The sequence below is a fragment of the Nocardia pneumoniae NBRC 100136 genome, from assembly GCF_000308755.1.
Taxonomy (GTDB): Bacteria; Actinomycetota; Actinomycetes; order Mycobacteriales; family Mycobacteriaceae; genus Nocardia; species Nocardia pneumoniae.
The window spans coordinates 1-113,165 of record NZ_BAGF01000040.1; the positions used below are offsets into that span (position 1 = coordinate 1).

Sequence of the window (113,165 nt, forward strand, 5' to 3'; positions counted from 1 at the left end):
CGCGGGAGTTTCTGACGCGGTCGCGTCCACTGATCCCCGTTCACCCGTGTCGACCCGCAGTCAGCGCGGCCGTCAATTCGCGTGCCGTCGCACGAGTCGCCTCGATGAAATCATTCCGTTCGCGTCGAGTCGTCGCCGTACGCAATGGTCCGAGCTGAACCTCATACGCCGCATTGCCGTTCGCATCGAAGGCCGGCGCCGCGAGATAACTCAGCGGCAGTACCTCATCCGAATCCAGCTCTGCCCGGCTGAACGGCCGTGACGTGAGCGTCGCGAGCTGCCGAAGAGCGCGAGTACGCAGGTGTGGTCGCAACAGTTCGGATCCCACCGCGCCGAGCAGATCGGCGAGCAAGTCGACCATGCCCGCGTCGTCGGCGCGAGGCCGGAACACCGCCACGCCGCGCTCACGAACCAGCGCCAGCAGCGCACCGGCGATGCGCCGATCCGTTTCGGTCGCGGTGCCCAACCAGGTGTTCTGCTCGCTCGCCGAACGCCACGGCATCACACTCGCCCCGGCCGGGAACTGCAGCGGAATACGGTGTCCCACCGGAATTCCGGGAACCACACGGTCGGAACCATGCCGTACATCGAGCACGGTGAGCCGATCGGGTTCGATGCGGCTGAACGTCGCGCCATACCCGGTGCGAGCGGCCAGCGCGCCGAGGATGTCGCCGACGCCGTGGGGCAGCGCCGCGCCGTGCAATCCCGCCAGCGCGGGTCCGATGCCGTAGCCACGAGCGGGATCGCGCACTACCCAACCGGCTTCGTCCAACTCGACCAGGATCGCGGTGGCGGTCGCCCTGGCGATGCCGAGCCGCTCGGCGATGCCCGCGACGCTGATCGGCTCACCGGAGGTCGCCAGCAGCGACACGATGTCGATGACTCGCCGTGTCGGCGGCGATGCGGAGCGATCAGGCATGTGCGCAACCTCTTGTCCCAACTCGCGCGAGCAGCTTACGATGACGAATATTAGATTACAGACTGTCGAATATTCGACACCAGAGGGAGCCCGGATGATTCTGGATCGGTTCCGGATCGACGGACAGGTCGCCGTCGTCACCGGCGGGGGCCGCGGCCTCGGCGCGGCGATCGCCGTCGCGTTCGCGGAGGCGGGTGCGGACGTTGTCATCGCCGCGCGGACCAAGAGCCAGCTCGACGAGGTCGCCGAGCGCGTTGCCGCCGCCGGGCGGCAGGCGCACGTGGTGCCCGCGGACCTGAGCGACATCGACGCCACGGCGGCGCTCGCGGCGACGGCGGTCGAACGCTTCGGCCGCCTGGACATCGTGGTGAACAACGTGGGTGGTGCGCTGCCGTGCCCGCTGCTCGACACGACGCCCGAGGCGCTGACCGAGGCGTTCGATTTCAACGTCACCAATGCGCATGCTCTGGTTCGCGCCGCGGTGCCGCGGATGCTGGAAACCGCTGGAGGAGGTTCGATTCTGAACATCACCTCCACCATGGGGCGCCTACCCGGACGAGCCTTCGCCGCGTACGGCACCGCCAAGGCGGCCCTTGCCCACTACACCAAGCTCGCCGCGCTCGACCTGAACCCGCGTATCCGGGTGAACGCGATAGCGCCCGGCGCGATCCTGACCTCGGCGCTGGAGATCGTCGCGGGCAACGACGCGATGCGGACCGAGCTGGAATCCAAGACGCCGCTGCACCGCATCGGCGAACCCGACGACATCGCCGCGGCCGCGCTCTACCTGGTTTCCCCCGCGGGGAAGTACCTCACGGGCAAGATTCTCGAGCCCGACGGCGGCTTGATCATCCCGAACCTCGATCTCCCCATTCCGGATCTGTGACATGACATATCGCGTAGTGCACTGGGGCACCGGCAATGTCGGCAGGCATGCCTTGGCGGGCGTCATCGCCCACCCCGACCTGGAACTGACGGGCGTATGGGTGTCCGGTCCGGCCAAGGACGGTATGGACGCGGGAACGCTTGCGGGACTCGACCATTCGGTCGGCGTCACCGCGACGACCGATGCCGAGACCTTGCTCGCGTCGCGGCCGGACTGCGTCGTCTACTGCTCGATGACCGACAACCGGCTGTTCGAGGCCGTGCAGGATCTGCAGCGCATTCTCGCCGCGGGAATCAACGTCGTCGCCTGTGCCCCGGTGTTCTTCCAGTATCCCTATGGGGTGCTCCCGGACGAACTGCTGAAGCCAGTGCAGGAGGCTGCCGCGCAAGGGAATTCGTCGCTGTGGGTCAACGGCATCGATCCGGGGTTCGCCAATGACCTGCTTCCGCTCGCGCTCGCCGGGACGTGTCTGCGTATCGACCAGGTGCGTTGCCTGGAGATCGTGGATTACGCCAGCTACGACAATCGCGAGGTCATGTTCGACATCATGGGCTTCGGCAAGTCCGTCGACGACATCCCGATGCTGCTGCAACCCGGCGTGCTGTCGCTGGCCTGGGGCGGCACCGTCCGCCAGTTGGCCGCGGGAATCGGCGTCACCCTCGACGCCGTCACCGAGACCTATGAGCGGATCCCGGCTCCGGCGTCGTTCGACATCGCGACCGGGCATATCGCCGAAGGCACCGCCGCCGCCTTGCGTTTCGAAGTGCGCGGCATGGTCGGCGACGTGCCCGTCACGGTGCTGGAACACGTGACCCGCCTGCGGCCGGACCTGTGCCCGGACTGGCCGCAGCCCGCGCATCCCGAAGGCTCCTACCGGGTCGAGATCACCGGCGAGCCCAGCTACGCGATGGACCTGGTCGCCTCGAGCCGCAACGGCGACCACAACTACGCGACGCTGGTAGCCACCGGCATGCGCATCGTCAACGCCGTTCCCGCCGTAATCGCGGCACCGCCCGGGATTCTTACCGCGCTGGACCTGCCATTGATCACCGCACCGGCGGACCGCCCGAGCCGTTGAACCGCATGGGTCCGATCGATCAACGATCCAGATCCTCCGTCCGCCTGGGCATACATCATCCATCGGGCGAGCCTGGCCACCGCGCGGACGGTGCCAGGTGAACAGGGAAGGCGCACAACGCGGACCTGTATTGGTCATCCTGGCCAGGTGCGCAATGCGGGCGGCGGGTGGACTTGCCCGGCGTGGAGGCACCCGCTTCCCGGATAGCCCTGGCTGGTCTCTCCCTGCGTGCCAGGCGGCTGGCTCCCGTTGTGTGACGCGCGGATGGCGCGAAGTGCCCGCCTCGACGGTGGTGACCACCGCGCTGCCGTCGGGGGCGGGCGGTGTGGTTCGTCCTCCCAGGCCGCGACGTGGATGGCGTCCGTTCCACCTACCCGGCGCGCAATGCCGACAGCGCCCGGTCGATATCCTCGATGCTGTTGTAGAGGTGGCAGGCGAACCGCACCCCACCTGCCCGCGCCGCGGCGATGACATTCGCCTCCGCCAGCCGGGCCGCCGCGTCCGCGGCGCCGGGCACGGAGACGATGGCGGAGCGCGCCGCGACAGGTTGGAAGCCGAGTTCACGCAGCCCGTCGCGGAATCGGTCGGCCAGCTCCAGGTTGTGCGCGCCGATCTTGTCGACGGTGAGTTCCTCGATCAGCGACAGTCCCGCCAGCGCGGCGATGACGCCGAGCCAGTCCGGGGTCGCGTCGAAGCGTCGTGCCGTGGGAGGCAACGCGACCGGACGGTAGAGCTCGGCCCAGCGGTCCTCGGCGGCGTACCAGCTGGACCCGACCGGCCGCAGCTCGGTGACGAACTCGGGCGCCGTGGCGAAGAACGCGACGCTGCGCGCACCGATCAACCATTTGAAGCTGGCGCAGACCCAATAATCCGCGTCGGCGAACCGTAGCGGCAGCCAGCCCGCGGCCTGCGTGGCGTCCACCAGCAGCCGCGCGCCGCTCGCCCGGGTGGCCGCGCGCAACTCCGCCAGGTCGGTGACGCGGCCGTCCGCGGACTGGACCACGCTCACCGCGACCAGCGCGGTCTCCGGTCGCACCTGCGCGGCCAGCTCCGGCAACGGAACGAACCGCACTGCGAGATCGCCGCGATACACGAAAGGCATGGAGACCGAAGAGAATTCGCCTTCCGGCAACAGCACCTCCGCCCCTGCCGGCAGTGCCGCGGCCACCGGCGCGATCAGGCCCGCGACACCGCCGCCGAGCGCGATGTCGTCGAGGGTCGCGCCGTCGAGCAGGCGGGCGAACCCGGCCCGCAGGTCGGGCACCAGGAGATCCAGCGACGATCCCGGCCCGCCGCGGCCCGTGGCCCAGCTGGCGCTGGCGTCGCGCACCGCGGCCAGCGCTCGGGCGGAGGGCAGACCGTAGGAGGCCGTGTTGAGGTAGGTGGTTTCGAGCGTGTACTCGTCAGGCGCTAGAGAGGACATCTCCGCAGCATCCGCCCGGCTGGGTGGTACCGTCCAGCGCCACCGCCGGGATAGTGGACCGTTTTCCGGTCCCGGCGCACCCGCTATTTCTCGGACGCCCACATGTTGGACAGCAACTGGAAGCTCGGTGTGTCCGACAGTGCCTGCATGGATTCGTAGATGCGCTCGTACGCGGTCGAGGTGATACGCCACTGGCCGTCGGCGTCCCGGCGGTAGGTGTCGGTGTAGTACCCGGCTCCCCGGATCAGCACGCCGTACTCGGTGGCGATCACGGTGTCCTCGAAAGCCCATGAACCCCTGGCCGTCTCGCCGTCGACACGGATCTCCGGATGGTTGGCGACGTGCACCGTGACGACCGAGGGTCCGAGATTCTCCCGCATGAACGCGGTGATGGCGTCACGGCCGTCCAGGTGCAACGGCCGGCCCATGGCGTGGGTGCCGTAGCGTCCGGTCGCGTCGGCGGCGAGGGTGTCGGCGAACTCATCCCACTTCTTGAGATCCAGGGTGCGGAAGTAGCGGTACTTCAGCTGGCGGACGGCTTCGATGACGTCGAGATCCATCCGTCGAGCGTGGCACGCGCCGCCGCGTCAGACAAGAACGCGTTCTATTGCGCGGCGTCGGCCGGAGTGTCGCGGAGTGCGGCTGGCCGGTGTCGAACCGGCATGATCGGGTACCCGGATCACGGGCGCCCTCGTGCGGCCACGAGAGCACCCATGGAGCCGACCTCGTCACAACAGGGGAATCGTGATGACCGACCGTCCCGCCGGCAACGACGCACACCAGGAACCCATCGACCAGGACCTCGCCCTGAAAGCGGCCGCCGAGCGCTTGGAGGACGAATTCGACGGCGTGGTCAGCGAAGCGGCGATCGAGGATCATCTGCACTCGTCGTACGACCATTTCGCCGATCACGCCACCGTCAGGAACTATTTGCCGCTGCTCGCCGAGCGGTACACCCGCGAGTGGCTGGTCGATCTTGCGGAATCCTCGCGCGAATCCGGCCAGTCCCGGGCAGGTCGGCCACCCGCACCGGCGAATGGGACGTAGCCGCCCGATCGCTGGCGGCTCGTCGAAATGATCCGCCGAATCGCCCCTGCGCGAGGCGATTACTTCTAAGCTCTACGCGAGCGCGTGTGGAGGTTGGTTATGGCGGTCGAGGTGATGACCGGACAGGTCCAGGCCAGGACCGGCCAGCCGCCGGTATCGATGATCGAGCGGATGACGCTGATACTGGACGCTTTCGACGGCGCGACGCCGACGCTCACCCTCGTGGGACTCGCCGAGCGCACCGGGCTGCCGCGGTCCACGGTGCACCGCATCTTGGACCAACTGATCCGGTTGCGCTGGCTGGCGCACGCACCCGGCGGTTATCGGCTCGGCGTGCGCACGCTCGAACTGGGCGGGCTTGCCGCCGACCACAACGAGATCCGTGATGTGGTGAGTCCGATGCTGCACGATCTGAGTCAGCAGACCGGCATGGTGGGTCACCTCGGCGTCTTGGACGGACCCGAGGTGCTGTACCTGGACAAGGTCGGCCGGTTCGCCGCGACCGTGCCCACACGGCTCGGCGGCCGGATGCCCGCGCACAGTACGGCACTGGGCAAAGCGCTGCTGGCCACGCTGGAACCGAGCATCGTGGAGGCGTCCTTCCGCGACCGCCTCCCGCAGCTGACCGCGCGCACCCTCGCCGACCGGGCCGAACTGCACCGCGAGCTCGGCCGCATCCGCAACCGGCAGGGTGTCGCGGTGGACAACGAGGAGTCGGTTCCGGGTATCGCGTGCGTGGCCGTGCCGATTCGGGGGCGCGGTGCGGCCGTGGCGGCCGTGGCGGCGGTGTCGCTGTCGGGTCAGATCGGCGGCGACCGGGCGACGTTGGATACCGCGCGGCTGGCCCGGCTGCTGGTCGAGGTGGCTCACGAAGCGGGCCGCTCGCTGTTTCCCCGGCATGTGCGCTGGCGTTAGGGTTCTCGGGCCGGGCCCGCTCGTGCGGCCAGAGGTTCTGCCGTCGAATCATTTCCGATCGACAGCGATGCGGTGCGGGTGGAATGCTCGAATTTTGCCTGTCGCTTGCTGAACGGCGTGTCTTTCACAGTGAAGAATTTTCGTTCGCGGTGTGTGCGGATAGCGGGACTGCTTTCCTGGAGAAGTCAGGATGGACAGTCCGCGAGTAGGTGAGCCGGAGTCGGGGAGCGATGCACCGGGTACCGATCCAACAGCGACCATTCCGATCCGAATGGCTATGGTTCGCGGCAGGCGTGCTGGGCACCGTCGCCGCGGTGGTCTGGCTGGCGCGGCCGTCGGCGCCCGCGTGCGGTGCCAACCACGAGGCGGCTTCGACGTCGCGATTGCCGGTAGTCGCCGTCACTTTCGCGCCGGTGGTGTCCGGCGAGGCACTGCACGACGAGTTCGGCCGGTCGGTGTCGTGTTCGCTCCGGGAGCTGCCGACGGACCACGCCCATGCCGTCGTGCCGGCGGATGACGGCCGTGCCGACCAGTGTGGCGCGTATCTCGGCCTCCAGGCTGGGCACGTGCCCGCGCTCGTCGTCGGCGGTTGCCCGGAATATACTGCGGGACAAACGAATCCGAGCGCGCAGACCTTCGTGCACATCGCCGATTCGTTCGACGGTGTGGTCCGAGTCCGGTACCGATTGGTGCGCGACAACCAACCGGCGCCGGACCTGACCTACGAGGTGGCGCCGGACCTGTCCGCCTCCTGGTTCGCCGTTCTGATCGGCGGCACCGAGAACGGCAGGAGATGATCCGGCCTCAGGCGAGTTTCGCGGCCAGCGCACGCCCGGCGGCGCGGCCGGAGAAGATGCACCCGCCGAGGAAGGTGCCCTCCAGCGCGTTGTAACCGTGCACACCGCCGCCGCCGAACCCGGCGACCTCACCCACGGCGTAGAGGCCGGGGAATGCGGTGCCGTCCGGCTTGATCACCTGCGAATCCAGATCGGTCTGCAAGCCGCCCAGGGTTTTGCGGGTGAGAATGTTCAGCCGCACGGCGATCAGCGGACCGGCGGCTGGATCGAGGATCCGGTGTGGTTTGGCCACCCGGCCCGCCTTGTCCCCGATGTACCGGCGCGCGTTGGCGATCGCCGTCAGCTGGCTGTCCTTGGTGTACTTGTTGGCCAGTTCCCGGTCGCGGGCGACGATCTGGCGTTCCAGGTCGTCGTAGTCCAGCTGGGGTCCGCGTGCGATCTTGTTCATGCCGTCGACCAGCTCGCGCAACGTGTCCGCGACGACGAAGTCCACACCGTGCTGTTTGAACGCCTCCACGGGGCCAGGCGCCCCTTTGGCGACTCGGCTCTGGAGCGTGAGCTTCAGGCTTTTGCCGGTGATGTCCGGGTTCTGCTCGGAGCCCGAGAGCGCGAACTCCTTCTCGATGATCGACTGGGTCAGCACGAACCAGGAGTAGTCGTAGCCGGACTTCAGGATCTCCTTCATCGTGGTGGTGGTGTCGAATCCGGGGAAACACGGTGGGGGCAGGCGCTTTCCGTTCGCGTCGAACCACATCGAGGACGGGCCCGGGATGATCCGGATGGCGTGGTCTGGCCAGATCGGGTTCCAGTTGACGATGCCCTCGGTGTAGTGCCACATCCGGTCCCGGTTGACGATGGCGCCGCCCGCCGCCTCGGTGATGCCGAGCATCCGCCCGTCGACATGGGCGGGGACGCCGGAGATCAGCGTCTCCGGGCACGGGCCGAGCCGCTCGGTGGGCCAGTTGCGCCGGATCAGCTCGTGATTGTGACCGATGCCGCCGGAGGCCACGATCACGGCCTTCGCGCGGAACTCGAACTCGCCCACCTTGTTCCGTGACGAGGCGCGGCCGCGCTCCAGATCGGTGTCCTCCAGCACGGTGCCGCGCACGCCGACCACCGCGCCGTCGGCCACGATGAGCTCGTCCACCTGGTGGCGGAAGCTGAACCGGACCAGCCCGCGGTGCTCGGCCTCCAGCACCGGCTCGGCGAAGACCCGGACCACTTCGGGGCCGGTACCCCAGGTCAGGTGGAAGCGCGGCACCGAATTGCCGTGCCCGTCGGCGAGCCCACTGCCGCGTTCGGCCCAGCCCACCAGCGGCGTCACGCGCAGACCGAGCTCACGCAGGTAGTCCCGCTTCTCGGTGGCGGCGAAGCGCACGTAGGCCTGCGCCCACTGCCTGGCCCAGTGATCCTCGTCGTCGCGGTCGAACCCGGCCGAGCCGAGCCAATCCTGCAGGGCGAGATCGTAGGAATCCTTGATGCCCAGCCGCCGCTGCTCGGGACTGTCGACGAAGAACAGCCCGCCCAGCGACCAGAACGCCTGACCACCGAGATTGTTGCGGTTCTCCTGGTCGAGCACGTGCACGGTGCGGCCCGCCCGGACCAGTTCGTAGGTGGCGACCAGGCCGGCCAGCCCGGCGCCGACGACGAGGACATCCGCCTCCGGCGCCACATCGCGACTGCTGTGGGACATGTTCATCCTTCGGTTGCGGTGCTGTAGGCCAGCACGACGTGGTGGAAGAGTTCGGTGCGCCGCTCCCGCGCGACGCGATTGTCCGGCTCCAGCAGCACCTGCACGCTGGTGCCGTCGTGGACGGCGATCAGTGCCTGGCCGAACGCGTCCGGGTCCGGCACGGTACGGCCGCCGCGCGCGAGCGCCGCGACGATCGTCGGCATGAGCGCCGCGACGATCGCCTCCTCGCGCGCGGCCATCACCCGGCGCAGTGCGGGCGTGCGCAGGGCGTGCGCGGTGAACTCGGCGGTGATCCGGTACCAGCCGTCGTCGATCGGGACCGCTCGTTCCAGTCGTTCGACGGCGGTGCGGACGTCGTCGGTGCCGTCCGCCGCGATCTCGTCGAGGATGGCGCTCGCTTGGGCGAGCATCGCCGTCGAGCGTTCCTCCCACATGGCCAGGAACAGCTCGTCCAGCGAGCTGAAGTTGGAGTAGAACGCGCCGCGGGTGAAACCGGCGCGCTCGCAGACCCGCTCCACGGTGGCGCGGCCGAATCCCTCCTCGGCGAAGGCCTCGTAGGCGGCGGTGAGCAGCCGGTTCCTGGTCTCCGCGCGTCGGCGGGTGACCCGGACGGGCGCGGCCCGCACGGCATCGGATGTCATCGGGCACCTCCTCGGATCACCGGAATCCGGCCACCAGATACACAAATGTATTCGATACGGAAACGTATCAGAACTGCTTACGGGGTGGGGCCGAAATCGCCGAGTAGGGTGAGTCCGATGCGTCCGGCCTGGTCGGATGCCCGGTCCGGTGGAGCCGATCGTGGGAGGTGATCCGACGATGAGCGAGCGAACGATCAGCACAGCCGAGTACTTGCTCCTGGCGGAGTCGAGCGCGGCGAGGTGGGGGCATGAGTGAGGGCAGCGAGCTGACGATGGACACGGGCCAGTACTTGGCTCGTGCTGGAGCCGGGCGTCGGTGGGGTGGGGGCATGAGTGAGGGCGGCGAGCTGACGATGGACACAGCCGAGCGTTCGCTCGTGGCGGAGGCGAGCGCTGGCGAGGGGCAGGCATGAGCGAGTTTCGTGGCGGTGCTGCCGAGATGCGCTGCTGGCGGGTGCGCAGTCCCGGTCCGATCGATGCAGGGCCGTTGGACGCGGAGCGCGCACCGATTCCGGAACCGGCGCACGGCGAGTTGCTGGTCCGTGTGCTCGCCTGCGGAGTGTGCCGGACCGACCTGCACGTGGCCGAGGGTGATCTGCCGGTGCGCCGTGCGGGCGTGGTGCCGGGGCACGAGGTCGTCGCCGAAGTCGTCGCGCTAGGGGCGGCGACCGAAGGGCACGGGTTCGCCGTCGGGGATCGGGTAGGCGTCGCCTGGCTGCGGCATACCTGCGGGGAATGCAAGTTCTGCCTGCGCGGAGCCGAAAACCTTTGCCCGCGTTCGGCCTACACCGGCTGGGACGCCGACGGTGGCTACGCCGAGTTCGCCTGTGTGCCCGCGGCGTACGCGCTGCGTCTGCCCGCCGGTTACACCGATGCCGACACCGCGCCGCTGCTGTGCGCGGGCATCATCGGATATCGGGCACTGCTGCGGGCGTCCGTGCCGCCGGGCGGTCGGCTGGGGATCTACGGTTTCGGCGGCAGCGCTCATATCGCCGCTCAGGTCGCCGCCGCGCGTGGCGCAGAAGTGCACGTGATGACGCGCGATGCCGCCGCACGCGAACTCGCGACCGCCCTCGGCGCGGCGTCGGTCCAAGGCGCCGCCGATCCGCCTCCGGTGCAGCTGGATTCGGCGATCCTGTTCGCACCGGTCGGGGAATTGGTGCCGCCCGCGCTGGCGGCGCTCGATCGCGGTGGGGTTCTCGCCATCGCGGGCATCCACCTCAGCGACATCCCCCCGCTGAACTACCAGCGGCATCTATTCCAGGAGCGAGAGATTCGCTCGGTGACGGCCAACACCCGCGCCGACGCCCGCGAATTCCTCGCTTTCGCCGGTGAACACCGAATACATCTGACCACGCACGGGTACTCCCTGGACATGGCCGATCGGGCGCTGAGCGATCTGGCGCACGGACGATTCACGGGCGCAGCGGTTCTCGTTCCGTAGGCGGGCAGAGCACGATTCGGCGCTGAGTCCGTATCGGTCGGGTCGCATTCCTTGACGGAGTTCGGAGACGTTCTTACCTTCGCGGATATAGCCGAGCAATTGTCACTGACAACAGTCACTCGGCTATCTCACAACGGCGTGAGTGTAGGTGAGTACGATGGCCAACCGGAAGGTAATTCATTTCGAAAAGTGGCGTGTGGTAAGGGCATTCGCTGTGCTGCTGCTCGTCGCGGGGATCGGGGCGGCGACCGGCTTGCACGCATGGGCGATGCCATGCGCGGCAGTCGATGTCGTCGTCGCCAGAGGCACCCATGAACCCGGATATCTGGGTGCGGTGGTGGGCGACCCGCTCTATGACGCTCTGCAACAAGCACTTCCGGTCAGTTCGCAGTCCTACCGCGTGGACTACCCCGCGGATCTGCTCGTTCCGTCGTCGATCGGCCGGGGCACCCAGGACATGACCGCCCACGTACTGTGGCAAGCCGCGATGTGTCCGGACCAGCGGTTCGTCCTGGTCGGCTTCTCGCAGGGGGCCGTCGTGGCGCACGGGGTGCTCGGCACCGGTGTCGTGACCGCGCTGGGCGGTATCCACTCGCTTCCAGGGGAGCTGGAATCCCGGGTGGCGGCGGTGCTGCTGTTCGGCGACCCTGTCCACCTGCTCGGCTGGAGCGTGCCCGAGCATTACGCTTGGCGGACCGGAAACTACTGCACCAGTGGTGATCCGGTCTGCGAGGGCGGTATCCATCCGGCCGCGCACACGAACTACGGATGGGCGATGTGGCCTGCCGTGCAGTTCGCCGCATCCCGGGTGTGAATCCGCAGAACCGGGGAATCCGCGGTTGGCGGCCGCCCAAGGGCGGCCGCCAACCGCTACGGCGTGCCTACCACTGCAACCCCGGGACGACGCGGGCGACGCGCGCCGCGGGGGCGGGCAGGGCCATGAGCGGCATGAAAACCGGGGCCAGCGCGGACAACGGGCTGCGGTCGGCTGCGTCGTCCGACGCGGCGGTTGCCGCATCCGCCGACTCGGGCTTGCGGTCGCCTTGTGCCGCACGCGATTCGCCGAACATCCGGAAGCCTTGGTGCAGGATCTGCCGCTTGACCGACGGCATCAGCAGCTCGACCGCTTGGGCGAAGGTGCCGACCGGCGTGTCGATGCGGTGCGGGCGATCCTCCAGCGCGCGGATCACGATGGCGGCGGCCTGCTCCGGGTCGGGGACCGGAAGCGAGCGGTACAGGTCGGTCGGCGCGATCATCGGCGTGCGCACCAGCGGCATCCGCACCGAGGTGAAGGTGATTCCGGCATCCCGGTTCTCGACCGCGGCGATCTCGCTGAAGTTGTCCAGCGCCGACTTGCTCGCCACGTACGCGGCGAACCGGGGCACCTTGGTCTGCACCGCGATCGAGGAGATGTTGACCACGTGCCCGAACCGGCGCGCCCGCATCGACGGCAGCAGGCCGAGGATGAGCCGCACGGCGCCGAAGTAGTTCACCGCCATGGTGCGCTCGAAATCGTGCATGCGGTCGGTGGAGTTGAGCACCGAGCGGCGGATCGAGCGGCCCGCGTTGTTCACCAGGTAGTCGACGTGACCGTGGTCGTCGAGCACGCACTGCACGAGCTTCTCGACCGCTTCGGAATCGGTGATGTCGCACGGATAGGTATGTGCCACACCGCCTTCCGCGCGCACGGCCTCGGCGGCGGCGGCCAAGTCGTCGTGCCCTCGGGCGACCATGAGCACGGTGGCGCCGCGCCGGGCGACCGCGTGCGCGGTGGCCAGGCCGATCCCGGAGGACGCGCCGGTGATCAGCACGACGCGGCCGGCCAGCGGGTCACCCTTGACCGACACGCGACCGCGCTGCGGATCGAGGTGCTCGCGCCAGTACTGCCACAGACGCTCGGCGTAGCTGTCGAACGACGGCACGGTCAGGCCGGCGGCGCGCAGCTGGGCACGGGTGGAATCGCTGATGAACTCCGCGGAGAACGACGTGTGCGGAGCGACCTCGGCCGGAATGCCCAACTGCTCCAGCAGGAAATCGCGCATGGCGGGCACACCGGGGATGTGCGCGAGCCCGCTGAGCGCCAGACCGCTGCCCGGCACCGTGCCGATGCCGGTCGGAGCGCCCGCCGCCGCGGCGAGTGCGCCGTAGATCTCGCTGAACGGCTGCGGCTCCGGGTTGACCAGGTGGAAGGTGCGGCCGTCCAGGCCGGGACGGCGGATCAGTTCCACCATGGCGGCCGAAACGTAGTCGACCGGAACGATATTGGTCGCGCCGAGATCGGGCAGCGGCATCGGCAGGTCGGACGGCAGCGCGCCGAGCTTCGCGATGGCGCTGAAGAAGTAGTACGGGCCGTCGATCTTGTCCATCTCGCCGGTGCGGGAATCGCCCACGATGATGGCGGGCCGGTACACCCGCCACCGCACGCCGCGCGATTCGCGCACGAGCTTCTCGGCGGCGAACTTGGTGCGGTGATACGGCGAGGTCAGTCGCTGTCCGAGGTCGAAGTCCTCTTCGAAGAACTTGCCTTTGTAGTCGCCCGCCACCGCGACGGATGACACGTGGTGCAGCACGGCGCCCAGCTCGCGGGCCAACGCCAGCACCGAGCGGGTGCCGGTGACGTTGGCGGCGTGGGCGGTGTCCTCGTCGGCGGTCATGTCGTAGACGGCGCCCAGGTGGATGACGTGGTCGGCGCGCGGCGCTTCGCAGGCCAGACCCAGGCCGTCGGCGGTGAGATCGCCGATCAGCGCGTAGACGCGTTCCGCGCCGTGCCAGCCGGACGCGACCTCGGTGAATTTCGCCAGCGACGTCTCGCGCACCAGCACGTGGACGATCGCCTCGGAATCGTGCTCCAGGAGATCTTGAACGACCCGCCTCCCCAGGAATCCCGTTCCGCCCGTCACGATGTAGGTAGCCATCGCACTTCTCCTGCCGTTCAATCGAACCATGTTGGGGCACAAGTCATCCGGCATGCGGCAGTGAATGCGGAGAGCTGTGATCCGGCCCTCGGTAAGAGTCCGTCGGGCCGAAGTAGGAACACCTTCGTCCTGACTTATTACTGAACAGTAATCGACCGCGTGGGCCACCGGCAAGCGATCATGACCCGTTCGGCCTGTGGGACTGGTCACCGTATGCGCAGGTCAAACGGTATGTGTTACAAAGATTTCCAGTTACCGTGATTCTGGTCGAGTGTCCAGCAACTTGGTAGCGTCCGCCGTGGCTACTTCCACTCGGCTACTTCCTCTCGACGCGGGCGGGCGGCGCCCGCAGCGGCGGCTTGTCGCGCAGGAAGGCTTCGAAGGCGTCCACGTCGGTCGGGCCCGCCGTGGGGTCGGTGCCTTCGGTGAAGACGGTGAACCCGTCGCCGCCCGAGGCGAGGAAGCTGTTGGTGGTGATGCGGTAGGTGGCGACGGGGTTGAGCGGCTGGCCCGCGACGCGGACGCTGTCCGCGATCACCTTCGCGCCCGGGGGAGCGGCGTCGGAGTAGGCATAGGTCAGACCGGCGGTGGACAGGACCGTCGGCTTGCCCGGATTGTTCCACTGCTGTTCCAGCAGGCGCAGGATCTGGCCGCCGGTCAGCGTGAGCGTGACGACCTGGTTGCCGAATGGTTGAACGGTGAAGATGTCGCCGTAGGTGATCGGTCCCTGCTTCAGATCGGCGCGCACACCGCCGGGGTTCATGAACGCGGCGACGGCCGCGGCCGGGCCCGCGGTGACCGACAGCATGGAGTCGGCGATCACGTCGCCCAGCGGCGAGGCGCCCGCGGGGCCGGGGCCGTGCGGGAGAGCGTCGGCGGCCGCGCCGACGACTCGGCCGGCGCGCGGCCGGGCCTGCTCGGCGTAGAAGTCGATGAGCGCGGTCGTCCGATCGTCCGGCGTCACTTCCCGGGACACCACTCGGTTGACCGCGGAAGCCTGGACGCCGTCGGCACCGAAACGCAGCGTGATGTCGCTGATCAACCGCCCGTACGAGGCCGCCTGGGTGACCACCTTGCCGCCGATGACGCACACGTAGGGCTGATGGCTGTGGCCGGTGATCACCGCGCGCACCGCCGGGTCGACCCGCTCGGCCAGCCCGGTGACGTTCGGCGTGATGTTCGCGCATCCGTTGTAGTCCAACGGCGCGTCCCGCTCCGGCCGCTGGGAGCCGCCGTCGTGCACCAGCGCCACGATCGCTTCGGCGCCCGCCGCCTTCATCTCCGGCACGTAACGGTTGACGGCGGCCGCTTGGTCGCCGAAGAGGTATCCCCGAATGCCCTCCGGCAGCACGATTTGCGCCGTCTCCGGCGTGACGGTTCCGATCACGCCGATCTTGTGCCCGCCCACCTCGAGCAATGTCCACGGGCGCAGCGCGGACGGCAGGTTGCCCTGGGCGTCGGCGACGTTGGCGGCCAAGTACGGGAATCGCGCGCCGGTGAAGGGTGCGCCGGGAGAACATCCGTCCACCGCGCAGCCGCCCTGCTGCAGCCGCGCCAACTCCAGGGCGCCGTCGTCGAATTCGTGATTGCCGACCGCGGACGCGGCCACTCCGACGCTGTTCAGGAAGGTGATCGTGGGCTCGTCATGGAACAGCCCCGAAACCAAGGGGCTCGCTCCGATGTTGTCTCCGGCCGCCAGCACGACGCTCGCCGGATAGGCGGCCTTCAGTCGCGCCAGATGGGTGGCGAGATAGGCCGCGCCACCCGCGTCGTATCCCGCGACCTTTCCCGCGGACCCGCTCGGCGGCTGCAAGTTTCCGTGCAGGTCGTTGAAGCCGAACAGATGCACCTCGTCGGGCTGCGCGGGACGCAGATCGTTCGTCGAGATCAGCGGCACGATCGGCGGCGCCGACGAGGCGGAACCCGTGCTCGGATCGGACGCTGTGCCACAGCCTCCGACCAGACCCACACCGACAAGACCGGCAAGAATCACCGCGATGCGACGGCGCGCTCTCATGCCACGACTGTCCCATGTCCGGCGCGTCCGCGCACGACAGCCGGAAATACCAGCGCCGCAGGGCAATGCGGCTATTGGGCGGCGGGGAACTCCTCGGCCAGGTCCTGGAACATCGCGGTGTTCATCGCGAAGGCGCGCTTGCCCTCGTCGAGCACGCGGCGGCGCTCCAGATCGTCGAGCGGCAGGCGGTCGAGCAGGCCGCGGTATTCCCGCTTGAACGCCGCGGGATTGCCGACGCCGTCGAAGACGTAGAAGCGGACGCCGTCGCCGCGGTGCGGCAGGTTCCACAGCTTCTCCGCGGTGCCCCGGATGACCTGTCCGCCGGACAGATCGCCGAGGTAGCGGGTGTAGTGGTGGGCGATGTAGCCCGCGGGCCAGTCGCGGGCGCACTCGTCGATGCGCTCGGCGTAGGCGGCGGTCGCGGGCAGCGGTTCCAGGCCGCTGCGCCAGTCGGGGCCGATGAGATGGGTGAGGTCACGCTCCAGTTCGGCGGTACGGGCGAGTTCGGGCCGGATGAACGGTCCGGCGATGGGGTCGTCAACCAGGGTGTCCCAGCGCCGCTCCAGCGCGCGGTAGACGAACCAGAGTTGACCGGTGTAGCGGTGATAGGAGTCGACGCCGAGGGCTCCGCCGAGCATGTCGCTCATGAACCGCGAGTTCTCCGCCTCCGCATGCTGATCCGCGGTGGCGGTGCGGATCTGTGTCGAGAACGGTACTGCTTCCGACATGCCGAACCACCTCACCTCAGACCGGGGCCGCTGTCGACTTCGGCGACCCTGACCAACTCGATTAGAGGGTACCGGCCGTGCGTCGGCCGCGCAGTCACCTCGCGGCTCACGGCGTGGGCGCCGGGCGGCGGCGACGCCGGACGATCGGGCGCCGCAGCGAGCCGAACCGGCGCAGTATCGGTGGTCTGCGCACGGTGCGGTCGAACCACTCGCCGAGGGTGACGCCCGCCGCCAGCGCGCAGCCGATGCCGAACGCCGAGAGCAGCTGATTGGCTCCGATCAGCAGTTCGTCGTTGAGCAATGCGGACAGACCGCGGTAGACCTTGAGGCCGGGTAGCAGCGGGGTGATGCCCGCGACCGCGACCACCAGCGGGGGCGTCAGCGCCCGGCGGGCCATCAGACCACCGGCCAGGCCGACCAGCGTCGCGGCGACGCCGGTGGAGATCACCGGACCGAACCCGGCGTTCTGCGCGAGCAGGAAGCAGATGGTGCCCGCCGCGCCGCTGCCCGCGGCCGCGGCGAGCGCACGGCGTTCGGCGTAGCAGGCGAGCGCGAACGCCAGCGCCGCCAGGGCGCCCGCCACGATCTTCACCGGCAGGTCGGTGATGTCGCGCGCGGAGGTGAGGTAGACCGGTGGCACGGTGACATCGAGGAGATCGGCGATGCGCAGCGTGAGCGCGATGCCCGCGATGATGCCGCCGGTCATCATCATCACCTCGAGCATGCGGGCCGTCGCGGTGATGGGGGCGCCGGTGATCGCGTCCTGTACCGCGCCGACCAGTTGCAATCCGCTGAGCAGCACGGTGATTCCCGCCGCGATGATCAGCGTGGGGTCGACGTCGATGCGCAGCCGCGCGGCCAGACCGGCCAGCACGAGCGCCGGAATCGCCGCGATCGCCCCGCCCACCATGTGCTGGAAGAAGAACGGCAGTCCGTAGCGATTGAGCACGCGGTTGGTGCGGTCGATCGCCGCGGTGGTGGCGAAGCTGACCGCGGCGACGACCGCGCCGCCGCCGAGCAGCGCGGCGATCGCCGCCGCCATGAGCGACCACGCGGCGGTGGCGGTCCACCGGCGGTAGGGGTGCGGCGCCGAGGTGATCGCGTCGAGCGCGGCGCGGGCCTGGTCCGGTGGGACCACTTCGTTGCGGATGCGGCGGGTGAGCCGGTCCACGGCGGCGAGCCGGGTGAAGTCCAGGGCGCGGTAGTGCACGATCCGCATGGTGCTGGCCGGTGGCAGCTCGGGTCCGCGGTCGGCCCAGATCCGGATGGCGTCGTAGGTGACGTCGACGCTGCACCGGGACAGGCCGTAGGTGGCGGCGATGAAACGGACCGCCGTGGTGGTGTCCACCACACCGGTGCCCGAGGCGAGCACCACCTCGCCGACCCGGACCGCCAGGTCGAGGACCTCGGCGACCCGGGCGTCGTCGGTGAGATCGATCGGCTGCAACGGCGCCGGTGCCGTGACGATGGTGTCCACGGTCGCCTGACGGTCCGCGACCAGCAGGCCGACGGCTTGGCTGACAACGGGAATCGGGCGGGCGCGCCGCAGGCGCAACCCGCGACGCCAGCCGAGGTGATCCACCCGGTGGGTGGTGACCTCGCCTCCGGTGGATGCGTCAGTAGCCATGGACGCGAACCTAGTCATCCGGCGTGTCGTTGGCATCCGCGCGTTTCGCAGGCGGGCGTGTCGGTGCAGGCCGAGCCCTTGGCCGGACCGGGCGAGCCATGGTAGAACTTGTTCTAATTTCGGCGATGGGAGCGCGTACGGTGCGGTACGGAATCGTGTTGTTCACCAGCGATCGGGGCATCACCCCCGCGGATGCGGCCGCGGCTGCCGAGCGTGCCGGTTTCGACACGTTCTATGTGCCCGAGCACACCCACATCCCGGTGGTCCGGGCGGCGGCGCACCCGCGCACCGGCGACGCGAGCCTGCCCGACGACCGATATCTGCGCACCCTCGACCCGTGGGTCGCGCTCGGCACGGCGGCGGCGGTGACCGAGCGCATCGGCTTGTCCACCGCCGTGGCGCTGCCCGCCGAACACCATCCGATCACGCTGGCCAAGACCATCGCCTCACTGGACCATCTGTCCGGCGGGCGGGTGAGCTTGGGAGTCGGATTCGGCTGGAACACCGACGAACTGGCGCATCACGGGGTGCCCGCGGGCAAGCGCAGGACCGTGCTGCGCGAGCACTTGGACGCCATGCGCGTCCTCTGGACCGAGGAGGAGGCCGCGTTCGACGGCGAGTTCGTGACCTTCGGCGCCAGCTGGTCCTGGCCGAAGCCGGTGCGGAAGCGGATTCCGGTGCTGCTCGGCGCGGCGGGCACCGAGAAGAACTTCACCTGGCTGGCGAAGCACGCCGACGGATGGATCACCACTCCCACCGAGGACGACCTGGACACGAAAATCGCGCTGCTGCGCCGAATCTGGCGCGAGCAGGAGCGCGCGGACAAACCCGAGATCGTCGCGCTCGCCGGTCGCCACGACCCCGAGCAGCTTGGGAGATGGGCCGAATCCGGGGTCACCGAAGCGGTTTTCGGGTTGCCGGACCGTCCGGTGGACGACGTGCGGGCCTACCTCACCCGACTGGCCGGGAAGCTGGGTATCGAACACACCCCCTGACGCGACCCGGAGGTTTTCGCTCTCTCGACGCGACACGAACCTGAGGCCCGGTACACCTAGCGGCCTCTGCGACGCGCCCACGAACTCCCACCACGGCAAGCGGCCCGCGCGAGGTGTATTCGCGCGGGCCACGGGTGGTGCGGATCAGTGCAGGTCGCGCCTGCGGAACGCGGCGATGCCGACGGCGAGCAGAGCGGCGGCGATCCCGAGCAGCCACAGCACGGGCTGCGCCTGGAACTCCGCGCCGGGCAACTTCGGCGGATGAACGAACGGCACCAGATCGACCGTCCACTGCGGCAGTCCGTCCAGCGAACCGACGAAGAAGATCACCACCATGGCGCTGAGCACGGCCCAGGCGACCGGCGCGAATCGCGGCACGACACCGTAGAGGGCCACCGCGATGCCGGTGACCACCCAGACCGCGGGCAACTGCACGGCCGCGGCGCCGATCGACTGCGGCAGTCGGTCGCCGAGGTCGCCTTCCGAGGCGCCGTAGACGATGCCGATCGCCGCACCGGACACCAGCAGTGCCGCCGCGGGACCCAGCAGCGCGAAACCGATGTGGCTCAGCGCGTAGCGGGCGCGGCCGACCGCACCGGACAGGGTGGACTCGACCCGCGTGCTGGACTCCTCGTCGTGCAGCCGCAGCGCCGCCGAGATCGAGTAGGCCGACGCGGCCGCGGCCAGCATCGTGATCGCGTAGGTGATGAACGACTCCTGCAACTCCTGCGAGCCGCCCATCCGGGTGACCATGTCGCGGACGGCCTCGCTGCCGTCGAGCATGTCGCCGACGCTGTTCACCGCGCCGCCGATCAGCAGGCCGTACAGGGCGAAGCCGACCGTCCACGCCACGAGGGTGCCGCGCTGCAGCCGCCAGGCCAGCCCGAGGGGACCGGAGAGACCCGCGGCCGCCGTCGACGGTCCCGGACGTTCCGCGATCAACCCCGAGCCGGTGTCGCGATTGCCGAGCAACACATAGGCGGCCGTGGTGGCCAGCACCGCGACGGCGCCGAGCGGGACCAGCACCCACCAGCGTTCCTCCGCGTACGGGCGGATCTGCAGGCACCACCCGATCGGCGAGAACCACGACAGCACACCGTTTCCGGCGTCGCCGACCGCCCGCAGGGCGAACGCGGCGCCGAGCGCGCCGAACGCGACGCCGCGCGCCACCCGCGCTCCCGCGCTCACCTGAGCGGCCACCGCGGCGATCGAGCCCCACACGATGCCCGACGCCGCCAGCGCGGCCCCGAAGGCCACCGAACCCGCACCGGGCAGGTCGGCGGCGTACAGCGACAAGGCGCAGGCGATTCCGGCGAGTAGCGCGCCCGCGTAGGTCATCAGGAGGGTGGCGGTGAGTCCGGCGAAGCGGCCGATGCTGGTGGCACCCACCAGTTCCGCGCGTCCGGTCTCCTCCTCGACCCTGGTGTGCCGGATGACCGTGAGCACCGTGGCGATGGCGATCATGCTGTACATGGCGCCTGCTTTCCAGGTGCCGATCGAGCCGAGTTCGGAGCTGAACACCGGACCGTACATGGCGATCAGCGCCGGACTGTCGGCCGTGGTCTTCGCGAAACTGTCCAGATCGGCCTGGGTGGCGTACAGGTCTTTGACGCTGACCACCTGGAACGCGGGCATCAGACCGATCAGCAGCGTCCACAGCGGCAGCACCACCCGGTCCCGCCGCAGATACAGCCGCAGCAGCCTGGCGGTCCCCGCGAAATCCGCGCCGCCGAATGCCGGTGCCGCGGCGGCGCGGTCGGCGATGGCGGTGGTCATGCTCGCACCTTCTCCCCGGTGGTCGTGGCGGACTCGGCGCTGTCGCCGTCGACGTGGTAGTGCCGCAGGAACAGCTCTTCCAGCGTCGGTGGCGCGCTGGTGAGACTGCGAACGCCGGTGTCGCCCAGCACCCGGATCAGCTCCCCCAGGTGCTCGCCCTCGACCTGGCAGCGCAGCGTGGCGCCGTCGAACTCGATGTCCTCCACACCCGGGATACGGCTCAGGTCGCCCGGGTCGCCGACCAATTCCGCGGTGATCGAGGTGCGCGAGAGATGACGCAGCTCCGACAGCGAGCCGCTCTCCACCGTGCGCCCGGCCCGGATGATGGTCACCCGGTCACACAGCACTTCCACCTCGGACAGGATGTGGCTGGACAGCAGGACGGTCGTGCCGCGCTCCTGCGCCTCGTGCACGCACTCACGGAAGACCTGCTCCATCAGCGGGTCGAGACCCGAGGTGGGCTCGTCGAGCAGCAGCAGCCGCACGTCGGAGGCCAGCGCGGAGATCAGGGCCACTTTCTGGCGGTTGCCCTTGGAGTAGGTGCGTGCCTTCTTGCGGGGGTCCAGGTCGAAGCGCTCGATCAGCTCGGCGCGCCGCTTCTCGTTGATGCCGCCGCGCATCCTGGCCAGCAGGTCGATGGTCTCGCCGCCGGACAGTGACGGCCAGAGCGTGACATCGCCTGGGACGTAAGCTAATTCGTGGTGCAGGGCGACGGCGTCGGCCCACGGGTCACGGCCGAAGAGCCGAGCGCGCCCTCCCGTCGCCCGTAGGATGCCCTGCAACACCCGGATGGTGGTGGACTTGCCCGCGCCGTTGGGGCCGAGGAAGCCGTGGATCTCGCCTTCGGCGACCGTGAGGTTCAGTCCGTCCAGTGCGGTGACATGGCCGAAGGTTTTGCGGAGGTCGCGGACCTCGATGATGTCGGACATCACTTCTCCTTGGTGAACGTGTCCAAGATCGTGGGATCGGTGAGCAGGCCCTGGGTGTAGAACTCCAGAGCCGGCGGAGTGAGTTCTTCGGTGAGTTCGCGAATCGCCTTGCGATAGTCGATCTTTTCGCCGCGGCTGAGGCGCATTTGCATGAAGAGCAACGTCGCGCCGACGTTCAGCATCATGAGGTATCTGGCGCGCGCCGCCGGGTCGCGGCTCGGTTTGATCGTGCCCGCCTCGACGCCCTTCTCGAGGTACACCTCGGCGTCTGCGGCCATGTGATCGAACAGCGATTCCGCCATCGGCCCACCGGCTTGGAGACTGCGCACCATGTAGGCCACCAGCGGCGCGTACGACTCGATCTCGGCGAGGGCGTTGAGCATGCCCGACGCGACCGATGACGCGGTGATCGCCTTGATCTTCTCGTCGCGGATCAGCTGCAGCACCCGGTCGTCGCAGGCGGCGCGCAGGCCGTCCTTGGAACCGAAGTGATGGTTGACCAATCCGGGGGAGACACCGGCGGCGGCGGCGATCTTGCGGACTCCGACCTGGAATCCGTGTTCGCCGAATACCTCGATCGCGGTATCGCGGATGCGAGCCGCGGTGGTCAGATCCTCGGCGGATCCTTGCGGAACGGGCTGTCGGTTAAACACATGTTCAGTATATTAAACACGCGTTCAGTGTCTAGCAAGACCCTTCGAGGACTTGTCACGTCAACCGTTTCGGGTCCGCATACCGGGCTATCGTCGAGTCATGACGACCGGCACGACGACGACGGCGGACCACCTACGCGCGGCACTGGACGGACCCTGGGCGGCGGTCCGGGAAGAAGCTCGAATCCTGCTGGCCGGCGATGAGTTCACCGCCGACCCCGCCTTGGACTACAAGGCGGCGCGGGCGCGGGTGCTCGACCAGATGCGGGCCATCGCCACAATGGGATTCGCCGAGCGCGGATTCCGCCGGGAGCACGGCGGAACCGGCGAGCCGGGTGCGGCGGTGGTCGGGCTGGAGATGCTGGCCTACGCGGATCTGTCGCTGTGGGTGAAATCGGGCGTGCAGTGGGGCCTGTTCGGCGGCGCGGTGGAGAATCTCGGCACCGAACGGCACCGGGAGTACATCAAGCAGTTGATCTCGCTGGACCTGCTCGGGTGCTTCGCCATGACCGAGTCCGGCCACGGCAGCGACGTCGCGAACCTGGAGACCACGGCGACCTACGACCCGTGGACCCAGGAGTTCGTGGTGCACTCGCCGACGCCGTCGGCGCGCAAGGACTACATCGGCGGTGCGGCCGAACACGCCAGGATGGCAGCGGTTTTCGCGCAGCTGATCACCAACGGCGAGAGCCATGGCGTGCACTGCCTGCTGGTGCCGATCCGGGACGAGAACGGCGCCGACCTGCCCGGTGTGACCACCATCGACGACGGCCTCAAGGGCGGCCTGCCAGGCGTCGACAACGGGCGCATCATCTTCGATCACGTGCGGGTGCCGCGGGAGAACCTGCTCAACCGCTACGCCGACGTCGCACCGGACGGCACCTACAGCTCCGAGATCGACAACCCCAGCCGCAGGTTCTTCACCACGCTCGGCACGCTGGTGCGCGGCCGGGTCAGTGTCGGCGGCGCCGCCGCGGCCGGTGCGCGGGTCGCACTGAGCATCGCCGTGCGCTACGCGCTGAAGCGCCGCCAATTCGCCGATCCGGACACCGGTGTGGAGACCGTGCTGCTGGACTACCGCAGCCATCAGCGCAGGCTGCTGCCGCTGCTGGCGAAGTCGTACGCGCTCGCGTTCGCGCAGAACGACCTGGTGCGCCGGATGCACCTGGTGCAGACGGGTCAGGATCTCGAACCGGGCGCCCAGCGTGCGCTGGAGAAGCGCGCCGCGGGCCTGAAGGTCGCGCAGACCAGGCACGCCACCCGCGCCATCCAGGAATGCCGGGAAGCATGCGGCGGCGCGGGTTATCTGACGGAGAACCGGCTGGTCACGCTGAAAGCCGACACCGACGTGTTCACCACCTTCGAAGGTGACAACGTCGTGCTCACCCAGTTGGTGGCCAAGGAACTGCTCACCGCCTACGCCGACGAGGTGCGCGACCTGGACGCCTTGGGCTGGGTGCGTTTCGCCGCCACCATGGCCGGTGACGTGGTGCGCAAACGATCGGGCGTGCGCCAGCTGATCCAAACCCTCCGGGACCGCAGCGGCGAGTCCGTCGACGACGGTGACCTGTCGCGCCGGGCGGTGCAGCTGCAGCTGTTCGCCGACCGCGAGGACTACCTGGTTCGGACCGCGGCACACCGGCTGCGCGCCCGCGCTCAGGACACCCGCCCGTTCGAAGCGTTCAACAACGCCCAGGACCACATCCTTGCCGCGGGGTCGGCGCACATCGACCGCTTGGTGCTGGAAGCGTTCATCGAGGGCATCGCGGACATCGACGATCCGGACGCGCGCGAACTCGCCGGATCCATGTGCGATCTGTTCGTCTACTCCACCATCGAGGAGAACCAGGCCTGGTTCATCATGCACCGATTCATGTCGGTGGAGCGGGCGAAGGCGGTGCGTCGCGGTGTGAACGAACTGGTCGACCGGCTGCGTCCGCACGCGCTGACCCTGGTCGAGGCCATGGGCGTCCCCGAGTCGATGCTGCGCGCCGCCATGCTCGACGACGCGAGCGTGTACGACCGGACCTGATGACGCGGCCGGACGGTACCTGGCCGAGGAATTCGGCGGCCCAGCACAGCGCTATCGCCATCGTGATCGCCGCCGCGATGCCGCCGAGAATGTCGGTCGGATGGTGATAGCCCAGGCCGACCATCCCGACGGCCGCCGCGAGCATCGCCACGCTCGCCACCGCGCAGACCGCGCGGCGTGCGTGCGGAAGCTCCACCAGCAGAACGAAGGTGGCCGCGATTGCGACCAAATGGACGGTGTGCCCACTCGGGTAAGCGAGATAGTCCTGCCACTGTCGCCCCCATAGTGGTTTCAGCAGCCACGTATTGATCGCAACGGCCAGTTCCGGCGCGACCAGCATCGTCGCGGCGCGTCGTAGATCGCCACGGCGAGCGAACCGAACACCGGCCAGGAGCAGCAGCGGGAGCAGGACGTGCCCGTTGCTCGGGACGACGAGCGCTTCGTAGACACCTGGTCGCGCGTCGAGTGCCGCGTGGACGGGGTCGGCGATGGCCCGATCGAGTGCCGAGGGACCTCCGTCGGAGGGAAGCGTCGCGGGAATCGCTGCGGTAGCGGCAGCGCCCGTGACGGCGACACCGGCACGGACGGTCGCCGCAGGAGCGTTCTCTCCTCGACCGGTCTGCCTGACTGCGAGCACCGGTCGACGATAGCGAGCCGACGGCTGCCGAAAGCGGGGTGGCGGCGCGGTCGCCCTTCGAGCGATCAGCCGGGTCCGTAGGTCGTGATCGCGGTGACGACGAACCACAGGACCCAGACGAAGACGATGACCATGCCGATCGCCAGGACGGTGCGCATCACCGCGCGGCCGAAATCGAGATCGCCCTGCTCCCGCGGATACAGCTTCCACGGGCTGTACCAGGGCGCCCGGATGACGAAGGCGGAGGTCTGCGCGTCCCGTTCCAACTGCGCGAGCTCCTCGGCGTACTTCTCCGCCTGTGCCTGGTTGGGGCCGCCGTGCCACAGCGTGATGTCGATCGGGCCGAGGAAGCCCTCGGCGAGCAGGTCTTGCGGGGCGGGCAGATAGGGCAGGATGCCCAGACCGCGGAACGCGATGGCGACGTCGTTGGCGGTCCAGAGGAAATTCTCCTCCGTGGCCAGCGCGTCGAAATAGTGCCGCAGCCGGTTGGGGTCGTCGCCGATGATCACGTCGAAACTCGGGTCGGCCCAGGCCTGCTCGAGCCGCAGCGCAGCGCCGGGCAGCGGGACCACGAGCGCGACGCCGTGCACGACGCGCTGCCCGAGACCGCGGGCGGCCAGCCATTCCTGCAAGGCGAAGGTGTGCTCGCGCGACTTCTCCAGCGGCGTGCGGCGGTCGCGGCTCTCCAGCGCCACGGGCTCTCCGTTGATCGTCCACGGTCCGTTCAGCGGGACCTGGAGCACGCCGTCCTGCCTGGCCACCAGCGCGTCGACCTCGATGATCACGCAGCTGGTCGGCGTCCAGATCACGGCGTCGAACTGATGCAGCCGATCCTTGTGGAACAGGCCGCAGGTGATCGTCGCGACACCGTGCGGACTGTCCGGGTCCTTCCAGGTGCGCAGCCAATCGATCAGCGCGCGCTCGGCATTGGTGCCTGCGGCGTTCTGCACTCGCACGAGCATTGGCGACCGCCCTTCACGTCGACCCGACAGAGGACAGAATACGAGGTGCCGCGCCGAGTTCGCCGCGCCCAGGCCGACACTCGGCGTGTTGAGCCCGTTCGCGCGGCCCGAGCGCTTGCCGTTACTCCGGCTCTTCGGCCGCGATCCGGCCCGCGCGGACCGCGTCGACCAGTTCGGCGTGATCCGCCTCGGTCCGATCGGCATAGCGCACCGCGAACGCCGCCACCGCGTCGTCGAAACGCTCGTCGCCGTCCAGATATCCCGACAGCAGGCGTGGATCCAGCGAGCGCGAATGCGCCCTCGCCAGCAGCGCCCCCGCCAGCCTGCCGTAGTCGTCGAGGTCGCTCGCGGGCAGTTCGGCAGGATCGATGCTGCCCTTCATGTTGCGGAATTGCCGCACTATGAAAGGCAATTCGACGCCGCCGCCGGTCGGGTCGAGCGTGGTCCAGCCCAGCAGGATGTCGGATTCGGACTGAACCAGCTTGGCGCCCTGCACGATTCGCTCGCCCTCGTGCCGCACCGCGCGGCTGGGCAGGAACGGCGCGAGCGCCGAGGGATTGGCCTGCTTCACTTGCAGCACCAACGCCTCGCCGTCGTTGCCGTGCAGCAGCGCGACATAGGTGTGCAAGCCGACGCTGCCGGTGCCGACGATCCGGAAAGCGATGTCGGACACCGCGAAGCGGGCCAGCAGATTACGCCGGGACTTGTGCAGGCTTTCCGCGTAGCGCTCCAATCCGCCGGTCACCGCCTCGGCGACGTGGGCGTCCACCGCGGTGAGAATCGGTGGGTCGCTGATGAACCGGTGCTTGCGGATGCCGGTCTGGTGGTCCTCGAGGTGCTCGGTCCACTTGGCCACCACCTTGGCGCTGGTGTTCTTGCGCGCCTTCTTCGCCGCCTTCTTGAAGTCGTCGAGCAGGGCGTCGGCCTTGGCCTCGGTGATCACCGATTCGTCCGGAAGCGCGCTCCAGGACTCCATGAACGGCATCTCGGCGAGCGCGTCGACGGCCAGGCGGTAGGAGCGGGCGGCGTCGCGCGCCGCTGCGCGGCAGTCGTCGGCATCGGCGCCGGATTCGCGTCCCGCCAGCACCAGGCTGGCCGCGAGGCGCTCCAGGTCCCATTCCCACGGCCCCAGGATGGTCTCGTCGAAATCGTTGATGTCCATGATGATCTCGCCCCGCGCCGTGCCGTACAGGCCGAAGTTCGCCGCATGCGCGTCGCCGCACAACTGGGCGCGCAGACCACTGTCCGGACCGCCGGCCAGATCGGCCGCCATCAGACCCGCGGCGCCACGGTAGAAGGTGAACGGTGAGGCGATCATTCGCCCGACGCGCAGCGGGATCAGATGCGGCAGCCGACCCGCGTTGCTCGCCTCGATGAAGGCGAGCACGTCCGGACGGCGCGCGCCGGTCGCCTCCCGATCCCGTGCGGTGACCGGAACCCGCTCACGCAGCGCGCGCCCCGTGGCGCGGACCTCCTCCGCGGGGACGAAGGAGCGCAGGTCGATACCACTGTCTGACACAACGGATCACGCTAGCCGGTGCGGGCCGCGCTCCGGTGTGGGGTCGGCCTCAGTGCACGCGGACCGTCGGTGGCACCGGCTCGATAGGCAGCCGCAGCGCGCCCGGAGCCGCCGCGGGCACCGCGGGACGCGCGGGCGGCACCGGTGCGATGCGCTGATAGGCCGCGCCCAGTTCCGGCCGGGTGTCGGGCTCGCCGCGGTTCGGCCAGAACGCCATCGCCCGCTCGGCCTGCGCGGTGATGGTCAGCGACGGGTTCACGCCGAGGTTGGCGGTGACCGCGGAGCCGTCCGCCACGTGCAGGCCGGGATGTCCGTAGACCCGCTGGTAGGGGTCGACCACGCCGGTCTGCGGATCCTCGCCGATGACGCATCCGCCGATGTAGTGGGCGGTGGCCGGAATGTTGAACACGTCCATGATCAGGCCGTGGGTATCCCCGTCGACCTTCGCGCCGAACCGGCGGCCGATCTCGTGCGCCAGCGGGATCCAGGTCGGATTCGGCTCGCCGGTGCCCTGCCTGGTGCGCAGCAGCCCGCGGCGGCGGAACGAGGTCAGCGAGTTGTCCAGGGACTGCATGATCAGCAGGATCACCGACTTCTCCGACGCGTGCCGTGCGTTGAGGCTGCGCAGGAAGACCAGCGGGTGCAGCAGGATGGCCAGCAGGAAGCGCAGGAAACGGAACGCGCCGCCGTCCACGATCGGCACCGACATCGGGAACAGCGCGTTCTGCCCTTTGCCGTAGTGGCACACCTCGACGTGGGTGTCGGCCTCCGGATGGATCGAGGAGGTGATGGCGATGCCCTCGGCGAAATCGCGGCGGGTGCGGCTGACCACGTTGAGGATCGCCTCGGAGTTGCTGCGGGTCAGCTCGCCGAGTCGCGGCGACAGGTGCGGCAGCACCCCGTCGTCCCGCATCTTGTGCAGCAGCTTCTGGGTGCCCAGCGCGGCCCCGGCGAACACCACCTGCTCGGCGGTGAAGGTTCTGCGCTGCTTGCGGATCCAGCGGCCCGACCGCTGGGTGTCGACCGCGTAGCCGCCGCCGGGCAGCGGGCGCACGACGGTGGCGGTGGTCAGCGGATGCACCTGCGCGCCCGCCTGTTCGGCCAGGTAAAGGTAGTTGGTGGTGGTCGTGTTCTTGGCGTTGTGCGGACAGCCGGTGAAGCAGCGCGCGCAGTGCACGCACCCGGTGCGGCGCGGGCCCGCGCCGCCGAAGTAGGGGTCGTCGACCTCAGCGCCCGGATCGCTCTCGTTGAAGAACACGCCGACGTCGGTCGGGTGGAAGGTGTCGGCCACGCCGAGCTCCTCGGCGATCTCCTCGAGCACCTCGTCGGCCGGGGTGGTGCGGGGATTGGCCGTGACGCCGAGCATGCGCTTGGCCTGGTCGTAATACGGCGCCAGCTCCGCGCGCCAATCGGTGATGTGCGCCCACTGCCGGTCGGTGTAGAAGTTCGGCAGGGGTTCGTAGAGCGTGTTGCCGTAGATCAGGGAACCGCCGCCGACGCCCGCGCCGGAAAACACGGCGCACTTGCCGAGCAGGCTGATCCGCTGCGGGCCGGTGAGGCCGAGGCGCGGCGCCCAGATCGATTTGCGCACATTCCAGTTGGTGCGCGGGATGTCCTCCGGGTTCCACCGGCGGCCTGCCTCCAGAACGCCGACCCGGTAGCCCTTCTCGGTGAGCCGCAGCGCGCTCACGCTGCCACCGAATCCGGAACCGATCACCACCACGTCGTAGTCGAATGCGGACATTGCTTCCTCTCGCTCACCAGACCATACGGTGAGAAACTTTTCTACTCATTCTGTCACGGCCGTGTTGTGGCGGAAAACATCCTCCCACGCGGCCTGCCGCGCGGATATCCGAGAAATCGGCGCGTGGAGATGGCGAGGGTGGGGGTCGGTGGGGTATGCACGGGGTCGTGACAACCGAACCGGGTACCGCGGGACCGGAGGAACGCGCCCACGGTGCGGCGCGAGGCCTCTTCGCCGACCGCATCCTGACCGTGCCGAACGTGCTGAGCGTGCTGCGCCTGCTCGGCGTTCCGCTGTTCCTGTGGTTGCTGCTGGTCGAGCGGGCAGATGGCTGGGCGTTCGCGCTCCTGGTCGCCAGCGGCGTCACCGACTTCCTGGACGGCAAGCTCGCGCGGCTGCTGGAGCAGTCCTCCCGGCTGGGCGCGCTGCTGGATCCGTTCGTCGACCGGCTGTATCTGGTGACCACGCTGGCGGCCTTCGTGATCCGCGGCCTGATGCCGTGGTGGGTGGCGGCGCTGCTGGTCGGGCGCGACCTCGTGCTCACCGCGACGCTGTCGGTGTACAAGCGCCGCGACCTGCCCCCGCCCGAGGTGATCTATCTGGGCAAAGCGGCCACTTTCGCGCTGATGTCCGCGCTGCCCTGGCTGCTGGGCGGGCAGATGGACTGGGCGGCCGCCGGTTTCGGGCGGGCCTTCGGCGGGGCACTACTGATCTGGGGCACGGCGGTCTACCTCTGGACCGGCGCGCTCTATACCGGCAAAGCCATCGCCGTCGCAAGAGCGATACCGGCTGTGGGGCATCGGACCGCGTAGCCGATAGAGTTTGCGTGCAACGTTCGAACGAAAGGACGGCCTGTGACCCAGACCCCCGAGGATCTGCGCTACACCGAGGAGCACGAGTGGGTACGCCGGATCGCCCCGACCCGGGTCCGGGTGGGCATCACCGATTACGCCCAGTCTCAACTCGGTGACGTTGTGTTCGTGCAGCTGCCCGAGACGGACGCGGACGTGTCCGCCGCGGACAGCATCGCGGAGGTGGAGTCGACCAAGAGCGTGTCCGACATCTACGCGCCGTTGAGCGCCAAAGTCGTTGCGGTGAACGACAAATTGAGCTCGGCGCCGGAGACGTTGAACACCGATCCCTACGGTGAGGGATGGCTGTTCGAGCTGGAGGTGAGCGATGCCGCGAGCCTCGACGTGACGCTCGGCGAACTGCTGGATGCCGCAGGTTATCAAGGAGTTATCGGGGGCTGAAGCAGCCTTCCCAGTTCTACCTGCACGGGTGCGGCCCGGCAGGGTACGGTCAATGCCAACAGATGCACCCGGCGGCTGTGCCGGGGATCTAGGGACTCGACGGCAGGTCGTGGTGCCAGAGGTATCACCTGCTTGCATGGATAATCAGGTTCGAGGAGGAGAGAAACGGTGAGCGAGAACAAAGACCCGGGTTACGGGGAGACCGCGGCCGAGACGACGTCGGTCTTCCGCGCGGATTTCCTGAACGAGGTCGACGCGTCGCGCGCCGGAGAGGTGACCGGCGAGCAGCCGGTCCAAGGGGTCGAGGGTCTGCCGGTCGGAGCGGCCCTCTTGGTCGTCAAACGCGGCCCGAACGCGGGCTCGCGGTTCCTGTTGGATCAGCCGACCACGTCGGCGGGTCGCCACCCCGACAGTGACATCTTTCTCGATGACGTCACCGTCAGCCGTCGGCACGCCGAGTTCCGTCAGGACGACGATTCGTTCCAGGTCGTCGATGTGGGCAGCCTGAACGGGACATACGTGAACCGGGAGCCGGTGGACTCCTCCGAGCTGCAGAACGGCGACGAGGTGCAGATCGGCAAGTTCCGGCTGGTATTCCTCACCGGACCGCGCGCCCAGGTGACCGACTCGTCGGCGGGTGCGGGGAGTCTATGACAGCGCCGACGCTGGGTCTCACACCTCAGGAAAGGCTCGGGGTCATGAAGGACCTGGCGCGGTGACCGGTGCGGCGCAGTGGGCACGCGGAGGGATGTCGATCGGCTCCGTGCTCGACCTGCTGCGCCCCGACTTTCCCGACGTCACCATCTCCAAGATCCGCTTCCTGGAAGCGGAGGGGCTGATCCGGCCGGAGCGGACGCCTTCGGGCTACCGCAGATTCTCCGTGGCGGATGTCGAACGGCTCCGGTTCGTGCTGACCGCGCAACGCGACCAGTATCTGCCGTTGAAGGTGATCAAGGAACAGCTCGAGGCAATCGACAGCGGTGCGGCGACGCTCGGCGTGCGGGAAGCCCGCGCCCGAGCGCACTCCGTGCGCACCGGGGAGGCGGAGTCCGGGCACGTCTCGCCGGATGGCGAGCAGCCGACGCGGGGTTCCGACCGCGGCGCACGCCCGGCCGCGGCGCCCCGGCGGCTGGGGGTCGTGCCGAACGAGATCTCCCCGGAGGATCTGCGCTTAGATCACGAGATCCGGGTCACCCGGGCGGATCTGCTCGAGCAGGCCGGGATCGATGACGGTTTTCTGGGTGACCTCATCCGGGCCAACCTGATCACGCCGGGCCCGGCGGGGTACTTCGACGCCGACGCGGTGACGCTGGCCAAGACGGCCCGGGCGATGGCCGAATTCGGTTTGGAGGCGCGCCATTTGCGGGCGTTCAAGCTCGCGGCCGACCGGGAGGCCGCGCTCGTGGCGCAGATCGCCGCCCCGATCGCGAAGAGCCGGGACGCGGGCGCCCGCGCCCGCGCGGAGGAGACGGTGCGCGAACTCGCCGCGCTGTCGCTGACATTGCACACTTGTCTGGTCAAGTCCTCGGTCCGGAGTTCGCTGGGGGGTTGACCCCTCGGCGGCTCGGCTCCGGCGGGTTTCGCCGACCCAACACGCTGATTTCGGCTGTGTAGACCGATCGCTGGACCGGTGCGGGTTCGCCTAGACTCGTGGTACGGCGAGCTCTGCAGCGGTCATGCCGGGCCGGCGGCGAGTATGGGAGGCAGTGCGATGAGCGAAATGCGCGTGATCGGCATCCGTGTCGAGCAGCCACAGAACCAGCCCGTGCTGTTGCTCCGTGAGGTGGCGGGCGACCGATACCTGCCGATCTGGATCGGGCAGGCGGAGGCGACCGCGATCGTGCTCGAACAGGAGGGGGTGACCCCGATACGCCCGCTGACCCACGATCTGATCAAGGTCCTGATCACCGAGCTGGGGCACACCCTCAAGGAGGTCAGGATCGTGGATCTGCAGGAGGGCACCTTCTACGCGGACCTGGTCTTCGAGAACGATCTGCGGATCTCGGCGCGGCCGTCGGACTCGGTTGCGATCGCCTTGCGGGTGGGTTGCCCGATCTACGCTGAAGAGTCCGTCCTGGAGGAAGCCGGACTGGTCATGCCGGACGAGCGCGAGGACGAGGTGGAGAAGTTCAAGGAGTTCCTCGAATCGGTGTCTCCGGACGACTTCAAGGCGACCGACAGCTGAAGTAGAGGTCGAGAGTTTTACCGCGCGTCGCGTTTGGCTCGACGACGCCGCTCCCTGGACAATCGGGGGAGTAATCTCGACAGTTGGGCCACGTCCGTTTCGGCCGAATCCGCACCGGTTCGGTCGGCGACGGAGCCGGGTCATCGATGAGGCTGGGAATGCGTCGGCGAAGCAAGGGAGTGGTCAGTGGCAGAGCAATCGCAGGATGTGGTACAGCCAGGCCTGTTCCCGGACGACTCGGTACCTGACGACCTTGTCGGCTATCGCGTCCCCAGTGCCTGCCAGGTGGCCGGGATCACCTATCGGCAGCTCGACTATTGGGCGCGCACCGGGCTGGTGGTGCCCTCCATCCGAGGCGCGGCGGGTTCGGGGAGTCAGCGGCTGTACTCGTTCAAGGACATCCTGGTCCTCAAGATCGTCAAGCGGCTGCTGGACGCGGGCATCTCGTTGCAGAACATCCGCATCGCGGTCGATCATCTGCGCAGCCGCGGCGTGCAGGACCTGGCCGGGATCACCCTCTTCTCCGACGGCACGTCGGTCTACGAGTGCACCTCGGCCGAGGAGGTCGTCGATTTACTGCAGGGCGGGCAGGGCGTCTTCGGCATCGCCGTCAGCGGCGCGATGCGCGAACTGACCGGCGCCATCGCGAATTTCCCCGCCGAACGCGCGTCGACGGTCACCGAACGCCCCGAAGACGAGTTGTCGTTCCGCCGCAAGGCGCGGATGAACCGCAAGACGGGTTAGGTCGACGCAGAGCGCGGGATAGGGCGGCGGCAGCGAGGAGGGGGACGCCGTGCGGGCAGCCGATGACATCGCCGGAATCGTCGGGCCGATCGGCCACCTCAGCGGGTTCCCGACCGTCGACGAGTTGAACGCGTTCGCCGACCTGCTCGCCGCCGATCACCCGGAGCGGGTGTCGATCACGGAACTCGGGCGGTCGCGCGGCGGTGACCCGATTCGCGAGGTGCAGGTCGGGTCGGGGACTCGGCACATCCTGGTGCTGGGCAATCCGCACCCGAACGAGCCCATCGGCATGGCCACGATCCGCCATCTGCTCGGCAGAATGGTCGCCGACGACGCCGCGACCGTGGACGCCACCTGGCATTTCGTGCTCTGTGTCGACCCCGACGGAACCCGGCTGAACGAAGGGTGGTTCGCCGGCCCGCACACCAGGACCGGCGTGGCGCGCGGCTTCTACCGCCCGCCCGCGGCCGAACAGCCGGAATGGTGCTTCCCGACCGTGTGGCGCGGCCGGTCCGTCGGCGTCCCGCTGCCGGAGACGAAGGCCATGATGACGCTGATCGACCGCACCCGGCCCGCGCTGATCGCGTCGCTGCACAACGCCGAGTTCGGCGGCGGGTTCTTCTACACCTGCGGCGGCGATGCCGAGTACTGGTCGGCGCTCACCGCGCGGCTCTCCGCGGCGGATGTCCCGATCTATCACGGCGAACCGGACGCGCCGGGCGCGCACACGCTGGCGCCGGGAGTCTTCGAGCTGCCATTGTTCGGCGCCATGGCCGACCTGCTCGCGGCGAAGGGCCTCGACGCGGTCGCCGCGCTGGGCGGGGGCGGCTGCCGGGACTACACGGCGCGCTACGGCACGGCGATTCTGGTCTGCGAGCTGCCACTGTGGGTCGACGAGCGGATCGGTGACGGATCGGCGGGCGACCGCGTGCTCGGTGACCTGCTCGACGCCACCGCGGCCGACTACCGGGCGATGGCCGAGGTCGCCGCTGACGTGCTCGCGCGCGTGGCCCGCCAATTGAGCGGACGCAGCCCGTTCGAGCGGTCGGTGCGCGCGCTGGTCGCCGGGCTGCCCAGCTTGGCGGTGAACAAACAGACTGTGCCGCAACGGGATCGGATCGCGACCCGCGGCGAGATCTTCGTCGAACGATACGACTGGACCGCGATGCTGCGCCTGCGGTTGGGCGGCATGCTGCTGCGGCTGCTCGACGACGAATTCCGCCGCGACGGCGCGCCCGCGCTGGCCGCCGAACGCGACCGGTTCGCCGCGGTGTTCGACCAGTGGTGCGCCGACGTCGAGCAGAACGCGCCGGGCGTCGCGGTGCCGCTGGACCGGCTGGTGCGGATCCAGGCGGAGTCGATCCTGCTCGCGGCCACCAGGCTGCGTGACGGCCTGCCGATCTGACGTTTCCGCTCACGCCTAACCGACATCGCGTGCGACAGTGATGCCCGGGAACGCGACCGCCGCTCTGGTACGGCAGTCACGCGACCACTGATTTCGCAAGAACATGGGGTAACTCGCCGGGAACGCCCAGAACCCAGCCGGGCACCCGACGCAGGACCTGAACGCAACTTCCGCGGCACCCGACTGGTACGGCCTGAAGACGCGGACAGGTGGGGAGCGTGACGAGAACGACACCTGTCGCGGGGGTGCGCTGGCGCGGTCCCACGTGGCATCGGCATAAACTGACGGTGCGTCGCCGCCGTGCGGGAGAGTCCCGGTCTCGAAACGAGTCCGGGCGCCGAAGGAGCAGCACCTCCCCGTCAATCTCTCAGGCAACAGGGACCGTGCGGGCTTCGACGCCTCTGGAAAGCGGTGGCTTCGAGCCGCCCGCCCATGGGGAAAGGGGCTCGGCCACCGGTCGCGGCACCCGAATCTCTCAGGCGCCACGACAGAGGGGGAGGGCCGGTACCCGTCGACCGCGCGGTCGACCCGACCCGACCTTGGGAGCTGTTGTGACTCGCTCATTCGCCGACCGCCATATCGGACCCGACCGGGAGGAACTAGCCCGGATCCTGGATGTCGTCGGCGTGCCGTCGCTGGACGAGCTGGCGGCCAGGGCGCTGCCCGCCAGCATCCTGGACGGCGCCGGCCTGACCGGACTGCCCCCGGCGGCCACCGAGCACGAGGTGCTCGCCGAGCTCGCGGAACTCGCCAACAGCAACACCGTGGCCACCTCGATGATCGGCCTGGGGTACTACGACACGCTCACCCCGCCGGTGCTGGTGCGCAACCTGCTGGAGAATCCGGCCTGGTACACCGCTTACACCCCCTATCAGCCGGAGATCAGCCAGGGCAGGCTCGAGGCGCTGCTGAACTTCCAGACCATGGTGTCGGAGCTGACCGGCATGGACGTCGCCAACGCCTCCATGCTGGACGAGGCGACCGCCGCCGCCGAGGCGATGACGCTGCTGCGTCGCGCCAGCCGGGCGAAGTCCGGGCGGCTGCTGATCGACACCGATCTGTTCCCGCAGACCAGGACGGTGCTCTACACCCGGGCCGAGCCGCTGGGTCTGGAGATCGTCGAAGCCGACCTGTCCACCGGCGTGCTGCCCGACGGGGAGTTCTTCGGCGTACTGGCGCAGACGCCAGGGGCCTCCGGCCGCGTCGTGGACTGGACCGGCGTCATCACCGCGGCGCACGAACGGGGCGCGCTCGTGGCGATCGGCGCCGACCTGCTGGCGATGACGCTCATCACGCCGCCGGGTGAACAGGGCGCCGACGTGTGCTTCGGCACCACCCAGCGCTTCGGCGTCCCGCTCGGCTTCGGCGGCCCGCACGCCGGATACCTCGCCGTGCGTCAGGCGCAGGCCCGCCAGCTGCCCGGTCGCCTGGTCGGCGTCTCGGTGGACGCCGACGGCGACATCGCCTACCGGCTCGCACTGCAAACGCGTGAGCAGCACATCCGCCGGGAGAAGGCGACCTCGAACATCTGCACGGCGCAGGTGCTGCTGGCCATCGTGGCCGCGATGTACGCCGCCTACCACGGCGCCGACGGCCTGCGCGCCATCGCCCGCCGGGTGCACGGGCACGCCGCGGCGATCGCGCGCGGGCTGGACGGCGCCGTGGTGCACGACAGCTTCTTCGACACGGTGCTCGCGCACGTGCCCGGCGGCGCGGAAGCCGTCGTGGCGAAAGCGAAGTCGCGCGGGATCAACCTGCGCCTGGTCGACGCCGACCACGTCGGCATCGCCTGCGACGAGGCGACCACCGACGCGCACGTCGCGGCCGTGCTCGAATCCTTCGGCACCGCGATGTCGCCGGAGCCGGGGGCGCCCGCACCGGTCGCCGCGATCGAGAACCGCACCTCGGAGTACCTGACCCATCCCGCGTTCACGAAATACCACACCGAGACGGCCATGCTGCGCTATCTGCGCTCGCTGTCCGACAAGGACATCGCGCTGGACCGCAGCATGATTCCGCTCGGCTCCTGCACGATGAAGTTGAACGCCACCGCGGAGATGGAAGCCATCACCTGGCCCGGCTTCGCCCGGGTGCACCCGTACGCGCCGGTGGAGGACACGCCCGGTCTGCTGCGGGTGATCGCGGACCTGGAACGCTGGCTGTCGGACATCACCGGCTACGACTCGGTGAGCTTGCAGCCCAACGCGGGCAGCCAAGGCGAGTACGCCGGGCTGCTGGCCATTCGCCGCTACCATCTCGACCGCGGCGACACCCATCGCGACACCTGTCTCATCCCGTCCAGCGCGCACGGCACCAACGCGGCGTCGGCGGCCATGGCCGGGCTGCGCGTGGAGGTGGTGAAGTGCCGCGACAACGGGGACGTCGACCTGGACGACCTGCGCGCCAAGATCGCCGACCACGCCGATCGGCTGGCCTGCATCATGATCACCTACCCGTCCACGCACGGCGTGTACGAGCACGAGGTGGCCGAGTTGTGCGCGCTGGTGCACGACGCGGGCGGCCAGGTCTACGTCGACGGCGCCAACCTCAATGCCCTGGTGGGGCTGGCCAGGCCGGGGCGGTTCGGCGGCGACGTGAGTCACCTGAACCTGCACAAGACGTTCTGCATTCCGCACGGCGGCGGCGGTCCCGGTGTCGGCCCGGTCGCGGTCCGCGCGCACTTGGCGCGCTACTTGCCCGGCGATCCGCTGGAAGCGGGGTCGCACGCGGTGTCGGCGGCGAAGTACGGGTCGGCGTCGATCCTGCCGATCACCTGGGCCTACATCCGGATGATGGGCGCCGACGGGCTGCGCAGGGCCACGCTGTCGGCCATCGCGTCGGCGAACTACATCGCGCGGCGGCTCGACGAGTACTTCCCGGTGCTCTACACCGGTGAGCACGGCATGGTGGCGCACGAGTGCATCCTGGACCTGCGCGAGATCACCAAGCAGACCGGCGTCACCGTCGACGATGTGGCCAAACGTCTCGCCGACTACGGATTCCACGCGCCGACCATGAGTTTCCCGGTGGCGGGCACGCTGATGGTGGAGCCCACCGAGAGCGAGAATCTCGCCGAGCTGGACGACTTCATCGAGGCGATGATCGCTATTCGCGGCGAGATCGACCAAGTGGCCGCGGGTGTGTGGCCGGTGACCGACAACCCGCTGCGCGGCGCGCCGCACACCGCGGCGTCGCTGGTCGGGGAGTGGGAGCACCCCTACAGCCGGGAGGTCGCCGTCTATCCGCGCGGCCTCGGGCATGCCAGGGCGAAGGTGTGGCCTCCGGTGCGCCGGATCGACGGCGCGTACGGCGACCGGAACCTCGTGTGCTCGTGCCCGCCCCTGGAGGCGTACGCGTAGATGGACGTCTAGGCGCCTTCGACGCGTTTCTTCAACGCCTCGTTGAGGGCGACGAAATTGTCGCGAGTGTTTTCGATCATCGCGCCGGTGAACGCGACGAGCGCCCCGGAGAACTTCTCGCTTTGCACCAGCTGTGTTCCGCCATCGATCGCAGTGAGCACGAATCGATGTTCGCCGTCGAAGATGCCGGGCACCAACAGTCGCCCGATCCACCGCAGCTCCCGCCCCGGCTCTGCGGCCAGCACCCTCGGCTTGAACGTCATCGCCCGCCCCTGCTTCGGCACCATCCGCAACGTCAGCTTCGCACCCGTACGCAGCTCACCGGCCGCTTGCTGGATGAACGGATTCCACTGCCCATAGGCCGGCAGATCGCTGAGCACCGCCCACACCTGCTCGGGAGTGGCGTCGATCTCGATGGATGTGGTGATCTCACGCACCGTCTAACCTCGCGAAAAGCTCTCGGCGCCAGGCTCGAGGAGCCCTGACAGACCATCGAGTATTGCAGACCAGCGGGTATGACACGCTGTCCGTCATGTCCGCCCGCGCCATCACCTCGCCGAACCTCACCGACCAGGGACGTCTCGCCTCGATTCTGCGGTTCACCACCGAATTGATTGCCTGGATCGCCACCCCATGGGCACTGGCCGATCACTCGGTCGCGCTCGCGGTTGCGGCATTGGTCCTGCTCATCGGGCTGCCGACCCTCTTCGCCACCCCTGGCGACAAGAGACAGGTCCTCTTCCCTGTCCCCGGCGCAGTCACCATCGGTCTCGTCGTTCTCCAACTTGCCGCCGCCGTACTCGCGTCCTGGGCCACTTGGCCGGCCTGGCTGGCCGTCGTCGTCACCACACTGACGCTCACCACTGCAATCGCCGAACTGCCACGTTGGCGCTGGCTACTCGGGGGATGAGGTACGACGACCGACCAGGCAGACTTGGCGCCCCACCTAGCCCTGCTCGACCACATAGGGGCGGCGCGGTGCCGATCCTGGTCGAGTCGACAACGCCTCCACCGACGACAGCGCCGATATCGTGGAGAAGTTCGGCGCGACCGTCATCCGAAACCACGACAACGTCGGGTTGACCCGTGCGATCAACCAGGGTGCCGCCACAGTCGACACCGAATGGCTGCTCATCGCCAACCCCCACACCCAGCTCAGCCCCGGCGCGATCGCCGCGCTCGTCGAAACTGCGCTGTCTGACGAGCGGATCGGTCTGGTCGGGCACTTATCAGCACCCTCGACGGCGACTCGTACCCCACGGGTCGCCGGTTCTACATCGACTATCACCGCCGCTCACCCTGGCTGCTGGCCACGCCCCTGGTCGCCATGGGCCTGATCGTGCGTGGTGGAATCTCGGTACTGCGCACCGCCGTGGCGAAGCGTCCCTGACCCGGTCGGGATCGTGCACACCGCGATCCCGACCCACTTCGGCTCCACCATATGACCACCGACCGCGTCCTCCGCGATCCACCCTCGTAGCCGGTCGAGGATGTCGGCGAGCTGGGCCGGGCGCGGGGTGACGGCCCACACCGCGACGACCACGAATGCGGCGGACAACTTAGAAACAAGTCGGCCCCCGCCGGTTTGTCCCGCTGTTACCAGCAGCGGGCGACGGAGGCCAACACCACTACACCCTCTCGAAGGAATAGAGGCATGGTTCAGAGTAGACGTGGCCGCCCGCATGTGGGTCGCAACTTCACCAACAATCGCCTGGTGGTGGAGGGGATGCTGTACCGGCTGCGGACCAGCCTGCCGTGGCGGGACCTGCCGGAAGTCTTCGGACCATGGCAGAAGGTGTGGAAGCGGCACCGCCGCTATGCCGCCGACGGCACCTGGGACCGGTGCTCACCGCCTTGGTCGCCTTGGCCGATTCCACCGGCAACCTGGACTGGGAAATCGAGTGTCGCGGGCAGGATCAATGTGGTGGGGGTTGTATTGCGCCGGGTTTGGTGCAGGTGAACTGCATGACGTTGAGGTGGCCGCGGCGGAAGTGGTCGGCGCACTGGGTCAGATAGCTGATGTAGGCGTTGTAGGTGTGTTGTCCGGCGAGTTCGATCGCCCGGTCGCGGTGCTCGTGCAGAGAGGTGGCCCACCTCTCCAGGGTGGTGGTGTAGTGGGATCCCAGTTCCTGAATGCGGGTGAGGGTGAATCCGGCGTCCTGCGCGTACTCGTTGATTCCCCTGGGGTTGTGGCCGGTTGATCGTGGGAGCCGGCTACTCGGGAAGACGGTGCCGCGTAGGAACGCGAATTCGGTTTCGGTCGTCAGCGCCGGTGCCTGGTGCGCTTGCGCGTCGTGCGGGTCATGGGCGACGACGGTTTGTATCAGCAGCACTCCGTCGTCGGGCATTATTCGGTAGGCGAAGTCGAAGAAGTCGGGGTATCGCTGGTGGTGGATGTGTTCGAGTGCGCCGATGCAGACGATGCGGTCTACGGGGCGGTCGAATTGTTGCCAGCCTTGCCGTCGTACACCGCCGTAGGGGCAGCCGTGGATGAGCCGGTCAACGAGGCGGTCTCGTACGTACCGGTGCTGGTTGCGGTGGGGCGTCAGCCCGATCGCATTGACGCCGTAGGTGTCCATGGCGCGGAGCATGGTCGAACCCCAGCCGCAGCCGACGTCGAGCAGGGTCATCCCCGGTCGCAGATCGCATTTGGCCAGTGCAAGGTCGATCTTGGCGGACTGGGCTTGTTCCAGGGTGTCGTCCGGGTGATTCCAGTACGCGCAACTGTAGGTGCGAGTCGGGTCGAGGAACTGCGCGAAGAACTCGTCGGGTAGCTGGTCGCGGGGCGGGATCTGACGGTCAACAGGGGCGTAACCGGTCATGGTGCGGGTCTTCCTTGCATGCAGGCCGAATCGTGTCGGTGCCCTCCGGCAATACAGCCGAGGTTGGACCGCCTTCGGGGCGCGATTGTCTGCGAGTCGTGGATCGGGCGGCCGGGGTGCCCTTGGTCGGGTGGCATCCGGATCCGAGATTACAGATCTCACAGCTTGTGCGAAACGGTGCGTGAGCAACATTTAACCAGGCAGTAACTGTAGTGCTCGTCAGAGAGAAGCTGGTTGGCTTTTGCGGCATCGCCGCCGGTACTCAGGTGGTTGTCGACGTATCGAACTCGCCGTCGTGAAGATCCGCGATGGTCAGGTCGCCAACCGCCCGATCTACGTCGTCATCGGCGTGACCTGCGGCGGGGAACGCGACATCCTCGGGCTGTGGGCCGGCGACGGCGGCGAAGGCGCCAAGTTCTGGCTGCAGGTGCTGACCGAGTTGAAGAACCGTGGGGTGGACGATGTGTGCATCGCCGTCTGTGATGGGCTCAAAGGTCTGCCGATGCGATCAACACCGTGTGGGAGCGGACGGTCGTGCAGACATGCGTGATCCATCTGTTGCGCAACATTCCGGTACGCCTCCCGCAAGTACTGGGACCAGATGAGCAAGGATCTACGGCCGGTCTACACCGCACCGACCGAGGCCGCCGCCAAGCAGCGGTTCGGTGAGTTCGCCGCGAAATGGGGCGGGCAATACCCAGCGATCATCAGGTCGTGGGACAACGCGTGGACCGAGTTCGTGCCGCTCCTCGACTACGACGTCGAGATCCGGCGGGTGATCTGCTCCACGAATGCCATCGAGTCGCTCAAAGCCCGCTACCGGCGCGCGATCCGCGCCCGCGGCCACTTCCCCGAACACCGAGGCCGGATCCACCGTCAATCGGACACTCCCCACCCAACGCAGGACCTGAACGTGAATCCCCCGTCACCTGACCAGTACGGCCTGAAGACGCGGAGAGGCGGACGAGCGCTTACGGGGTGGTGAGTGACTTGACGACGGCGGAGCCGAAGCCGAGGTCGTCGGAGGTGGTCAGGCGGGTGTAGCTGCCGCCGGTCTGCTGCGCGAGCGCTTGCAGGGTCTGGGTGCCGTTGCCGCCGAGCACGATCACGTCGATGCGGACCGGGTGCGCCGGGTCGGTCGCGGCGGTGATGCTCGAGGCCAGCTGGGGGCCGGTGACCGTGGAGTCGTCGTCGGGTCCGTCGGTGATCAGCAGCACCGAATTGGTGCGGCCGGGCGTGTATCCGGAGACGGCGCTCTTGTACGCGGCGATCAGGGACGGATAGGCCTCGTCGGAGCGGGTCTCGCTGGGACGAAGGGCGCTCAGTGCGGTGGCGACCTTCGTGCGCTGGTCGTCGGTGAGTGCGGCGGTGGCCGCCGCCACCTTGTGCGGTTCGGTGCCGTCGAGGTTCTTGCCGAACGTCCAGACGCCGAGGCCGAAGTCGGGCGGCATGACCGTCATCGTGGAGTTGAGGGCGGCGACGACGTTTGCCAGTCGCGTCTTGGCACCCTCGGTGGTGCCCATCGACGCCGACACGTCGACCAGGACAGTGGCCCGCACGCCGAGAACCGGGTTCGCGAGCGTGGCGCGGACTTTGTCGAGCGCGGCGCGCGCGGGCGCGGCGTTCGGCGTCTGCGGCGCGGCGGCGAATCCGGCCGCGGCGAAGATCTGTGCTTGCTCTGGTTTGCGCAGGTAATCGGTGAACCGTCCGGCGATGAGATTCTGCGTCTTGTCCACCCATGGTCCGGACATCAGCGCGGCCGGGTAGTCGGCCACCAGCGCGGATCCGGCGGGCCGGAAGGCGGCCAGCCCGGGTTGCGTTTTCACTTGCTGCTCGGTGGTCGCCACCGCGTGCACCGGCGCGTTCTGCGCCGCGACCGCGGCCAGCGCGGCGGTCGTATCCGTGGCTTGCGGGGCGTCGACGGCGAGGCCCGAGATTGCGGCGACCACCTGGCCGGACCGTGCGGCATCCGCGCTGAGCGGGTCCGCGCCCGACACCGCGGAGCCGACCGCGGTGGCCGCGGCGAGTGTGGCGTCACCGGACGGCACCGCCATGCGCAGGCCGCCCCAGCCGGACAAGCCGAGCTCATCCAGCGATCCCTGTTGCAGGCGTGGCAGATCCGCCCAGGAGGTTTCGGCCTGCTCCAGCGCGCTGCGCAGTTCCTCCGGCACGGCGAGGACGATCGGGCTCGCGGCCACCGGCACGGGCGTGCCCTCGATCAATCCGGGCACCCGCATGGACTCGATCGATCGGGTCGAATCGGCGATCCACAGCGCGGGCTGCGGGCCGAGCGCCGGATCCCACGGTTTGCCACTGGTGAACGCGGCGACGACGGCCGAGGACGGCTGCGCGGTCACCGCGACCTGCGCGCAGTGGTCGCGGACCTTCGGCTGGGTGGCGTTGTAGCTGTCCGCGACGGCGCGCACGTGCGGCGCGATGCTCGGATCGGCGGTCACATGCAGCGTCGCCGGACCCTCCACGCACTCGGCGGCCGCCGCGCTGTCCTGGTCTGCCGCGCGATCGCGCAGCTGGAACCAGCCGACGACGATCGCGGCCAGCAACGCAACGGCAACCACTACGAGAACCGGACCTTTGCTGACGCCTCGGGATCTGGTTCCGCTGCGATGAGAGCCCACGCGGTCAGTGTATGGTCACGCGCGCCGCGCGGGATCGGCGAGGTTCTTTCCGCACCGCGAGTGCGCCCGCCGAGATCCCTCGGGAGGAGCCGCCGCGCCCGACGGGCGCGACGGCGGAACCTCACCGGCGGATCACGCGTCCGCGGTCGAACTCGTGCCCGCCCCAGACGCCGGACTGTCCGGTGCGGGCGGCGAATTCGCCGCACGCGTCCCGGATCGGGCAGCGCCCGCAGACTTCCCGCGCGTAGTCGAAGTCCTGCGACGGGTACGGGAACCAGGCCTCGTGGTTGGGGTCGCCGCGGCAGGCCGCCCGGTGCCACCCTCGGGAGTCCGAGAGCGGGAGCAGGTCGGCCAGGGTCGGTTCCGTGACGGCGGTGGTCGCGGTGCGGGTCATCGCGATCTTCTCCTTTCTCGGGTCGTGGTCAGGTGGCGGCGAGCTGCTTCCAGATCCGCCGCTGCTGCCTGACCCGGTGGGTGGGCGCCTTCGGTTCCCAGAGCAGACGCATGCCGGCCTCCTCCGGGGTGCGGTCGGCCTTGGCGGTGTTGCACGGAGCGCAGCAGGCCACCAGGTTGCTCCAGGTGTTCGGGCCGCCCCGGGACCGTGGCCGGACGTGGTCCACGGTGCGGGCCCAGCCCGCGCAGTAGCCGCACCGGTGGTTGTCGCGGCGCAGCACGCCCGCCAGGGTGGCCCTGCTCTCGTCGTCGACGAGCGTGGTGTGCGTCAGGTAGACGTAGCGCAGCAGCCGAATCGTCTGCGGCAGAGCCAGTTCCACGTGCCGCGATCGGATCGGGAAGCGCGGCTCGCGGTCGGCGATCGACTCCGCGGCGCCCGCGACGAGCAGCACCACGGCCCGGTCGGCCTTGATCTCGTCGAGCGCCTCGTAGGAGGCGTTCAGCACCAGGACTCCGGTGTGTATCCAGTTGTCGGCGGTCAGCGCCACCGGGTCGGCGACACGGCGGAACATCATGGGAATCACCATGTTTCGTGGAATCGAGCGAAAGGAGAAGAATGCGGCGGGCGGTCAGCCGACGGCCTGGAGGCGGCTGTCGTCCGGTTCGCCGTGCCGCGCACGGGTGGGTTCGCCGAACGCGTCGCTCGCGGTCGACAACCGCGTCATCTCGGCATCCATTCGCTTGGTCGTCTCCGGAATCACTGCCGCCCCTCCTCTCGCTGCTCAGCGACCACCCTCGATGCGGTGATCATCGTCGAAACACATGGTGGCACAGCGCACCCGCCGTTGTCGGGTCATTTTTCGGGCGCGCAGTCACCCTCGATCAGGCCGGACGCAGCTCGGCCGCGCCGAACGAGACGTTGAACCGGTCGCACCAGATGGCCACGCTGGTCAGCTGGGCGAGGTCCGCGTCGGCGGGGATGGTGTAGTTCTGGTTGCCCTGATTGCCCTTGAGTTTGCCGAGGTCGGTGTGCACGCCGTCGTCGAAGACGAACCACCCGTCGCGGCCCTCGCGCACCGGGGCGTCGGTGAGCCAGACGTGCAGGTCGGGCCCGTCGGAGGTGTCGAGGTTCTCCAACCGCAGCACCCTGCTCCCGTCCGGCAGTCGCAAGACCACGACCGTGCCCGCCGTCGCGTGCTCATGCGACACGAATGTGCCGCGGGCGATGGCGCGGGGCTGCGGTACCTCGGCACCGGGTGCCGGAACGGCGGAGACCGAGGGAGCCGCCTCCTGGACGGTGGTGTCGGTGAACAACCGCCACGGCTGGAACAGGGCGATGCCGACCACGAGTCCAGCGACCACCACGACGCTGATGACCCAGGTGATCGGCGAACGGGCGATCCTGCGTGCGGACACCATGGCATCTCCTCGGACGTCGTCACGTCACCTGCGGACTCATTCTGCCTGGAACCCCGCGCCCGCACCGGGTAATGAGACGCGCCCGCACCGTGTAATGACAATGGTGTGGACGCGTCGGCCGATCGGCGAGTGTCCGAGCAGAACGCGACCGGAGAACCGGGTCTGCTCGGCCCGCGGAAGCGGATGGAACAGGCAGCCGTGCACGTCGCGGTAGCGCATCTCCAGGTCGCAGGTGCGGGAATAGCCGAGGCCGCCGACAGTTTCGATGGCAAGACGCACGCTGCGCACGAGCGCTTCGGCCGCAGCGGTCTTGCGGCCGAGCGTCTCCCGTACCGATCGGCTCCGATATCGACTCGCTGTATCAGGTGTGGCTGGGACGGCTGCCGCTGGCGCACGCCCTGCGCACGGGCCGGGTGATGTTCACCGGCCCGCCCGCGCTCACCCGGCGCATGCCCTCGGTTCTGCTGCTGAGCCCGGTCGCGCCGTACGCGGATCCGCTGCGCGACCGGGGCCCTGTCACCCGCGCGTCGTAGGTATCGGTGCTCGTGCCGACCGCGGCGTGCGTTCCTGGGTCATCTGCAACTCGGCCAGCGGGCTGGTAGGGGCTGACCTCCGGACCATGACGATGTGGAAACTGGCGATCAAGCCATGGTCAGCCTTTCGGGTGTCGGGCGGTGTCGGTCAGCACGCCGTCGAGCAGGGTGGTCGCGAGGACCTCGGCGATCTCGCCGGGGGAGCGGTCGCCGTGCGGGCGGTACCAGAACGTCACCATGTTCAGCATGCCGAGCACGCTGTTGGTGACCACGTGGTCGTCGGTGCGCAGCAGCCCCTCGGCGTGGCCCGCGTCGATGACCCGCTGCCAGCAGCGCTGGACCCGGTCGCGCAGGTCCTGGAGTTCGGCGGCGCGGTCGCCGGTCAGCGCGGTGACGTCGCGCAACTGGATGGCCACCTCCCGCTGATGGCGGATGATCAGCTGGACGTGACTGTGGATCAGCTCGCGCAGCTTGGTGATCGGATCCTCCGGGCCAGCGGCGATCTGTTCGGCGTCGACGAGCATCCGCTGGATGTAGTCGCGCAGGATCTGCCACAGCAGCTCCTCCTTGGAGCCGATGTGGTAGTACAGCGCGCCGCGCTGCACGTCGGCGCGCTCGCCGATCTCGGCCACGCCGGTGCCGTGGAATCCCTTCTCGGCGAACAGGTCGATCGCCGCGCGCATGATCCGGTCCCTGGTGTCGCCGGCCGTCGATTCGGCGGCTGGTGGGCGGCCGCGGCGGCGCGACGGCGCGGTCATCGGCGCGGATCCAGCACGACCTTGCCCACCCCGTCGGCCCGATCGGCGAACATGCGGTAGGCCGCGGGTCCGTCGGACATCGGAAGCTGATGGGTGACCACGGCCTCGGGGCGCAGTCTGCCGCCCGCGGTGAGTTTCAGCAGTGCGGGCAGTTCGTACTGGACCGAGCACAGTCCGATGTGGAACTCGAGCTCCTTCACCTGCGCCGCCATCATGTGGAACGGATAGGAGCGGTTCTGGCTGACGCCGACCACGCTGACCCGGCCGCGGTGCCCGACCGCGCTGATCGCGAGCTTGATGGTGGCGTCGGCGCCCACCGCCTCGATCGCCACGTCCGCGCCGCCGCCGAGTGTTTCGCGGATCGCCTGCTTGGGGTCGTCCGACTCGACCGGCTCGGCGCCGAGGTCGGCGGCGCGCTTGCGGCGTTCGGCGAGCAGGTCGACGCCGAGCACCCGCGCCGCGCCCATCGCGAACGCGGACTGGACCGCCATCAGCCCGACCGGACCGAGCCCGATGACCACGACCGTGTCGCCTGGGGCGATGCGGGCCCGGCGGGCGCCGTACCAGGCGGTCGGCGCGTTGTCGGTGAGGACGACGGCGGCCGCGTCGCTCACCTCGTCGGGCAGCGCCGCCAGGTTTCCCGCGGCGTGCGGGACGGCGACTACTTGGGCCTGGCAGCCCGGCAGCGAGCCGCCGAGGCCGTAGCAGGCGTCGACCGGCAGCGGGTGCCGAGCGCACGCGGCGACGATCCCGGCGCGGCACTGCGCGCAGCCGTCGCAGCCCACCGAAGCGGGTACCAGCACGCGGTCGCCGACCGAGAAGCCGCGGGTCTGCGGCCCGAGTTCGACGATCTCGCCGACCGCCTCGTGCCCGACGCAGTAGCCGGTGGTGGACACGAAACCGTGCCCGCCGTAGATGTGCAGGTCGCTGCCGCAGATCCCGGTGGCGGTGACCCGGACGATCGCGCCGTCGGGTCCGGGCAGCGCGGGGTCGGGACGATCGGAGTACGCGATCTGCTGGGGGCCTTCGTAGGTCAGTGCTTTCATCGCCAGCCTCCGTCCACGGCGAGGGTCGCTCCGGTGCAGAACGCCGAGGCATCGGTAGCGAAGAACAACGCGGCGCCGACGATCTCCTCCGGCTCACCGACCCGGCGCAGCGCATTGTGCTCGGTGAGTTGGGTTCGCAGTGCGTCCGGCCACGCGGCCGAGATGTCGGTGGCGAACGGGCCGCACTGGATGGTGTTGACCCGCACCGTCGGCCCGAACGTCTGGGCCAGCCCGCCGGTCAGGGCGCTGAGCCCCGCCTTGGCCGCCGAGTAGGGGACCGCGAACGGCTCCGGTCTGGCCGCCTCGATCGAGGAGATGTTGATGATCGAGCCGCCGCCCCCGGCCGCCATGCGACTGCCGATCAGCGCCGAAAGCCGGAACGGTCCTTTCAGGTTCACGCCGATGACCTTGTCGAACAACGCCTCGGTGACCTGATCCAGGCTCGGGTACAGCGGCGACAGCCCGGCATTGTTGACCAGCACGTCGACCCGTCCGAACTCGGCGTAGACCGTCTCCACCAGCGCGTCGCACTGTGCCCAGTCGCTGACATTGCAGGCGACCGGCAGGGCGCGGCGGCCGAACCGCTCGGTCACCTCGTCGGCGAGGGCGGCGCATCCGTCCAGCTTGCGGCTGGCGATCACCACGTCCGCGCCCGCTTCGGCGAACGCGAGCACCATCTGTTTGCCCAAGCCCCGGCTCCCGCCGGTGACGACGGCGACCTTGTCGGTGAGTGGCACCTGAACTCCTGCTGTGTCGATAAATGTTCCGATCAGTACATTAAATCGGTCCCGCGATACGATCAAGGGGCTGTGCGGCCGACCGCCGACGGCCGGAAGACCCGCTGGGTGACGAACCTGTGCACTATGGCGTGGCGGAATGGATGGGGCAGAGGGCAGGATGACCCGTCGCGCGGTGGTACCACTACCCGCGGGTAACATGGCCCTGTTTCCCACTTGGCTTTCTCGGAAGTGAGGCAGTAGATGACAGAGCGGATTCAGGTCGGCGGGCTCCAGGTGGCCAGCGTTCTCCACGAGTTCGTCGAGAACGAGGCGCTCCCCGGTACCGGCGTCGATTCCGCCGCGTTCTGGGCGGGCGCCGAACAGGTCATCAACGATCTCGCCCCGCGCAACCGCGCCTTGCTGGCCGAGCGCGACGAGATCCAGGGCAAGGTCGACGCCTGGCACGCCGAGCACCCCGGCGCGAACTACGACCGGGCCGCCTACAAGAACTTCCTTACCGAGATCGGTTACCTGCGCCCCGAGCCCGCCGATTTCCAGATCGCCACCCAGAACGTCGACGACGAGATCGCCGTGACCGCGGGCCCGCAGCTGGTGGTGCCGGTGATGAACGCCCGTTTCGCGATCAACGCCGCGAACGCGCGCTGGGGCTCGCTGTACGACGCGCTCTACGGCACCGACGCCATCTCCGAGGCGGGCGGTGCGGAGAAGGGCACCGGCTACAACAAGGTGCGCGGCGACAAGGTCATCGAGTGGGCGCGCAACTTCCTCGACGACTCGGTCACCTTGATCACCGGCTCGCACATCGGTTCGACGTACTACAAGATCGTCGACGGCGAGCTGGAGGTCGGCCTGGAGGACGGCACCAGCATCGGTCTGGCCGACGCCTCCCAGCTGGTCGGCTACCTGGGTGATCCGGAGGCGCCGAGCTCGGTGCTGCTGAAGCACAACGGCCTGCACATCGAGATCCAGATCGACCCGCAGTCGCCGATCGGAAGCACCGACACCGCGGGCGTCAAGGACGTCGTGCTGGAGTCCGCGGTCACCACCATCATGGACTTCGAGGACTCGGTCGCCGCCGTGGACGCCGAGGACAAGGTGCTGTGCTACCGCAACTGGCTCGGCCTGATGAAGGGCGACCTCGCCGAGGAGGTCACCAAGGGCGGCAAGACCTTCACCCGCACCATGAACCCCGACCGCGTGTACACCGCGCTGGACGGCGGTGAGCTGGTGCTGCACGGCCGTTCGCTGCTGTTCGTGCGCAACGTCGGTCACCTGATGACCTCCGACGCGATCCTCGACGCCCAGGGCAACGAGGTCCCCGAGGGCATCATGGACGGGCTGATCACCTCGCTGATCGCCAAGCACAGCCTGGTCGGCGACGCCAAGCTGACCAACAGCCGCACCGGCTCGGTCTACATCGTGAAGCCGAAGATGCACGGCCCCGACGAGGTCGCGTTCACCAACGAGCTGTTCGGCCGGATCGAGGACATCCTCGGCCTGGAGCGCAACACCCTCAAGGTCGGCATCATGGACGAGGAGCGCCGCACCACGGTGAACCTGAAGGCCTGCATCCAGGCCGCCGCCGAGCGCGTCGTGTTCATCAACACCGGCTTCCTCGACCGCACCGGCGACGAGATCCACACCTCCATGGAGGCCGGGCCGATGGTCCGCAAGGCCGACATGAAGTCCCAGCAGTGGATCCTGTCCTACGAGGACTGGAACGTCGACACGGGTCTGGCCGCCGGTCTGCCCGGCAAGGCGCAGATCGGCAAGGGCATGTGGGCCATGCCGGACCTGATGGCCGACATGCTCACGCAGAAGATCGGTCACCCGCGCGCGGGCGCCAACACCGCCTGGGTGCCGTCGCCGACCGCCGCCACCCTGCACGCGACCCACTACCACCTGGTCGACGTGTTCCAGCGGCAGCAGGAGATCGCCAAGGCCGGTCGCCGCGCCACCGTCGACGAGATCCTCCAGATCCCGCTGGCCGCCGAGCCGAACTGGACCGACGAGGAGAAGCGCCAGGAGCTGGACAACAACTCGCAATCCATCCTCGGCTACGTGGTGCGCTGGATCGACCAGGGCGTCGGCTGCTCCAAGGTGCCCGACATCAAGGATGTCGCGCTCATGGAAGACCGCGCGACCCTGCGTATTTCCAGCCAGCTGATGGCGAACTGGCTGCGGCACGGCGTGGTCACCGCCGATGAGGTGGTGGCCAGCCTGGAGCGGATGGCCCCGGTCGTGGACCGGCAGAACGCCGGTGACCCGAACTACCGCCCCATGGCGCCGGACTTCGCGGGCAGCATCGCCTTCCAGGCGGCGAAGGAACTGATCCTGGAGGGCACCAAGCAGCCCAACGGATACACCGAGCCGATCCTGCACCGCCGTCGTCGCGAGGCGAAGGCCCTGGCCTGCGTCTAGTCTCCCGGTCTCCGGGCGTCGCGAATCCCCTGGCCGAATTCCGGTCAGGGGATTCGCTTTTCACGAGTTTCGATCCTGTTTATCGGTCCGTTACCCTGGGTGCCGCACGAGATCGTCTATTTGTGAGGAAGATTCATGGGAAGCGTTGTGCTCGACATCGTGGCATTGGTCGTCAATCGCGCGGCGATGTTCTGGAACTGGATGGCCACCGGCTCGGCGGGCTTTCCGCCGCTGTAAGCATGCGGCGATGCGGAATTCGAGCATAATCCCCTGGTCAGGAGTACTGGCCGGGGGATTTTCCTTGTCGATACCCACCCGTGAGACCGTTGCCGTCCGTATCTTGAACACGTGAACTCCGCAGGTCCCGTGCGCATGCGCACTCCCCGTTGGTTCGTGCTGTGGATGGGTCTGCTGACCGCGTGTGTCGTGGTCTGCTGCGCAGCGCTGTTCTGGCAGCTGGCCGCTGAGGGAACGTTCCCGACGCTGGTCGTGCTGTGGGTGGTGCTCGGCGTGCTCGGCGGGATCGCCGCCCTGTTCGGACTGCTCGGGTTGTTCCGCTACCGCGCCTACTTCTACAGCCTCGCGTCACCGGTCCTCATCGCGGTCTTGGTCGGCCTGACGTTGTACGGCGTCCCGCAGAGCACCGGCTGGAAACTTTCCCGCGCCATCCTCGAGGACCATGCCGCCGATTGCGTCAACCCCGGTCACCGCACCCGCCTCGGCCTCTACACCATCACCTTCATCACACCCCGCGACGGCGGCTGCCTGTTCTACACCCAAGCGGGCGAATCGAATTCGGAAGGGTTCGCCTACTTCCGCGATCCGGCGACTCCACCCCACCTCGGCCCGCCCGCTCTCGACGGCATCGAGTACGCCGCGTTCGACCGGCAGTGGTACCGGTTCGTGGACGATCACTGAGACCGGTCGCCGAAGACCCCGTCGACAACGACGCGTGGGCGCGGATCACCACTCGAACGGCAATGGCTGGCGGGGCTCGATCCAGAGGGCTTCGGCCAGGGCGCAGAGGGTTCCGTCGGTGCGGGCCAGGGCCACGCCCACGGTGTGTTTGCGGCCGTCTTGGGAGATCGGCCAGCCGTAGGAGATGTAGCGCTCACCGGCACGGACGGGCTCGAGCTGGGTGCCGGTGAGGGCCGCGGTGACCGCGCCGGGGCGCAGATCGCGCAGCGCCATCGCGGACCAGCCGCCTGGGCAATCCAAAGCCGCCCAGACGTTTGCGGTGGCGAGCAGGCCATCGGGTCCGCCGAGCGCTGGGTCGGGTGTCCAGGCGCAGACGACCATGTCGTGCGCGGGAACGGCCCAGGGCGACAGCCGCAGCCCGCGGCCGGGCGAGCAGGCCGCGCCGCAGCCATAGCAGTGGCTCATCTTGCGCAGCACCTGCGCGGCGGCCGTGGCTGCCTGCGCTTCCGCCAAGGGGGGCGCGGGCGGTGGGCTGATCGTGACCACCGACGCCGACGCTTCGGCGAGCACGGCGCCGTCCTGATCGGTCAGCGTCGCACCGCCGGAGCTGTCGGCGGACAGCATGATCGGGGTGTCCACGGTGACCGCGCGCCGGAAGTCCACGCGCACTTCCGCGGCGCTGCTCGCGGACGCGAGCAGGCCCGCCACGTACCCGCCGAACGCCACGCCCGGATAGCCACGCACGTGCCCCGGCACGGTGAACGCATCGGTGCGAATCATCAGTAGCCCAACCTCTCCCGGCCGACGATCATGATCCGGTCACGTCAGACGATACCGCCGTACCGGGTATGATCTCGCGCCGCCGTGCGGAACCGGGCCGACCGGCCGCCGTAGTGCGCAACACCATGTACCACCCCCGGCATTCCGCTCACCGCGGCGCCAGGCGTCCGTGCAGGTCAACGGCTCGGTGGAATTCCCCCGCGCCGAGCGCTGTTGCGCCGAGGGTGACGAAAGCTGGCATGAACGTACTGATCGTGTACGCCCACCCGAAGCCGGACTCACTCACCGGCGCGCTGAAAGACGTTGCGGTGCACCAATTACGGGCGGACGGGCACGAGGTGCGGATCTCGGATCTCTACACGATGGGCTGGAAGGCCGCCGCCGACACCGACGATTTCGGCGCCGTCGAGGAGAGCAATTTCATGCTCGCCTCCGGCGAGGCCTACCACAACGGGACGCTCAGTCCCGACATCCGCGCCGAGCAGGAGAAACTGCTCTGGGCAGACGCTGTCGTGCTGCATTTCCCGCTGTGGTGGTTCGGCCTGCCCGCCATCCTGAAAGGCTGGGTGGATCGGGTCCTCACCTGCGGCTTCGCCTACGGGGCCGGAGGCAAGGCGATGCCGAGGTATGGCGCGGGTGTGCTGGCGGGCCGGAGGGCGATGCTCGTGGTCGGTATCGGAGGCAAGCAGCCGTCGTATTCCGATCGCGGCATCAATGGGCCGGTCGAGGATCTGCTGTTCCCCATTCACCACGGCATCCTGTACTACACGGGTATGGACGTGCTGCCGCCGTTCCTGGTGCACGACACGATCCGGCTCGGCTCGCAGCGTTTCGACGAGGTCGCCGACGACCTGCGGCGCCGGATGTCGGACCTGCGCGGGCTGGAGCCGATCCGGTACCGCCCGCAGGGCGGTGGCGACTACGACCGCAGCCTGCGCTTGGAACCAGGCCGCGAGGTGGACGGCGCGACCGGATTCGCGTTGCACGTGGCATCGTGACTCCGCGACGCGGTCAGGGCAGCGGCGCGGCCCCGCGCTGAGTCAGCAGCATCCCCATCACCCCGGCTTCTTGGCCCTGCCCGTGGATCATCGCGCGGGCGAGCTCCTTGACCGGACCGGAGCGCAGCAGGCCGTCGGCGGCTTCGGCCATCGCGATACCGCCTTGATGGTGGCGGAACATCAATTGCAGGAACAGGATTTCGGCCTCACGGCCGCGTGCCGCCGCCAATGTGTCGAGCTCAGCGGTGTTCGCCATCCCCGGCATGGCTCCCGGGCGCACGGTCGACGCGGCGGGGGCCGTGGCCGGATGCCGATGCTCCGTGGGCATCCACGCCATCGGATGCGAGGAGGTCGGGGCCGCGTCGGCCAGGCGCAGCCAGCCGAGCATGGTGCCGATCTCCACGCGCTGCGTGCGGTCGAGTTGCTCGGCCACTCGGGCGACCGCCGGATCGACGGCATGGTCGAGCCGCTGCACCATGAGCAGCGCTTGCTGATGGTGCGCGGTCATGTCCTGCGCGAAACCGATCTCCACCGCGGTGAGAACCTCTGTCGCAGAAGACTTCTGCGGAAACACCAGCGGTCGTAGCGCGGCGCCGAGCACGAGCAGTGCGAACGCCACGGAAACCGCGGCCGCGGTTCGTGTCCACGCTGACATCGTCACGACCCCACGATCGACTTCTGGTTCTGCGGCGGCGAATACACGTCGTCGTCCAGCCGCAACACCATGAACCCGTTGTCCGAGCAGGCGACGTAGAGCTGCGATCCGCGCCATTCCGGCGGCGAGAAACACCAGTCCGTGGACACGTCGCCGAAGGCGAGACGGCCGGAGCGGGGCGTGGTGGCGTCGAGCGGGTTGAACTGTCCTTCCAGTACGGCGCGCACCGCGGGCGGCGTGCTCATCAAGGGCACGCCGATGATCGAGGCCAGCGCGTGCGGCGAGTTCCACAGGCTCAGGTTCTGGCCGGTGCGGGCGGGCGGGTTGAAGTAGGCGATCTCGCGGATGGCGAACGGATCGCGGATGTCGAAGACCCGGATGCCGGAGGAGATCCACCCGCAGGCCAGCGCGGTCGGATTGTCCCGGCGGTCGGCGGCGCAGTAGTGCGATTCGTACGCGAACGCGGATCCGCCCATGGACGAGCCGATATTGCTGTCGATGTGCTGCGGCAGGTTGATCTCCAGCTTGATCTTGCCGGCGACTTTGGGTGCGGTCTCGTCGGAGATGTCGATGAGTTTGACACCGCCGGAGCCGCCCTCGTCGACGGTGTAGAGGTAGGGCTTGCCGTCGTAGTTGACCGGGATGCTGTGCTGGGTCGCCCAGCCGTCCGTCCAGAACACCCGGCCGATGTGGTGCACCTGCGGATTCGGGTCGCGGCGCTGCACCGCGCTGATGTCCAGGACGGTGAATCCGCCGAGGGCGGAGATGTACATCCGGTTGCCGTCCGGGCTGATGCCGAACCCGTGCGCCTCGATGCCGGTCAGCCCCTGCCAGATCACTCGCGGGTTGGCCGGATCGGCGAGGTCGATCGCGCTGACGAAGCCGGGTGCGACCCCCGACGCCCAATACGTGTTGCCGTCCGGGGAGAAGCCGCCTTCGTGCGTGGTGATCGGCAGGGGCATCAGCATATTCGTGCCAGGGCCCGGGTTGAGCAGCCGCGGGTGGGCGCAATCGGACACGTCGTACACCGACAGATAGCCGACGCCTTCACCGACCGGGACGCCGGTGCCGACCAGCAGTTTGCGCTCGGTGTTGACCTTGAGGCTCTCCCAGGTGCCCGCGAGCATGGCGGGCTCGGTCAGCGTGACCGTCGGGCGCGGATTCGCGGCATCCGATACGTCCAGCACTTGGACGCCGCGTCCCTCGCTGATCAGGTTGCCGGGAAAGAACGAACCCAGATAGGCGCAGTGCTCGAAGCTGGTGGAGGTGATGCCCGCGCCGCGGCCCGCGTACCCGCCGACGAACGACATATTGCAGCGATAGCCCTGGGTACTGCGCCCGCTGTCCCGGTCGGCCGCGGTGACGTCGCCTTGCAAGCCGTTCTCCGGTGCGGAGCCGGGGCCGCAGTCCGCGCGGGGGACCGAAACGCGCCCGACGTCGAAGAATTCGTGGATGGCGTCCTGGAGGTCGGATCGCGGATCAGCCGAGGCGATCCCGGGCAGCAGCATGGCCGTGACCATGCCGATGGTGAGCAGAATCAGCGTTTTCGCGCGGCGCAGTCTGGCCGATGGGCGCATCGTCGCGTCCCCCAACTTCGTCTTCGGAACTGGGCTGTCCGGGCTGACTGGGACAGTCACCGAACTGACTGAATGGTAGTAATACTCGTTAACTTGAAGGAGGGTTTCGGTGAATCCCGCGCATGATTCGCGAAGATTTTCGCCGAATCGGCGTCCGGGACGGCGTCAGTCCCGGTGGCCGGTGCCGATTCGTTCGTCCGAGGCCAGCAGTTCGTCGCAGACGCCGAGGAAGGTCGTGCGCAACTCGGACGCGCGCTCGGCCAGCGCCGACTGCGCGCGCACGTACTCCGCGCGGCCCGCGGGCGTCTCGACGCGGACCGGCTCGTAGCCGTACCCGGACAGGTCGTAGGGGCTGGCGCGCATGTCGAGTTCCCTGGCGGCGCAAGCCATCTCGAAGCAGTCCAGCAGCAGCTCGGAGGAGATCAGCGGGACCAGCTTGAAACCCCACTTGTACAAGTCCATGTTCGCGTGCAGGCAGCCCGGCTGTTCGCGGCGGAGCTGGTCGGCGCGCGTCAGCGGCTCGGCATTGCGGCCGACGGCTTCCGGGGTGAAGAAGCGGTAGGCGTCGAAATGCGTGCAGCGCAGGGACATCGATTCGACGACCGCGTCGGTGCCCGCCCGCCCGAGCCGCAACGGCAGCTGCTGGTGGCGGATGTCGTCGGTGCGATACACCATCGCCCACTCGTGCAGACCGAAGCAGGACAGCTGGGCGGGGCGGGACGCGGTGGCGCGCAAAAGATTCGCGACGAACGCGAGGGTGTCGTAGCGCTTGGCCAGGTACGCGGGGTCGGCGGTGAAGACGTTGCGGGGCACCGCATCGCCCACCTGGCTGTCCATGGTGACGCGGTGATATCCGCGGGCGCCGTCGTACTCGGCAGCGTCGGCGAGCGCGATGCCGTATCCCGGGTGCCAGCGGCGCAGCTGGGCGGGTTTGTGACCGTAGTAGGTGAACAAGAAGTCGATCACCGGATGCGACGACCCGTGCGCCCGCCGTTCGAGATACGGTCCGATCAGACCATCGAGCCGGGCCCGGTGCGCCGCGGCGGCCGCCCGCCACCGCGCACCGGGCAACACCCGTGCGGTCACGCCGACACCCGGGAGCATCCGCCGGATCGCCGGGCCGTCATTCGATCACCCGGTGCGTGACGTCTCGGACGGTGCCGACGAACTCCTCCACCAAGTCCTCCAAGGCGACGATGCCGGTGGTGTTGCCCCGCTCGTCGACCACTCGGCCGAGATGACTGTTGGTGCGGCGCAGGCGGGCCAGCGCCTCGTAGAGCGTCGTGCCCATGCCGACGGTGGGCAACGGGCGGATATCGGTGCGCGGGATCGGCGTCGCCGGACCGGCGCTTTCGTCGGCGACCTTGTCGAGCACGTCCTTGACATGCAAGTAGCCGACCAGCGAGCCGTCGCTCGCCCGCACCGGGTAGCGGGAGAAGCCGGTCTCCGCGACGGCGGACTCCACGTCGCCGAGCGTCGTCCCGTTGCCGCGCAGCGGAACCGACCGCGCCGCCTGCAACGGCACCATCACGTCGGCGACCACGCGTTCGCTGGTGCCGAGCGCCTGGGTGAGGCGCCGGTGCTCCTCTTCGTCGAGCAGGCCCTCCGAGCGCGACTCGCCGATCATCTCGGCCAGCTCCACCATCGACACGGTCGCCTCGAGCTCGTCCTTCGGCTCCACCCGCAGCAGCCGCAGCGACAGGTTGGCGGACAGGTTGTAGAGGGCGATGAGCGGCCGGGCCAGTCGCAGCCACACCAAGTGCACCGGAACCAGCAGCAGCGCGCTGCGTTCCGGACCGGCCAGCGCGATGTTCTTCGGGATCATCTCGCCGAACAGGATGTGCAGGATGACCACGATGGTCAGCGCGACGGCGAACGCCACCGGGTGCAGCACCTGCTCGGGCAGCCCGGCCAGATCGAACGGGCCCTCCAGCAGATGCGCGACGGCGGGCTCGCCGACCCGCCCGAGCAGGATCGAGCAGATGGTGATGCCCAGCTGCGCGGCCGCCAGCATCATGGAGAGATTCTCGCCCGCCCTGATCACCGTGTTCGCGTTGCGCTTGCCCTGCGCGGCCAGCGCTTCCAGCCGGTCGCGGCGGGCGGAGATCAGCGCGAACTCGGCGGCGACGAAGAAGGCGTTGCCGCCGAGCAGCACGACGGTGAGCAGCACGCCGAAGAGATCACCCATGGCTGTGCTCCCTGGTGGCCAGAGCGCCCGCGGCGACCGGGATCAGACGCACCCGGTCGATGCGCCGACCGTCCATCCGTTCCACCCGGGCGATCCAGCCGCCCGACTCGGGATCGTCCGTCGCGGACCACTGCTGCGAGCGGGGATTCGGCAGCACCACTTCGTCGCCCGCCATCGGGATGCGGCCCAGCCTGGTCAGGACCAGACCGCCCAGGGTCTCGTACTCACCCTCGGGGGCGTCGTATCCGGTCGCCCGGGAAACCTCGTCGATGCGCAGCAGCCCCGAACAGTCCCAGCCGTCCGAGACGCGCCGTACGTCGCGCTCCTCCTCGTCGTGCTCGTCGCGGACGTCGCCGAGGATCTCCTCGATGATGTCCTCCATGGTCACCAGACCCGCGGTGCCGCCGTACTCGTCGACGACGAGAGCGACCTGCATGCCGTGGGAGCGGATGCGTTCGAGCACCTCGTCGCCGTCCAGGCTGGCGGGCACGATCGGGACCGGGCGGGCGAGCATGTGCAGGGGAAGGGTCCCGCGTTCACCGGCCGGATGCGTGAACGCCTGCTTGATATGCACGAAGCCGAGGGTGTTGTCGAGGTCGCCGTCGATCACCGGGAACCGGGAGTAGCCGGTGCGGCCCGCCGCGTCGATGAGATCGGCGATGGTGTCGTCCTTGTCCAGCGATTCGATCGTCACCCGTGGCGTCATCAGTTCCTCGGCGCTGCGCTCGCCGAACTGCAGCGAGCGATCCATCACCTGGGCGGTGCGCTGATCGAGCGCCCCGCGCAGGGCCGAAGTACGGACCAGCGAGCCCAGTTCCTGCGGCGACCGAGCCGAGCGCAACTCCTCGGCGGGTTCCACACCCAGCCTGCGGACCACCCAGTTGGCGGTGCCGTTGAGGAAATGGATCATCCACTTGAACACCACCGAGAAGGTGACCATCGGACCGGCCGTGGCGCGGGCGGTGGCCAGCGGCTTGGCGATGGCGATGTTCTTGGGCACCAGCTCGCCGTAGATCATCGACAGCGAGGTGGCCAGGATCAGAGCCAGCGTGAGGGCGATGCCGTGCCCGGCCGTGTCGCCGAGCCCGATTCCGGTGAAGACCGGCTTCAGCAGCTTGGCCAGCACCGGCTCGGCGATATAGCCGGTGACCAGCGTGGTGATGGTGATGCCGAGCTGGGCGCCGGACAACTGGAACGACAGCGTGCGGTGCGCCTTGCGGACCATCCTGGCGCGGACGTCACCGGTGCGGGCGTGCGCCTCGACGGTGCTGCGTTCCAGCGCGGTGAGGGAGAACTCGGCGGCGACGAACAGGGCGGTGCCGACCGTGAGAGCGATGAATCCGATCAGGCTGAGCGCGGTGAGCGCGACTGACATCGTCAGCACCACCTGCTCGGTGCCGGGATGGGGCCTGTGCGGGATGGGACTACTGCGGGGTGGAGGACGCCGGGTTTGTCACCCGGCTCGGTAGAGGAGCCCTCCTGTGCGGCGCCCTCGGACGCGGGTGACAACTGGATCCTTTCGCGAAGTCGTGGTGCCGTTATCCGGCAACCACTATGCTACCGGCCCACGCATCGGGTCGCGTGGGCCGGTGCCGCTCGAATGCGCGTGTCGGGAAACCAGCACAACGCGGCGGTTGCCTCAGTGGCGCTGCCGCGGTAGCGCCGACCTCACCAACCGCTCGGCAGCGGGCGTCCTTCGGCGAATCCGGCCGCCGACTGCACGCCGAGCACGGCCCGGTCGTGGAACTCGGTGAGCGTGCGCGCGCCCGCGTAGGTGCAGGCGCTGCGGACGCCGGAGCAGATGTGGTCGATGAGGTCCTCGACGCCGGGCCGCTCCGGATCCAGCCGCATCCGGGAACTGGAGATGCCCTCCTCGAACAACCCCTTACGTGCGCGGTCGAATTCGCTGTCGGAGGCGGTCCGCGCGGCGACGGCCCGCTTGGACGCCATGCCGAAGCTCTCCTTGTAGGCGTTGCCGTCCCGGTCGACACGCAGGTCGCCCGGGGATTCGTAGGTACCGGCGAACCAAGAGCCGATCATCACGTTGGACGCCCCCGCGGCCAGGGCGAGCGCGACGTCGCGAGGATGGCGGACGCCGCCGTCGGCCCAGACGTGCACGCCGAGTTCCTTGGCGGCCGCGGCGCATTCGGCCACCGCGGAGAACTGCGGACGGCCGACGCCGGTCATCATGCGGGTGGTGCACATGGCGCCGGGGCCGACGCCGACCTTGACGATGTCCGCGCCCGCCTCGGCCAGGTCCCTGGTGCCCTCGGCGGACACCACGTTGCCCGCCACCAGCGGGACGCCGAGACCGAGATCGCGGACCGCGGCGAGGGTTTCGAGCATCTTGGCCTGATGGCCGTGCGCGGTGTCGATGACCAGCAGGTCGGCGCCGGAGTCGACCAGGGACTTGGCCTTGGCCGCCACGTCGCCGTTGATGCCGACCGCGGCCGCGACGCGCAGCTTGCCCGCGGCGTCGACGGCGGGCTGGTAGATGCCGGCGCGCAGCGCGCCGGTGCGGGTCAGCACCCCGGCCAGGGTGCCGTCCTCGGCGGTGAGCACGGCGAAGTCGGCGTGCTCGGCGTGCAGCAGGTCGAACAGGTCGCGCGGGGTGGTGCTGGCCGGTGCCCGCACGAAGTCGGTGACCGCGACCTCGCGCAGCCGGGCGAAGCGGTCGACATCGGCGCAGGCCGCCTCGGTGACCACGCCGACGGGACGCCCGCCGTCGATCACGACGACGGCGCCGTGCGCGCGCTTGTGCATGAGCGCGACGGCCTCGGAGACCGAGCGGTCGGGGTCGAGGGTGACCGGGGTGTCGGCGGTGAGCGAGCGGCTCTTGACGAACGCGATGGTGTCGGCGGCCGCGGTGATCGGCAGATCCTGCGGGAGCACGACGAGGCCGCCGCGGCGGGCCACGGTCTCGGCCATTCTGCGTCCGGCGACGGCGGTCATGTTCGCCACGACGATCGGGATGGTGGTGCCGGACCCGTCGGCCGTCGAGAGATCGACGTCGAAGCGCGACGCGACGTCCGTCCGGTTCGGGACGAGGAAGATGTCGTCGTAGGTCAGGTCGTACGGCGGCTGATGACCGGGGAGAAAGCGCACTCGACCGATCATAACCGGGAGCCGACCGGCGCGGGCCGTGGTCGGGGCGGCGACAGGTACCGCTGCGCGGCGCTGCCTCAGACCGGTGCGTTGACAGCGGCTGCGTGCGTCGTGCGCGGCGAGGGGCGGGGACTGGTGGTTGCCCAGCGGCGACGCGTCAGGCGGCCGCCTCCGAGCGGGAGAGCGTGATGGTGGTGGCGCACATGACGATGACCGCGATTCCGGCGACCACGAGGCCCACGGCGTTGGTGCGCAGCCGTTCGTCCAGCACGGCGATACCGAGGAAGGCGGCGGCCAGCGGCTCGGCGATGGTGACGGCGGGCAGCGACGCGGCCAGCGGGCCGGCCTGGAACGCGCGCTGCTGGAGGTAGACGCCGGTGACTCCCGCCGCGATGAGCGCCCAGGTCTGCCAGCCGCCGAGCACTTCGCCGAGACCGTGTTCGAACAGGTCGGTGACGTAGGAGGTGAGGGCGGCGGCCAGACCGTACAGCGAGCCGCTCGCCGCGCCGAGCAGCATCGCGCGCCACGCCGGGTCTGCCGCGGCGATGCCGGCCGCGGTCGCGACGGCGATCAGGCCGAGCAGAACGCTCAGCGGCAGCAGCCACTCCCGCAGCGGCGCGTCCGCATCGCCCGCGGCCGGATTACCGACGATCAGAAAGCAGGCCAGCGCGACGGTGAGCGCCAGCGCGGCCGCCCAGGTGCGGGGTGTGATGCGGCGGTCGTTGAGTCGCGCCGACAGCGGCAGCGCGAAGATCAGCGCGCTCACCAAGATCGGCTGCACCACGAGCACGGCGCCCAGCGCGAGCGCCGCGACCTGCATGGCGTATCCGCCCGTGTCCCCGACGACGCCCGCCCACCAGCGCGGATTGCGCAGCAGGGAGTGGACCAGGGATTCCCCTTCCGGCACGGCGGCCGCTGCCCGCTGCTGCGCTACCGCGGCGACCGCGAACAGCAGCGCGGCAAGCAGAGCGCAGAGGACGGCCGCGCCCGGATGTGTCACGACCGATCAGTGTGCTCCGCGATTGCCACGCTGCGGCGGCTGCTGGGATCGCACGGCGCGTCGCCGTGTTCGTCCTGCCGTGTCACCGGTGGCCGGACCCGCGGCGCGGCGGGAGAACCCACCGCTGGTCCGGCCGGTCTCATAGCGACCCCCGGATTGCGCCGCCGCGCTCGAGCCTCGGCTACCGGCGCCGGTCGGATCTCCGCGCCCTGTGTCCGTGACAGCCGTCTTCCGCGACGCTGTCGCCGCGCCCGTGCCATGGCCACCGGCGCCGGTCGGTGCTCTGCGCCGTCCTGTGTCCCCGGCGGGCGTCTTCCCGGCGCGACCCGGCGCTGTCGCCGCGCGGCCGCTGGCCGCGCTCGGTTCTCCGTTCCGTCCCGGCTGCCCTGGGGACTTCTGCGTCTCCGTCGCAGCCGTCGTTCCACGGCGGCCCCCGAACGGTGCTGCCGCACTCGTGCCGCGGCCGCTGACTGCGGCCGGTTCTCCGCGCCGCCCCGGCTTCCGCCGTGCGGGCTTCCGCGTGCCCGTTGCGGGCGTCGTCGCAGCGCCACCAGACCGTGCCGCGCTCGTGCCCTGGTTGCTGGCTGCGGCCGGTTCTCCGCGGCGTCGCGGCTGCCGTTGCGGGGACTTCGGTTTCTCCGTGACCGGCGCCGCCGGGGACGCAGTGGGTGCGGCCACCGGAACGCCGGACGGGCGGCGTGCGCCGGTGATCGCGATCAGCGTGCTGTCGCCGGGACGGACTTCGACGCCGTCGACCTCGACCCCGGCTTTGCGCGCCATCGCCTCGACCTCACGACGCTCGTCGTCCATCACCAGCGTGACGACCACGCCGTCCTCGCCCGCGCGGGCGGTGCGCCCGGCCCGGTGCAGGTAGGCCTTCGGCTCGGCGGGCGGATCGACGTGCACGACGAGGGAGATCCCGTCGACGTGGATGCCGCGCGCGGCGACGTCGGTGGTGACCAGCACCGGCACCGAGCCGTCGGCGAACGCGGCGAGGGTGCGGGTCCGGTTGTTCTGCGCCTTGCCGCCGTGCAGCGCGCCCGCGGGGATGCCCGCGCCGCGCAGCTGTTTGGCGAGCCGGTCGGCGCCGTGCTTGGTGCGGACGAACATGATGGTCAGCCCGTCCCGCGCGGCGATCTCGGTGGCGACCGCACGTTTGGCCACCTTGTCGCGCACGTACAGCAGGTGGTGCGACATCGTGGCGACCGACGCCGACGGCGGCGCGGTGGAGTGCGTGACCGGCGCGCGCAGATAGCGCTTGACCAGCTTGTCCACCTCGCCGTCCAGTGTGGCCGAGAACAGCAGGCGCTGACCGTCGCGCGGGGTCCGGTCGAGCAGCTTGGTCACCTGCGGGAGAAAGCCCATGTCGGCCATGTGGTCGGCCTCGTCCAGCGCGGTGATCACCACGTCGGACAGGTCGGCCGACCCTTGCGCGAGCAGGTCGGCGAGCCGTCCCGGTGTGGCGATGAGCAGGTCGACGCCGCGGGCGAGCCGGTCGGCTTGGCGTTTGATCGGGGCGCCGCCGACCACCGAGGCCACGCGCAGCCCGAGCGCGAGCGCCGGTTCGTCGAGCGCCCGCTCGATCTGCGCGGCCAGTTCGCGGGTCGGCACGAGCACGAGTCCGCGCGGCCTGCGCGGTTTGGCGGGGGCGCCCGCCAAGCGGGTGAGCATCGGGAGGCCGAAGGCCAGGGTTTTGCCCGAACCGGTCGGGCCGCGGCCGAGTACGTCCTTGGCGGCCAAGACGTCCGGCAGTGTGGCGGCCTGGATCGGGAACGGCGTCTCGATGCCGTCGCGTCGCAGTGCCTGCACGAGCACGGCGGGCAGGCCCAGATCCGCGAAGGTCACGGTGGGCGCCGCGGCGACGGTGGTCGAGGGTGTCACGAGGTGGGGGTGCCTTTCGTCGCACGGCGCGTTCGACGCGGAACGCGCTGTTCGGTGGGATCGAGAGCGGTGCACGATGCGGTTCACCGCGCTGCGGCGCGGCGATGACGCGCCAGAAGCCGAGAGAGGTGCGGCCGACCGGAAAGCCGGGCCGAGGGTCAAGGATACGTGGCCGGGGGTCAGCCGTTGAACAGCCGACTCAACTCCACCAGCCAGGGGACGGCCACGGCCAGCGTTGGCACCACCAGGATAGCGGCGGAACCGAGATAGGCGGCCGTGGCGATGCGCACGTCGCCGATCCGCTCGCTGAGCCGCTGGATGCGGATGAGCGTGGTGGGTCCGCCCGCGGCGAGCGCGCCTTGCGGCGCGGTGGACTTCGCGCAGGCGACGAGGGCGCGGGCCAGCGGCTTGGGACCGGTGACCTTGACGGCGGAATCGTCGGCGAGCAGTTCGATGAGCAATTTCACCGAGCCGAGCGCCGCCTTGCTGCGCACCACCCGGGGGAACGCCTCGTGCACCGCGGTGAACGCCTCCAGCACCAGATCGTGCCTGGCGCGCAGATGCGAACGCTCATGGCTGACGATGGCGGTGATCTCGGCGTCGGGAAGCTTGGTCAGGGTGCCTTCGCTGAGCACGACGCGCTGGCGCAGACCGGGCAGGCAATAGGCGATCGGCTCGGTGGCGGCCAGTACCCGGATGTCGGCCGCCCGCCGGTGCGGACCGCTCTGGTCGAGCAGGTCGACGAGCATCCGGTGCCGTGCCCGCCGCCTGCGGGTGTGCACGCCGACCCGGATGATCGCGTAGATCAGTCGCGCGCCGATCAGCAGCGTGAGCGCGAACACGAACACGTACGCCGCCCACAGCGGCAGACCGAGAGCGTCGATCTCGCGGGTCGGGGCGGTGGTGGGACGACCGTCCGGGCCGGGCACGAGCAGCTCGGCGGCGATGGCCAATCCGGAGCCGAACGCGCTGAGCACGGCGGCGAGCGCGATGGCCTGCCAGAGCACGAGCGCTGCGCGGGGCGTCCGGTAGGTCCAGGTCGCCCGGCTGAGCAAGGCCGGGGCAGGCCCCGCGAGAAGCAATGCGAGTCCGGCGAAGACCGGCGCGGTTGCGTTCATCGACTCAGCTCACTGCGTTGTGGGGCCAGGGCGCCCGAGGAGTCTACTGCGGCGGCGGTGCCGAGTCCTCCTCGGTTGCTTCGAGCTTAGCGAGTGCTTCGCGCAATGCGGCAGCCTCGTCCTTGCCGACCTGCTCGACGAAGTGGACCAGCGCGGCGGCGCGACTGCCCGCCTCGTCGGCCTGTTGCAGCGCGTCGACCATCAGGCTGGCCACCAGCTCGTCGCGGGTGTGCACCGGCGCGTAGCGGTGCGCGCGGTCGTCGCGCCGCTGCACCACAAGATTCTTCTTCGCCAGGCGTTGCAGCACGGTCATCACCGTGGTGTACGCGAGCTCACGGCGTGCGGCGAGCGCCTCGTGCACCTGCCGGACCGTCTGTGGTTCGTCGGCCGACCACAACTGGTCCATGACCGCTTTCTCGAGTTCACCAAGACCTGCCATTCCACAATCTTAGGTACTCAACGACGAGGATGCGTACTACAGGGTGTCGTAACTATGCAGTAGCTGGTGTGGCATTTCTCATAGCGGCGGATTCCGGCGCCGCGGCTTCCGGGCCGCCCGCCTTGCCGCGCACATGCCTCGCGCCGATCGGCACGACCATCGGCCGACCCGACACCGGGTCCTCGAGCACGGCGGCGTCCAGCTCGAACACCTCGCGCAGCAGCTCGACGGAGATCACCTCGGCCGGGGGGCCGCTGGCGACGACACGCCCGTCGTGCATGACCACCAGCTGGTCGCTGTAGCGGATCGCCAGGTTCAGATCGTGCAGCACCATGACGACGGTGCGTCCCAGATCGGCGTGCAGCCGGTCGACCAGGTCGAGCACCTCGATCGAATGCGCCAGATCCAGGTAGGTGGTCGGCTCGTCGAGCAGGAGGATGTCGGTGCCCTGGGCCAGCGCCATGGAGATCCAGGCGCGCTGGCGCTGTCCGCCGGACAGTTCGTCCAGTGCGCGGTCGGCCAGGTCGGCGATACCGGTCTGGTCCAGCGCGGTCGTCACCTCGGCTTCGTCCGCGGCCGACCATTGCCGGAACCAGGACTGGTGCGGGTGGCGCCCGCGTGCGACGAGATCGGCGACGGTGAGCCCTTCGGGGGCGATCGGCGATTGCGGAAGGATGCCGATGACGCGTGCCACGTCCTTGGTCCGCATCGTCGAAATGGCCTTGCCGTCCAACAGGACTCGGCCTTCCCGTGGCCGCAGCAGGCGGCCGAGCGAACGCAGCAGCGTGGACTTTCCGCAGCCGTTCGGTCCGATCACCGTGGTGACCACGCCCGGCGCGATGTCGAGGCTCAGGCCGTCGACGATCACCCGTTCGCCGTAGCCGAGGGTGACGCCGTCCGCGCCGAGCCGGTGCTCCGGGACGTCGGCCTGCTCTGTGGTGTCCGGGATCGTCATGACAGCGTTGCCTTCCGGTTCATGCGCACGAGCAAATACAGCAGGAACGGACCGCCGAACGCGGCGGTCACCACACCGACCGGCAGATCGACCGGGAACATCGTGCGCGCGGCGACATCCGCGCCGAGCACCAGGATCGCGCCGATCAGGGCCGCGCCGACGAGTGGTTCGCCGGGTGTGCGCAGCAGGCGGCGGGCGATCTGCGGCGCGGTGAGCGCCACGAAGCCGACCGGCCCGGCGGCGGCCGTGGCCAGGGACGCGGCGACCACGGCCGCGCCGATCAGCACCGCCTGCTGGGTCTGGATGCGCACGCCGAGCGCACGCGTGGTCTCCGCGCCGAGGCGCAGGGCGGCGAGCGTGCGTGCGGAGCCGAGAGCCAGGGCGGCGACGACGGCCACCGCGATGACCGTGGACGCAAGATGCGCGGAGTCGGCCGAGTTCAGCGATCCGTTCAGCCACAGCTGCGCGCGCTGGGCGTCGGCGAGAGTGGCGCGGGTCAGCAGCGAGCTGATGGCCGCCAGCAGCAGTGCGTTCACGCCGACGCCGATCAGCACCAGACGCAGCCCGGTGGCGCCGTGCGCGCCGGTGCGGTCGCGCCCCCAGGCGAGCAGGTAGACGGCCACCGCGGTGAGCAGTCCGCCCGCCAGCGCGGCCAACGGCGCGCCCACCGAGGCGGCCAGTCCGGTGCTCGCGCCGCCGCTGACGACCAGCACGCCGACCGCCCCCAGACTCGCGCCGGAGGTGATGCCGAGCATGTCCGGCGCGGCCAGCGGGTTGTGCAGGATGGACTGGGTGATCGCGCCCGCGAGGCCGAGCGCCAGGCCGACCACCAGCGCGGTGAGCGCGCGCGGCAGCCGGGATTCCAGCACGATGAACCGCTGCGCCTTGGTGCCGCCTCCGGTCAGCACGTCCAGCACGCGCCCGAGCGGCAGGTGTGACTCGCCGACGGCGATGTCGAGACACAGCAATCCGAGCGCGATCGCGGTGAGCGCCGCGACGGTCAGCACCATCGTCGGCCGCAGCACCATCGACACCGGCCCGACGCGCAGGGCTGGCCGTGCGCTCGCAGTTCGCAGCGAAAGAGTCACAGTGCCACCAACTTCCGCCGCCGAACGAACGCGAGGAAGACCGGCGCGCCCAGCACGGCGAGCATCACGCCGACCTCCAACTCGCCGGGCCGGACCACCAGGCGGCCGATGATGTCGGCGATCAGCAGCAGCAACGCGCCGAAGAGCCCGGAATACGGAATCAGCCAGCGATAGTCCGGCCCGGTGACCGTCCGCGCGAGATTCGGGACGGCGAGCCCGAGGAACGCGATCGGCCCCACCGCGGCCGTCGCCGCGCCCGCCAGCAGCACGACGGCCGTCAGTCCCAGCGCGCGGCTGCGGCCGACGTGCACGCCGAGCCCCCGCGCGACCTCGTCGCCGAGGCCGATCAGGTTCAGTCCCGGCGCCGCCGCCACGGCCAGCAGCATCCCCGCCGCCAGGAACGGAAGCACCTGCCAGAACACCGCGGCGTCGCGGCCCGCGACCGTGCCGACCACCCAGAACCGGTAGGTGTCCAGGGCAGCGGCGTCCAACAGCACGACGGCGTTCGTCATCGCCTGCAGGAACGCGGTCACCGCCGCGCCCGCGAGCACCAGGCTCAGCGGGCTCGCCTTCCCGCCGCCCACGGCCGAGGCGCCGAACACCACCAGCCCGGCGAGCAGCGCTCCGGCGAACGCGAACCAGATGTACTGCTCCGGTGCGGTGAACGCGAACAGGCAGACGCTCAGCGCCGCGAGAAAGGCCGCGCCCGCGTTCAGGCCGAGCAACCCGGCGTCGGCGAGCGGGTTGCGGGTGTGGCCCTGGATGAGCGCGCCCGCCATGCCCAGCGCGGCCCCGCAGACCAGCGCGAGCGCGGTCCGCGGAAGACGCAGGCCGCGCACGATCTGTTCTTCGGTCGAACCGGCCGGGCAGGTGAAAGGTCCTCCCCGGCAGGTGATCGCGTGGTGCACGGCGTCGTACACGGTTCCTGGCGCGAGCGATCGGGCGCCGACCGCGACACCGGCCACCACGGCGAGCAGCAGCAATGCGGTGACGGCCAGCAGCAAGGAAAGACGACGCCGCCTCACGGTGGCAAGGGAGGTCACGGCGACGAACTGCTCCTGAATCGGCGAACGGGTTGCTAGGTCTGGTAAGCCTAACCTATCTTTCGCTAGGAACGGCGCACGGCCGGATGTCCGTGGCGGCGGAGCCGATCCCCGAGGAGGTTCGATGACCGAGCTCATCACCACGCCCCATCGATCGACGGTGGCGTTCGGACGCGCCTGTGCCCGGCTTCGCGCGCTGCAACCGGAGCATCCGCGGGTCTACGCCGTGGCCGCGATGGCCGAACAGGGCAAGCGGCGCTGGTGGCGATTATCGGACGGCGTGCGCGAGGGGCGCGTGGAACTCATGTACCGGCGGCACGCGGCGGAGATGATCAGCGCCGACATCGCCGCGGAAGTCGTTGCGACAGCGCTGATCCACGCGATCGTGGGGCGGGTGGTCGCGCTGCTCGTGGCGGACGGGCGGGCATGGGATCCCGGCCTGGAGAACCTCTGGATCCACACCGACAACGACGGCGGCATCGACTGGGCGGGGTTGTCGGACACCGTTGTTCGCGTGCTGGACGGCGATCCGCTCGCGGGCGAGCCGGGTGTGGTCGCCCTGCCCTGCGCGGAGGCGATGTACGTCTGGCTCGCGCACCGCTGTGCGTCCGCGCTGACGATCGTTCAGGAGAACATGGCGCGCTGCTCCGGGTTGAGCCGCCACCGGTTCTGGGCACTCGTCGTCGAATCCATCGCGGGCGCTTCGGCTTACGTACCGGATCTCGCGCGGACCGATTCCGCCGTCGGCGCGCGGCGCGGACAAGGGTTGCTGGCGGCCATGGCCGGGCGCGGACTTCCGGTGCGGCGTTCGGGAACTTGCTTAGTTAGGTAAGCCTGACCTATAATGGTGTTCGGCGTACGGATCGCGCGAGAGTCCCGAGGGCTGCGGTGACCCCCGATCCCTTGCCCGCGACGGGCTCCACCCACCGGTGGGGCCCGTCGCTCTGTTTCTGTGTGAACTATGTCGCGGCGCCCGGCTCTGGCGTGCCGTCGCTCCCGGGTCTACGCTGACGCCGACACGAACGCGAAAACCGCCGAGCATCAGGGTATTCGACGCCCGAGCAGGTGTCGGACGGCCGATCGCCGCGCACGTGTCGCGATCATCGATGCGCAGCGTCGCGCACCGCGTCCGAGTCGTCGACGAGGCCATGCATGTGGTCGGACAGGCATTCGCGGTGGCTCACCGAGTAGTTCGAGGGGTGTGCCGGTTTGCCCAGCATCAGACCGTCCCGTTTTCGTTCGATCGCGGCCGTGTCGGCTGTTGCGGCAGCGCTCGTCTTCCCCGCCTGCGGGCGTGGGGAGCAGCCGGAACCACGCAGCCGCGCGGAGGTCGCCAGCACGCCCGCGCATGTCGCATCACACTGGGACTACGACGCGGAGGGCCCCGACCATTGGGCCGAACTCGACCGCGACTACCTCGCCTGCAAGAGCGGCCGCCAGCAGTCACCCATCGACCTGCCGAGCCATGCGCGACTCGAGCCGTCCGAGCACATCACCATCGACTACCACTCGGTGCCCGGGCTGACCCTGCTGAACACCGGGCACACCGTGCAGGCGAACCTTTCAGCGGGCAACGGAAATCGCATCGTGGTCGACGGCGTGCCGTTCGACCTGGCGCAGTTCCATTTCCATCTGCCCAGCGAGCACACGCTGGACGGCGCGGGCGCGACGATGGAAGTGCACTTCGTGCACAAGAGCGCGGCAGGCAAGCTAGCGGTGCTCGGTGTGCTCATGCAAGCCACGCCGGACCCTTCGCCCTTCGACCCGATCCTCACGCTCGCGCCGGAGGCCGTGGACGTCCCGATCCCGGTCGCGGGCCCGGTCGACCTGCGCGCGCTGCTACCCGGTGTCCTCGACCAGTTCCGGTACGAGGGTTCGCTCACCACGCCACCGTGCAGCGAGGGCGTGTCCTGGACGGTGCTCGGCAATCCGGTCCCGGTAGCGGCGTCCGACGCGGACCGATACCGGACGCTGTTCGCGCACAGCAACCGGCCGACCCAGCCGTTGAACGGGCGGGCGGTCACGCTGGCAGGCGGATGAGGCCGCCGAGGCCCGCGCGACCGGCTATGCGACAGTGAATGCATGACACAGCAGGAGACTCGGCAGCTCGGCTCGCTGGCGGGCGTCACGCCGGAGCAGATGAACGAATACAGCGAAGGCACCTTCGCCGACCTGATCGGCCTGCGCTACACCGAGCTCACCCCCGACCGCGTGCGCGGCGAGTGGGTCGTCAAACCGCACCTCTACCAACCTGCTGGGATCCAGAACGGTGGCGTGTACTGCACGGTCATCGAAACGCTCGCCAGCATCGCGGGCGGGATCTGGTTCGGCGACCAGGGCACGGTGGTCGGCGTCAACAACAACACCGACTTCCTGCGCGCGGTGCGCGAAGGCACGCTGACCGGCGAGGCCACGCCGCTGCACCGCGGCAGGCTCCAGCAGCTGTGGCAGGTCGTCATCACCGACGAGCAGGACCGCACCGTCGCCCGCGGCCAAGTGCGGTTGCAGAATCTGCCGCACCGTTCCTGAGCGCGCTCGTCCGGCGACGGCGGAACGGGCGTGCCAGAATGTCCGTCACCCGCCACTGTGACCCGGTGAGGAGCCCGGATGCGACTGTCACCGCACGAGCAGGAGCGCCTGCTGCTCAGCTACGCCGCCGAGCTGGCCCGGCGCAGGCAGGCGCGCGGACTGAAGCTGAACCATCCGGAGGCGGTCGCGCTGATCACCGACCACGTGCTCGAGGGCGCGCGCGACGGCCGCACCGTCGCCGAACTGATGTCCTCCGGGCGAACGGTGCTCACCCGCGCCGACGTGATGGAGGGCGTGCCGGAGATGATCCCCGACGTCCAGGTCGAGGCGACCTTTCCCGACGGCACCAAGCTCGTCACCGTCCACCATCCGATCGGCTAGGCAGGCGGCATGCGACACCAGCGGTCCCGAGGCGCGGCATGATTCCCGGTGAGTACTTCTGCGCCGAGGGCGTCATCGAACTGAACTCCGGCGCCGACCGGATCGAGCTAGAGGTGGTCAACACCGGCGACCGTCCGGTGCAGGTCGGCAGCCATGTGCACTTCCCGCAGGCGAACGCGGCACTGGACTTCGACCGCGACGCCGCGCACGGCCGTCGGCTCGACATCCCGGCCGGGACCGCGGTGCGCTTCGAACCCGGCCTCGGGCAGCGGGTTTCGCTGGTACCGCTGGGCGGAACCCGCGAGGTGCACGGCATCAGCCTGACCCCGCCCGGACGCTTGGACCGATCGGCATGAGCGACCGATGGACCCGGCCGAGCCGTCGTTCGTGGTGGGACTGGACGTCAGGGAGGTGCAGGCATGGGCGGGCGCAGTGAGCGGCCGATGGGTTCGGCCGAGCCGTGGCTCGTGGTGGGGCCGGGTGTCGGGCGCGCACCGCGCATGACGGAGCCGAGTGCCACCCGGGCGCGGGCATGAGCGGTTCTGGTCCGGCTCCAGCCGAGACGGCGGAAGGGATGAGGCCCTGATGAGTGAACTGAGCCGGGCGCGGTACGCCGAACTGTTCGGACCCACCACCGGAGACCGGATCCGGCTGGCCGACACCGATCTGCTGATCGAGATCACCGAGGACCGCAGCGGCGGGCCGGGGCGGGCCGGTGACGAGGCCGTGTTCGGCGGCGGGAAAGTGCTGCGCGAATCCATGGGCCAGTCCCGCGCGACCCGCGCCGAGGGCGCCCCCGACACGGTGATCACCGGCGTGGTGATCATCGATCACTGGGGAATCATCAAGGCCGACGTCGGCATTCGCGATGGGCGGATCAGCGCCATCGGGAAGGCGGGCAACCCCGACACCATGACCGGCGTGCACCCGGACCTGGTCGTCGGGCCGTCCACCGAGATCATCGCGGGCAACGGCCGCATTCTCACCGCGGGCGCCATCGACTGTCACGTGCACTTCATCTGCCCGCAGCTGATGGACGAGGCGCTCGGCGGCGGCATCACCACGCTGATCGGCGGCGGCACCGGACCGGCCGAGGGCAGCAAGGCGACCACGGTGACACCCGGCGCGTGGCATCTGGCGCGGATGCTGGAGGCCACCGACGGCTGGCCGGTGAACATCGTGCTGCTCGGCAAGGGCAATACTGTCAGCGCCGAGGCCATGTGGGAGCAATTGCGCGGCGGCGCTTCCGGTTTCAAGCTACATGAGGACTGGGGCTCGACGCCCGCCGCGATCGATGCCTGCCTCACCGTCGCCGACGCGGCGGGCGTGCAGGTGGCGCTGCACTCGGACACCTTGAACGAGGCCGGTTTCGTCGAGGACACGCTCGCGGCGATCGCGGGCCGCGGCATCCACGCCTACCACACCGAGGGTGCGGGCGGCGGGCACGCGCCCGACATCATCACCGTCGCTTCGCATCCCAACGTGCTGCCCAGTTCCACCAACCCCACCCGCCCGCACACCATCAACACCCTCGACGAGCATCTGGACATGCTCATGGTGTGCCATCACCTGAGCCCGTCGATCCCGGAGGATCTCGCGTTCGCCGAAAGCCGCATCCGCCCGTCCACCATCGCGGCGGAGGATCTGCTGCACGACCTGGGCGCCATCTCGATGATCGGCAGCGACTCGCAAGCCATGGGCCGCATCGGCGAGGTGGTGCTGCGCACCTGGCAGACCGCGCACGTTATGAAACGCCGTCGCGGTCCGCTGCCCGGCGATGGCGCGGCCGACAACGCCCGCGTCCAGCGCTACGTCGCGAAGTACACCATCTGCCCGGCCATCGCGCATGGCCTCGATCACGAGATCGGCTCGGTCGAGGTGGGCAAACTCGCCGACCTGGTGTTGTGGGAGCCCGCGTTCTTCGGCGTCCGCCCGCACGCCGTGCTCAAGGGCGGCGCGATCGCCTGGGCCGCGATGGGCGACGCCAACGCCTCCATTCCCACACCGCAGCCCGTGCTGCCGCGCCCCATGTTCGGCGCCGCCCCCGGCCCCGCCGCCGCGACTTCCCTGCACTTCGTCTCCGAGCAGGCGATCGAGGACGGACTCGCCGACCGCCTGCGCGTCCACCGCAAACTCGCGCCCGTCCGCAACGTCCGTCGCGTGACCAAAACGGACATGCCCCACAACGACGCCATGCCCCGCATCGAAGTCGATCCGGACACCTTCACCGTCCGCATCGACGGCGAGGTCTGGCGCGAACAGCCCGCCACCGAACTCCCCATGGCCCAGCGCTACTTCCTTTTCTGAGCCGTTCGTAACGTCGCTGTAGCGCCCGCGGCGAAGGCGTACCCCTCATCGAGCACGCAACGTCGCGGCCACCGCGACGTCCTCGGCGAACCGGAGGTGCTCATCGACGCACCGAACAACTTCCGTCGTCAGCTTCCAGCTGTTCCCGGTCCCGGCACATCGGGCCCCCGGTGGCGGGGTATCAGCAGAAACGTCGTTATCGCCACAACCAGAGGAAGGAAGCTGACGGTCAGCATTGTGAGCCGTACTGCGTCGGAGAAGTCCAGTTCGAGGTGCAGCCCGGCCGCCTGTCGCAGTAGGTGCGGGTCATACCCCGCGCTCCCGGGGCTGTGCGCCATCGCGCTGCGCACCGTGTCCACGGCTTTCTCGGCCTGGGCCGCCGACAGCCCGCGTGACCGGGCGTCGGCGAGCCACTCGCGCTGGAAGAAAATATTGAGCAGTAGAAGGTAGACGGTGGGCCCGAACGCGTAGCCGGTCATTCCGGAGGCGAGTTGCACGGAGGCTACCGTGCCGGACTGCCCCGGCGGCGCTTCGGAAAGGACCGTTTCGGATACCGCTGTGGAGGTGACCAGCGCCCCCAGATTGCACAGCCAGGTGGCCAGCACCAGCAACCACAGCGCCATCGTGGGGCTGACGGTTCCCGCCATCAGCAGCGCGCTTGCTGCCAGTAGCGACAGGCCGACGACCAGTACCGGCCGCGGGCTGTACTTCCCGACCAACCGCCCGGCCGATATCACGGCGCCAGCGATGAGCAGGGTGCCGGGCAAGTACAGCAGCCCGATGGCTTCCGGTGACAGCGAGAGCGCCTTGCTGCCGAACTGCCCCAGGACGACCCCGAGCCCGGCGGACAGGAAGTTCAGCGTAAGAGTCGCCGCCAGTGCCACGCTGAACGGGGCGCTGCGGAACAGCGTCAGATCCAGAGCGGGAACGGGAGTGCGGCGTTCATGGCGCACGAAGAGTGCGGCGGCGGCCACGCTGATCACCAACGGCAGCCAGGTCTCTGGCCGAGAGATACCGTTCTGCGCCGCCGCGAGGCTCACGACGAGGGCAAGCAAGGCCAGTCCGATCAGGGTGACACCGATCACGTCGAGCCGGCGCCGCTGTCCGAGGGGGGCCTCCGGCACGTATTCGGCCGTCAGCCAGAGCGACACCAGTGACAGCAGAGGGGCGATGAGGAACAGGGACCGCCATCCCACGGCATTCACCACCCAGCCGGTGAGCGCGGGGGTTGTCCCGCACAGGGTCATCTCGACGGCCATGAAAACACCGATGGCCGCAGGCCGCTCCTCCGGCGGCACCGAGGTCTTCAGCAGAGCCAGCGGCACGCCCAGCAGCGCGGTCATGCCGAGTCCGTCCAGGACGCGCATCGCCAGCAGGAAGCCGTAACTGGGTGAAAGCATGGAGAGCAGGTTGACGACCGTCACGATGACCAGCCCCAGCATCAGCAGCCGCTTGAGCCCGAAGGCGTCGCCGAGGTTTCCCGCGGCGAGGACAGCGGCGGCCATCACCAGCGTCGCCGTTCCACCCAGCACGCCGACGAGTTGCGGCGGCACCTGGAGCGACCGGCTCACCTGGGGCAGGTTCAGGCTCAGTACCAGAGGGTCGAGCACCGTGATTGTGAACGCGAGGGACAGTCCTAGGACGATCGGCACAGGAATCGCGTTGGCCCGTAACCGAGCAGTCGGCACCGCACACCTCCCTCCCTGCCCTCCCGCGTAGTTTGCCCGACGACGTTAGCCCAGCCGCCCGTGCGCAGCCGGGCTATCGCCGACCGACACGCGCGAGGCCGGGTTTCCCGTCAGCCAGTGCCCAGCGCATGGCAGTTCGTTACGGCTGCCGCGGGGTGGGTGGTGCCGCAGCGTGCGGCAGATGACGCCGGATCGCCAAGCCAGTGGAGCTGCTACAGGCCGGTTCCCGACCGGGAGAAGGTCAGGCGGGTGCGAACGTAACCACCATGACATCGCGGTTGGCGGGGCGGCTTCGGTCGACCGGATGCACCGGCGACACGCTGTGCAGGGTGCGGCGGTCATCGCCGATCAGCAGGTCGCCCGGGTCGTGGAGGGTGGTCGTCAGCAGTGGTGTTCCCTGCTGATCGAGCACGGAGCTTTGCCCTCCGGCGGCATTCTGCCGACCGACCAGAAGCGAAGAGACCAGGGTGACACCGTCGCGGTGTACGCCCTCTGGTGTGGGCAATCCGTCCGCGTCCGCCGATGCGATGACACGGAAAGGATGCACCTTCGCGTGCCACACCGGTGGGTCGTCCAGTGCCGTCGCCAACTGTCCGAGCAACCGCAGCACCGCGCGGAACACGGGGTCGGCTACGAAGGACTCGGTCAGGGGCTCGAAGGTGCGGTCGACGCCGATATAGAGCGGATTGCTGTTCTGCGGCTGTACGAAGGAGACCTGCGGCAGCAGCGTGGCCTGCCCCGTCGCGGCGGTGAACGAGAACCATCCATATCGGCGTAGCCTGCGCGTGCCCCGTTCGGACGCGTATCGATCCGGGCTCAGCTTTTCCCAGTGGGCACGGAAGCGGTCCCAGGCCCCCTTATCCAGGCCGAGGCACGATGTGGTGACAGCAGCTGGCATGAGGTGGGCGCCATCGGACGCCAGTGCCTTACGGGCGGTCTCGACCAGCTCGTTCGTCAACGCACCGTAGGACTTCTTCTGCACGATAGGTCCTGCCTTCCCTGGCCTACGCTGTGGGAATTCCCGACAGGGGCTGGGTAAACAGGCTGATCGCCGTGTACTGGGTGCCGCTCTCCGACGAACGATGGTTCGAGTGCGACGGCCGATCCTGTAGGTCGGGCGTCGGTTGCTCACCCGCTCGCATCGGCTGGTGACCGGCGCGCATTCTGTCGACGCCAGCGGCAAGTGGTCGTCACGGTCCGAGGTCGGCTCACCGCATTGCGGCCCGAGCGCGCATTGCGGCACGCGGCCCGTCGCAGCTCGATGCGAGGGGCCGCGTGTGCCGTTCGGTCAGAACGTTATTGCTGTAGCACGGACAAGACGTTGCCCGCGGGGTCGGTGAACCAGGCGATCAGGGGACCGCCTCCGCGGTGGATGCCCTTCTCGTCCTGGTCGGCGAAGTCGTAGCGTTCGAAACGCACATCGCGGCGGGCGAGCTCGTCGACGGCCGCCTCGATGTCGGGCACCGGAAAGTTCAATATCGTGAACGTCGCGGGGGTGTGGTCTGGTTTCGGGTACACCAGGACCGTGCCTCCGCCGCCGAGATGGAGGGTGAGCATCCCGTTCTCCTCGGAGACCCGTAGGCCCAACGTCTCGGCGTAGAACTTCTGGGCTGCCTCGATGTCGTCCACCGAGAACCCACTGAACGCGTTGCTGTCGGCGAGCATCACTCTCTCCTCTGGGTCATCTCGGCCCGATGCCGCGGGCTCAGCTGAATGAGTTGAACGTAGTTGCCGTCGGGGTCGATCGCGGTCGCGAACAGACTGCCGTCGCGGTCTTCGAGTTCGGCCAGCCACCGGCCTGCGAGGTCATCGATCCGATCGGCTACCGCCCGGGCGTCGTCCACGTCGACGTTCAGGATCACCCGGCCCGGCTCGGGGTTGGTGTCCCCGACGTCGTCGCGACTGTCGATCAGGACGTAGAAGCCGCCGAAGTCGAGGACGTCGTAACCGGGATCGCCGGGCGTGTGATCGACCTTCACCGCGAACGCCGTGGCATACCAGTCACGCAGCCGCGCCGGGTTGGTGCTGGACAACAACAGACTGCCGATTGTGGGTGTAGTCATACCGGTAAGACGACGCGAGGCCGACGAACTCATCGGTGCGACACCGCGCCGATGCGCAGCCGTACGACGGGATCAGCTCGCGCCCTGGAGCGCGGTAGCGATGATCTCCGAGCTATCGGCGTGCAGGGCCTGTGCCGCCGTCTGCCCCGTCGCTGCCAGGTAGGCGTCGACCAGCCTGTTGCCGACGGCGTATCCCGCGCCGGTGGGCAAGCCCACCGGGGCGACGCCGAAGTGTTCCGCGATGGCGTCGCCGTGCACCCAGGCGGTGAAGTTCTGCATGCCGGTCACGCCGAGTCCCGACACCACCTTGGCGAAGACCGCCTCGTCGCGCAGGTGTGGCACGCCGATGCGGGTGTAGCCGAGTTCGTCGCCGTAGAGCTGGCGGGCGAACGCGTCGGCGAGTCCTTCGGAGATCACGTGCTCGCCGACCGTGACGGTCATCGGGTTCCACACCACCCCGCCCGGGCTGTAGCGCAGGTTGTGGTTGAGCTCGTGGACGGCGGTGGCTTCGAGCCGTTCCACGTTCTCGGGGTAGGGCCACAGCGTGATGACGATGTAGCCCGACATCCCGCCGTTTCCGGTGACGCCGAGGCTGGGGCCCATGAAGTGGGCGTCGCCGGGGTCGCCGAGCACGAACAGCACGGTGATGTCCGGGACCTGGAGTCCCGGCGTCGCCGCCAATTGCACGGCGAGCGCGTCGTCCAGCGCGCGCTGCATTCGTTCCCACGCCCGGGCCGCCGCCAGCGTCTCGAGTGCGTCGAGGCAACGGTCCTCGTCGCGGTCGAGCGGAAATCCAGCAGCTCGCCGATGCATGTCGACCAAGTCGACCTCGCCGGGAAAGTAGCGGTACATGCCGCTGACGGGCTCGAGCATCGAGTGCAGCATGGCGACGCGGTCCGCGGCCGGAGCCCGCAGGATTTGCCGTGTAGCCGAGTAGGTATCGAGAACGGTGATCGTCATGTCCGCCGACACTAAACACTGACGTACGGTCAAGGTCAACCGAATTAACGGTCTGCCGAACCGGCGGACACAACACCCTCTGCCCGGCGCCAGCCGGTGGTGATTGCGCAGTCAGTCGGCCACGAGACGGGTCCGGAAATTGTTGTTCTCGCGTTGGCGACGGATTACGTAGGCGCCCGGAGCGGAGCCGGTGGCTCCGTGTTCGGGGTGCATGAGGTAGGCGACGGTGTCGGTCGTGAACATGCCCAGGGTGAGGCCGGTGGGATCGCTGACCTGGGTCGTCCAGCGGCAGGAGCCGGGTTCGGCGACGAGCGTGTGCGGGTTGCCGCCGGCAGCGCCGCGCAGCACTTCTATTCCACCGGGCGGGACACGACGCCACATCGCGTCGGGCCGGGGTGTTACCGAATCGGCCAGGTGCGCCGGGATGACGATCAGGTCGCCCTGGGCGTGCATCCCGTCGATGACGGGAATGCGTACGGACTGCTGGAACTGGTCCAGCACAAGGGAATCGGTCATGGTCTCACCTCAGGTACGCTGGACGAGTTGGGAGTATTGCGCGGCGGTCAGGCCGTATGTCCAGCCCGCGGCGGCGATGGGGTCGTCGAAATGTCCCGGCACGGTCAGCCCGTAGCGACGACGCGTCCCGTCGCGTTCGACCGAGCCGTTCACCGCGATCAGGACGCGTTCATTGCGGGGCAGGTCGTAGAGCATCAGCTCGAAACCGTGGTTGCCGGGATCGGGCGCGCTGGCCATCAGCCGCATCCCGGCTTGTTCGAGGTAGGCGGGCCAGCCGAGACGTTCGATCGCGCAACGTCGTATCTCGATATTGGATTCGCGATCGATCGCCGCGGCGGTCGGATCCGTGATCACCCACTCGGGCACCTGGGTGCCGTGCCAGAAGTACAGCTCCCAGCCATCGTCGTAGCGAACGGCGGGCCCGTCGGCACGGTGCAGCCGTACCTCGCCGAGGTCGCCGACCACTTCGGTGCTGAGCGTCTCGGGTCGCTCCGAGACCACGCACAGCCCTTCGCCCGGCCACCACCAGGGCCCACAGTGGGCCACCGCGGTTGCCCACAGTTCCCACAGCCGCGCCGAGCCGCCGTGACGGCTGGACGGGAAATCGGCCCACGCCGGAGTCCAACCAGCCCTGATGTGCCAATTCAGCAGCGGGCTCCGCCACCGTTCGTGGGCCGCATTGAGGATGCGTTGCACGCTGTTGTTCCATGAGCTCGACAGGGGCGTGGAAACCCATTTGTCGAATAATCGACACGATATGTCGGTAATGGGCACCAGGTCCGTACCGAGAGATGAAAGACGCCGCGGTACCGGGTGTTCGAGGTCAAGTGAATTCTTCAGTCGACCCACCATGCCCGGCTCGCCGGTGGACATGGCGATGAACGGAGAAGAGACCCACCGGAAGCGAGGCGGGCTCGAACCGGCCAATTCGTAGAGTTCGGTAATCGCCGCTTCGGCGGCTGGACGGTCGGCCGGTTCGGTGGACAGCATCCGACCCAACCATTTTCGACGGATTTCGGCAGCTTCGCGCTGCGTGATACCACTCACCGGCTGACGGCGGTGTAGTCCTTTCCAACGATCATGAAGACAAGCGTGACAGATCGTCCGGCGATCGGCAACGCTCAGCCGGTTCCGCTTCGATACTCGCGCTTCGAAATTCGGCCTCAGTAGGCGATGAAGAGGATCTCGTCCCGCGAGTAGTCGTGGCCCGGGTGGTTCTCGGCGAGGTGGGCTCGGGTCTTCTCGACGAGGTCGTCCTCGTTCGTGCCGGTGATGTATTCGCCGCAGGGGCAGTTGAGCCTGGTCTTCATGTCGCCTCTCGAGTCGTCGGTTCGTCAACGCCGCCCATCATCATCCACCGGCGCCGAAGCGTCGACAACGCGGGCACCGGATCGACCGGCACTCAGCTTCGGCTCATACGCGCGGAATGGCCTGTCGGACAAGGGATTTCAGGACGAAGCCGAAGCAGGTGGCAGTACGGTGACAATGGCGGACCTGTTCCCGGTGCGAAGAAGTGCCTGGTCAGCGGGTGCGGAATGCGTCCCGCAGCCAGGGGGATCGCCGGTGGTGGGGGCGGGTCCGGTCGGCCCAGAGAGGATTGGATTCGTCGCGGCGGTAGACCGCGAGCTGGCCTGCGATGGCGAAGCGCAGGTGGGTGGCCTTGCCGATCACCTCGCCATCGGTGGCCAGCGCTTCCGGGGTGGGCAACTGCACATACAGTTCGGGGAGTTGGCGTTCGCCGTAGACCTTGCTGTGGCCGATCGCGGCCAGCAGGAGCGCCAGCACCGCCCGGGTGCGCGACCAGCGCAGATCGGCACGCAGCCAGCGTATGTCGAGCAGTCCGGCGTCGAGCCGGTCGCGGAAGGCGGGTACGGCGCCGTGCGGGTGGTAGGGGCCGTTGCCGACGAACAGGAACCACACCCGCTGCCAGCGTTCGTCGAGGTAGATCTCGATCGGTTCGGCTCGGCGCAGGGTCACCACGAGCGCGGCGGCGAACGCGGGCCATTTGCCCCAGCGCGGCTGCCATTTCTCCCGCAGCTGCACCAGGTCCGGGTAGGTGCCCAGGCTCGCGGTGTTGATCAAATGCCGGGTGCGCGTGCCGGTCTCGTCGTCGTATTCGACGCTGGCGATGTCGACCGCGACCGCCTCGCCGACACCGGTGGCGTCGATCACCTCGCGCAGGTCGTAGACGCCCAAGTCGCGGGCGAAGTGGTTGAGCGTGCCGGTGGGGATGACGACCAGCGGCAGTTGGCGGCGCAGCGCGACCGCGGCCACGGCGGCCACCGTGCCGTCGCCACCGGCGACGCCGACCGCGAGGACCGGCTCGGTGTGCTCGGCGATGGCCCGCTCGAGTTGCTCGGCGCAGTCGAGATCGCGTTCGGTACGCAGCACGGTGGCGGCGGGCAGCGCGGCGATGACGTCGGCAGTGGGGTCGTAGTTCGGATCGCCGGACACCGGATTCACCACCACCACAAGCCCTTTGCCTTCCACCAGTGTCGGCACCTCGCGGACGAGGCGGGCCTGCGCCTCATCGGATTCGCGCACCGGCCACCAGCGTTGCGTAGCAAGGGCGATACCGGAACCGACCGCCGCCCCGACTACCACATCCGAGCTCCAGTGCACGCCGGTGTGCACCCGCGAGTAGGCGACAGCGGCGGCGAGCGGAGCGACCACCAGTGCGGTGCGCGGACTTTCCAGCGCGACCGCCGTGGCGAACGCCGCGGCGCAGGCCGCGTGCCCCGAGGGGAAGGAGGAGGACGTCGGGGCCGGGGACAACCGCCGGTGCGCGGGCACGAGCTCGGCGGCCGGTCGGCGCCGCGCGATGAGCGTCTTCAGTCCAGCGTTGACGGTGAGACTCGCGCCCGCGACGGAGACCACACCGCGTAGCGCCGCCCGCCGCGTCGCGCCCTTACGGGTGGCCAGCACCGCCGCGAAGATCAGCCACAGCCCACTGAAATCAGCGCTGTTGGTCAACCGCAACAGACTGTGGTCGACCACCGAGGCAGGCAGCCCGGCGACCGCGCCTCCCACAGCTCGATCGACCCGCCCGATTCTGTGAAACTTCCGGCGCACCCAGCTACTCACCCGCCCGAGATTACCGATCACCGCAGGAGCTTCCGAAACGAAGCGGCAGGTATTTTGGCACCTGCCCCGACGGACGGCTTGTCGGGCGCGAAGGCCCGTGCAATCGCGGGCTCGATGCAACATTCGCCTCCCACGCACCGATGACCCGGCCGTGCAGGGTAATTCGAGCGTGCGCCAGACGCCTTTCGCGCCGGGCTTCGGCGCCTACACCGTCGTCGATGTGGAGACGTCCGGATTGCGGGCGTCGGAGCATCGGGTGTTGTCGGTGGCGGCACTGGCATTGGACGCCGACGGCCGAGTCACCAGGGAGTTTCACACATTGATCGATCCTGGATGCGACCCGGGGCCGGTGCACATCCACGGGCTGACCGCCGCGATCCTGCGTGGATCGCCTCGATTCGAGCATGTGCGCGAATCGCTGTCGGACCTGCTTTCCGCACGCGTGATGGTCGCGCACAACGCGCAATTCGACTACGGATTCCTCGCCCGCGAGTTCGACCGGACCGGAGCCGCCATTCCGGTCGGCCGCAGGCTGTGCACGCTCGCCCTGGCGCGTCGTGTCGCGCCGCCCACGCCCGATTGCAAGCTCGACACCCTCGCGACCTACTACGGCGTGCCGCGGGCCAAGGCCCATGACGCCCTGGACGACACCCGCGTGCTGGCCGGTGTACTGCGCGCGCTGGTGGCCGACGCGGCGCGGCTGGGCATCGCACCGCCGCTGCTGCGCTGCCCACCGAAGGAGAACTACCAGAGCGCATGGGGTCTGCCCATCGAGCGTACCGGCCCGAAAATACCGTGCCCCTACGTCTATCCGGGGCGACTGGAAACCGGCGGCTCTCTGGTGCAGGGCATGAAAGTCGCGTTCACCGGCGATACCGCGACCGACCGAGACGTTCTGGTGGCGCGCGCCGAGGCGGCTGGACTCGAGGTGACGAGCGCGGTGAGCGGGCGGACGAGCGTACCGGTCACGAACGCGCCCGAGGCGTCCACAGGCAAGGCGCGCAAGGCGATCGAGGTCGGCACGCCGATCGTCGGCGAAAGCAGGTTTCTGCGATTGCTGGAGCACGTCGAGCCGGGCAGGCGCAAAGACGAGCGAGCGCGGCGGGACGTGCCGTCGCGCACGCCGACGGTACGCGTGCTCGCCCGTCCCATCGGCCCCCTCTCTGGACGCCGCGTGCTGGTGCTCGGCGGAACCCACGAACAAGCGGCCGATGCGCGGGCGCGCGTCGTCGAGCTCGGTGGCTCGGCGGCGGTGAACATGTCCGCCAGGGTGACCGACGTGCTCGCGCTGGCAGGCGGGCACAGCGACCGCCGCTACGCGAAGGCGGTGGAACTCGGCCTGCCCGTGCACGGCGAAGGCCTGGTGGCGGCGCAGCGGCCGCCCGCGGCCTTGCCCGCGGGTGCCTCCGAGCCGGTGTCGCTGGCTCGCGGCCAGGTGATGGATCTCCCGGTGGCCGAATACGGTCCGGACTGGACGGTCCGGGCGTCCTGGACGCAGAACGGCAGCTGGGCAGTGGATCTGGTGGCGTTCCTGGTCGACGGGGACGAGCAGGTCGCGGGCGACGACGACTTCGTCTTCTACAACCAGCCCGAGACCCGCGGTGCGCGGCTGAGCGCCGACGGTCCGGACGAGCAGTCGCTCGCGCTGCGCCTGGAGGATCTGCCCGGTCACGTGCGCCGGATCATGCTGGCCGTCGCCGTGGACGGCGCCGAGGTCACATTCGGTGACGTCGGCGCGCTCGAGTTCGAGGCGACGCCGGGTGTCGAGGCGGGCGTCGTCGCCCGCGCGACGCTGGACGCGGCGACCGAGGAGCGGACGCTGCTGCTCGCCGAGATCTATCTGCGTGGTGATGTCTGGCGCTTGCGCGCCGTCGGGCAGGGCTATCCGACCGATCTCGCCGCGTTGGCTCGCCGCTATGGGGTGGAGGTCCAGGAGTAGGGCCGGTCAGTGGACGCGTCCAGATGCGGCGCGCGGTGGTGGTCCAGGGCCCCGGCTGCTGAATGGGCAACATCGAGTTCGCCGCAAATGCATTGTCGCTCAGGGTCGTTCGGTCGTCCGATGACGCAGATTTCCGGGGAGTGGCGCGCCGTCGAATACTTGGTCAACTGATTGACGTACCCCGGCTGGGGGTTTCTAATGATGGATGGCGCAATTCGTGCGTCGATCGTCCGACGAAACGAGGTGAGCGGCAGATGCCGGATGACAGAAGCGACGTCTACCGCGCAGCCGTCGTCGCGGAACTGGTTGTGCCAGTGCGTCGTTGATCTGTGCGTGCGATCGATGGCCGGGCGCTTCCGGCCCGATCGTCCGGCGCGGTACGGAATTCCATGGTCGTCCCTGGTGGACGTGGGGGGTGAGCCCTGCCCTGGTTGTCCGTGCGGCGCGACCGGCAGTGCTCGGCACGGCCGGTCTACGCGCGCCCATCCCCGGTTGGGGGAGCGGGTGCGCTCACCCCGAACGATAGTAAGTATTGGAGCCCCCGCCATGGCCACATTGCTCGAGAAAGCCGAATCGTTATACCGCGCAGCGGATCTCGCGCACCGGGCGACTCGCTGTGCGTGTCCGCAGGGGCTGGTGGGCTTTCCGTTGGGCTCGGCTTTCTCGGGGTAGCGGCCGATGACCATTTTCCTCGACGCCGTGACCGCCGACCACTTCGATACCGAAGTGCTCCAGCAGCATTGGATTCCCCTCGCGAAAGAGGACACCGACACCGCGGCCGTGCTCAGGGAACGGCTCGGCGTCGACTTCGCCGCCGCCCACGACCGGGTCTGGGAGACCGACGACTTTCGCTACTTCCCGGTCGTCGCCACCTATCAGCGTGGCGAGACCATCGAACGCGAGACGATCGTCTTCGCGCTCGGTAGCGAGTTCCTCGTGACGTTGCAGCCGTCCGAGCATTTCCTCCCGTTCGACGAGGCGGTCGCGAAGATGCGCCGCAACCCGGCGCTCACCGGCTCCGCGCACGGGGTGATGTACGCGCTGCTGTGGGCGCTGAACGAGACGTCGGAGCGCGTCATCCACGCCACCAGCGGGACCTTGGCGAAGGTCCACGACGAGATCGAGACGGTGACGGGTGGCCGCGCGATCGACCTGCGCGGCGCGATGTCGCGGATGGACGGAGCCGAAGAGATCGTCTCCCGTGTCCAGGAGACTCAGCTGCACCTGGCGCGCGCCGCACGCCACCTGGCCGCCGACACGCCGCCCGGGCATCGCGAGCTGAACGGGCTGATCAGCGTCCTCCTCGCGGACATCGACGGGGTGAAACAGCACGCGGGCATCCAGCACGACAAAATCCGCTACCTCCAGCAGTCCGTGCTGACGTGGTCGGCGGTGCGGCAGAACCGGATCGTCACCGTGCTCACCACCGTCACCGCGATCTTCCTGCCGCCCACGCTGATCGCCACCCTCTACACGTGGATGCCCGAAGCGCAATGGCAGTACGGGTTCCCGGCCGCGACCCTGATGACACTGCTGGCCGCGGTGCTCCCGCTGACCTACATCAGGAAGAAAGGTTGGCTGCGCTGAGGGGTGGTGGCGCCGGTATCCGGCAGCATTACCTCACGCGTAATCGACTCGGCGACCTGTGCACGGCATGGTAGGAGTCAGCCGATCGGAAAGATCCGAATCGGATGACGAAAACCATTACATCACAGGAGGATTCATCATGTCGCGCTACCAGGAAGCCGTCGATCGGTACATCGCTGCCTGGAATGCCACCGACGAGGAAGCCAGGCTGAAGGCGGTCGCCGCCGCGTGGACCGAGGACGGCGCGTACACCGACCCCCTCGCCGACGTCAGCGGGCACGACCAGCTGGCCGCGGCCATCGGAGGAGTGCAAGCGCAGTTCCCCGGCTTCGAGTTCCGCCTGCTCGGCCCGGTCGACGGCCACCACGACATCGCACGCTTCTCGTGGGAACTGGTCTCGGTCGCCGACGGCAGCGCGCCGGTGGCGGGCTCGGACGTGATCACCCTCGCAGCGGACGACCGGATCGCCAGCGTGCACGGGTTCCTCGACCGGCTGCCGTCGGCGTAACGTCCCTGGTCGGGGCCGGTCCGTCGCATCCGGCTCCGGGTCGACGGGCGGACCCGATTCCGCATCCGTGGACGCCCGGCGACACGGCCGGTGCACCGCAGTCCGGTTGCGCCTATGGCGAACACGGTGCGTCGTGCGCATCGCGGAGGCATGCTGGACGGAGTAGTGCAATTCCGGCAAACAGGGTGGTGGTCGGCGTGGACAACGCCGCAATGGATGCCTACTCCCGCACGGTGATCGCGGTGGCGGCGTCGGTGACGCCGCACGTGGCCAGCGTGCGGACCAGACGGGGGAGTGGATCGGCGGTGGTGTTCACCGACGACGGGTTCCTGCTGACCAATGCGCACGTCATCGGATCGGCACGCTTGGGCGAGGTCGTTTTCGCCGACGGGGTGGAGTCCCGGTTCGAGGTGAGCGGTATCGATCCGCTGTCGGATCTGGCCGTGTTGCGCGCACGCGGCGGCGCGCCGGATGCGGTGACGCTCGGGAACGCCGATCAGCTGGTGGTCGGCCAGTTGGTGGTCGCGGTCGGCAGCCCGCTCGGCTTGGCCGGTTCGGTCACCGCCGGAGTGGTGAGCGCGCTCGGGCGCGCGGTTCCGGTCGCATCCCGTCGCGCGGGACGGGTGATCGAGGACGTCATCCAGACCGACGCCGCGCTCAACCCCGGCAATTCCGGTGGCGCGCTGTCGGATTCGGCGGGCCGGGTGGTCGGGATCAACACCGCGGTGGCCGGAATCGGCCTCGGCTTGGCCATTCCGATCAATGCGACGACGCGCCGGATCATCGACACGCTGCATCGCGACGGACGGGTCCGGCGCGCCTACCTCGGGCTGGTCGGCGTGCCCGCGCCGCTACCCGAGCCGGTTGCCGAACGCACCGGGCAGGCCGCCGGGGTGCGCATCGTCGAGGTGATCCGCGGCGGCCCTGCCGACGAGGCCGGACTGCGCCGCGGCGATCTCGTGCTCAGCGTCGGACGCTCGGAAGTGCGGGACGCGCAAGGCATCCAGCGGCAGCTGTTCGCCGACGCGATCGGCGCACAGCTGCCGGTGACGGTCCTGCGCAACGGCGCCATGGTGGATGTGATCGCGGTCCCGGTGGAACTCGCCGCCGACTGAGCACGGTTCAGGCGCAGGCCGACACGGGCGCGTTCTTCCACCGCGTCGATGGGCCCGCGCCCTCGGTCGTGGTGGACATGATCGCGTCTCGACCTGGGTGGTGATCGGCCGCGTGACGCTGGAGTCGGACGTGGGCCGAGCGCTGCCTAGTCCGGGACCGGCACCGATTCCGCTGGCGCTGTCGGCGCGTTCTTCCATCGGGCGTCGACGAGCAGCCCGGCGAGGCCGATGGCGAGACAGACACCGGACAGCGCCAGCATCGCCGGATGGGTGGTCCCGGTGAGCGCGTCGCCGAGGATCACCGTGCCGATCGTGCCGGGCAGCACGCCGAGCAGCGTCGCGATCAGATACGGCCAGAATCGGATCGAGGACAACCCGCAGCAGTAGTTGATCACCGAGAACGGCACCGCCGCGATGAGCCGCAGCGAGCCGACGGCCAGCCAGCCCCGGCGCGCGAGCCGGTCATCGATGGCGCGTACCGCGGGATGGGTGAGCCGGGCGGCGACCTGATCGCGGTCCAGCGCGCGCACGAGCAGGATAGCCAGTGCCGCACTGACGGTCGTCGCGCTCACCGCGAGCGTGATGCCCAGCAGCGGGCCGAACAGCAGTCCCGCGCTCACGGTGAACACCGTGCGGGGGATCGGCGCCACCGTCACCAGCGCGTGGACCAGGAAGAACAGGAGCGGGAAGGCCGGGCCGACCGAGGCGGCCCACTCTTGGATCTGGCGTGGACTCGGCAGCGGAACCAGCAGCGCCGCGGCGAACAACGCGGCCGCGCCGACGATCAGCGCGACGATACGCGGGTCACGGATCAGCCTCCTCATCCGCGACAGGTTACCGGTTGGTAGTGGCGGGCAGGATCAACCGGCCCGGGATCCGCCCGCTAGCATCAGGAGAAACGGGACGAATACTCGTTAACCGAAGTAGTCGCTGAGCTGGGCGAATGCGCGGGTATCGGGTGCACACTGCCGGTGCGCTCGTGTCGAGGAAGAGGAACAGCAAGCTATGCCGATTGCTTCAGATTCTGGGGCGGATCCGGTGCCCGAGTTCGCCGCGTGGCGCAAGGGCGTGGCCGGGGTCCTGGCGAAGGCTCGCCGGGTCGATGTCACCGAACTTCCCGAGGAGCCCGAGCGGCTGCTCGACGAGACCACCTATGACGGGCTGACCATTGCTCCGCTCTACACCCGTCGCGACGAGTTGCCCGAGCAACCGCTGCCGGGAACCTTCCCGTTCGTCCGCGGCCGCGACGCGACCCGGGACGTGCACCGGGGGTGGTTCGTCAGCGCCCAGGTGAGTGACCGCGATGCCGCGGCGGCCAACCAGGAGATCCTGGCCGGACTGGAGAACGGGATCAGCGCGATCTGGCTCGGCGTCGGCGAACGCGGCGTGCCGGTGGCCGACCTGCCGACGGCATTGGCGGGACTGCTGTTCGAGCTGGCTCCGCTCACCTTGAATGCGGGTGCCGCCGTGGCCGCCGCGGCGGAGCGAGTGTTCGGCCTGCTCGACGGCTACGCGGCGCCCACCCGCGAGGACATCCGGGTCGCCCTCGGCGCCGCACCGTTGACCAGCCGCTTCGCCGGGCTCGCCGACATCGCTCTCGCGGAGGCGAGCGCACTCGCCGGTCAGGCGGCGAGGCGGTCGGAGACGGTGCGGGCGATCACCGTGGACGGCACCGTCTTCCACGACGCGGGCGCCTCGGACGCCCAGGAACTGGGCGCGGCCGTCGCGGCCGGGCTGGCCTACCTCCGGGAGCTCACCGAGAGCCTGGAGATCGCCGATGCGCTGGGGCAGCTGGAATTCCGTTTCGCCGCCACCGACGACCAGTTCGCCACCATCGCGAAGTTCCGCGCCGCCAGGCAACTATGGGCGCGCGTCGCGCAGGTGTGCGGAGCACCGGATTTCGGCGGAGCACCGCAGCACGCGGTCACCTCGGCGGCCATGATGAGCCAGCGTGATCCGTGGGTGAACATGCTGCGCACCACGCTCGCCGCGTTCGGGGCCGGCGTCGGCGGCGCCGACACCGTCACCGTGCTGCCGTTCGACTCCGCGCTGCCGCCCGGCGAACTCGGCGTCTCCACGTCGTTCGCCGAGCGCATGGCCCGCAACACACAACTGCTGCTGCTCGAGGAATCGCATCTGGGCCACGTCCTGGACCCCGGCGCGGGCTCCTGGTACGTCGAGGACCTCACCGCGGCGCTGGCTGCGAAGGCGTGGGAGTTCCTGCAGGAGATCGAAGCGGCCGGTGGCTACCCGGCGGCGCTGGAGTCCGGTCTGCTCGCCGAGCGGATCGCCGCGACCAAGACCGCCCGCGACACCGATGTCGCGCACCGCGCAACCGCCGTCACCGGCGTGAACGAATTCCCGAACCTGGCCGAGCGGCCGCTGTCCGAGGCGGCCAGGCAGCCGGGCCGGGTGGCCCGCTACGGCGCCGCGTTCGAGCAGTTGCGCAACCGGTCCGACGCCTACCTGGCCGAACACGGCACTCGGCCGAAAGCGCTGCTGGTGCCACTGGGTTCGGTCGCCGAGCACAACGTCCGGGTCACCTTCGTGGCGAACCTTTTGGCTTCGGGGGGAATCGAGTCGATCAATCCCGGCCCGCTCGAGGTGAGCGGAATCGCGGCAGCCGCAGCGGAATCCGGTGCGCCGATCGCGGTGCTGTGCGGATCGGACGCGCGGTACGGGTCCGAGGCGGGCGCGGCGGTGGAGCAGTTGCGCGCCGCGGGCGTGTCCACCGTGCTGCTGGCCGGTGCGGCCAAGGCCGTCGCCGACCTGGACGAGGCGGCGCGCCCGGACGGATTCCTCGCCGCGCGCATCGACGCGGTCGCCGCGCTGTCCGGCCTGCTGGAGAAGGTGGGAGCCTGATGACTACTCGTGAGATCAAGCACGTGATCGGCAGTTTCGCCGAGGTGCCGTTGACCGAGCGCGCGCCGGAACCGGCCGCTGTCGACGCGGCGCAGGTAGCGGCCTACGTGCGGGCCGCCGCGGCGGCCAACCAGTACGCGCCCGAACAGCTGGTGTGGTCGACGCCCGAAGGCATCGACGTGCCGCCGGTGTTCACCAAGGCCGACCGGGATGTCATTGCCGCCGAAGGATATCCGCTCGACAGCGTGCCCGGCGTCGCGCCGTTCGTGCGCGGGCCGTACCCCACGATGTATGTCAACCAGCCGTGGACCATCCGCCAGTACGCGGGCTTCTCCACCGCCGCGGACTCCAACGCCTTCTACCGGCGCAACCTGCAGGCGGGCCAGAAGGGTCTGTCGGTCGCGTTCGACCTGGCGACGCACCGCGGCTACGACTCCGACCACCCGCGCGTGCAGGGTGATGTCGGCATGGCGGGCGTGGCCATCGACTCGATCCTGGACATGCGGCAGCTGTTCGACCACATCCCGCTGGACCAGGTCAGCGTCTCGATGACGATGAACGGCGCGGTGCTGCCGATCCTGGCGCTGTACGTCGTCGCCGCGGAGGAGCAGGGCGTCGCGCCCGAGCAGCTGGCCGGAACCATTCAGAACGACATTCTGAAGGAGTTCATGGTCCGCAACACCTACATCTATCCGCCGAAGCCCTCGATGCGGATCATCTCCGACATCTTCGCCTACACCAGCGCGAAGATGCCGAAGTTCAACTCGATCTCGATCTCCGGCTACCACATCCAGGAGGCGGGCGCGACGGCCGACCTGGAGCTGGCCTACACCCTCGCCGACGGCGTGGAGTACATCCGCGCCGGTATCGACGCGGGCATGGAGGTCGACGAGTTCGCGCCGCGGCTGTCGTTCTTCTGGGCCATCGGCATGAACTTCTTCATGGAGGTCGCCAAGCTGCGGGCCGGGCGCCTGCTGTGGAGCGAGCTGGTCGCGAAGTTCAACCCGAAGAGCGCGAAATCGCTGTCGCTGCGCACCCATTCGCAGACCTCCGGCTGGTCGCTCACCGCCCAGGACGCCTACAACAACGTCGCGCGCACGTGCATCGAGGCGATGGCCGCCACCCAGGGCCACACCCAGTCGCTGCACACGAACGCGCTCGACGAGGCGCTGGCGCTGCCGACGGACTTCTCCGCCCGCATCGCCCGCAACACCCAGCTGCTCATCCAGCAGGAGTCCAATACCACCCGCCCGATCGACCCGTGGGGCGGTTCGTACTACGTCGAGTGGCTCACCCACCAGCTGGCCAATCGGGCGCGTGCGCACATCGCCGAGGTCGAGGCGCACGGCGGCATGGCGCAGGCGATCGGCGAGGGCATCCCGAAGCTGCGCATCGAGGAGGCCGCCGCCCGCACCCAGGCGCGCATCGACACCGGTCAGCAGCCGGTGATCGGCGTCAACAAGTACCAGGTCGAAGAGGACCACGAGGTGGAGGTCCTCAAGGTCGACAACTCCCGGGTGCGCGCCGAACAGCTGGAAAAGCTGCGGCGGCTGCGCGCCGAGCGCGACCCCGACGCGGTGCGCCGCGCGCTGGCCGAATTGACCCGCGCCGCCGCCTCTTCGGAGGGCGGCATGGCGAACAACCTGCTCGCGCTGGCCATCGACGCTGCGCGGGCCAAGGCCACCGTCGGCGAGATCTCCGACGCACTGGAGCAGGTGTACGGACGCCATCAGGCCGAGATCCGTACGCTGTCCGGTGTGTACCGCGACGAGGCAGGAAAGGTCACCAACATCACCAAGGCGAGCGAGCTGGTGGAGGAGTTCGCCGAGGCCGAGGGCCGCCGCCCGCGCATCCTCGTCGCGAAGATGGGCCAGGACGGCCACGACCGGGGACAGAAGGTGATCGCCACGGCCTTCGCCGACCTCGGCTTCGACGTCGACGTGGGCCCGCTGTTCCAGACCCCGGAAGAGGTGGCGCAGCAGGCGGCCGACAACGACGTGCACGTCGTCGGGGTGTCGTCGCTGGCGGCGGGCCACCTCACGCTGGTGCCCGCCCTGCGGCAGGCGCTGGCCGATGTCGGGCGTCCCGACATCATGGTCATCGTCGGCGGCGTCATCCCGCCCGGTGACTTCGACGAGCTCTACCAGGCCGGGGCCGCGGCGATCTTCCCGCCCGGCACCGTGATCGCCGACGCGGCGATCGACCTGCTGAAGAAGCTCGGCGCCGAACTCGGTCACGAACTCGGTAGCGGCGCCGCGGAATCCGCCGCCACGGAATGAGCGAAGCGGGTTCAGCAGCGCGGGACACCGCGAAGGTCGCCGCGCGGCGGACGATCGACGTCGACGCGCTCGCCGCGGCAGTCCGTGCCAATGAACGGGCCGCCCTGGCGCGGGCGATCACGTTGGTGGAGTCGACCAGGGCCGATCACCGAGCACTGGCGCAACAACTGTTGCTGAAGGTGACGCCCGAGGCAGGGAAGTCTCAGGTCTCGAACCGCGTCGGCATCACCGGCGTTCCCGGCGTCGGCAAATCCACCTTCATCGACGCGCTCGGCATGTACCTGATCGGTCAGGGGCACCGGGTCGCCGTGCTCGCCGTCGATCCCTCCTCGACCAGGACCGGCGGCTCCATTCTCGGCGACAAGACCCGGATGGCGCGGCTGGCGGTGGAACGCGACGCCTACATCCGTCCCTCGCCCACCGCGGGCACGCTCGGCGGCGTCGCCAAGGCGACCCGCGAGACCATCGTGCTGCTCGAGGCCGCGGGGTACGACGTGATTCTGGTCGAGACCGTCGGCGTCGGTCAGTCCGAGGTCACCGTCGCGAACATGGTCGACGTGTTCTCCTTCCTCACCCTGGCCCGGACCGGTGATCAGCTCCAGGGCATCAAGAAAGGCGTGCTCGAACTCGCGGACCTGGTCGCGGTGAACAAGGCCGACGGCAAACACGAGGTCGAGGCCAAAGCCGCCGCCAGGGAGCTCGCGGGGGCACTGCGCCTGATCCACCCGCACGACGCGCTGTGGCGTCCGCCGGTGCTGACCATGAGCGGGTTGCACGGGGTCGGGCTGGACCGGTTCTGGGACACGGTGCTCGAGCATCGCCGCGTGCTCACCGAAGCCGGGGAGTTCGACGAGAAGCGCCGCCGCCAACAGGTCGACTGGACCTGGACCATGGTGCACGATCAATTACTGCGCAGGCTCGCGGACAACCCGGACGTGAAAGCGATTCGCGCGCAGGTGGAAAAGCAGGTTCGCGACGGCACCCTGACCGCGGCTCTGGCCGCCGAGGAACTACTGCGAGCCTTCGACGGTCGCTGATCGTGCGAATCCAGCCGGACGAGGATACTTGGACCCTTGCAACGATTCGTTGCTGCTATCCGAACCGCCCATCCCGCAGCTCTGCCGTAGTCACGCATCCTCGGCTGCGTGAGGGCCATGATCGGCCAGCGTGGCGGAGTGCGCCGCGGTAAGGGCTGCATGCACGGACGCGGTCATTCGCCCCGGACCAGCTGGGCGCTGAGCGCGTCGGCGAGCTCAGGCGCACGGTCCGGATGTAATGCATTCGGCTGAAACAGGATTCGATACCACAGCACGCCGAACGCCTGCTCGACCACGAGGTCGACCGGTCTGTTGTTCGAAATCTTCCCGCGCGCTCTGTCGCGCTCGATCAGCTCGGCGAGCGCGGCACGTCGCCGGGTGAGGAACTCCTCCAGCGTGGCGGCCAGCCCTGGATCGTCCTGTGCGGCGACGACCGCGGCGATCAGCGCCTGCCGGTTGTGTTCCATCCCGGCCGCGGTGAACGTCTCGCGCAGAAACACGGTGAGGTCTTCGCGGAGATCGCCGGTGTCCGGAGCCGGCACGGCCTGCTCGGCCGACTGCACGAGCGCGTCGAGCAGCACCGCGTCCTTGGACGGCCACCACCGGTAGATGGTCTGCCGACCGACCCCCGCGTGCGCCGCGATCCGGTCCACCGTGACCCCAGAGCTCCCATGGGTGGCGAGCAGTTCCCCCGCCGCGGCGAGGATCGCCGCACGCGCCGCTTCGTTGCGGCGCGAGCCGGTATGCGCGCGGGGGTTCGATGATGCGGCCACGCCGCGAGTCTAGCTTGACGAGACTGTCAGTCTCGACAAAGCTCGAAGTGTGACTACCGGGAAGTCCTTGCGGATGCGGCTCGACCGCGTCTTCCACCGTCGTCTCGCCAATCCGATCACCACACGGCTGCAGGATCAGATCCTGCTGGAGACGATCGGCCGCCGATCCGGGCAACCGCGTACGACACCGGTCGGCGGAAAGCGGATCGGCGATCAGTTCTGGATGGTCTCCAACCACGGCGACCGATCCGACTACGTGCGAAACCTCATGGCCAACCCAGCCGTTCGCGTCCGGATCGACGGACGCTGGCACAACGGCACCGCGCACCCCTTGCCCGATGACGACCCCATCGCCCGTCTCGCCACCCTGCCGCGCATGAACAGCGCGGTTGTCCGCGCACTGGGAACGAACCTGCTGACCATCCGCATCGATCTCACCGACTAGCGCCTGTGCGAGGAGCTGTGCTCGTCAGACTGAATCGCCCAGTGCTTCCAGCAGCAGCCGCAACGTGATCGCCAGCTGCTCGCGTTGCTCGGCGCTCAGGGGTTCGAGCAGACGCCGCTCGGTCGCCACGTGATCGGGTAGGGCCGCGTCGATGAGTTCGTGGCCCGCGGCGGTGAGCGTGACCCGGATGCCGCGGCCGTCGAATTCGCTGCGCGAGCGGCGCACCAGACCGCGTTCTTCGAGTCGATCCAGTCGCTGGGTTATGGCGCCGGAGGTGACCATGGCCGCGCGCATCAGCTCGGTCGGGGTCAGGCAGTGCGGTGGGTCGCTGCGGCGCAGGGTGGCCAGCACATCGAAGGACGCGGCGTCCAGACCGTGCGCGGCGAAGGTTTTGCGCAGTTCGGCCCAGGTCAGCTGGGACAGCCTGGTCAGGCGTCCCAGCACGGCCATGGGGGAGACGTCCAGGTCAGGGCGCTGCACCTGCCACTGCGCGAGCACCCGGTCGACATGATCGGTCACCACCGCACTCTAACGAATAGCTCAGCGGTGAGTAATCTCATAACGCTGGTAGCTCAGCGCTAAGCTATGTTTCTTAGAGCTAAGCAACTCGAGTGAAGGGGCGCGATCATGCGTATGACGGTGTTCGGCGCGGCAGGTGACGTGGGGCGCCGCGTGGTGGCCGAGGCGTTGGCGCGGCAGCACGAGGTCACCGCCGTGGTGCGTAACCTGGCTCGGGCGAGCACCGTTCCCGCCGGGGCGCTGATCCGCCGCGGCGACGCGTCCGACCTCGACGACGTGGTTTCGCTCAGCACCGGGCGGGATCTCGTCATCACGGCGACGAGACCTGCCCCCGGCCGCGAGCACGAACTGACCGCGGTCACCTCGGTGCTGCTCGCCGGGCTGGCCCGCACCGGCGTCCGGTTGCTCGTCGTCGGCGGCGCCGCCACGCTGACCATGCCGGGAGCGGGTGATCTGACCCTGCACGAAACACCGGACTTCCCCGTGGAACTGCGTGGAATCGCCCAGGCGTGCGCCGATCAGCTCGCACTGTGCCGGGCCGATACCACCGCGGACTGGACGTACCTGAGTCCGCCCGCCGAGCTGGTGCCGGGTGAGCGGACCGGGAGCTACCGTCTGGGTGCGGATGAATTGCTGGCGCGCGCGGACGGTCTGTCCGCCATCTCCATGGAGGACTTCGCGGTCGCGCTCCTCGACGAGGCGGAACGGCCTGCCCACCGGCGCATCCGGTTCACGGTCGTCGCAGCCTGACCGGCGTTTCGACGCCCAACCGCGTCATTCGATGCCGAATAGCGTCGCCGCGTTGCGATAGCAGACCTGACGCAGCCAGTCGTCGCCGAGTTCCAGCCGTTCGAGCGCCTGGATCGAATGGCTGTAGGAGTGCGGGATATTCGGGAAATCGCTGCCGAAGAGGATGCGGTCGGCGAAGGAGCGCAGCCTGCCGTGCTCGCCGATCGGGAAGGGGGCGTCGGACTCGGAGAAATCGGTCCACACCATCGTGGTGTCGAGTCGCACGCTCGGATACGCCTCGGCCAAGTCGAGGAATTCGGCGTACTCGGGCGTGCCCATGTGCGCGATGATCAGCGGAAGACGCGGAAAGCGCCGCAGCACACCGGCGATCGGCTCGGGCCCGGTGTGCGTTCCCCGAGCCGGTCCGGAACCGCAGTGGATCACGACCGGGATCCGCGCGTCCTCCAGCAGGCCCCAGACCGGGTCCAAGAGGGGGTCGCCAGGATGGTAGTCACCGACTTGGACATGCGCTTTGAAGACGCGGGCTCCGCCCCGTACGGCCGCGGCGACATAGCTCTCGACTCCCGGCTCGGGAAAGAACGTCGCAGTGTGCAGGCAATCCGGGGTGCGTGCCGCGAAGGCAGCAGTCCATTCGTTGAGCCAGGCGGCCATGTCCGGCTTGTGCGGGTACACCAGCGCGGTGAAGGCTCGGACGCCGAAGTCACGCAAGGTCTTCAACCGGACCTGCTCGTCGGCGCGGTAGGTGATCGGCCAGGCTCGGCCGATCAGCGGGCCGACCGAGTCGAAGTACGCCCACACCTTCCGCAACACCTGGTCGGGCATGAAATGGGTGTGCACGTCGATGATTCCGGGCAGTCCGAGCCCGGTGCGGAAGGCGGACAGGTACTCGGTGTCGTCGGCGCTGGTCACCGGACCTCCTGAGCGGCGGGCGGGTGGACCGTCCTGGCGAGATCGCCGACCCGGGCGATCAGCCGTTCGAAGAACAACTCCGGGTCGGTGCCGATCACGATGTCGGCGTTGGGTTCGCGTCCCCACATGCCCGCCCAGTCGGCGACCGTCGTGGCGCGGGTGATGGTGCCCGCCAATTCCACGTCCACCGTCGCGGGCCGGGTGCGCGCGAGCGACGGATCCAGCGCCACCGCGGCCGCGAACGGATCGTGCATGTGGGCGAGGTAGCCCAGGTCGTAGCCGTCGTGGAAGTCGAAGTAGAACCGCACCGCGTCGGTGACGTGTCGGACTATCGGATTGCTCGCGACCGAGCGGGCATCGGGCGAATCGGCAGCCGAAACGAATTCCACCGGAAAGCTTTTCGCGCGCTCGGCGAGCCGGACCAGGTGCTCGGGTCGCATCTCGATGGTCTCGGTGACGTCGAGCGGGCACACGATCGGCCTGCGGTCCGCCGGTGCCGCGGCGAAGGCGTCGAAGACCTCTTTGGCGGCCTCCGGATCGACGTGCACGTTCCACTCGTTGGTCGGCGTCGTGTTGCCGGGGTGGTTGAACGCGCCGCCCATGATCACCAAGCGGTGCAGCAGCACCGGCAACTCGGGCTCGATCCGCAGGGCCAGAGCGAGGTTGGTCAGCGGTCCGGTGCAGAGTCCGACGATCTCGCCGGGATGCGCGCGCACCAGCTCGACCCACATCCGCGCGGCAGAACGCGACGAGAGACGGCGGGCGGAGGCGGGCAGTTCGGCGTACCCGACGCCCTGTGGCCCGTGCGTGTCCTCGGTGGTGCGCAGCGGGATGGCCAGCGGGTCGGCGGCGCCGAGCGCGACCTCGATCTCGGGTGCGTGGCAGACGTCCAGCCAGGCGAGGTTGTTGGCCGCCACCTGCGCGGCTGGCACGTTGCCCGCGGTGGCGGCGATCCCCGCGATCTCGGCCTCGGGGGAGCCGAGCAGGTACAGCAGGGCGAGAGAATCGTCGATACCGGTATCGACGTCCAGGATGATCTTCTGCCGCACAGCACGAGACTAGCCATCCGGAGGGCTGTTCCCCGCGCCGAGGTGCCGATAGCTCGACGGTGGCGGAGATTAGTACACTCGTCTAGTACATTTGTCTAAGACGTTGTAGCCTATGGTCATGGGAAATCGCGAGGATCTACTGGCGGGAGCACGAAAAGTCATCATCGAGCGCGGCGTGGCCAAAGCCACGGCCCGCGACATCGCCTCCGCCGCCGGGGTGAGTCTGGCGGCGATCGGCTACCACTTCGGCTCCAAGGACCAGTTGATCACCGAGGCGCTGGCCGACGGTCTGGGCACCGCGATCGGCGACAGCATGGAGGCGCTGATCCGCCAGGGCGAAGGCGCCACGCCGCTGGCCGCGTTCGCCGCACTGTGGAATGCGATGCCCGCGGTATTCACCGACAATCGCGACAGCATGCTGGCGAGCATGGAAAACCTGGTGCGCGTCGCCCGCTCGCCGGAATCTCAGAAATTCTTCGCCGCAAGCCTGCCCGGGGCCTATCGGGACATGGCGGAGGCCCTGCGCGAGGCGCACCCGCACCTGAGCGAGGACCAGGCCGAGGCGATCGCGGAGCTGTATTTCGTGCTCGTGCAGGGGCTCGGCGTGCTGCACACGATCGTCCCGGAGGCGAAACTTCCGGACGGGGACCGGCTTGCGCAGGCGGTAGCCGCCCTGACCGCACGCTAGGCGCAGGTCCCAGGGCGGCAAGCTGTCAGCGGCCGAACTCGCCGCGAGACGCCGCTGCGGTGAAGGCCGACCACTCAGCCGAGGTGAACACCAGTGCCGGGCCTGATGGGCTCTTCGAGTCGCGAACGCCCACAAGGTCGTTCGCCAGGAATGCGACCTCGACGCAGTTCTTGTCACCGCCGCTGCGGGTGCTCTTGAACCACTTCGCCGTCGATAGGTCGACCATCACCCGCATACTCCTTTGCCATTTGCCGCAGCAGCCTTCTGCTGGCAACATCGTCCAACGCGGCCCGCTCGAGACTGTCGTATGCCTGATGGTATCGCTCGAGGGCAGTGGATTTTGTCAGGTACAGATCACCTGTGAAGCATTCGGTGTACACAATCGGCGGCTCGATCGCTTGGCCTCTGGTGTCCACGCCGAACTCCAGGGCGACGAACGGTCCGACCGCCACCCCGAGCGGGAATCCCGCACTGAAAGGCAGTACGCGAATCCGCACGTTCGGCCGAGTTCCTATGTCGGCCAAGTGCTTCAGCTGTGACGACATCACCTTGTTGCCGCCCACCACGCCGTGCAGCACCGACTGCCGCAGGATGACATCAAGAGTTACTGGCTGGAACTTCCGTGTGATCCTGGTCTGCCTGCGCATCCGCAATTGCACCCTTCGTGCATGCTCCTCGGCGCTGTCGTCGGGATAGACAGCGTGGATCAACGCGCTCGCATAGGCCGGTGTCTGCAACAGTCCTGGCACCAGTTCGGACTCGTGAGTCGTCAGTTTCTGTGCAGAAGCCTCCAGTCCCATGAAGAAATCGAACTTGGCGGGGATCAGGTCGTCGTACTCGTTCCACCAGTTCTGCACATCGCCGCGCGCCGCAAGCGCTTTCATTGCCTCGGTCTGGTTTGCATCGAACTCGTAGATCTTGCACAACGCCTCGAGGTCCACCTCGCGCAGATTCGCTACCATCCCCTTCTCGATCCGCTGCAACGTGCTGGCGCTGCGCTGAATCAGCGCCGCTGCCTGCTGGAGCGTGAGCCCACACTCCTCCCGTCCCTCGCGCAGATACTTCCCCAGCTGACGCCGCGCGAGCGTCGATCCGTTCTCCGACATGGCCGCCCTCCCTTCGAGTTCCATTGCTCGCACCAGCACAGCACGCCGCAATCCCACCCCGCGCCACCATTACGAATGCTCGTCGGATCGCCGCGTACTCCCAGGAGGATTTGCATCCAGCGGCACGGTCGCAGCGCAAATCGACGCCAGCGCAATCCCGTCGCGAGGACAGGGCCGAAGCGACGTTACGGAACTCAGTCTGTTGGTACGGGGTGGAATGAGCCTGTCTCGGGATTCCAGCCCTTGACCAAGACGGCGTCGCTGGGTTCGGCAGGCCAGCATTGAATCCGGATGTGTTGCCGATCGGCGGCATCGTCCGAGTCCTCGTCGTAGTCCGCCGCGTCATCCGGCGACCTCGTCAGGGATACGCGCAACCGCAGCCACCCCCTCGGAACTGTCACCCGATCACCGTCGTTCTCGCCGTAGGTCGGACAAGTGAGCCGCAACGTGCCGGAGTCGGCTCGGAGGCTGCACTCGGTCACCGTGTCGAAAACATCCTTGTCATCGGCGGGCGGGGCGTCGGCCACGTCGATGGTGACGGTGACGTGACCGTTGACCCCTGTGTAGATGCCGATCGCGTCATCCGCCAGCGCCAAGTGGTCGGGCAGCGCGGAATCGAACCATTGGTCTGTCACTTCGGTGGACGAGTCATTGTCGAGAAGATGGATCTGTTGGTAATCGGAGAACACAGTCAGCTCGGTTGCCACGGCTCTCCTTCATACCCGGCCCTCCGGGACTCCACCTAGCTCGGAATGTTGCTCGTAATCGTGCCTTGGTGCATCTCTGGTTATGGCACGCTATGGTCAGGCGCAGTACGGCGCTGCGGGGTTCACGTCAGTACGGAGTTTCGATGGCCGAGGTGCGTATCGCGGTCGAGGGGCGGGGCGACGTGGTGAAGTCGCTGTGGGATTGGTTGCGGCAAGAGCCGGAGCTGCGTGGTCGACTACGTGCGGGTGAGGCGATGGCCTCCGAAGAGGCTATGGGCGTGCCGATCGAGCTCGCGGTTGTCCTGGCGACGGCGACACCGGCGGTGGTGGCCGCGCTGGCACGGTCATTGTCCACGTGGCTGGTGCAACGTCGCGCGGACGTGACCGTCACGGTCACCGGGCCGGATGGGCGGCAGATCTCCCTGTCGGGGCAGCGTGTCGCCGATCCCGAGAAACTGGTCAACGCCGTTCTCGAGTCGGTCGACCCCAACGTGTCCGGATCCGGCCCGCCCGTAACAGGTTCGGCAGGAGAGAGATCGTAGTGCGCCTGCCCGACCCGCACAGCTCGTACGCGCTGTTGATCGGCACCAGCACCTACAGTTCGCTGACGGACCTGCCTGCGGTTCGGAACAACCTCGAGGCCCTGGCCGGGATTCTCACCGATCCAGCTCTCGTCGGGCTGCGCCCCGATCACTGCATCGTGGTGCACGATCCGGTCGAGGTGCGCACCGTCTATCGCACACTGCTGCACTACGCAAAGCTCGAGCCGACCGACACCCTGCTGGTCTATTTCGCTGGGCACGGGCGCACCGACCTGCGCAACGACCTCTACTTCGCGCTGGCCGACACCGCCACCGAGGAACTCCGCGTCAGCGCGTTGTCTTTCGACATCGTCCGGGATCTGCTCACCGAAAGTCGCGCCAAGAACAAGGTCCTCATCCTCGATTGCTGTTTCAGCGGGCGCGCGATTCCGGATATGGGCGGCACCGACGACGCGATTGTCGGCCAGCTCGGCATCGAAGGCACCTACACCCTCACCGCCACCCCCGCCAACGCCGTCGCCCTCGCACCCACGGGCGCCACCTACACCGCCTTCACCGGGGAACTACTCGCCCTGCTCCGCACCGGAGTGCCCGACGGCCCCCAGTTGCTCACCTTCGCCACCATCTACCACCAACTCCTGCATGCGCTGAACGCCCGCGGCCTGCCACGACCCGGACAACGCGGCACCGGCACCATCGACCAGCTCGCCCTCAGCCGCAACCCTGCGCATCCCGCGAATTCCGCACCCATACCCATGACCGACAGCACGCGAAATCGCGTCAGCAGCAGCACGTTCCACGAAGACGGCGACCTGCGGTTCCCGGTCAGAAAGGGAATTGGGTGGCAAATGGTCCAGGCTGTGATCGGCCTCATAGGCTCTTTGGCGCTCAGGGCCGTGTCAGTGGACCCCGGCACCACGTCGCCGGAGTTCTTCTGGTTCGCAGCCACATTGATGGGACTGGTGACCGTCATGGCTCTGGTGGGCGCTATCAGCCTGAGCCGCAAGGCCTTCGAACTCCAGATAGGTCCGCGGGGGATGGAATTGACATTTGCTGGCCGGCGCACCCGCTACATGTGGGACGAGATCAGCCGTGTCACGATTCGGCGAATCCGGGGAAAAGGTATGTCAGGGGTACTGGTCTATCCGCTACCCGGCACCCCCCTGCCGCACGGGGGTATCGGGCTCTGGACTCAGTACCTTCCCCGGATGGAACGCAAGACCGGCTGGATCCTGATCGTCCCCACCCAGCTTCTCAAGGTCCCCCAGACCGACATCGAGCGGGCGCTGACACGCTACTCCGCCGGACGATTCCAATCCTGACTTCGGCTTCGGGTGAGCACGGCACCCGCTCGATCGCGAGGGCGAAAACAGCGATTGCGATGCGCGTGCCCGGGATGCCGCAAGGATATTGCGCGACGCCCCGGGGGCCCCTCAGCGAGCCGGTAGCGGCCAGGCGGGACGATCCGCGCCGTAGGCGGGTGCGGGCCAGGCGTAATCCGGGTATTCGGCGAGGGCGGGTGTCGCGGTGACGAGCTGTCCATGGCGGACGACCTGTGCCGGGTTCGGCGCCGCGGCCTTGGGGTGACGCGGCGTGCGATCCGGCGCGTCGAGCAACCAGGAGGCGGTGCGCGCCAGCGCGACCCGCACGTCCCGGCCGACGCCGTCCGCGCCGCGGGCGACCAGCGCGTCGATGACGCCCGCGGCGAGCAGATAGCCCGACGCGTGGTCCAGCGCCTGCGCGGGCAGCGCACCGGGTACCGCGGGGGCGCCTTCGAGGATCGAGATTCCCGAGGCGGCCTGCACGATGCTGTCGAAGCCGCGGTGGCCGCCCCACGGACCCGTCTCACCCCACGCGGACACTCGCCCGTGGATCAGGCCGGGACGGCTGGCGGCGCGCAGGCCCGCGCGCTCCAACGCGCCCGGCCGGTAGCCGGTGACCAGCACGTCCGCGGCGGCGATCAGCTCGTCGATCCGGTGCGTGCGCAGATCCACCAACGTGGAGCGCTTGCCCTGGCAGGTGTCCGCGTACTGCCACGAGATCTCCGGCAGCTGCGGCGGATCGACCCGCAGCACCTCGGCGCCGAGCAACGCCAGCGCCCGCGTCGCGACCGGTCCCGCGATCACTCGGGTCAGATCGAGCACCCGCAAGCCCCGCAGCGGCTGCAAAGGCGCCGCACCCGAGGGCAATCCGGGTTCACCGCGGTCGGGGCGCGATGCGATCGCCACTACGGGGCCCGACGCGGCGGCCTGTCCCTGCGGGCTCTCGGCCCACTCCTGCTCCGTGCGGACCCGGACCGCGATCGCGCCGTGGGCGGCGGCCTGCTCCTCCAGATCGGAGGCGCGGCTCATGGCCATCTGGGCGACGGCCAAGTCGGCGGGCGCGGACTCGGGCAGGTCGAGGGCGGCGAGCAGGCGGGCGCGGTGGTGCGGATAGTTGGCGTGCGTGCGGACCCAGCCGTCGAAGGTCGGGAAGAATCCGGACAGGTCGGTGAACACCGACGGCGCTCGGCCCCCGACGCGGAGCAGTTTCTCGCTGGAGAAGGCCGCGGTGATGCGGGTGGGGTCGATGCGGTGGGTGACCGGATCGAGGCCACGCGCCTCGCGCATGCGGTTCGCCGCGGCCGTCAGCGTCGCGACCGAACCGGCCGCCAGCGCCCAGACCGGTAATGTCGCGGCGAGATTGCTACCCGGATCGGGCGCGGGGGAGATGGGCGAGGCGGTGACACCGATACCGGCCTCGTAGTCATGGACGAGCCGTGCGTGCGTGTTCACTCGATTCAGCGTAGTTGCCACGCCGGAGAAGTCGCGGGCCGCGGTTGATCTTGGCGCGGGCTCGAGCAGGTCACGGCTATGGGGCCACGCCGCCGATCTCCGGTGCCACCTGCGGCGTTGCGGAGCGGGATGGGAACTTCGCCGGCGCGCGGGTGTGCCGTGTCACGCGGAGCCGGAGCCATCGCCCATCGGATGTCGTACCCATCGGTGCCGCGCCGCCGCGCGTACCCGTGCTGGCACCATGCCACCGCGGATACGCTTCGGCGCGATTGCGGAAGGGGTGCCACACGGGTGATCGGTGCCCCCCTGCTGGTCGCGCGACGAGCGACGTGACCCGGTATTTGCGATCACGCTGGTTGTATCCCTCGGGCAGTCTTTCCCCGGAACATAGCATCGCCGGACGGAATGTGCCGGTGACATATCGATCCCGGCTGACCGAGTCTCAACCGGAAAGAACCGATTGCCTTGCCGCCGAACCCTTCCCCGATCGCCGCGGATGTCGTTGCGACGGTGAGGAATACCGGAGCGCCGCGTTCGTGGACCGCCTGGGAGATGGCGTTCTGGGATCCGGCGCGTTGGCAACCGCGCGCCCTGCTGGGGCGGTGGCTTGCCTGGGTCGGCGCGTCCCGCACGCGCCGCCGGGTCGTGTACCTGCTCGCGTTCGTCTTCGTGCTGTTCGTCTTTCCCGGCGTCGTCGGGGCCACCGCGATGGCCATTGCGGATGGCGAGAGCGGCGTCGGCTCCGGCATCGACGCGGTGGGCTGGATGAACGTCCGGGACTCGGCCGGGGTCCGGGTGACCGACTACCTCTTCGCGTCCAGCGGTGGCAGCGTGCTGCGTCCGATCGTGACAATCGTGGTGGTCGTGATCGGCCTGGAGTTCGTCGGATACATCGTGATCACGACCACCGGTGTGTGGGTGATCGGCTTCGTGATCAGCTTCCAATGGCTCGATCCGTTCGGGCGAGCGCTGACCGGAGTCGCCGACAGCGTCACCGGCCAGATCGCCACGCCGCTGCTGATGACGGTCGCCGCCGCGATCGGGTCGTTCTTCGTCGGCTGGTTCGTGGTGCGCGGACACCACGCCAAGGCCACCGCGCAGGTGGTCACGATGGTGGGAGTCGCGGTGCTCGGTCCGATCTTCCTCGCCGAGCCGCTGGCCGACGTGCTGTCCTCACACGGTCTGCTGGCGCAGGGCCGAGATCTGGGGATCTCGGTCGCCGCCGGGCTCAACGGCCATGCGGCGCCGGACACCGGCCAGCTGATCGCGACGATGCAGGGTGATCTGGCGGACAACTTCGTGCGGAAGCCGGTGCAGGTGTGGAACTTCGGGCATGTGGTCGACGAGTCGCCGCGCTGCGCCGCCGCTTGGTCGGCCGGGGTGCGGTCGGGTGACGACTCCGGGGTGATGAACGGCCTGCGTGCCTGCGGCGACGCGGCGGCCTACGCCAAGGCCGACAATCCGAGCTTCGGACAGGTCGGTTCCGGTCTGGTGCTGCTGTTCTGCGCGGCGGTCCTGCTGTGCTTCGGGGTGTATCTCGGTCTGAAAATCATTTGGGCCGCGCTGGACTCGGTCTACCACGGCTTCATGTCGATCTTCGGATTCGCGGCGGGCGGATTCGTGTACGGGCCCACGCAGACCTTCCTGGTGCGCAACATCGTGGACAGCTTCGTCGCGGCCGGGCGGATGGCGGCCTACACCATCTTTCTGGGGGTCTACGTCCTGTTCCTGGGCAATCTGTTCCGCGAAGCGCGCGGACAGGTGATGGTCGTGTTGGTGCTCGGCGCCATCGTCGAGGTGGTGGCCATCCTCCAGTTGAAGCGGCTCAGCGCCGGTATCAGCCGCGGCAACGACTGGATCGCCAACCGGTTCGCCCTCGCCGTGCAGGGCGCGGGCGGCAAGGGCGGCGGTTCGGGCACCGCCCTCGGGATGGGCCCAGGCGGCACGTCGCATTCGCTGTCCGGAGCAGGGTTGATCACCGCGCTCGCCGCCGTAAACACCGTCAACAACAGCCCGATCGCCGCATTGCTGCTGGGCAACAAACGCAATCCGCTCGACCCGCACGCGCGGCTGCGCAATCGCGCGGAGCTCGGGGGTTGGCGATCGAACGCGTTGATCAACGAACGCGGCTGGAACGTCAACTACATGCGGACCCGAGAACAGCTCATGGAGGGGGCCAGGAGTGCCGTCCGCGAGCACAGCGGGCGGCACACGCCACGCAGCGCCGCCGCGGCCATCGACCGCGTCGTCAATCGCGGTGGCGGGCTGGGTGATCTCGGCAGCGCGCTGATCGATGCCGGATTCACCGATCAGGAGATGATCATCGACGCGATCCGGGCCTACAACTATCGCCAGAACTTCGCGCCCAGCGTGTGGGACGGCGACAAGTACATCGGCGAGGCCGCGGCGTCGCTCGCGGTGCTCAAGCTGGGCCGCTCACCCGCCAACATGGCCTTGTTCCAGCAGACGGCGCACCGGCTGGCGAACCGCCGCTACATCGACCACGTCGCGGAATCCGAACTCACCCGCGAAGAACGCGACTATCTCGAGGACTACTTCCGTGCGCCGACCCGGGACAAGATCAGAGGTATCGAGGCGCTCGCGGGAGGAAGCAGGATCACACGGGACGCCGCGGGCAACATCGTGCAGTCGAACCCGGACTATCCGCTGCCCGCGCAGTTCGAAGGCTGGAGCCAGGAGCGGGGCCAGTTGATGAACCGGTTCATCATGCCCCACCTCGCCGGTCAGTACCTGGACGCCGCCAACGCCGGCGATCTCCCTCGGGCGTCGGAACTCCTGCACGTCATGGCGAATTCCGAATACTGGACCGGCAATGTGAAGCTGACGCCCTCGAAGGCGATCCCGCGGTTCTGAGGTATCCGTGCGACCGGAACACGACCGGGCGACTACCGTGGGCGGTCCACGTTGACGCCGGGACGGACGACAAGGAGACCGAACGTTGGCTGGCACGTTCATCGATTCGGAGTGGCTGCGGACTCTGCGATCCGAGACGGTCGTGCGTCACCGCCTGCTGTGCTTCCCACCCGGCGGCGGACCGGCCACGGCGTACCGGAATCTGGCCCTGCGATTCGGTGCGGGCGTCGCGGTGCACGCCGTGCAGTACCCGGGACGGCAGGACCGGTTGGGCGAGGAGCCGATCACCGAACTCGGCGTGCTGGCCGACCGGATCGCCGCGGAAGTGCTGGCGCAGGGAGGGATCGACCGGCTGTCGTTGTTCGGGCACAGTATGGGCGCGACCGTGGCGTTCGAGACCGCGCGCAGGCTCGAACGCGGCGGGCAGCCGATCGCCACGCTGTTCGTCTCCGGACGTCCGGCGCCGACGTTCGAGGAGACACAGCGACTGCATCTGGCCTCCGACGACGAACTCATCGGCGACCTGATCCGGTTGGCCGCCGATCCCGCGCCCCTCGAGCTGTTGCGCGCGGAACCGAGTATCGCCGAACTCGTCCTGCCCGCGGTCCGTGCCGACTATCAGGCGGTGGAGACCTATCGCTATCAGCCGGGCGATCCGCTGCGCGCCGATATCGCGGCGCTGGTCAGCACGGAGGACCCGACGATGCGGCCCGAGCAGGCCGACGAATGGCGGGCGCACACCAGCGGTGGCTTCGATCGGGCGACATTTCCCGGCGGGCATTTCTATCTCGACGAGCACACCGCGCAGGTCGCCGACTTCGTCGCGCGCCGTCTCGCGTCCGCCTGACCGAGCGCCGGAACGTTCTCAGTGCGGAGCGTTCAGCCCCCACCGCTGCCGCCGGATCGATGCGTAACCGATCCAGGAGGCCGCGACCAGCGCGGCGGCGAGCAACCGCACCAGCCCTAGCGCGTCCTCGGGATAGAGCACGCCTGTGATGTAGTGGTCGATGAATCCGCTCGACGGCAGCCGTACCCGGCCCGCGCGCTCGCGCGCCCAGTTCTCCATCTGCGTCAGCGGGCATTCCAGGCCGAAGACGATCGTGCTGAATCCCCATCCGGCCGTGACGAGGTGCAGCCAGATCGTGCGCGGGAAGCGCCACGCGAGGAATCCGCCGACCACCACGTAGGCCACGAAGGCGAAATGCGCGGTGGCCGTGGCGTCGGCCAGCAGCCGGTACAGCACCCCTCCAGGGTATCCCGCGGGAACTCCACGGGCCCCGACTTTTTACCAGGGCGAGGGCTGGTAGTCCTTGAGGAAGCAGCCGTACAGGTCGGTGCCGTTCTCGCCCTGCACGATCGGGTCGTACACCCGCGCCGCGCCGTCGACCAGGTCCAGTGGCGCGTGGAAACCCTCCTCGGCGAGGCGGAGCTTCGTGTAGTGCGGGCGTTCGTCGGTGATCCAGCCGGTGTCGACGGCGGTCATCAGGATGCCGTCGTTCTCGAACATCTCCCGGGCGCTGGTGCGGGTCAACATGTTCAGCGCGGCCTTGGCCATATTGGTGTGCGGATGCCCCGGCCCTTTGTAGGCGCGGGAGAACTGCCCCTCCATGGCCGACACGTTGACGACGTACTTGCGTCGCGCCGCGGCGGCGGCCATCGCCGGGCGCAGCCGGGAGACCAGGATGAACGGCGCGACCGAGTTGCACAGCTGCACTTCGAGCAGTTCGGTGGGATCCACCTCGGCGACGGTCTGCACCCAGCTGTTGGTGTGCGCGAGATCCGGCACCAGGCCACCCGCGTCGATCGCCACGCCGCGCGAAATGCGTTCCGGGGTAGCGGATCCGGCGACCAGTGCCAGTTCGGCGACATCGGCGGCGGACAACGCCGGAGTCAGCGAGGCGGTCAAGGCGGTCGGGTGGGCCTGCATGGTCTTGCCGAAACTCACCACGTCCGGCAGCGCGCCCGCGGGCAGCGGTCCGGACTCGGCTTCGACCAGCGCGCTGTAGGCGCCGGGGGAGCGGCGCACGGTTTGCGCCGCGTTGTTGATCAGGATGTCCAACGGCCCCTGTGCGGCGACATCGTCGGCCAGGGCGACCACCTGGGCCGGGTCGCGCAGGTCGATGCCGACGATGCGCAGGCGGTGCAGCCAGTCGGCGCTGTCGTCCATCGCGGTGAAACGCCGGATGGCGTCGTTCGGGAAACGGGTGGTGATGGTGGTGTGCGCGCCGTCGCGCAGCAGTCGCAGCGCGATGTACATGCCGATCTTGGCCCGGCCGCCGGTGAGCAGCGCGCGGCGCCCGGTGAGATCTGTGCGGGCGTCCCGCTTGGCGTGGCTGCTCGCCGCGCAGTCGGGGCACAGCTGGTGGTAGAACGCGTCGACCCGGGTGTAGCGCTGCTTACAGATGTAGCAGGGGCGCGGACGGATCAGCGTGCCCGCGCTGGCGCCGCTCGCGGTCGAGCTGATCGGGATGCCCGCGGTCTCGTCATCGATCCGGTTCGGCGATCCGGTCGCGGTGGCCGCGACCACCGCCCGGTCGGCCGCCGACACCGCCTCGCGCGCCGCGGACCTGCGCCGTTGCTTGAGCTTCTTGAACATGTGCCCGACCGCGCGCTGCACCGCCACCGAGTCGGGATGATCCTTGTCCAGCGTTGCGGCCTGCTCCAGGACCCGCAGGCAGGTCGCGAGGTCGTCGGGATCGATCATGCTTTCGGCCATCGCGGCGGGAGACATCCTTCGTGAGCTGGGCAAGCGACCGGCCCATTGTCGCAAACCCGCCCGCGGGGTAGCCCTCCGGTTGCGGTCAGCCGCTGCGCCGGGGGCGGATCGCGGCGCGGTCGGCGCGCAAGTCGTCGACGAAGTTGGCGATCGCCTCGGCGACCAGCAGCGGTTCGGTCACCGGCAGCCAATGATCAGCCGGGACGGCGCAGCGCCACAGCTTGTCGACCCAGCGCGCGGAGGCGTCGTAGACCGCGGCCGGGACGAACGGATCGGTGGTGTCCACCAGCAGCTGCACCGGAACGGCGGTGCGCCGCACCCGCGGCTCGCTCACGTGATGCAGCAGGTTGACCTGCGCGATCCGCGCACCGGCGACCAGATCCGCAGGCCACGTGCGCGCCAGGCGTGCCGGCACCGGCGCGATGCCGCCGAGCCGCCCCGCCAGCAGGCCGCGCACGCGCGGCGGGTAGAGCCTTCGGGCGATCGCGGCGGGCGCGAGCGCCCAGCGCGCCCCGCGCAACCACCAGCCCAGGTCGCCGAGCTCCCGGTGGGCACGCGGCGCCAGCGCGCGCAGCCACAAGCCGAGGTGGTCGAGATTCGGGCCGGAGATCGCGGTGAACGACGCGACGCGGGTGTTGGCCCGTTCGTCGCAGACCGCCTCCCACAGCTGCACCGCGCCCCAGCCGTGGCCGCAGACGTGCACGGGCCGACGCGGGCTGGCGGCATCGATCACCGCGAAGAAATCCTCCGCCAGCCGGTCGAGGCGATAGTCCGAGAGCGGTCCGCGGGCGCTCGAACGGCCGTGTCCGCGAACGTCGTAGCCGATCACGCGGAAACCGTCGGCCAGCAGCGCCGCCACCGTGGCCCAGACGCGATGGGTGTCGGTGAGACCGTGCACCAGTACCAGGGGTTCGGCGGCCGGATCGCCCCATTCGAAGACGGCCAGATCGGCGCCGTCCCGGGTGACCGTCCAGACGCGGTCGGGGCGGGGAGTTTCGGTGGTGTCGAGCGGTTCGGTCATGTTCTGCCTCGTTCGTGCCGATGCGGAGGGCACGTCGCCGTCGTGCACCACGTCAGTAATGCCATAGGCAGAGTACGAACAAACGCCCGGGTAGGGGAGACGTGCGACACCGAATATGGCGCAGCTCACGGGGATACAGCCGCTCTCGGCAAGGGGCCGATCTGCCGCGCTCGGATGGTTCGGGCCGCCGAGGGTCGGCTTCTCGGGGTCGTCCGCGCCACGAACCGAACCCAGGAACGCCCGCTTGTTGACAACTCGCCAATAGTCCGGAAATCTGAGGGCGGAACCGGCGACGGGGCCGGACCGGAGCGAGTGAGGATCGGGCGATGGCGCGCGCGGCGTGGAGCGACGACGAGGTCGAGGCGGTACGAGACCTGGCGAGAACCTTCTTCGAGAAGGAGGTGGTCCCGCACGAGGAGAAATTCGTCGCCCAGGGGCATCCCGACCGCGCGCTGTACAACCGGGCGGGCGAACTCGGGCTCCTGTGCCCGGCGATTCCGGTCGAGTACGGCGGTGGCGGCGGCACGTTCGCCCACGAGGCCGCGATCATCGAGGAGCAGGCGCGCGCGGGTGACGGCTCGATGGGCATTCCCGTGCACAGCTCGATCATCGCGCCCTACCTCAACGAGTTCGGCTCCGAGGAACTCAAGCGGCGTGTGCTGCCCAAGGCCGCCAGCGGCGACATGGTGCTCGCCATCGGCATGACCGAGCCGAGCACCGGATCGGACCTGCAGAACATCAAGACCCGCGCGGTGCGCGACGGCGACGAGTACGTGATCACCGGCTCGAAGATCTTCATCACCAACGGCTGGCTCTGCGACGGCATCGTCATCGCCGCCAAGACCGACCCGACCAAGGGCGCGGCGGGGGTCTCGCTGATCTTCGCCGAGGTCGCCGACGACACCCCTGGCTTCACCCGAGGACGCATCCTGAACAAGATCGGCGGCAAGGCCCAGGACACCGCCGAGCTGTTCTTCGACGGCCTGCGGGTGCCCGCGGCCAACCTGCTCGGCGGAGCCGAGGGCCAGGGCTTCTATCAGATGATGCGGCTGCTCGCGCAGGAGCGCCTGGTCACCGCGATCATCGCGGTCGCCATGATGGAGAAGGCCGTGCGGCTCACCCTCGACTACACCAAGGGCCGCGAGGCGTTCGGCAAACCGCTGTTCGCGATGCAGAACACCAAGTTCGAACTCGCCGAGTGCGCGACCATCGCCACGGTCTCCCGCACCTTCCTGGACGATTGCATCAGCAAGCACCTGCGCGGCGAGCTGGACGTTCCCACCGCTGCCATGTCGAAGTACTGGTTGACCGATCAGCTCGGTATCGTGGTTGACCGCTGCCTGCAACTGTTCGGCGGCTACGGCTACATGACGGAGTATCCGATTTCGCAGCTCTACACCGGCGCCCGCGTCCTGCGCATCCTCGCGGGCAGCAACGAGGTGATGAAGGATCTCATTGCGCGGTCTCTCTGAAACCAGCAACGCCACGGCCGACGACGGCGCCGACTCGCCGCTCCCGCGCCGCCGCAGGCTCGAACCCGACGAGCGGCGTGCGCAGATTCTCGCCTGTGCGATCGACATGTTCGGTGAGCGGCCGTACGCGGCCGTGTCCACCGCCGAGTTGGCGCAGCGGGCGGGCGTGGCCCGCGGCCTGATCAACCACTATTTCGGCAACAAGCGCGACCTCTATCTGGCGGTGGTGCGGCGCATGGTGACGCTGCCCAAGCTCGACAACATGGTCGTGCCCACCGGCAGCGCGCGCGAACGCGTGGACGCCAGCGTGCATTGGCTGCTGGACACCATCGCCGAGCACGGCAGCACTTGGGTGAAGGTGACCAGCCACGAGGGCGTCGGCGACGACCCGGAGGTGCAGCAGATCCTGGACGCCGCCGACGACGCGGCGGCCGAACGTCTGCTGCTGATGGTGGGGCTCGCGGATTCGGCACACGGTGCCGAATTGCGCGCGATGGTCCGCGCCTACGGCGGCCTGGTGAAGGTCGCGGGCCGGGAATGGATCACCCGGGGCACACTCACCCGCGAGCAGGTGCACGAGCTGCTGTCCGACATGTTGCTGACGCTGGTGACCGAGTCGCTGCCGAAGGTGCACCGCAGGCAGTGAGCCGGTCACCATAGGGTTTGTTATTACGGCTCGATCACGGATATTGCATACTTCGGATCAACATTTGGCGTTGCGCACCCTATTCTGTGTCGGTATATCGGGGCGGGTCCGGACAGTCCGAGGTTCCTGCGCGGTGTGTGGTGTGGAGAGGGACCTGGATGACACGAGCGGAACGGCGTGAGACGGATCGCTGGCCTGCGGTACAGCCGGAGGAGCGCTGGTCGGAGCCGGAGCCCGACCGCCGCTGGCCGGAGGAGGAGGACGAACGCTGGCCGGAGCAGCCGCCGAGCCGCCGCCGCACCGGACGGCTGCGGGTGGAGATACCGCCCATCGTCAATCCGTACGCGATCATCGCGCTGGTCGCCGCGTTGCTCGGGCTGTTCCCGGTCGCCATCGTGTTCGGGTTCATCGCCTTCAGTCATCCCCGCGGACGCGTCATGGCGATGTTCGCGCTGCTGCTCGGCGTCGCGGAGATCACCGCGG

General features: G+C 69.0%; 109 protein-coding genes, 4 pseudogenes and 1 riboswitch (1 of these 114 running past the window's edge). Of the genes and pseudogenes, 49 read left to right on the plus strand and 64 right to left on the minus strand.

Annotation, left to right across the window (positions count from 1 at the left end):
• Positions 1-40 precede the first annotated feature (40 nt).
• Positions 41-919: a helix-turn-helix domain-containing protein gene (locus ON34_RS10845; protein WP_040777879.1), complete on the minus strand. Its 879-nt coding sequence runs from the start codon at positions 917-919 to the stop codon at positions 41-43.
• A 94-nt stretch (positions 920-1,013) separates the two neighbouring features.
• Here ON34_RS10845 and ON34_RS10850 point away from each other — a divergent pair, with 94 nt between their 5' ends.
• Positions 1,014-1,805, plus strand: coding sequence for an SDR family oxidoreductase (locus tag ON34_RS10850; protein ID WP_040777882.1), 792 nt, complete (start codon positions 1,014-1,016; stop codon positions 1,803-1,805).
• 1 nt (position 1,806) lies between these two features.
• Positions 1,807-2,883 (plus strand): NAD(P)H-dependent amine dehydrogenase family protein, encoded by a 1,077-nt coding sequence (locus tag ON34_RS10855; RefSeq protein WP_040777885.1) that lies wholly within the window; start codon positions 1,807-1,809, stop codon positions 2,881-2,883.
• A gap of 370 nt (positions 2,884-3,253) precedes the next feature.
• Here the strand turns inward: ON34_RS10855 and ON34_RS10860 are convergent, their stop codons facing one another.
• Both ON34_RS10860 and ON34_RS10865 read right to left on the minus strand, forming a co-directional pair.
• Positions 3,254-4,306 (minus strand): aminotransferase class V-fold PLP-dependent enzyme, encoded by a 1,053-nt coding sequence (locus ON34_RS10860; RefSeq protein WP_040777888.1) that lies wholly within the window; start codon positions 4,304-4,306, stop codon positions 3,254-3,256.
• 83 nt (positions 4,307-4,389) lie between these two features.
• On the minus strand, positions 4,390-4,866 hold the full coding sequence (locus ON34_RS10865) for a nuclear transport factor 2 family protein (protein ID WP_040777891.1): 477 nt from the start codon (positions 4,864-4,866) through the stop codon (positions 4,390-4,392).
• A gap of 187 nt (positions 4,867-5,053) precedes the next feature.
• On the opposite strand from ON34_RS10865, the gene ON34_RS10870 reads away from it, so the two are divergent.
• The 3 genes from ON34_RS10870 to ON34_RS10880 all read left to right on the plus strand — a co-directional run bounded on the left by ON34_RS10870 (position 5,054) and on the right by ON34_RS10880 (position 7,065).
• On the plus strand, positions 5,054-5,353 hold the full coding sequence (locus ON34_RS10870) for a three-helix bundle dimerization domain-containing protein (RefSeq protein WP_051022364.1): 300 nt from the start codon (positions 5,054-5,056) through the stop codon (positions 5,351-5,353).
• A 99-nt stretch (positions 5,354-5,452) separates the two neighbouring features.
• Positions 5,453-6,268 (plus strand): IclR family transcriptional regulator, encoded by an 816-nt coding sequence (locus ON34_RS10875; protein WP_040777894.1) that lies wholly within the window; start codon positions 5,453-5,455, stop codon positions 6,266-6,268.
• Between the two features lie 293 nt (positions 6,269-6,561).
• Positions 6,562-7,065, plus strand: a complete 504-nt coding sequence (locus ON34_RS10880; protein ID WP_040777897.1) for an RlpA-like double-psi beta-barrel domain-containing protein — start codon at positions 6,562-6,564, stop codon at positions 7,063-7,065.
• A 7-nt stretch (positions 7,066-7,072) separates the two neighbouring features.
• On the opposite strand, the gene ON34_RS10885 is transcribed toward ON34_RS10880, so the two are convergent.
• Together ON34_RS10885 and ON34_RS10890 are read right to left on the minus strand one after the other, a co-directional pair.
• Positions 7,073-8,758: an FAD-binding dehydrogenase gene (locus tag ON34_RS10885; RefSeq protein WP_040778350.1), complete on the minus strand. Its 1,686-nt coding sequence runs from the start codon at positions 8,756-8,758 to the stop codon at positions 7,073-7,075.
• Positions 8,759-8,760: 2 nt separating this feature from the next.
• Positions 8,761-9,399 carry a TetR/AcrR family transcriptional regulator gene (locus ON34_RS10890; RefSeq protein WP_040777900.1) on the minus strand — a complete coding sequence of 213 codons (639 nt, stop codon included), beginning with the start codon at positions 9,397-9,399 and terminating at the stop codon, positions 8,761-8,763.
• A 248-nt stretch (positions 9,400-9,647) separates the two neighbouring features.
• Here ON34_RS10890 and ON34_RS35960 point away from each other — a divergent pair, with 248 nt between their 5' ends.
• The 3 genes from ON34_RS35960 to ON34_RS10900 all read left to right on the plus strand — a co-directional run bounded on the left by ON34_RS35960 (position 9,648) and on the right by ON34_RS10900 (position 11,657).
• A complete protein-coding gene (locus ON34_RS35960) occupies positions 9,648-9,812 on the plus strand; it encodes a hypothetical protein (RefSeq protein WP_157172257.1) in 165 nt (54 codons plus the stop codon).
• A gap of 26 nt (positions 9,813-9,838) precedes the next feature.
• Entirely contained in the window at positions 9,839-10,843 is a 1,005-nt protein-coding gene (locus ON34_RS10895) for a zinc-binding alcohol dehydrogenase family protein (RefSeq protein WP_040778353.1), read from the plus strand.
• Between the two features lie 157 nt (positions 10,844-11,000).
• Positions 11,001-11,657 carry a cutinase family protein gene (locus ON34_RS10900; RefSeq protein WP_051022366.1) on the plus strand — a complete coding sequence of 219 codons (657 nt, stop codon included), beginning with the start codon at positions 11,001-11,003 and terminating at the stop codon, positions 11,655-11,657.
• Between the two features lie 67 nt (positions 11,658-11,724).
• Here the strand turns inward: ON34_RS10900 and ON34_RS10905 are convergent, their stop codons facing one another.
• The 4 genes from ON34_RS10905 to ON34_RS10920 all read right to left on the minus strand — a co-directional run bounded on the left by ON34_RS10905 (position 11,725) and on the right by ON34_RS10920 (position 18,130).
• Positions 11,725-13,758, minus strand: a complete 2,034-nt coding sequence (locus tag ON34_RS10905; protein ID WP_040777907.1) for an SDR family oxidoreductase — start codon at positions 13,756-13,758, stop codon at positions 11,725-11,727.
• A 316-nt stretch (positions 13,759-14,074) separates the two neighbouring features.
• Positions 14,075-15,775, minus strand: coding sequence for a bifunctional metallophosphatase/5'-nucleotidase (locus ON34_RS10910; RefSeq protein ID WP_051022367.1), 1,701 nt, complete (start codon positions 15,773-15,775; stop codon positions 14,075-14,077).
• A 71-nt stretch (positions 15,776-15,846) separates the two neighbouring features.
• A complete protein-coding gene (locus ON34_RS10915) occupies positions 15,847-16,503 on the minus strand; it encodes a biliverdin-producing heme oxygenase (protein ID WP_040777910.1) in 657 nt (218 codons plus the stop codon).
• Positions 16,504-16,609: 106 nt separating this feature from the next.
• Positions 16,610-18,130, minus strand: coding sequence for a threonine/serine exporter family protein (locus tag ON34_RS10920; RefSeq protein WP_083889305.1), 1,521 nt, complete (start codon positions 18,128-18,130; stop codon positions 16,610-16,612).
• A gap of 140 nt (positions 18,131-18,270) precedes the next feature.
• On the opposite strand from ON34_RS10920, the gene ON34_RS10925 reads away from it, so the two are divergent.
• Positions 18,271-19,125, plus strand: a complete 855-nt coding sequence (locus ON34_RS10925) for an LLM class F420-dependent oxidoreductase (protein ID WP_040778362.1) — start codon at positions 18,271-18,273, stop codon at positions 19,123-19,125.
• 144 nt (positions 19,126-19,269) lie between these two features.
• Here the strand turns inward: ON34_RS10925 and ON34_RS10930 are convergent, their stop codons facing one another.
• From ON34_RS10930 to ON34_RS10940, 3 genes are read right to left on the minus strand one after another with little or no spacing between them, the layout of a single operon-like run.
• On the minus strand, positions 19,270-20,901 hold the full coding sequence (locus ON34_RS10930) for an ABC transporter permease (RefSeq protein WP_040777913.1): 1,632 nt from the start codon (positions 20,899-20,901) through the stop codon (positions 19,270-19,272).
• Positions 20,898-21,830 (minus strand): ABC transporter ATP-binding protein, encoded by a 933-nt coding sequence (locus ON34_RS10935; protein ID WP_040778365.1) that lies wholly within the window; start codon positions 21,828-21,830, stop codon positions 20,898-20,900. Before ON34_RS10935 ends, ON34_RS10930 begins: the two co-directional genes overlap by 4 nt.
• Positions 21,830-22,483 carry a TetR/AcrR family transcriptional regulator gene (locus ON34_RS10940; protein WP_040777916.1) on the minus strand — a complete coding sequence of 218 codons (654 nt, stop codon included), beginning with the start codon at positions 22,481-22,483 and terminating at the stop codon, positions 21,830-21,832. The genes ON34_RS10935 and ON34_RS10940 overlap by 1 nt, the downstream gene beginning before the upstream one ends.
• Positions 22,484-22,583: 100 nt before the next feature.
• On the opposite strand from ON34_RS10940, the gene ON34_RS10945 reads away from it, so the two are divergent.
• The gene (locus ON34_RS10945; protein WP_040777919.1) at positions 22,584-24,515 is read left to right on the plus strand and encodes an acyl-CoA dehydrogenase family protein; all 1,932 of its coding nucleotides are present in this window, start codon (positions 22,584-22,586) and stop codon (positions 24,513-24,515) included.
• A gap of 52 nt (positions 24,516-24,567) precedes the next feature.
• Here ON34_RS10945 and ON34_RS37515 read toward each other — a convergent pair.
• The 4 genes and pseudogenes from ON34_RS37515 to ON34_RS10960 form a co-directional block, all read right to left on the minus strand.
• Positions 24,568-24,855 (minus strand): annotated as a pseudogene (locus ON34_RS37515) (phosphatase PAP2 family protein); the annotation flags it as partial.
• Positions 24,856-25,217: 362 nt separating this feature from the next.
• Complete coding sequence (locus ON34_RS10950) at positions 25,218-26,102, minus strand: nuclease-related domain-containing protein (RefSeq protein ID WP_245547978.1); 885 nt, start codon at positions 26,100-26,102, stop codon at positions 25,218-25,220.
• A gap of 133 nt (positions 26,103-26,235) precedes the next feature.
• A complete protein-coding gene (locus tag ON34_RS10955; RefSeq protein WP_040777925.1) occupies positions 26,236-27,633 on the minus strand; it encodes a DUF2252 domain-containing protein in 1,398 nt (465 codons plus the stop codon).
• 49 nt (positions 27,634-27,682) lie between these two features.
• Positions 27,683-29,377: a GMC oxidoreductase gene (locus ON34_RS10960; protein ID WP_040777928.1), complete on the minus strand. Its 1,695-nt coding sequence runs from the start codon at positions 29,375-29,377 to the stop codon at positions 27,683-27,685.
• 167 nt (positions 29,378-29,544) lie between these two features.
• Between ON34_RS10960 and ON34_RS10965 the strand changes: the two genes are divergently transcribed.
• From ON34_RS10965 to gcvP, 8 genes are all read left to right on the plus strand, one after another.
• Entirely contained in the window at positions 29,545-30,189 is a 645-nt protein-coding gene (locus tag ON34_RS10965) for a CDP-alcohol phosphatidyltransferase family protein (RefSeq protein ID WP_245547979.1), read from the plus strand.
• 42 nt (positions 30,190-30,231) lie between these two features.
• Positions 30,232-30,630, plus strand: a complete 399-nt coding sequence (gene gcvH / locus ON34_RS10970) for a glycine cleavage system protein GcvH (protein ID WP_040777934.1) — start codon at positions 30,232-30,234, stop codon at positions 30,628-30,630.
• 168 nt (positions 30,631-30,798) lie between these two features.
• Positions 30,799-31,284, plus strand: a complete 486-nt coding sequence (gene odhI, locus ON34_RS10975) for an oxoglutarate dehydrogenase inhibitor Odhl (protein WP_040777937.1) — start codon at positions 30,799-30,801, stop codon at positions 31,282-31,284.
• A gap of 94 nt (positions 31,285-31,378) precedes the next feature.
• Positions 31,379-32,182 (plus strand): transcriptional regulator FtsR, encoded by an 804-nt coding sequence (gene ftsR / locus ON34_RS10980; protein WP_085997055.1) that lies wholly within the window; start codon positions 31,379-31,381, stop codon positions 32,180-32,182.
• A 159-nt stretch (positions 32,183-32,341) separates the two neighbouring features.
• Entirely contained in the window at positions 32,342-32,815 is a 474-nt protein-coding gene (locus tag ON34_RS10985) for a bifunctional nuclease family protein (RefSeq protein WP_040777944.1), read from the plus strand.
• A gap of 186 nt (positions 32,816-33,001) precedes the next feature.
• Positions 33,002-33,559, plus strand: a complete 558-nt coding sequence (locus ON34_RS10990) for a MerR family transcriptional regulator (RefSeq protein ID WP_040777946.1) — start codon at positions 33,002-33,004, stop codon at positions 33,557-33,559.
• A gap of 49 nt (positions 33,560-33,608) precedes the next feature.
• Positions 33,609-34,964, plus strand: a complete 1,356-nt coding sequence (locus ON34_RS10995) for a M14 family zinc carboxypeptidase (protein WP_051022368.1) — start codon at positions 33,609-33,611, stop codon at positions 34,962-34,964.
• A 293-nt stretch (positions 34,965-35,257) separates the two neighbouring features.
• Positions 35,258-35,358, plus strand: a riboswitch (glycine riboswitch).
• Positions 35,359-35,515: 157 nt separating this feature from the next.
• The gene (gcvP, locus tag ON34_RS11000; RefSeq protein WP_040777949.1) at positions 35,516-38,323 is read left to right on the plus strand and encodes an aminomethyl-transferring glycine dehydrogenase; all 2,808 of its coding nucleotides are present in this window, start codon (positions 35,516-35,518) and stop codon (positions 38,321-38,323) included.
• A gap of 8 nt (positions 38,324-38,331) precedes the next feature.
• Here the strand turns inward: gcvP and ON34_RS11005 are convergent, their stop codons facing one another.
• Entirely contained in the window at positions 38,332-38,760 is a 429-nt protein-coding gene (locus tag ON34_RS11005) for an SRPBCC domain-containing protein (RefSeq protein WP_040777952.1), read from the minus strand.
• A 95-nt stretch (positions 38,761-38,855) separates the two neighbouring features.
• Here ON34_RS11005 and ON34_RS11010 point away from each other — a divergent pair, with 95 nt between their 5' ends.
• Positions 38,856-39,233: a hypothetical protein gene (locus ON34_RS11010; RefSeq protein ID WP_051022408.1), complete on the plus strand. Its 378-nt coding sequence runs from the start codon at positions 38,856-38,858 to the stop codon at positions 39,231-39,233.
• A gap of 36 nt (positions 39,234-39,269) precedes the next feature.
• Here ON34_RS11010 and ON34_RS37520 read toward each other — a convergent pair whose 3' ends face one another.
• On the minus strand, positions 39,270-39,458 hold the full coding sequence (locus ON34_RS37520; RefSeq protein ID WP_245547998.1) for a hypothetical protein: 189 nt from the start codon (positions 39,456-39,458) through the stop codon (positions 39,270-39,272).
• Here ON34_RS37520 and ON34_RS34535 point away from each other — a divergent pair.
• Positions 39,379-39,660, plus strand: coding sequence for a glycosyltransferase (locus ON34_RS34535; protein ID WP_245547995.1), 282 nt, complete (start codon positions 39,379-39,381; stop codon positions 39,658-39,660). The two genes, ON34_RS37520 and ON34_RS34535, sit on opposite strands and share 80 nt — an antisense overlap.
• Here the strand turns inward: ON34_RS34535 and ON34_RS36755 are convergent.
• A complete protein-coding gene (locus ON34_RS36755) occupies positions 39,618-39,881 on the minus strand; it encodes a hypothetical protein (RefSeq protein ID WP_169333860.1) in 264 nt (87 codons plus the stop codon). The genes ON34_RS34535 and ON34_RS36755 overlap by 43 nt on opposite strands.
• Before the next feature lie 96 nt (positions 39,882-39,977).
• Between ON34_RS36755 and ON34_RS38525 the strand changes: the two are divergent.
• Positions 39,978-40,160, plus strand: a pseudogene (locus ON34_RS38525) (transposase); the annotation flags it as partial.
• Positions 40,161-40,239: 79 nt separating this feature from the next.
• Here the strand turns inward: ON34_RS38525 and ON34_RS11025 are convergent.
• Complete coding sequence (locus ON34_RS11025; RefSeq protein WP_051022369.1) at positions 40,240-41,145, minus strand: class I SAM-dependent methyltransferase; 906 nt, start codon at positions 41,143-41,145, stop codon at positions 40,240-40,242.
• 295 nt (positions 41,146-41,440) lie between these two features.
• On the opposite strand from ON34_RS11025, the pseudogene ON34_RS37015 reads away from it, so the two are divergent.
• A pseudogene (locus tag ON34_RS37015) lies at positions 41,441-42,130 on the plus strand (IS256 family transposase).
• On the opposite strand, the gene ON34_RS11035 reads toward ON34_RS37015, so the two are convergent.
• From ON34_RS11035 to ON34_RS11055, 6 genes are all read right to left on the minus strand, one after another.
• Positions 42,117-43,781, minus strand: coding sequence for a VWA domain-containing protein (locus ON34_RS11035; protein WP_040777962.1), 1,665 nt, complete (start codon positions 43,779-43,781; stop codon positions 42,117-42,119). The pseudogene ON34_RS37015 and the gene ON34_RS11035 overlap by 14 nt on opposite strands.
• Positions 43,782-43,902: 121 nt before the next feature.
• The gene (locus ON34_RS11040) at positions 43,903-44,175 is read right to left on the minus strand and encodes a WhiB family transcriptional regulator (protein ID WP_040777965.1); all 273 of its coding nucleotides are present in this window, start codon (positions 44,173-44,175) and stop codon (positions 43,903-43,905) included.
• A 28-nt stretch (positions 44,176-44,203) separates the two neighbouring features.
• Complete coding sequence (locus tag ON34_RS11045) at positions 44,204-44,749, minus strand: HNH endonuclease (protein ID WP_040778376.1); 546 nt, start codon at positions 44,747-44,749, stop codon at positions 44,204-44,206.
• Between the two features lie 54 nt (positions 44,750-44,803).
• Positions 44,804-44,935, minus strand: a complete 132-nt coding sequence (locus ON34_RS38060) for a hypothetical protein (RefSeq protein ID WP_281032444.1) — start codon at positions 44,933-44,935, stop codon at positions 44,804-44,806.
• A 121-nt stretch (positions 44,936-45,056) separates the two neighbouring features.
• Positions 45,057-45,593, minus strand: coding sequence for a DM13 domain-containing protein (locus tag ON34_RS11050; RefSeq protein WP_040777968.1), 537 nt, complete (start codon positions 45,591-45,593; stop codon positions 45,057-45,059).
• A gap of 36 nt (positions 45,594-45,629) precedes the next feature.
• Positions 45,630-45,872 carry a hypothetical protein gene (locus ON34_RS11055; RefSeq protein WP_245547980.1) on the minus strand — a complete coding sequence of 81 codons (243 nt, stop codon included), beginning with the start codon at positions 45,870-45,872 and terminating at the stop codon, positions 45,630-45,632.
• An 86-nt stretch (positions 45,873-45,958) separates the two neighbouring features.
• Here ON34_RS11055 and ON34_RS34545 point away from each other — a divergent pair, with 86 nt between their 5' ends.
• A complete protein-coding gene (locus ON34_RS34545; protein WP_245547981.1) occupies positions 45,959-46,126 on the plus strand; it encodes a hypothetical protein in 168 nt (55 codons plus the stop codon).
• A gap of 119 nt (positions 46,127-46,245) precedes the next feature.
• On the opposite strand, the gene ON34_RS11060 is transcribed toward ON34_RS34545, so the two are convergent.
• The 3 genes from ON34_RS11060 to ON34_RS11070 are packed head-to-tail and all read right to left on the minus strand — an operon-like array spanning position 46,246 to position 48,667.
• Positions 46,246-46,884 (minus strand): TetR/AcrR family transcriptional regulator, encoded by a 639-nt coding sequence (locus tag ON34_RS11060; protein ID WP_040777974.1) that lies wholly within the window; start codon positions 46,882-46,884, stop codon positions 46,246-46,248.
• A complete protein-coding gene (locus ON34_RS11065) occupies positions 46,881-47,930 on the minus strand; it encodes a zinc-binding dehydrogenase (RefSeq protein ID WP_040777977.1) in 1,050 nt (349 codons plus the stop codon). The genes ON34_RS11060 and ON34_RS11065 overlap by 4 nt, the downstream gene beginning before the upstream one ends.
• Entirely contained in the window at positions 47,927-48,667 is a 741-nt protein-coding gene (locus tag ON34_RS11070; protein WP_040777980.1) for an SDR family NAD(P)-dependent oxidoreductase, read from the minus strand. Before ON34_RS11070 ends, ON34_RS11065 begins: the two co-directional genes overlap by 4 nt.
• A 243-nt stretch (positions 48,668-48,910) precedes the next feature.
• Between ON34_RS11070 and ON34_RS11075 the strand changes: the two genes are divergently transcribed.
• The gene (locus ON34_RS11075) at positions 48,911-51,091 is read left to right on the plus strand and encodes a malate synthase G (RefSeq protein WP_040777983.1); all 2,181 of its coding nucleotides are present in this window, start codon (positions 48,911-48,913) and stop codon (positions 51,089-51,091) included.
• A 348-nt stretch (positions 51,092-51,439) separates the two neighbouring features.
• Positions 51,440-52,009 carry a hypothetical protein gene (locus tag ON34_RS33475; protein ID WP_157172258.1) on the plus strand — a complete coding sequence of 190 codons (570 nt, stop codon included), beginning with the start codon at positions 51,440-51,442 and terminating at the stop codon, positions 52,007-52,009.
• Between the two features lie 45 nt (positions 52,010-52,054).
• Here ON34_RS33475 and ON34_RS11085 read toward each other — a convergent pair whose 3' ends face one another.
• The gene (locus ON34_RS11085; RefSeq protein ID WP_040777985.1) at positions 52,055-52,789 is read right to left on the minus strand and encodes a PaaI family thioesterase; all 735 of its coding nucleotides are present in this window, start codon (positions 52,787-52,789) and stop codon (positions 52,055-52,057) included.
• Positions 52,790-53,028: 239 nt separating this feature from the next.
• Here ON34_RS11085 and ON34_RS11090 point away from each other — a divergent pair, with 239 nt between their 5' ends.
• Positions 53,029-53,787, plus strand: coding sequence for an NAD(P)H-dependent oxidoreductase (locus tag ON34_RS11090; protein WP_040777988.1), 759 nt, complete (start codon positions 53,029-53,031; stop codon positions 53,785-53,787).
• A gap of 13 nt (positions 53,788-53,800) precedes the next feature.
• On the opposite strand, the gene ON34_RS11095 is transcribed toward ON34_RS11090, so the two are convergent.
• From ON34_RS11095 to ON34_RS11155, 13 genes and pseudogenes are all read right to left on the minus strand, one after another.
• On the minus strand, positions 53,801-54,442 hold the full coding sequence (locus ON34_RS11095; RefSeq protein ID WP_040777991.1) for a DUF305 domain-containing protein: 642 nt from the start codon (positions 54,440-54,442) through the stop codon (positions 53,801-53,803).
• Between the two features lie 2 nt (positions 54,443-54,444).
• A complete protein-coding gene (locus ON34_RS11100; RefSeq protein WP_040777994.1) occupies positions 54,445-56,019 on the minus strand; it encodes an LVIVD repeat-containing protein in 1,575 nt (524 codons plus the stop codon).
• A 165-nt stretch (positions 56,020-56,184) separates the two neighbouring features.
• A complete protein-coding gene (locus ON34_RS11105) occupies positions 56,185-57,123 on the minus strand; it encodes a hypothetical protein (protein WP_040777997.1) in 939 nt (312 codons plus the stop codon).
• Between the two features lie 19 nt (positions 57,124-57,142).
• Positions 57,143-58,207 (minus strand): hemolysin family protein, encoded by a 1,065-nt coding sequence (locus ON34_RS11110; protein WP_040778000.1) that lies wholly within the window; start codon positions 58,205-58,207, stop codon positions 57,143-57,145.
• The gene (locus tag ON34_RS11115) at positions 58,200-59,582 is read right to left on the minus strand and encodes a hemolysin family protein (protein ID WP_040778382.1); all 1,383 of its coding nucleotides are present in this window, start codon (positions 59,580-59,582) and stop codon (positions 58,200-58,202) included. The genes ON34_RS11110 and ON34_RS11115 overlap by 8 nt, the downstream gene beginning before the upstream one ends.
• A 293-nt stretch (positions 59,583-59,875) precedes the next feature.
• A complete protein-coding gene (locus tag ON34_RS11120) occupies positions 59,876-61,312 on the minus strand; it encodes a GuaB1 family IMP dehydrogenase-related protein (protein ID WP_040778383.1) in 1,437 nt (478 codons plus the stop codon).
• Positions 61,313-61,469: 157 nt separating this feature from the next.
• Complete coding sequence (locus ON34_RS11125; RefSeq protein ID WP_040778003.1) at positions 61,470-62,312, minus strand: DMT family transporter; 843 nt, start codon at positions 62,310-62,312, stop codon at positions 61,470-61,472.
• A gap of 531 nt (positions 62,313-62,843) precedes the next feature.
• A pseudogene (locus ON34_RS11130) lies at positions 62,844-64,157 on the minus strand (DEAD/DEAH box helicase); the annotation flags it as partial.
• A gap of 215 nt (positions 64,158-64,372) precedes the next feature.
• Entirely contained in the window at positions 64,373-65,311 is a 939-nt protein-coding gene (locus ON34_RS11135) for a M56 family metallopeptidase (protein WP_040778009.1), read from the minus strand.
• Between the two features lie 43 nt (positions 65,312-65,354).
• Complete coding sequence (locus ON34_RS11140; protein WP_040778012.1) at positions 65,355-65,750, minus strand: BlaI/MecI/CopY family transcriptional regulator; 396 nt, start codon at positions 65,748-65,750, stop codon at positions 65,355-65,357.
• A gap of 52 nt (positions 65,751-65,802) precedes the next feature.
• Positions 65,803-66,705, minus strand: coding sequence for an ABC transporter ATP-binding protein (locus ON34_RS11145; protein WP_051022372.1), 903 nt, complete (start codon positions 66,703-66,705; stop codon positions 65,803-65,805).
• Positions 66,702-67,793 (minus strand): FecCD family ABC transporter permease, encoded by a 1,092-nt coding sequence (locus ON34_RS11150; protein WP_040778015.1) that lies wholly within the window; start codon positions 67,791-67,793, stop codon positions 66,702-66,704. Before ON34_RS11150 ends, ON34_RS11145 begins: the two co-directional genes overlap by 4 nt.
• Entirely contained in the window at positions 67,790-68,836 is a 1,047-nt protein-coding gene (locus ON34_RS11155) for a FecCD family ABC transporter permease (protein WP_040778018.1), read from the minus strand. Before ON34_RS11155 ends, ON34_RS11150 begins: the two co-directional genes overlap by 4 nt.
• 124 nt (positions 68,837-68,960) lie before the next feature.
• On the opposite strand from ON34_RS11155, the gene ON34_RS11160 reads away from it, so the two are divergent.
• The 6 genes from ON34_RS11160 to ON34_RS11185 all read left to right on the plus strand — a co-directional run bounded on the left by ON34_RS11160 (position 68,961) and on the right by ON34_RS11185 (position 74,053).
• Complete coding sequence (locus ON34_RS11160; protein ID WP_040778021.1) at positions 68,961-69,668, plus strand: hypothetical protein; 708 nt, start codon at positions 68,961-68,963, stop codon at positions 69,666-69,668.
• Between the two features lie 419 nt (positions 69,669-70,087).
• The gene (locus ON34_RS11165; protein WP_040778023.1) at positions 70,088-70,876 is read left to right on the plus strand and encodes a carbonic anhydrase; all 789 of its coding nucleotides are present in this window, start codon (positions 70,088-70,090) and stop codon (positions 70,874-70,876) included.
• Between the two features lie 99 nt (positions 70,877-70,975).
• Positions 70,976-71,365, plus strand: a complete 390-nt coding sequence (locus tag ON34_RS11170; protein WP_051022411.1) for a PaaI family thioesterase — start codon at positions 70,976-70,978, stop codon at positions 71,363-71,365.
• Between the two features lie 78 nt (positions 71,366-71,443).
• Positions 71,444-71,746, plus strand: coding sequence for an urease subunit gamma (locus ON34_RS11175; protein ID WP_040778027.1), 303 nt, complete (start codon positions 71,444-71,446; stop codon positions 71,744-71,746).
• 38 nt (positions 71,747-71,784) lie between these two features.
• Positions 71,785-72,102, plus strand: a complete 318-nt coding sequence (locus ON34_RS11180; RefSeq protein ID WP_040778028.1) for an urease subunit beta — start codon at positions 71,785-71,787, stop codon at positions 72,100-72,102.
• 229 nt (positions 72,103-72,331) lie between these two features.
• Positions 72,332-74,053, plus strand: coding sequence for an urease subunit alpha (locus ON34_RS11185; RefSeq protein ID WP_040778030.1), 1,722 nt, complete (start codon positions 72,332-72,334; stop codon positions 74,051-74,053).
• 128 nt (positions 74,054-74,181) lie between these two features.
• On the opposite strand, the gene ON34_RS11190 is transcribed toward ON34_RS11185, so the two are convergent.
• The 9 genes from ON34_RS11190 to ON34_RS11225 form a co-directional block, all read right to left on the minus strand.
• On the minus strand, positions 74,182-75,741 hold the full coding sequence (locus ON34_RS11190) for an MFS transporter (RefSeq protein ID WP_040778032.1): 1,560 nt from the start codon (positions 75,739-75,741) through the stop codon (positions 74,182-74,184).
• Positions 75,742-75,982: 241 nt separating this feature from the next.
• On the minus strand, positions 75,983-76,639 hold the full coding sequence (locus ON34_RS11195; RefSeq protein WP_051022412.1) for a 2OG-Fe dioxygenase family protein: 657 nt from the start codon (positions 76,637-76,639) through the stop codon (positions 75,983-75,985).
• Between the two features lie 398 nt (positions 76,640-77,037).
• Entirely contained in the window at positions 77,038-77,406 is a 369-nt protein-coding gene (locus ON34_RS11200; RefSeq protein WP_040778034.1) for a VOC family protein, read from the minus strand.
• Positions 77,406-77,804 carry a VOC family protein gene (locus ON34_RS11205; RefSeq protein ID WP_040778036.1) on the minus strand — a complete coding sequence of 133 codons (399 nt, stop codon included), beginning with the start codon at positions 77,802-77,804 and terminating at the stop codon, positions 77,406-77,408. Before ON34_RS11205 ends, ON34_RS11200 begins: the two co-directional genes overlap by 1 nt.
• 72 nt (positions 77,805-77,876) lie before the next feature.
• A complete protein-coding gene (locus ON34_RS11210) occupies positions 77,877-78,764 on the minus strand; it encodes a DUF2268 domain-containing putative Zn-dependent protease (protein ID WP_040778393.1) in 888 nt (295 codons plus the stop codon).
• A 111-nt stretch (positions 78,765-78,875) separates the two neighbouring features.
• Entirely contained in the window at positions 78,876-79,280 is a 405-nt protein-coding gene (locus ON34_RS11215) for a DUF8820 family protein (protein WP_040778037.1), read from the minus strand.
• 9 nt (positions 79,281-79,289) lie between these two features.
• On the minus strand, positions 79,290-79,976 hold the full coding sequence (locus tag ON34_RS11220; RefSeq protein ID WP_157172259.1) for a DUF6745 domain-containing protein: 687 nt from the start codon (positions 79,974-79,976) through the stop codon (positions 79,290-79,292).
• A gap of 467 nt (positions 79,977-80,443) precedes the next feature.
• The gene (locus ON34_RS34160; RefSeq protein ID WP_063821660.1) at positions 80,444-80,590 is read right to left on the minus strand and encodes a hypothetical protein; all 147 of its coding nucleotides are present in this window, start codon (positions 80,588-80,590) and stop codon (positions 80,444-80,446) included.
• A gap of 211 nt (positions 80,591-80,801) precedes the next feature.
• Positions 80,802-82,253, minus strand: a complete 1,452-nt coding sequence (locus ON34_RS11225; protein WP_245547983.1) for a bifunctional phosphatase PAP2/diacylglycerol kinase family protein — start codon at positions 82,251-82,253, stop codon at positions 80,802-80,804.
• A 280-nt stretch (positions 82,254-82,533) separates the two neighbouring features.
• On the opposite strand from ON34_RS11225, the gene ON34_RS11230 reads away from it, so the two are divergent.
• The 4 genes from ON34_RS11230 to ON34_RS11245 all read left to right on the plus strand — a co-directional run bounded on the left by ON34_RS11230 (position 82,534) and on the right by ON34_RS11245 (position 87,513).
• Positions 82,534-84,303, plus strand: a complete 1,770-nt coding sequence (locus tag ON34_RS11230; RefSeq protein WP_245547984.1) for a TerD family protein — start codon at positions 82,534-82,536, stop codon at positions 84,301-84,303.
• Between the two features lie 678 nt (positions 84,304-84,981).
• Positions 84,982-85,890 (plus strand): magnesium transporter CorA family protein, encoded by a 909-nt coding sequence (locus ON34_RS33480; protein ID WP_051022375.1) that lies wholly within the window; start codon positions 84,982-84,984, stop codon positions 85,888-85,890.
• Positions 85,891-86,029: 139 nt separating this feature from the next.
• Positions 86,030-86,398 carry a nuclear transport factor 2 family protein gene (locus ON34_RS11240; RefSeq protein WP_040778405.1) on the plus strand — a complete coding sequence of 123 codons (369 nt, stop codon included), beginning with the start codon at positions 86,030-86,032 and terminating at the stop codon, positions 86,396-86,398.
• A gap of 212 nt (positions 86,399-86,610) precedes the next feature.
• Positions 86,611-87,513, plus strand: coding sequence for a S1C family serine protease (locus ON34_RS11245; protein WP_174372028.1), 903 nt, complete (start codon positions 86,611-86,613; stop codon positions 87,511-87,513).
• Positions 87,514-87,659: 146 nt separating this feature from the next.
• On the opposite strand, the gene ON34_RS11250 is transcribed toward ON34_RS11245, so the two are convergent.
• Positions 87,660-88,337: a TVP38/TMEM64 family protein gene (locus tag ON34_RS11250; protein ID WP_083889313.1), complete on the minus strand. Its 678-nt coding sequence runs from the start codon at positions 88,335-88,337 to the stop codon at positions 87,660-87,662.
• 181 nt (positions 88,338-88,518) lie between these two features.
• Here ON34_RS11250 and ON34_RS11255 point away from each other — a divergent pair, with 181 nt between their 5' ends.
• The 3 genes from ON34_RS11255 to meaB are packed head-to-tail and all read left to right on the plus strand — an operon-like array spanning position 88,519 to position 93,691.
• Positions 88,519-90,375 carry a methylmalonyl-CoA mutase family protein gene (locus tag ON34_RS11255; RefSeq protein WP_040778041.1) on the plus strand — a complete coding sequence of 619 codons (1,857 nt, stop codon included), beginning with the start codon at positions 88,519-88,521 and terminating at the stop codon, positions 90,373-90,375.
• Entirely contained in the window at positions 90,375-92,654 is a 2,280-nt protein-coding gene (gene scpA, locus ON34_RS11260) for a methylmalonyl-CoA mutase (RefSeq protein ID WP_040778043.1), read from the plus strand. Before ON34_RS11255 ends, scpA begins: the two co-directional genes overlap by 1 nt.
• Positions 92,651-93,691: a methylmalonyl Co-A mutase-associated GTPase MeaB gene (meaB, locus tag ON34_RS11265; RefSeq protein WP_051022376.1), complete on the plus strand. Its 1,041-nt coding sequence runs from the start codon at positions 92,651-92,653 to the stop codon at positions 93,689-93,691. The genes scpA and meaB overlap by 4 nt, the downstream gene beginning before the upstream one ends.
• A gap of 173 nt (positions 93,692-93,864) precedes the next feature.
• On the opposite strand, the gene ON34_RS11270 is transcribed toward meaB, so the two are convergent.
• Positions 93,865-94,464, minus strand: a complete 600-nt coding sequence (locus tag ON34_RS11270; RefSeq protein WP_040778045.1) for a TetR/AcrR family transcriptional regulator — start codon at positions 94,462-94,464, stop codon at positions 93,865-93,867.
• A 73-nt stretch (positions 94,465-94,537) separates the two neighbouring features.
• On the opposite strand from ON34_RS11270, the gene ON34_RS11275 reads away from it, so the two are divergent.
• Entirely contained in the window at positions 94,538-94,909 is a 372-nt protein-coding gene (locus ON34_RS11275; protein ID WP_040778047.1) for a nitroreductase/quinone reductase family protein, read from the plus strand.
• A gap of 24 nt (positions 94,910-94,933) precedes the next feature.
• Here the strand turns inward: ON34_RS11275 and ON34_RS11280 are convergent, their stop codons facing one another.
• Positions 94,934-95,428, minus strand: coding sequence for a MarR family winged helix-turn-helix transcriptional regulator (locus ON34_RS11280; protein ID WP_040778416.1), 495 nt, complete (start codon positions 95,426-95,428; stop codon positions 94,934-94,936).
• Positions 95,429-95,536: 108 nt separating this feature from the next.
• On the opposite strand from ON34_RS11280, the gene ON34_RS11285 reads away from it, so the two are divergent.
• Positions 95,537-96,178, plus strand: a complete 642-nt coding sequence (locus ON34_RS11285) for an NAD(P)-dependent oxidoreductase (RefSeq protein ID WP_040778049.1) — start codon at positions 95,537-95,539, stop codon at positions 96,176-96,178.
• A gap of 24 nt (positions 96,179-96,202) precedes the next feature.
• On the opposite strand, the gene ON34_RS11290 is transcribed toward ON34_RS11285, so the two are convergent.
• A complete protein-coding gene (locus ON34_RS11290; RefSeq protein ID WP_040778052.1) occupies positions 96,203-97,087 on the minus strand; it encodes an amidohydrolase family protein in 885 nt (294 codons plus the stop codon).
• On the minus strand, positions 97,084-98,136 hold the full coding sequence (locus ON34_RS11295) for a nucleoside hydrolase (protein WP_040778055.1): 1,053 nt from the start codon (positions 98,134-98,136) through the stop codon (positions 97,084-97,086). Before ON34_RS11295 ends, ON34_RS11290 begins: the two co-directional genes overlap by 4 nt.
• A 118-nt stretch (positions 98,137-98,254) precedes the next feature.
• On the opposite strand from ON34_RS11295, the gene ON34_RS11300 reads away from it, so the two are divergent.
• Positions 98,255-98,824, plus strand: coding sequence for a TetR/AcrR family transcriptional regulator (locus ON34_RS11300; RefSeq protein WP_040778420.1), 570 nt, complete (start codon positions 98,255-98,257; stop codon positions 98,822-98,824).
• A 25-nt stretch (positions 98,825-98,849) separates the two neighbouring features.
• Here ON34_RS11300 and ON34_RS34550 read toward each other — a convergent pair whose 3' ends face one another.
• From ON34_RS34550 to ON34_RS11310, 3 genes are all read right to left on the minus strand, one after another.
• A complete protein-coding gene (locus ON34_RS34550) occupies positions 98,850-99,101 on the minus strand; it encodes a DUF397 domain-containing protein (protein WP_306303639.1) in 252 nt (83 codons plus the stop codon).
• Positions 98,998-99,930, minus strand: coding sequence for a helix-turn-helix domain-containing protein (locus tag ON34_RS11305; RefSeq protein WP_051022377.1), 933 nt, complete (start codon positions 99,928-99,930; stop codon positions 98,998-99,000). Before ON34_RS11305 ends, ON34_RS34550 begins: the two co-directional genes overlap by 104 nt.
• Before the next feature lie 194 nt (positions 99,931-100,124).
• On the minus strand, positions 100,125-100,637 hold the full coding sequence (locus ON34_RS11310) for a hypothetical protein (RefSeq protein WP_051022378.1): 513 nt from the start codon (positions 100,635-100,637) through the stop codon (positions 100,125-100,127).
• 143 nt (positions 100,638-100,780) lie between these two features.
• Between ON34_RS11310 and ON34_RS35975 the strand changes: the two genes are divergently transcribed.
• Together ON34_RS35975 and ON34_RS33490 are read left to right on the plus strand one after the other, a co-directional pair.
• The gene (locus ON34_RS35975) at positions 100,781-101,179 is read left to right on the plus strand and encodes an effector-associated constant component EACC1 (protein ID WP_051022379.1); all 399 of its coding nucleotides are present in this window, start codon (positions 100,781-100,783) and stop codon (positions 101,177-101,179) included.
• The gene (locus ON34_RS33490; RefSeq protein ID WP_051022380.1) at positions 101,179-102,501 is read left to right on the plus strand and encodes a caspase family protein; all 1,323 of its coding nucleotides are present in this window, start codon (positions 101,179-101,181) and stop codon (positions 102,499-102,501) included. The genes ON34_RS35975 and ON34_RS33490 overlap by 1 nt, the downstream gene beginning before the upstream one ends.
• 111 nt (positions 102,502-102,612) lie before the next feature.
• Here ON34_RS33490 and ON34_RS11325 read toward each other — a convergent pair whose 3' ends face one another.
• The gene (locus ON34_RS11325) at positions 102,613-103,953 is read right to left on the minus strand and encodes a CoA transferase (protein WP_040778058.1); all 1,341 of its coding nucleotides are present in this window, start codon (positions 103,951-103,953) and stop codon (positions 102,613-102,615) included.
• 510 nt (positions 103,954-104,463) lie between these two features.
• Here ON34_RS11325 and ON34_RS11330 point away from each other — a divergent pair.
• Together ON34_RS11330 and ON34_RS11335 are read left to right on the plus strand one after the other, a co-directional pair.
• Entirely contained in the window at positions 104,464-106,827 is a 2,364-nt protein-coding gene (locus ON34_RS11330; RefSeq protein WP_157172260.1) for a hypothetical protein, read from the plus strand.
• A gap of 85 nt (positions 106,828-106,912) precedes the next feature.
• Positions 106,913-107,674 (plus strand): thioesterase II family protein, encoded by a 762-nt coding sequence (locus ON34_RS11335; protein ID WP_051022381.1) that lies wholly within the window; start codon positions 106,913-106,915, stop codon positions 107,672-107,674.
• An 18-nt stretch (positions 107,675-107,692) separates the two neighbouring features.
• On the opposite strand, the gene ON34_RS11340 is transcribed toward ON34_RS11335, so the two are convergent.
• The 3 genes from ON34_RS11340 to ON34_RS11350 form a co-directional block, all read right to left on the minus strand.
• Complete coding sequence (locus ON34_RS11340; protein WP_040778063.1) at positions 107,693-108,070, minus strand: DUF2784 domain-containing protein; 378 nt, start codon at positions 108,068-108,070, stop codon at positions 107,693-107,695.
• A 42-nt stretch (positions 108,071-108,112) separates the two neighbouring features.
• A complete protein-coding gene (locus ON34_RS11345; RefSeq protein WP_040778436.1) occupies positions 108,113-109,543 on the minus strand; it encodes an SDR family NAD(P)-dependent oxidoreductase in 1,431 nt (476 codons plus the stop codon).
• A gap of 85 nt (positions 109,544-109,628) precedes the next feature.
• The gene (locus ON34_RS11350; RefSeq protein ID WP_040778066.1) at positions 109,629-110,564 is read right to left on the minus strand and encodes an alpha/beta fold hydrolase; all 936 of its coding nucleotides are present in this window, start codon (positions 110,562-110,564) and stop codon (positions 109,629-109,631) included.
• Between the two features lie 326 nt (positions 110,565-110,890).
• Here ON34_RS11350 and ON34_RS11355 point away from each other — a divergent pair, with 326 nt between their 5' ends.
• The 3 genes from ON34_RS11355 to ON34_RS11365 all read left to right on the plus strand — a co-directional run.
• Positions 110,891-112,036: an acyl-CoA dehydrogenase family protein gene (locus ON34_RS11355; protein ID WP_040778068.1), complete on the plus strand. Its 1,146-nt coding sequence runs from the start codon at positions 110,891-110,893 to the stop codon at positions 112,034-112,036.
• The gene (locus ON34_RS11360) at positions 112,020-112,682 is read left to right on the plus strand and encodes a TetR/AcrR family transcriptional regulator (RefSeq protein ID WP_040778071.1); all 663 of its coding nucleotides are present in this window, start codon (positions 112,020-112,022) and stop codon (positions 112,680-112,682) included. Before ON34_RS11355 ends, ON34_RS11360 begins: the two co-directional genes overlap by 17 nt.
• Positions 112,683-112,840: 158 nt before the next feature.
• Positions 112,841-113,165, plus strand: partial view of a DUF4190 domain-containing protein gene (locus tag ON34_RS11365; protein ID WP_040778074.1) — the beginning only. The gene runs 434 nt beyond the window's last position; 325 of the gene's 759 nt are visible here — the first part of the coding sequence; it begins with the start codon at positions 112,841-112,843; its stop codon lies beyond the right edge, outside the window.

Bases quoted from the DNA above. Each gene is read 5' to 3' on its own strand.
- ON34_RS10845 (WP_040777879.1), bottom strand. From the start codon at position 919: ATGCCTGATCGCTCCGCATCGCCGCCGACACGGCGAGTCATCGACATC.
- ON34_RS10850 (WP_040777882.1), top strand. From the start codon at position 1,014: ATGATTCTGGATCGGTTCCGGATCGACGGACAGGTCGCCGTCGTCACC.
- ON34_RS10855 (WP_040777885.1), top strand. From the start codon at position 1,807: ATGACATATCGCGTAGTGCACTGGGGCACCGGCAATGTCGGCAGGCAT.
- ON34_RS10860 (WP_040777888.1), bottom strand. From the start codon at position 4,306: ATGTCCTCTCTAGCGCCTGACGAGTACACGCTCGAAACCACCTACCTC.
- ON34_RS10865 (WP_040777891.1), bottom strand. From the start codon at position 4,866: ATGGATCTCGACGTCATCGAAGCCGTCCGCCAGCTGAAGTACCGCTAC.
- ON34_RS10870 (WP_051022364.1), top strand. From the start codon at position 5,054: ATGACCGACCGTCCCGCCGGCAACGACGCACACCAGGAACCCATCGAC.
- ON34_RS10875 (WP_040777894.1), top strand. From the start codon at position 5,453: ATGGCGGTCGAGGTGATGACCGGACAGGTCCAGGCCAGGACCGGCCAG.
- ON34_RS10885 (WP_040778350.1), bottom strand. From the start codon at position 8,758: ATGTCCCACAGCAGTCGCGATGTGGCGCCGGAGGCGGATGTCCTCGTC.
- ON34_RS10890 (WP_040777900.1), bottom strand. From the start codon at position 9,399: ATGACATCCGATGCCGTGCGGGCCGCGCCCGTCCGGGTCACCCGCCGA.
- ON34_RS35960 (WP_157172257.1), top strand. From the start codon at position 9,648: ATGAGTGAGGGCAGCGAGCTGACGATGGACACGGGCCAGTACTTGGCT.
- ON34_RS10895 (WP_040778353.1), top strand. From the start codon at position 9,839: ATGCGCTGCTGGCGGGTGCGCAGTCCCGGTCCGATCGATGCAGGGCCG.
- ON34_RS10900 (WP_051022366.1), top strand. From the start codon at position 11,001: ATGGCCAACCGGAAGGTAATTCATTTCGAAAAGTGGCGTGTGGTAAGG.
- ON34_RS10905 (WP_040777907.1), bottom strand. From the start codon at position 13,758: ATGGCTACCTACATCGTGACGGGCGGAACGGGATTCCTGGGGAGGCGG.
- ON34_RS10910 (WP_051022367.1), bottom strand. From the start codon at position 15,775: ATGAGAGCGCGCCGTCGCATCGCGGTGATTCTTGCCGGTCTTGTCGGT.
- ON34_RS10915 (WP_040777910.1), bottom strand. From the start codon at position 16,503: ATGTCGGAAGCAGTACCGTTCTCGACACAGATCCGCACCGCCACCGCG.
- ON34_RS10920 (WP_083889305.1), bottom strand. From the start codon at position 18,130: ATGGCTACTGACGCATCCACCGGAGGCGAGGTCACCACCCACCGGGTG.
- ON34_RS10930 (WP_040777913.1), bottom strand. From the start codon at position 20,901: ATGACCACCGCCATCGCCGACCGCGCCGCCGCGGCACCGGCATTCGGC.
- ON34_RS10935 (WP_040778365.1), bottom strand. From the start codon at position 21,830: ATGTCCGACATCATCGAGGTCCGCGACCTCCGCAAAACCTTCGGCCAT.
- ON34_RS10945 (WP_040777919.1), top strand. From the start codon at position 22,584: ATGACGACCGGCACGACGACGACGGCGGACCACCTACGCGCGGCACTG.
- ON34_RS10960 (WP_040777928.1), bottom strand. From the start codon at position 29,377: ATGTCCGCATTCGACTACGACGTGGTGGTGATCGGTTCCGGATTCGGT.
- ftsR (WP_085997055.1), top strand. From the start codon at position 31,379: ATGTCGATCGGCTCCGTGCTCGACCTGCTGCGCCCCGACTTTCCCGAC.
- ON34_RS10985 (WP_040777944.1), top strand. From the start codon at position 32,342: ATGAGCGAAATGCGCGTGATCGGCATCCGTGTCGAGCAGCCACAGAAC.
- ON34_RS11010 (WP_051022408.1), top strand. From the start codon at position 38,856: ATGTCCGCCCGCGCCATCACCTCGCCGAACCTCACCGACCAGGGACGT.
- ON34_RS37520 (WP_245547998.1), bottom strand. From the start codon at position 39,458: ATGAGCAGCCATTCGGTGTCGACTGTGGCGGCACCCTGGTTGATCGCA.
- ON34_RS11025 (WP_051022369.1), bottom strand. From the start codon at position 41,145: ATGACCGGTTACGCCCCTGTTGACCGTCAGATCCCGCCCCGCGACCAG.
- ON34_RS11040 (WP_040777965.1), bottom strand. From the start codon at position 44,175: ATGACCCGCACCGCGACCACCGCCGTCACGGAACCGACCCTGGCCGAC.
- ON34_RS11045 (WP_040778376.1), bottom strand. From the start codon at position 44,749: ATGATGTTCCGCCGTGTCGCCGACCCGGTGGCGCTGACCGCCGACAAC.
- ON34_RS11050 (WP_040777968.1), bottom strand. From the start codon at position 45,593: ATGGTGTCCGCACGCAGGATCGCCCGTTCGCCGATCACCTGGGTCATC.
- ON34_RS11060 (WP_040777974.1), bottom strand. From the start codon at position 46,884: ATGACCGCGCCGTCGCGCCGCCGCGGCCGCCCACCAGCCGCCGAATCG.
- ON34_RS11065 (WP_040777977.1), bottom strand. From the start codon at position 47,930: ATGAAAGCACTGACCTACGAAGGCCCCCAGCAGATCGCGTACTCCGAT.
- ON34_RS11075 (WP_040777983.1), top strand. From the start codon at position 48,911: ATGACAGAGCGGATTCAGGTCGGCGGGCTCCAGGTGGCCAGCGTTCTC.
- ON34_RS11085 (WP_040777985.1), bottom strand. From the start codon at position 52,789: ATGATTCGCACCGATGCGTTCACCGTGCCGGGGCACGTGCGTGGCTAT.
- ON34_RS11090 (WP_040777988.1), top strand. From the start codon at position 53,029: ATGAACGTACTGATCGTGTACGCCCACCCGAAGCCGGACTCACTCACC.
- ON34_RS11095 (WP_040777991.1), bottom strand. From the start codon at position 54,442: ATGTCAGCGTGGACACGAACCGCGGCCGCGGTTTCCGTGGCGTTCGCA.
- ON34_RS11100 (WP_040777994.1), bottom strand. From the start codon at position 56,019: ATGCGCCCATCGGCCAGACTGCGCCGCGCGAAAACGCTGATTCTGCTC.
- ON34_RS11105 (WP_040777997.1), bottom strand. From the start codon at position 57,123: ATGCTCCCGGGTGTCGGCGTGACCGCACGGGTGTTGCCCGGTGCGCGG.
- ON34_RS11110 (WP_040778000.1), bottom strand. From the start codon at position 58,207: ATGGGTGATCTCTTCGGCGTGCTGCTCACCGTCGTGCTGCTCGGCGGC.
- ON34_RS11115 (WP_040778382.1), bottom strand. From the start codon at position 59,582: ATGTCAGTCGCGCTCACCGCGCTCAGCCTGATCGGATTCATCGCTCTC.
- ON34_RS11135 (WP_040778009.1), bottom strand. From the start codon at position 65,311: ATGAACGCAACCGCGCCGGTCTTCGCCGGACTCGCATTGCTTCTCGCG.
- ON34_RS11140 (WP_040778012.1), bottom strand. From the start codon at position 65,750: ATGGCAGGTCTTGGTGAACTCGAGAAAGCGGTCATGGACCAGTTGTGG.
- ON34_RS11145 (WP_051022372.1), bottom strand. From the start codon at position 66,705: ATGACGATCCCGGACACCACAGAGCAGGCCGACGTCCCGGAGCACCGG.
- ON34_RS11160 (WP_040778021.1), top strand. From the start codon at position 68,961: ATGACCGAGCTCATCACCACGCCCCATCGATCGACGGTGGCGTTCGGA.
- ON34_RS11170 (WP_051022411.1), top strand. From the start codon at position 70,976: ATGAACGAATACAGCGAAGGCACCTTCGCCGACCTGATCGGCCTGCGC.
- ON34_RS11175 (WP_040778027.1), top strand. From the start codon at position 71,444: ATGCGACTGTCACCGCACGAGCAGGAGCGCCTGCTGCTCAGCTACGCC.
- ON34_RS11180 (WP_040778028.1), top strand. From the start codon at position 71,785: ATGATTCCCGGTGAGTACTTCTGCGCCGAGGGCGTCATCGAACTGAAC.
- ON34_RS11185 (WP_040778030.1), top strand. From the start codon at position 72,332: ATGAGTGAACTGAGCCGGGCGCGGTACGCCGAACTGTTCGGACCCACC.
- ON34_RS11195 (WP_051022412.1), bottom strand. From the start codon at position 76,639: ATGCCAGCTGCTGTCACCACATCGTGCCTCGGCCTGGATAAGGGGGCC.
- ON34_RS11200 (WP_040778034.1), bottom strand. From the start codon at position 77,406: ATGCTCGCCGACAGCAACGCGTTCAGTGGGTTCTCGGTGGACGACATC.
- ON34_RS11205 (WP_040778036.1), bottom strand. From the start codon at position 77,804: ATGACTACACCCACAATCGGCAGTCTGTTGTTGTCCAGCACCAACCCG.
- ON34_RS11210 (WP_040778393.1), bottom strand. From the start codon at position 78,764: ATGACGATCACCGTTCTCGATACCTACTCGGCTACACGGCAAATCCTG.
- ON34_RS11215 (WP_040778037.1), bottom strand. From the start codon at position 79,280: ATGACCGATTCCCTTGTGCTGGACCAGTTCCAGCAGTCCGTACGCATT.
- ON34_RS34160 (WP_063821660.1), bottom strand. From the start codon at position 80,590: ATGAAGACCAGGCTCAACTGCCCCTGCGGCGAATACATCACCGGCACG.
- ON34_RS33480 (WP_051022375.1), top strand. From the start codon at position 84,982: ATGACCATTTTCCTCGACGCCGTGACCGCCGACCACTTCGATACCGAA.
- ON34_RS11240 (WP_040778405.1), top strand. From the start codon at position 86,030: ATGTCGCGCTACCAGGAAGCCGTCGATCGGTACATCGCTGCCTGGAAT.
- ON34_RS11245 (WP_174372028.1), top strand. From the start codon at position 86,611: ATGGATGCCTACTCCCGCACGGTGATCGCGGTGGCGGCGTCGGTGACG.
- ON34_RS11250 (WP_083889313.1), bottom strand. From the start codon at position 88,337: ATGAGGAGGCTGATCCGTGACCCGCGTATCGTCGCGCTGATCGTCGGC.
- ON34_RS11255 (WP_040778041.1), top strand. From the start codon at position 88,519: ATGCCGATTGCTTCAGATTCTGGGGCGGATCCGGTGCCCGAGTTCGCC.
- scpA (WP_040778043.1), top strand. From the start codon at position 90,375: ATGACTACTCGTGAGATCAAGCACGTGATCGGCAGTTTCGCCGAGGTG.
- meaB (WP_051022376.1), top strand. From the start codon at position 92,651: ATGAGCGAAGCGGGTTCAGCAGCGCGGGACACCGCGAAGGTCGCCGCG.
- ON34_RS11275 (WP_040778047.1), top strand. From the start codon at position 94,538: ATGCGGCTCGACCGCGTCTTCCACCGTCGTCTCGCCAATCCGATCACC.
- ON34_RS11285 (WP_040778049.1), top strand. From the start codon at position 95,537: ATGCGTATGACGGTGTTCGGCGCGGCAGGTGACGTGGGGCGCCGCGTG.
- ON34_RS11300 (WP_040778420.1), top strand. From the start codon at position 98,255: ATGGGAAATCGCGAGGATCTACTGGCGGGAGCACGAAAAGTCATCATC.
- ON34_RS34550 (WP_306303639.1), bottom strand. From the start codon at position 99,101: ATGTTGCCAGCAGAAGGCTGCTGCGGCAAATGGCAAAGGAGTATGCGG.
- ON34_RS11305 (WP_051022377.1), bottom strand. From the start codon at position 99,930: ATGTCGGAGAACGGATCGACGCTCGCGCGGCGTCAGCTGGGGAAGTAT.
- ON34_RS35975 (WP_051022379.1), top strand. From the start codon at position 100,781: ATGGCCGAGGTGCGTATCGCGGTCGAGGGGCGGGGCGACGTGGTGAAG.
- ON34_RS11345 (WP_040778436.1), bottom strand. From the start codon at position 109,543: ATGGCCGAAAGCATGATCGATCCCGACGACCTCGCGACCTGCCTGCGG.
- ON34_RS11350 (WP_040778066.1), bottom strand. From the start codon at position 110,564: ATGACCGAACCGCTCGACACCACCGAAACTCCCCGCCCCGACCGCGTC.
- ON34_RS11355 (WP_040778068.1), top strand. From the start codon at position 110,891: ATGGCGCGCGCGGCGTGGAGCGACGACGAGGTCGAGGCGGTACGAGAC.